Genomic DNA, 115343 nt, shown 5'->3' with positions numbered 1-115343 from the left:
GACTTAACTCTCTTATAAAAAGTAAAGAAAATAGACGTGCTTCAATAAGTGAAGAGATTTTGGAGTGGGAATCTCTTTATAAACAGAGATTAGTAGATAAACAAAGAATCAGAGACCTTCAACGTGAAAACAATATGATTGAGGGTGATTTGGCTAGCACAAAGTCTGATATAGCAAAGATAAATGAGCAAATAAGTGAACTTCAAACTCAACAGCTTCTACGAGAAAAAGAGTTCCAAAAAGAGACACTAGAGAGATACGTTGAAGCAAAGTCACATATTGCTGATTTGAAATCAAAAATAACTGCAACAGAGGATACACTAGAGAGAACAGCTATTGTAGCACCAATTGATGGGATTGTTGTTGGATTTGAAATACATACTGAGGGCGGTGTCGTATCGCCTGCAAAACCTATTCTTGAGATTGTTCCACAAGACTCAAAACTTATAGTAGTAGCGCAAGTCCAGATAACAGATATTGATAAAGTACAAGTAGGACTTATTGCTGATATTAGATTCTCTGCTTTTGATTTAAGACAATCACATGTAGTTGAGGGCAAAGTGGTACATGTATCGGCAGATAGCTTTATCAATCAAGATGGCAAAACTCAATATTATTCGGCTAAAATCGAAGTTACTAAAGAGGGAGTTAAGAGCTTGCAAGATAATCACTTTGTATTAGTCTCAGGTATGCCTGCAGAAGTTATGATTAAAACAGGGGAGAGAACGGCACTTAGCTATCTACTTAAACCTTTTATGGATATGTTTAGTAGGAGTTTTAATGAAGAGTAGCAAAGTAGCAGTTAGTCTATTTTTTATAGCACTCTCTCTTAACCATTTAGGTGCGGAAGTTTTAAATTTTTCAAGAGCTTATGAATTGGCTCTTGAAAATGCAAACATTATCCGCTCCTCAGTTTATGTTTCTGAGTCGGATAAAGAGAAGATAGTTCAAGAGCAGTCACAACTCTATCCTCAAATAAATCTATCTGCATCTTACAAGAAAACAGAATATATCTCAAACCCAACAAAAAATGAGACTAGACAAGGGTTGATAACTTACTCTCTTACAGGCAGACAGGCTATCTATAATCCTGAAATCTATACAAGAGTAGATATGCAAGAAGCAAGAAGTAAATACTCTCAAACAAAAGTAGAACTTCAAAAAGAGCAACTAGCACAAGATCTCTTTAATGCTTATATAGATGTCCTAAAATCAAGAAACAGGATAAAACTCTTAGAGTCTTATTCAAACTACAGTAAATCCAGACTTGAAGAACTAAGTAAAAAATATGAGATGAATCTCTCTAACAAGATGGATTTACTTCAAATGAGAGTTGAATTTGACTCAACGCAGATAGACCTTGACAAAGAGAAGAAACTATTTGAAGTGTATGATCTCAAGCTAAAACAATTTATTGGCAATAATGAGTATGAACTTCCAAAAATAGAGTCCGATAAATCGATAATAGATACAATAGCGCAGATGAGAGAAAAAGTTATGAGTGATGATAAACTCCAAGAGAGTTTGAGAATAAAGCAAGCTTATGATGCTGTTGAAATTTCAAAAGCAGATGTGGAGAATGCAAAAAGCGGACATCTGCCTAAAGTAAATTTTGATGTTTCGTATTCAATGTATGATACGGACACGCCGACAATTGATGCACCCTATGATAGTATTAAGTATGCTATGCTTAGCTTAAGTATGCCTATCTATGGAGGTGGTTATGTCTCTTCAAAGGTTGATTCTTCTAGATTGATGTATATGGCGGCTAATGAAGATTTACAAAATACGAAAAAAGAGACGCAAGTTATGTACAATGAGTATTTTGCTATTTTTGAGGCTTCTACCAATTCGGTTTCAATGTATAAAGATGCGCTCTCTTCAGCTGAACTCTATGTAAATGCAATAGAGCAGGGATACGAGCATGGACTCAAAAGCATAATTGACCTCAATGAGGCTAAAAATAAATTTTATGAAGTAAAATACAAATATATAGAGAACATATATGAGATGGTTAACTCTTATATTGGGTTATTGATAGTTACAAATAATTTTAAAGATATGAGCTTGTTGGATAAGCTTGTTGATTAAGGAATAAAAAATGAAAAAAGCTATAGTTACAGGTATTACTGGGCAAGACGGAGCTTATCTAGTGGAGTTGCTTTTAAATAAAGGTTATGAGGTCTATGGAACTTATAGACGAACTTCATCTGTGAATTTTTGGCGTATAGAAGAGCTTGGAATCCAAAACAGCCCAAATCTTCACTTGATAGAGTATGACCTAACAGATCAAGCAAACAGCATAAGAATGGTTATGGAAATTCAGCCAGATGAGATATATAACCTTGCGGCTCAAAGCTTTGTAGGAGTTTCGTTTGAACAGCCTCTTGCAACTGCGCACATCACAGGTCTTGGTTGCGTACACTTACTTGAAGCAATCAGAATAGTAAATCCTAAAATAAAGTTTTATCAAGCAAGCACTTCTGAGATGTTTGGTGAAGTTCAACAGATTCCACAAACAGAAAAAACACCATTTTGGCCACGAAGTCCTTATGGAGCGGCAAAGATGTATGCGCACTGGATGGTAGTAAATTATAGAGAATCTTATGGCATATTTGCAACAAGCGGGATACTTTTTAACCATGAATCACCTCTAAGAGGAAGAGAGTTTGTAACTAGAAAAATCACAGATAGCGTTGCAAAAATCAAGCTTGGTAAGTTAGAGTACATGGAACTTGGAAATATGGACGCAAAAAGAGACTGGGGATATGCTAAAGATTATGTAGAGGGAATGTATCTTATGTTGCAAGCTGATAAAGCAGATACTTACCTATTAGCTACAAACAGAACAGAGACTGTAAGAGACTTTGTAACTATGGCATTTAAAGGTGCTGGTATAGAAGTAGAGTTTAAAGGAAACGCTCAAGATGAAGTTGCAGTTGATAAAAATAGTGGTAAAACAGTTGTGCGCGTAAACCCTAAGTTTTATAGACCAGCAGAGGTAGATATTCTTATAGGAAACCCACAAAAAGCAAAAGATGAGTTAGGTTGGGAGCCAAAATGTACATTAGAAGAGTTATGTGCCATGATGGTAAAAGAGGATTTGAGAAGAAATGAGATAGGGTTCTCTTTCTAAGTTATGAAAAAAGTATTAATAACAGGTATAGATAGTTTTACAGGAGTGCATCTCTCATCGTACTTAGAAAAAGCCAAATACGATGTATATGGAACCTCTTTTTTTGAGAGTGGAGCTAAAAAGTATAGGTGTGATGTTACATGTAAAGAGCAGATTTTAGAAGTTTTACAAAAGGTAAAACCTGATTTTTTCATTCATCTCTCTGGAATATCTTTTGCGGCTCATGGAAGCCATGAAGAGTTTTACAGAGTAAATACTATAGGCACTACAAATATTTTAGATGCTTTTGTAGAGCTTGAACAAAATCCCTCTAAAATAGTACTCGCTAGCAGTGCTACAGTCTATGGAAATCAGGGTTTAGAGGTATTAGATGAGTCCCTTTGTCCTCTTCCTGCAAATCACTATGGAGCAAGTAAATATGCCATGGAATCTCTCTCAAGAGGATACTTTGATAAACTTTCCATTATTATAACAAGACCTTTTAACTATACAGGAGTTGGACAAGCCGAACAATTTTTGATACCTAAAATAATAAAACATTTTAAAGAGAAAAAAGATGTTATAGAGCTTGGAAACTTACATGTAGAGAGAGAGTTTAATGATGTATCTTTTACATGCGAGGTTTATAAAAAACTTCTAGAGTGTGATGCTAAGGGCGAAGTTGTAAACATAGCCTCCAACAGAGGCATAAAACTACTACATGTAATTGAGATGATGAGTGAAATAGCAGGTTATAAAATAGAAGTAAAAATAAATCCAGCGTTTGTACGAAAAGATGAAATAAAATCATTAACTGGTTCAAGCAGTAAACTTTTTGCTCTAATAGGAGAAGTTGAACAAAAAGAATTTAAACAAACTTTAAGAAAAATGCTTGAAATTTAAAATACTAATTGATACTATCTCTTTAATGTCATCTTTAACTGGTATTGGCAGGTACACCTATGAGATATCTAAAAGGGTAGAAAAAGATAAATATTTTGAGTGTAGTTTTTTTTATGGGTATCATAGCAAATCATTAGTTCACCATTTAGATAAAAAAGATTTAAAATTATTAAAATCTATCGTATCAAAAAATCAATTATTTAAAAAAATAGTTAGAAAAATTGTAAAAATTTCAAGTCAAATTTTTACACCAACATATGACCTTTATTGGGAACCAAATTTTATACCAATAGAAGGTATAAAAGCCAATAAAACTATCACTACAGTTCATGACTTTTCATTTATATTGCATAAAGATTTTCACCCTAAAGAGAGAATAGAGTACTTTGAAGAGCATTTTTTTAAAAATATTAAAAGAAGTGATATGATTATTACAGGTTCAGAATTTTCAAAACGAGAGATAATAGATAGATTAGATTTCAATCAAGAGCAAGTAAAAGTGATTTACCATGGAATAAATCATGATTTATTTAAAATGTATGATGATTTAAAAGTTGATTTTGAACTCCCAAAAAAATTTATCTTCAGTGTAGGTAGTATAGAACCGAGAAAAAATTTAATAGGTTTACTAAGGGCATATAATCTCTTGCCAAATGAAATAAAAAACGAGTACAAGCTTGTGCTTGCTGGCTTTAAAGGCTGGGAAAACAGTGAAATAATGAGCATCATAGATGAAAACAGAGAAAATATTATTTATCTTGGATTTATCTCCGATTTAGAATTAGCAAAAGTTTATAATTTAGCTTCATGTTTTGTATTTGCCTCTTTTTATGAAGGTTTTGGACTTCCTCCTCTTGAAGCTATGGCATGTGGAACACCTGTGGTTTGCAGCCATAGCAGCTCTCTACCTGAAGTTGGTGGCGATGCGGTTATATATTGTAATCCTAATGATACAAAAGATATAAAAGAGAAGATAGAGTTAGTTTTAAAAGATAAAATTCTCCAACAAGAGATGGTAGTAAAAGGATTAGAGAGAGCCAAAGAGTTTAGTTGGGAAAAATCAGCTCTAGAGCATATAAAAGTGTTTCAAGAGGTTTTACAAAAATGAAAATAGCTATAGTACATGATTGGCTTGTAACAAATGCAGGAGCTGAGAAGGTATTAAGAGCTATAGTAGATATTTATCCAGATGCAGATATTTTTTCTTTGGTAGATTTTTTAAATGACAAAGATAGAGCTGATGTGCTAAATAATAAATTTGCAAAGAGTTCATTTATCCAAAAATTACCTTTTGCAAAAAAACACTTCAGAAACTATCTGCCACTTTTTCCAAGAGCCATTGAGAGTTTTGACTTAAGTGAGTACGACCTTATAATAAGCTCTTCATGGGCAGTTGCCAAAGGTGTTAAAAAGAGAAAAAATCAAGTTCACATCTCATATTGCTATACACCTATAAGATATGCATGGGATCTTTATGATGAATACACTTCTAACTTGAAGCAGCCAAAAAAGTTTTTAGTACAACAAACTTTGAGATATATAAAACAATGGGATATACAAACCCTAAGAAGAGTTGATTTTTTTATAGCTGATTCAAAGTTTGTTCAAAATAGAATAAAAAAAACTTACGATAGAGATTCTGTAGTGATTTATCCACCTGTAGATACTGATAAATTTACTTTAAAAGAGAAAAAAGATGATTTTTACTTTACTGCTTCAAGGTTAGTTTCATACAAAAAAACAAAACTCATAGTAGAGGCTTTTAATAAAATGCCAAATAGGGCGCTCATAGTTATAGGCTCTGGTGAAGAGTATGATTCCATCAAAGCTATCGCAAAAGATAATATAACTCTGCTTGGTTATCAAGAAGATGAGATTTTAATCAAACATATGCAAAGAGCAAAAGCATTTGTTTATGCAGCAATAGAGGATTTTGGGATAGTTCCAATCGAAGCCATGTCTTGCGGAACTCCTGTAATCGCTCTTAATGATGGTGGAACAGCAGAGACAGTAATTGATGGAATAACAGGAGTACATTTTGAAAAACAGACACCAGAAGATATAATAAAGGCAGTAAATTTATTTGAATCACTGCAGCTTGATTCAAAAAAAATATCCCATCATGTAAAAACTTACTCTACCGATAGGTTTAAAGATGAGCTGAGAACTTTTGTAAATTCAAAGGTAAAAATATGAGAAAATATACTCTAAGTTTTGTACTTATTTTAATTGATATTATAGTTTTGATTGCTCTTTTCTATTTGACTCTCTATGTAAGAACTAGCTTAAGTGATTCTTCTTTACCACTATTTAAAACATTGCAAATTCAGGATTTCTCTTTTGTTATTTTTGTTATTTTCGCACTTCTGTTTTATGAGAAAATATATACATTAAGATATGACTTTTGGCAAGAGACTAGAAAAATTATGAAGTCTCTCTTTTATGGTTATCTTATCATTATGGCGCTATTGACACTAAGCAAAGTTTCACAAGAGTATTCACGACTATTTATTAGCTTATACTTTATGTTCGCGCTATTTATCTTGCCTGTAGTAAAAAGATTGAGTAAAAAAGTTTTTTATAAGATAGATTTTTTTATTAAAAAAGTTTATATAGTTGGTGAAGAGTCTCAAATAGAGATTTTTAAAAAAGAGTTTAGAGAAAATTGGTACTTAGGTCTGCGCTACAGTGATTCAAAATACGATACAGTAATCATCGCATCAAAAGGAACTGATGCAAAAACCATGAAGAGAAGAGTTGCAAAATATCTACAAAACCATACAGAGGTTTACATAGTTCCTTATGTCTCTAGTGTTAATTTTGCTAACTCTAACATCATGGAATATTTCAATATTAGAAACTCTACCATACAAGTAGAGAACAAACTCCTGCTTCAACATAATATATGGATAAAAAGTGTTGCAGAATTTTTTATGACACTTCTTATCTTACCTCTGTTTTTAACTATACATGTACTCATAACTATATTGATTCGAGCTGATTCTAAAGGTTTGGTTTTTTTCAAACAGTATAGACTTGGAAAGAATGATAATAATTTTATATGCTATAAATATAGAACTATGTACGAAAATTCAGCTTCTCTCTTGGAGAGTTATCTTCTAGCGCATCCTGAAGAGATTGCTCATTATGAAGAGTATCATAAGTATAAAAATGATCCACGAATTACAAAAATTGGGAAAATATTGCGCTCAACTTCCCTTGACGAACTACCTCAAATTATCAATGTTTTAAAAGCAGAGATGAGCTTAGTAGGTCCTCGTCCCTACATGACAAGCGAATCAGACAAGTTGGGTGAACATAAAGAATTTGTGTTGAAAGTAAAGCCAGGCATAACGGGGTTATGGCAAGTAAGCGGTAGAAATGAGCTTACTTTTAAAGAGCGAAATGAATTAGATGTTTGGTACATAAACAACTGGTCACTTTGGGCTGATTTTGTAATCATGATGAAAACTATTAAAGTTGTTTTGTCTAAAGTTGGAGCTAGATAAGAATGAGCAAAAGAGTAGATTTTCAAGATGTACTTTACTACTCTGCTCTACTTTTTGCTTTTTTACTGCCCCTATCTAGGAGTGCTAGCAGTTTTTTCTTACTTCTGTTTTTCTTGCTTTTACTTTATAAAAGAGATTATAAAAATACATTTGAAACTTTAAAGAGCAGCGCCATTTTTACATATATAGCTATTTTTTTGCTCTACATATTTGCAACTCTTCTTTGGAGTGAGGATATTAAAGAGGGCATAAATCAGATAAGACTCTATGGTTATTGGATACTTCTTTTACCCCCTTTAGTAGTTTTGGTACAAAAAGAGTGGATTTGGAGTATGCTAAGCGCATTTTTGCTCGGAATGTTTGTAAGTGAGATATTGGCTTATGGTATGTTTTTTGATTTTTGGAACATAAATGAGAGGGATTCATCATACCCAACGCCATTTATGACACATATACATTACAGCATCTATTTGGCATTTACAGCTATTTTACTCTTAAGCAGAGTGTTCTGTAAAAAGCTTTTACTAAAAGAAAAACTTCCCTACATGTTGTTCTTTCTCTTGAGTACAACAAACTTGATGTTTTCAACTGGCAGAGCAGGGCAGCTTGCATTTTTTGTAGCATTAATAGTCTTGATATTTTTAAAATATAGAATAACAGTTAAATCTGTAGTTATGAGCTTTTTTTCAATAACAGTTATTTTTTTACTTGCATATAATAGTTTGGAACTCTTTAAACAAAGAGTTGATGCTGGTGTAAAAGATGTACAAAACATTGCTGTGCAAAATTACAATAACTCCTTTGGTATAAGAGTTGCATTTTGGCTGGTTGCAGGTGAAGTTTTAAAAGAACACTCTCTTCTTGGCAATGGGATAGGCGACTATAAAGTATCTACAAAAGAAATTTTAGGTAAAAAAGAGTTTGGATTAAGTGATGAGACAAAAGAGTTTATGACTACTCAGCACTTCCATAACCAGTACTTAATGGTAGCAGTACAAGGCGGTTTTATCGGGCTTACTTTGATGTTTTTGCTGTTTTATAAGTTTTTTACTCTTCGTATTGAAGATAGGGAGCTAAAAGAGATAAGTGTATTGGGATTTGTAGTCATAGCCGTTGGATCTGTTGCTGAACCTCTATGGATGTTGCAGTTCCCTTTAATGCTATTTTTATTTATAACATCTATTTCCATAATAGCATCAAAAAAATAGTGCACAACTTCTTTAAGAGTTTAAAAAAAGAGCTTGTAAGAAAACAGATATTTTTAACAAGAGAGGTCGCAGCTTCTAAAATATTTGAATATATAGAGATGTTCTACAATTCAAAAAGAAGGCATAGTTATTTGGGTCATATTTCACCAAATGAATTTGAAAATATGAGTCTTTTACTCTCTTTTGGAGTGAGGAATCTTTGTCTTCCGTTGTTTTTTAAGAAGTAGGGCTTTGGAGAGTGTCAGGTTTCAAAAAGGTGGCGACTGACACCCCTTTATTTTGATGGATATTGATGGATAAACACCTATTCCTAAAGTTCTTCTTTTGTCATTAAATTTATAATCAAGACGAAAATATTTACTACCGTTTTTGTGGATAACTACATATAAGTTATTGCCGTCATATAGCTTGAACTCTTTATCTATATATTTAATTCTTTTTATTTCTAAATCGCTCAATGGTTTAGTTTTTTTTGCCATAACAGTATACTTCCTTAATTGAAAATATAAATGTACTGTTTATTATACTGTAAAAAGATTTAGTTTTACATAGACTATAGCGGACAATCATAGACTTATATAGAGTGTTGAGAGCCTATTTTATGTGGATTTTGTGGACTTGTAGGAACTAGTACAAACTAGATAATGGTGCTCACAACTGGACTCGAACCAGTGACTTTTACCTTGTCGAGGTAACACTCTACCAACTGAGTTATGCGAGCAATATTGGAATTTTATCAAAAGATACTTAAACTAATTTTTATAAACTTTGACATTTGAAAAGTTACTAAAAATTATATAACGACCCTGATATTTACTTTGAATTTAGGTATATTAAGTGTATAATTTCGTCCATATTTAAAAAGTACAATAAGGCAAGTTATGAACTTAACCGAGTTAGAAGAGATAGGCTTAAAGAATGTTGGAAAGGTTTATCATAACCTTGGCTATGATGAATTAATAAAACATGAAATTGAAAATAAAGAGTGTATTCTTACTACAAGTGGTGCTACAGCAGTAGATACTGGAGTCTTTACAGGACGCAGCCCAAAAGATAAATATATTGTAGATAGAGATCCTTCAAACAGATATATCGCTTGGGGCGATGTTAATCAAAAAGTAAGTGAAGAAATTTTTAAAGAGCTCTTAGAGGTTGCAAGAGAGCAGCTCTCAGCAAAAGATTTATATGTTACAGATGTTTACAGTGGTGCTAGTGTTGATTCAAAACACTCAATCCGTTTTGTGACTGAAATAGCTTGGCAGGCACACTTTGTAAAAAATATGTTTATTCGACCAACAGAGCTTGAGCTAAAAGAGTTTAAGCCGCAGTTTACAGTTTTAAACGCTTGTAAGGCTGTAAACGATAAATGGAGAGAACATGGGCTAAACTCTGAAGTCTTTGTTCTTTTTGATATCGAAAACAATCTATCAGTGATTGGTGGAACTTGGTATGGTGGTGAGTTGAAAAAAGGAATTTTTTCAATGATGAACTACTGGCTGCCACTACAAAATAAGCTCTCTATGCACTGCTCTGCAAATGTGGGAGAAAAAGGCGACACAGCTCTTTTCTTTGGGCTTAGCGGAACAGGTAAAACTACTCTCTCAACAGATCCCTATAGAAGACTTATCGGAGATGATGAGCATGGCTGGGATGACAATGGAGTGTTTAATTTTGAGGGTGGATGTTATGCAAAAGTTATAAACCTAGATGGAAATAACGAACCTGAAATTTTTAATGCTATAAAATCTGGCGCTCTTCTTGAAAATGTTGTTGTAAACGATAAAGGAGAGGTTGATTACAATGATGGAAGCAAAACAGAAAATACTCGCGTATCTTATCCAATAGAGCATATAAAAAATCATGAAACATCTCTAAGTGCTGGACATCCTGAAAATATCATATTTTTAAGTGCAGATGCTTTTGGTATTTTGCCTCCAGTTTCAAAACTGACTCGTGAACAAGCAATGTACTACTTCTTAAGTGGATATACTGCTAAAGTTGCTGGAACAGAGCGTGGAATAACTAAGCCAGTTGCTACATTTAGCTCATGTTTTGGAGAAGCATTCCTGCCACTACATCCAACGGTGTATGCCAAGCTGCTAGGCGAGAAGATAGATAAGCATGACGTACATGTATATCTTGTAAATACTGGCTGGACAGGCGGAGCTTACGGTGTTGGAACGAGAATGAGTATAAAAGATACACGTGCTTGTATTAACGCTATTTTAGATGGCAGCATTAAAGAGAGTGAGTTTGATACAACTAAAACATTTAAGCTACAAGTTCCAAAAACTCTTGGAAACATAAACCCAGAAATTTTAAATCCTCGCAATGCTTGGAGTGATAAAGAAGCCTTTGATAAGACAACAGATATGTTGGCAAATATGTTTAATGAGAATTTTAAAAAATATCAAGTTGAAAATAGTGAGTTTGACTACTCAGAAGCAGGACCAAAGATAGAGAGCTAAATTCTCTATCTTCTTATTTTTTAATTTTTCTTTTGGTAGCTTGTGTCAAATATAGCCATAAAGCTCCGCCAAAGACAACAAGTATTATAGGTGCTATCCACGGTTTTTGTGTTATTGCTTCGGCAATGCTCATTAAAAATCCACCAGAGTAATAACTTCCTAAGCCAAAAATCAGAGCCCAAACTCCAGCACTTAAAATATTTAAAATTGCAAATCTTTTAAAATCATATTTTGTAAGTCCAATAGCTATTGGGATAAGTGTTTTTATGCCATAAACAAACTTTTGAATTAAAATAATCCATGAGCCATTTTTTTTCATCATAATATGTGCAAGAGCCAATTTTCTTCTATGTTTTCTAAGCCCTTCCATCATCATGCTTTTTTGGTACCTTGCCATATAAAATAGTAAAAAATCTCCAAGCGCATTAGCAATAAATGCTATTGTTATAGAGAGAGATAAATCCATCTTTCCCATAAAAGACATAACTCCAGCAGCTATAATTGCCACAAAACCACCACCTAGTGAATATAGAAAAAGTCCTATATATCCATAAGTTGCCAAATTACTAAATGTATCTTCCATCATTCTCTCTTATAATTTTTTTATTTTTGCTATTTCATCACGTAAGCGTGCTGCCTCTTCAAAGTTAAGCTCACGTGCTGCTTCTTTCATCTTTAAAGAGAGTTGCGTAACCATTGCTTTTCTTTCTGAAGCAGGCATTTTATCCATTTTTTTATTTTTTTGGTAAATATCACCATACTCTTCAACTTTTAGATTTTCATCTAACTTGCGGATAGTTGTAGTTGGAGTGATACCATGGATTTTATTGTGTTTATCTTGAATCTCTCTTCTAGCATTTGTTGTATCAATCGCCTTTTGCATAGAGGTGGTTATCTTGTTTGCATATAAAATAACTCTTCCGTTTGAATTTCTAGCCCCTCTGCCGATGGTTTGTATAAGAGATGTCTCACTTCTTAAAAAGCCCTCTTTATCGGCATCCATAATAGCTACTAAACTCACCTCTGGCAGGTCTAAGCCTTCACGCAAAAGGTTTATCCCAATAAGAACATCAAATTCTCCTTGACGAAGAGAGCGGATTATCTGATTTCTTTGAATTGTATCTATATCTGAGTGCATGTACTCAACTCTTATACCCAAATCTGCGAGATATTTGGTTAGAGCTTCTGCCATCTTTTTTGTAAGAACAGTGATTAAAACCCTCTCATTTTTAAGAGTGATTTTTTTTATCTCATCATGTATGTCTTCTACTTGATTTGTAGATGGCTTTATCTCTATAACAGGGTCTAAAAGTCCAGTTGGGCGTATAATCTGCTCAGCTTTTACTGCTGAGAGTTCCAGTTCATATTTTGAGGGTGTCGCTGAGACAAAAAGATAGTGCGGAGCTTTATTTATATACTCATCAAGCATTAAAGGGCGGTTATCAAGTGCGCTTGGAAGTCTAAAACCATACTCAACTAAAACCTCTTTTCTTGCACGATCTCCTGCATACATACCTCTATACTGCGGAAGCGATACATGTGATTCATCTACAATAACTAGATACTCTTTATGGTGCAGCGCAAAATAATCAAGTAGAGTGTATGGTGCTTCACCTATTTTCTTTTCAGTTAAAAGTCTTGAGTAGTTCTCAATTCCTTTGCACATTCCAGTAGTCTGAAGCATCTCTAAATCAAACTCAACTCTCTGTTTTAGTCGTTGATGCTCTACAAGTTTTCCCTCTTTTTTAAAGTAAGCAAGTCTATCATCAAGTTCCTCTTCAATGCGTTTTATTGCGACTGCCAACTTCTCTTGACGCACACTAAATTGCGAAGTTGCATATATAGTAAACTGCTTATGTTCTTCGAGTTTTTTATTATCAATTGTGTCGAAAGTATAGATAGCTTCTATCTCATCTCCAAAAAACTCTATGCGAATAGCTTCTTGCTCAAAATATGGAGGAAAAATATCTAATGACTCTCCGTTTACACGAATATGTCCACTATCAAAATAGCTGTCATTTCGCGAGTAACCCATCTCAACAAGTCGTAAGAGAAGTTTTTTCTGCGCAATCACATCTCCGATTGCGACTGATTGCACCATATTTTCATACTCCTCTGGGTCACCAAGACCATAGTTTGCAGATACAGAAGCTACAACTATAACATCATCATAACTAAGCAGATTTGCAGTAGAAGAGAGGCGAAGGCGCTCAAGTTCATCGTTTATCGCACTGTCTTTTTCTATAAAGAGATCTTGGCGCGGAATATAAGCCTCAGGCTGGTAGTAATCATAGTAGGAGACAAAGTACTCAACATGATTGTTTGGGAAAAATTGACGAAACTCCGAGTACAACTGTGCAGCGAGTGTTTTGTTATGCGTCATGATGATGGTCGGCATCTTCACATTTTCTATAACCCGCGCCATAGTGTGGGTTTTACCGCTACCAGTTACGCCCTCTAGAGCCTGATAACGATTTCCTTTGAGGATAGAGTCACTAAGTATTTTTATGGCTTCTGGCTGGTCTCCTGCTGGCTGATAAGGAGATACAACTTTAAAATTTGGCTGATTTTTCATTAGTGGAATTATAGCTTAAATGCTGTTTTTCTATTCTTTATAATGGATGTGTCTATGAAATAGCTGTTTATAATTTTAGCTTTCTTGATACACTCCAAGCATCACTTAAATAAAGAGCTAAAAAACGATTCTTTTCTTTCATCTATAAAATTTGGGTTATCTTCTTCAAACTTTTTTTATGCTCTTTTTTATATATAACTTCATTATAATGAACATATAACTGATATTACACTTCTATCTATTTTAATAGGCTGCTTTGGTTTATTAAAAATATATTAACTAAAGTTTTCATACTTCTTGTTAAATCCGCTTTGAAATTTGGCTGATTTTTCATTGCTGGAATTATAGCTTTAGGTTGTGAGTAGGGTTGGTTTTATAGAATTCAAAAATTAATTGCTATATAAAAAGAGAGTAAAAAATGTTAAACAGTGAAGTTACAAAAGAAAATTTAAACAAGATGGTGCTTTTATTTTATTCAAAAGTTTTAAAAGACAGCGTTGTCGCTCCTTTTTTTATTGAAAAATTGGGAGATGATATGAAAAATGAGAAATGGCGTCCTCATTTGGAGCTTTTAACAAATTTTTGGGCTTCTATTGCTTTGGGTGATAGTGCTTACAGAGGTAGTCCTTTTGCGCCTCATTTAGATATTAAAGGTATCTCAAGAGAAGCATTTCAGGGGTGGCTAAGGCTATTTTACGAAACTCAAGATAGTATATATGTTCCAGAGATAGCTGACTTTTTCAAAAATAGAAGCACTCTGATAGCTGGTAATTTTATGAGAAATTTAGGAGTTTAAAAATCTATCTTTATAGCTGCATTTTTTGCATAGCTCTTCAACCGCAATATGCCCTTTAAAGCCATCTATTATAGCTGTTGCTCTTTTTGAAGTGAGTATATTTTTTAGACTCTCTTCATGCAAGTTGCCAAGGTTTATAACGCCATCTCCATCTAAGCAGCAAGGTACAACAGTTCCGTTTGCGAGTATACCTATATGCGAGGAAAGCCCATAGCATGTAGAGTGAGAGTTATGTGTGGAGTTAAGTGATGGCCACTCAAAATAGCTATCAAAGTTAAGTAATATTTTTGGAGCTATGCGCAGAGATTTTATCTTCTCTTTATGTATCAGCTCACTATCGATAGTTATATCAAAAAAAGAGTTTAGTTTTTCAAAAATAAGTCTGTTATATGTATCTTCAGAGCAAATATCATCAAGATTCCAAAGACGAAGATTTATAAAAGGTATGGGAAAGTTCTCTATTTTTTGTGAACATACATCTAAAATATGTTTTATGAACTCTTCAAAGCTGATATTTAGGCTATTCTTGTTGAAACTGTTGAGTGAGATATTTAGTTGGCGAACTGCTTCATGAAATAGTGTTTCTGGCTTGTGTTTACAGAGGTAGTAACCGCTTGTTGTCAACTCTACTTGAAAATTGTATCTCTTGGCAATGTCAAGGTACTCATGCAGATTTGAGAGAAGCAGAGGGTCTCCCATAACATGAAAAGCGAGTGTTTTTGTATATGGTGTAAGCTCTTGCAGAACTTTTTCAAAAAACTCTAGGGTCATAGTTTTTGACGGATTTGCTTTTGGAGGGCAGAAACTACATGCAAGACCGCAAATATTTGTTACTTCAATATGAACACGATGAAACTGCATGAGACTCCTTAATAATTTTGGAACTTTAACATAAATAAATCAAAACTTAAAATAAATAGATAGTTATAAAGCGATACGAAAGCTAAAAGTTAAATCGGATAAAATTACTCTGATTTAAAAATTTAGAGCGTAACGCGTTCTTACCAAAGGATACAAGATGAAAAACATCATTTTATTAATCGCATTAACAATAGGTGCTTTACAAGCTGATAATATCGTTCATTACGATGTAAAAGAGACTGGTACTACAGTTAGTAAACCAAACCACCCAAGTACAGATATTTATTAATATCTAAAATTTTATTTCTCCTTCTAAAATAGGTCTTACAGTGGCCTATTTTAGTGACACTTAACTCCCCTTAAACTCTTTTCTTCACAAAATAGATGACCCCAAGCATGAAAATTGATAAAAATATCATAAAAATCCCAACACTACCTGTTCCAGAGAGCCCCTCAGAGAATGGCAATCCGCTTGTATTCATTCCAAAAAAACCTACAACCAAATTGAGTGGTAAAAAAATTGCAGAAATTATTGTTAAAATATAGATAAGATGGTTCATCTTTTCATTTGTTTGTGCACTATGAAAGTTATAAAGATAGTCTAGCTTTGAGAGTTGAAGTTTTGCTGAGTGAAGAGTTCTCTCAAGATGTTCATGTAAATCCATATAGTGATTTATTGGGAAATCTTTAGTATCTGTATAGTACTCAATCATCTTATCCATTGTTGAAGATGCATGCATTAGCACTCTCTCAACTCTTACAATAGTACGTTTTAATTCAAGCCACCTATTTATGAAAGATTTTTTTGTTTTGTTTAGATAGAGCGCTTCTTCCATGTCAATAATCAAATCACGATATGTTTCAAAAGATTTTAAGAGATTATCTATAGTTGTATCTAAGATTTTATAAGGTGCTTCAAAACGATTTCCAAGCTCCTCAAAAATCTCCTCTTCTCTTATGTAATAGTAGCTATTATCGTGTGTAATAATAAAACCAACAGAGATAAGCTCAAGCTTTTCTTCTATAATAGGCAATCTTATGATTAACATGTCATAGCTATCATTTTCATCAAATATAGATGGATGCATAGGGTTTTTTAAATCTTCCAAGTGAAGTGTATCTACTAATTTAACTATATTCACTCTCTATCCTTGTGCTCTAATTGGAGCAAAATTCGATTTCATTTTCTTGTAATTTTTTTACAATTTTTTGACTTAGTTGAGATTTTAGCTCCATTATTTGATGATAAGGAGCAGCATACCAAATATATAAAATAAAACATGAACTTTTCGTATCTGGAATAAAATGGATACGAGGTCTAAATTCACGAGAGCGCATATCATATCTTTTTCGTAAACTTGAAAACTGTTTTAAAGCAATTTCCATATATTTTTCTGTTGCCTCTAGTGTCACCTCTGTTACCAAATCTTCTACTCTCTTTGTATCACATGTAAAAGGAATTTTAAACTCTAAAAGGTCATAGATAGTTTTCATCCTGTCATGTGTGTAGTTATAGACATAGTTTGTTACAAAAAAGTTGTTTGGTATAAAAACTGTCCTTCCTGAGCGCTTTAAATCTAGGGCAGTTGTGTTATTTATGCTCTCATAAAGGGTAACTTGAAATAGTGAAATATTTATAACCTCTCCTATGATTTGGTTGTTATTTGTTTGTATGAGAATCCTGTCTCCAACTTTTAGGGAGTTTCCAAAAGAGAGGTGAAACCAAGTTGCCATGCTTTGGAGATACTCCTTCATGCTAATAGTAATAGCAGCTGCAATAACACCGATAAGTGTCGCTGCATAGACAATATTGCTTATGTTGAAAATAATTAACATAAGCAAAATAAGTAGAAAAAAAGTTATGTTTAGTACACGCTTTATTCTAAAGAGGCGATCCTCATTATCTATTTTTTTTGTTATAAAGTACTTGAGGAGATTAAAGAGTAGAAATATTAAAAATAAGATAGCAATTTTAATTATATGAATCGGAAGTTGAGTCTGTTTGTATGCCTCTAATTCGCTCATATAGCTCTGTTTTGTACGTTTTAAAACCTCTTCTTTGTTCTCAAGCAATCCACTTGCATTTTCAAAAAAATCTAGGGCTTTTTTTAATTGGTACTCTTTAAAAAAATCTCTATTCTCTTGAGACTCTGTTGTTGCTAACTCTTTTGTTAAAAAGGCAACAGCATCATCGAACTCTTGCTTTAAAATCTTTAAACGTTGAGTTTGTATGTTAAATTTACCTTTTTGACTTGTAAATAGATACTCTATTAAATTTATATCTTTAACACTCTCAACTGTAATCTTCTCTAGCATAGTATCAAAAGATTGAGGCAGTTCATCGAGGATTTTTTTCTTACTAGTTTGAAGTTGAAGTAGTTGGTTTAATTCTATTTTTTTCTTAGTTCCTGCCTCTTTTATGCTTCTCTCTAGCGCTTTAATATCGCTATCAAGGGCTTGTGCTTTTAGCTGGTTGCTATATACCTGAAGCCATATATTTTTCTCTTTTTCAAAATATGTAAAATCTTGTGCATGTAAGAGTGAAAATAAAAGGCTCAAGCCAATTATAAAATATGCTGTTTTTTTCATCAAATACTCCAAGTTTAAGAGATATATAGTTTTTGCAAAACTTTAATCATACTCTCAACTGCTCTTTTTGTAGTTGTCTCATTTACTGTATGATAGCCAATTGTTGGAATTTGAAGTGTTGTGCCTTGAATCTCCCCTTTTGTTGCAAAAATAAGTCTTCCAAGTTCAGTAGTTCCAAGTGAGCGAACAGCATTGTTTTTTTGCATTTTATTTTTTAAGTATGTGTCTTTAAAATTGAAGTTTATCTTCTCTTTGAGAGCTATTTTTTTAATTTTGTTTTTCAGTGGAGATCTAAAAACAGCATTTGAATCTCTATGTCTTAGGACTATATCTATACTTCTAAGCTCTTCAAGCGTAGGGTAAGGGCTAGTGTCTAGAACTAAAAGCTCATCTGTTTTTATGTCAAAGCGTCTAAACCACTCTAGCAAAAATCTCCAACTTCGCCCAGCCTCCTCAGAAGCGGTGAAAAAAGCTGTGCCTTGATAACCAATGGCGTACATGTAGATAATCATAGCTACACTTATTACATTGTCTAGTTGTGCGGAGATTAAATCATCTTTAATATCGAGTTTGTCCATAAATGCTATTGGCATACCTGGAGTTAGATAATCAAAACCATCAATCTTAAAAATAATATTGTTTCTTCTCTCACAAAGAAAAGCGTCCTTTATTGCACCAAGCCCTAAATAAGTGCCAGAGTATGGCTGATATGCTTGAACTCTCTCAGCAACAAATCTAGCAGTAAAGTTGTGTAAAAGCTGTTCTGAATTTGAATCGCCTGTCAAATCTGCCTTGTTTTTTGCGATAAATGCTGCATATTGAAACTCATTATGCCCAGTACATACAAGTCCATGTCTATCGGCATGAGCTGAAATATATCCACTATGAGGACGTTCCCCTTTTGCTACAAGAACACCATCATAGTATTCAACTTTTATAGCGCGTTCCTCAAGCTCTCTTTTTATAAACATAAAAAAAGGTTGCTCAGAGCCTACTACACTAGGTATTCTTATTAGTTGTTTTAATATATCGTAAAATAGTTCCATATCTACTCTATTATCTCTTCATTGTTAAGTTCAAAAAATTCACTAAGTTCAATTGTATTTTCGTTGAAATATTCGATTCTATCCTCTGCAACCTCAAGATTTCTAAATTTTGCAATGTGAAAAACAGCATCACCTTCTTGTACAAGGGGAATCTCAGACTTTCCAATGATGACTCCATCAAATGGCGCTCTTAACTCAAAGCTGCTATCTCCTAAAGCTTCATCAATAAACGCAATTATCTCATCTTGTCGTACAGTGTCACCTAATGCTTTGATAGTTCTTAACATGCCACTCTCGATGGAGCGTATCCACTGGCTGTTTTTAGTCACGATTGGAGGATTTTTCTCAGCTTTTTTCATCACCTTTGTTAGCATTCCGCTCTCTCTTAACACATTGATTATACCATTGACACCGATTCTAATGCACTTCTCATCAAACCTTAGTGCCTCTCCTGCCTCATATAAAAGTATAGGAATCCCCTCATCTTGTGCAACAGCACGCAGCGAGCCATCTCTTAGTTCAGAGTGTAAAATTACAGGTGCTTGAAACGCTTTAGCAAGATTAAATATGTATTCGTTGTTTATGTTTGTTCTTATTTGAGGGAGGTTTGATTTATGTATGGAAGCAGTATGCAAATCTATACCCAAATCACACTTTCTTACTATCTCATCAAAAAATATTTTAGCAACCCTGCTTGCTAAAGAGCCATGAGTACTTCCAGGGAAGCTTCTGTTTAAATCTCTTCTATCAGGCAAATATCTAGATAAAGTCATAATTCCATAAATGTTTACAATAGGGACAAGGATAATAGTACCTCGTATATTTTTTAAAATCGCCAATTTTCTAAGACGTCTTATAATCTCTATGCCGTTTAACTCATCCCCATGAATCGCAGCGCTAATAAATATAGTAGGACCATTTTTTCTGCCCCTAATTACATGTATAGGCAATTTTGTCGGTGTGTTATAGAGTTTTGGAAGTTCAAGATTTATGCTAAGAGATACACCTCTGGGAATCTCTTGGCCATATAAAATAAATTTTGAATTAGACAACAATTAAGCTCCAATGCTATCTTTTTTAATTTTTCTTTTTTCTGGATTTATTTTGCATTTAGGGTCTATGTTTTTTGCAATATACTCCATAATTTTTCCAGCAATATCAATTTTTGTAGATTTCTCAATCCCCTCTAGTCCAGGAGAAGAGTTTACTTCCATAACAAGTGGACCTCTGTTTGATTGAATCATATCCACTCCACAGATTCCAAGCCCCATAGCTTTAGCAGCTGCAAGTGCTGTCTCTTTCTCTTTTTTAGTAAGTTTGTGTGCAGTAGCACTTCCGCCTTGATGAAGGTTTGATCTAAAATCACCCTCCGCACCTTGTCGCTTCATCGCTCCAATTATTTTTCCACCAACAATAAAGACTCTTATATCCGCTCCGCCTGCTTCTTCAATATACTCTTGAACAAGTAGATTAACATCCATTCCATAAAATGCATCGAGCACAGATTTGGCAGCTTTTTCACTATCTACTAAAACAACACCTACCCCTTGAGTGCCCTCTAGTATCTTTAGTACAAGTGGAGCACCACCGCTAAGCTCAATCACATCTTTTGCATTTGATTTATTGGAAGCAAAAACTGTTTTTGGCATATCAACACCATTTTTGGAGAGTATTTGAAGACTTCTGAGCTTGTCTCTGCTTCTTTTTATAGCAAGCGAGCCAGTTGCACTAAAGACATCCATCATCTCAAAATGTCTTACCATTGCAGTTCCATAAAATGTTCTACTAGCACCAATTCTAGGGATTATTGCATCTGGAGTGGGAAGCTCTTTTCCCAAATAATTGACTTTTAACTCATCTTTCATTATCTCAATGCTGCATTTTAAATAATCTATAACTCTTGCTTCCCAACCTCTCTCTTGTGCTGCTTGAACTAATCTTTTTGTTGAATATAGCTCTTTGTTTCTTGATAATATGTAAATTCTCATCTAGCTCTTCTTTATGTTTATTTTGTCTGTTTTGTGAGATATTCTTGCGAAACATCAACTAAAAATCTTTTTGCTAAAAACTTTCTTCCTATGAGCATTGGGTATTTCATATCTGAGCGATTTGTCAAAGATATAACTGTAAGGTAACTTTTTCCAAAAAAATCAACTTTTACTTTGATCGATGGTCTGTGTTGAACCTCGCCGTTTGAACTTTTTACTTTTTTCATCTCATATAGAGGAAGCGATATTTTTTTGCCATGATATGCTTCATGAATTTCATCAAGCAATTTAAAATGAACAATCTGTTGTTCATCTATAAAAATATCATCGCAGTGCAAAGCATTTGAATCAGCTCCAGTGTCAATTTTTACATCAAGATCATAAAGCTCTAAATCGGGTATTGATATAATCTCTTTTGTACCAATAATTTTCTTTTTTAACATTGCGTAAATCCGATGTTTTGGGTAAATTATATCATATTTTCTAAAATCATAGGAGGAGCTTTTTTTAAGTTTTTTTTTAGCAAAGTTTTTTTTATTTATGAGTATAATTTTGTTTGAATAAAATGGGAAGTAGTCTCTTAATGGCAAGAACATTGAGAGTTGGAACGTATATTACGTAATGAGATTCACAAAAGTGAAATGTATTTGTTAAGAGGGCAAATATGACGTTTAAAGATTTAGAGTTTATACTAGAATTAAATGGGGTAATGAGAAAAGATATTGACTATATTCTAGATTTTAGTAGAAAAAATGGTATCGATAAAGAAGAAATTGATGATGAGCTAAATAGAATGGGTTACGAGAGAATCGTTGAAAATGAACTTGATGATGGATGGGATGAAGATGAGTATGAACATGTAGAAAAATTTCCACATAAAAATAAATTTTCAGAAGATTATGACTAAGTAAAAAGTTTGATAGCACATTTATGCGCTATCAATAATCAACTCTTTTTTGGCTCAAAAAGAGTTCCAAGTATATGTTTGCCTTCCAGTAAATACGACTCTGCAGCGCTAAGGTTGAATCCATTACACAAAAACATTTTGCGTCCGTTTTTTATCAAAAAATCAGCAGCTTTTAGTTTTGTCACTATCCCACCAGTTGCAAACTCATTGTTTGGTGTTGATATATCAGCTAGCAGATTTTGTGGGATTTCATTTACAACTTTATAGATTTTAGCATCTTTGAACTCTTGAGGATTTTTATCATAATAGCCATCAATATCACTAAGAATAACTAGCAACTCTGATTCAACAGCATGCGCAACATTTGCAGAGAGCTGATCATTATCGCCAAAGAGTTGCTCAGGGGTAGAAGTTATATCATTCTCATTTACAATTGGCAAAATACCATTTTCTAAATGAGCATCAATAATCTCTTGAAACATTTTTGTTCTTTTTCTTGAGTCAAAATCATCCTCTGTGAGTAAAATTTGTGCCGTTGTGATATCATAAATATCAAATTTCTTTTTATAAGCCGTCATTAGAATAGGCTGACCAGCCGCTGCTAAAGCTTTTTTTCCAATCTGTTTTCTTTTATCTAATTTAAGTGCGGAGTACCCAGCAGCGACCGCTCCTGATGTCACCAAAACTACATCATACCTCTCTCTTAGTTTGGCAATCAATGTTACAAGATTGAGCATACGCTCCTTGGCAATATTATTGTCCTGCGTTAAAACTGCCGTTCCAACTTTTATAACAATTCTGTTCATAGACTTCCTTTGTTTTTTTAAAGATACTCTGTTTTATAATTTATAAGAGTAATTCTCCCCTATTGTAACAAGTCAAACATTTTGTTTTTATTATAAGGATAATTTAATAAACTAAATGAGAATTGATAGATTATAAATTATGATAGAATTATGCTTATATAATTTAGATAGGATTTTTTATGCACGAACAGACAACTTTGATTAGATTAAATGATAAAATATCAGCAATTGTAGAGCACTACAAGATGTTAAAAGAGGAAAATGAGGCGCTTCGACTTGAGAGTGTGAGATTAAGGGCAGAGGGTGAGTTAAAGAGTCAAGAGATATCTAAACTTATAGAACAAAATGCACTTAAAGATTCTGAGATAGAATCAATTGTGGACAAACTAGAAAGTATTATGGCGTAGAAATGAGTAAAAAACTAGGATTAAATATAGGTGGACGTCGCTTTGATGTTGATGTGGACGACCAATTCGCCTTTTTTTTAGACAAAGAGATGAGAAAGGATTTTAATATAGATGGAAATAACGATTTAAAGTCACTTCTTCATGCGTATGTACGCAAAAATCATGAGCTATATCTTCAAGAGCAAAAAATAGAAGAGATAACAAAAAAATTAGAAATCTAAAGCAAAATTAATTCTTATGTAAGTTAAGAGTGATATAATTTCGTTCTTTTAATGTAGTATGCGCTCGTAGCTCAGCTGGATAGAGCACTGGTTTGCGGTACCAGCGGTCACACGTTCGAATCGTGTCGGGCGTACCATTTATTTGAAAAATGCCTATTTTAGGCATCTTTAAATCAACTTCAACTATTTATCTCACCTTTTAAAATTTTAGCAAGTTCACTACAGTTATCTATTTTCTCTGTATAGCTCAAAGTTTTGTCTAAAAGTATCTCTACAAAAGCACTTCCTACTATTACACCATCTGCACCTTTTACTTTATCTTTAGCCGTTTTTTTATTTACTCCAAAACCTACATAAATAGGAGTTTGTGTATGCTTTTTTATATTTGATAAGATAGGTTGTAAATCTTCTGCTTTGCCTGAACCCGTTATACCTGTATAAGCGACCATGTAGATAAATTTTTTAGAATCTTTAACTAGCTGCTCAATTCTCTCATTGGTGTCTGTCGGTGCTACAAAGCTTATATTTGAGAGTGCATTTGCATTAAATAAATCATTAAACACAACGCTCTCTTCATGTGGTAAATCTGGGATAATAAATCCACTTAACCCAATCTCTTTTGCAAAAGGGAGTAGCTTTTGCATATTTTGTTGATAAAAACTATTAAAATATCCCATCCATAGAGTATCTACTTTAGGTGCAATTTCTTTAGAAATTTCTATAAGATCTTTAAATCTAAATCCAAACTCAAGTGCCTTCTGATTTGCCAACTCTATCAAAGGACCATCTGCTACTGGGTCTGAAAATGGCACTCCAAGTTCAAGTGTATCAACACCACTTTGACTTAGTGCTAATGCTAAATCAATACTGAAAGATTTTTCTGGATAACCAGATGTAATATATGCTACTAATTTTTTCAATTGTTTTCCAAGTCAGGTAATTTAAGTAGAGAAAATTTTATGCGGCTTAGCTCTTTATCAAGAGTTAAATCATTTTTCCATGCATTAAACATATCGCTAATCTCAAGCAGCCAATTTATAGTTTCTTCATTAGCACTTGAGTGATTTGTTCTAATATTTTCAAGAGCATCTTCAACAAAAGCTGCAAGTTTTGCCATTTGTGAGATTTTTAAATAGCTTGAAGCTGATTTAATATTGTGAAAAACACGAAAAAGCTCATCAATGCTCTGTTCGTACATATTTGGTTTTGATAAATCTATAATCATTATATCCATAGAATCAACCATCATGGAGTAGTGCTCTAAAAACTCATCAACTATCTCATAATCAAAAGTAGAATCTAAATCACTTCTTGCGCCCATAAAATATTTCTCCTGTAAGTCCAAAATTATATCTATTTTTAGTTAAAATACTTTTTATTAAAACAAAGAGTTGAAAATGGCAAAAAAAATGACAATAACATCTATTAAAAAAAGCAAAGGGGTACACCCTTTAGTTATGATAACTGCTTATGATGCTCTTTTTGCAAGACTTTTAGAGCCAAGTGCAGATATGATTTTAGTAGGCGATAGTTTAAATATGAGCTTTGCTGGAAGAGATGATACTCTAAGTGCAACACTCTCTCAGATGATATATCATACAAATGCCGTTGCAAAAGGGGCAAAAAATAGTTTTATAATTTGTGATATGCCTTTTGGAACTTATACAAACAGAGATGATGCTCTTAAAAATAGTATTAAAGTTTTTCAAGAATCAAGCGCTGATGCCCTTAAGATAGAGGGTGGAGAGGATAAGGCAGAGATAATTAGCCATCTCTGCTCAAATGGAATCGCTGTGTGCGGGCATATTGGACTCTTACCACAAGCTTTTAGAAGTGAGGGCGGGTACAAAGTAAAAGGAAAAACAGATGAGGAGAGAATTCAACTCATAAGAGATGCTAAAGCCATAGAGAAGGCTGGCGCTTTTTGTATGGTAATAGAGGGAGTAAAGGCTGATGTTGCCGCTCAAGTTGCTGCAAGTGTAAAAATCCCAGTTATAGGAATTGGCGCTGGCAGAGATGTGGATGGACAAGTTCTTGTATTTTCTGACATGTTGGGACTATTTGAAGAGTTTACTCCAAAGTTTGTAAAAAAATATCTAGATGGTGCATCTTTGGTTAAAGAGGCATTAAAAAGTTATGCCGATGAGGTTAAAACAAGAGCGTTTCCTCAAGATATCCACACCTACTAAGAGAAGATATGCAAAGATTAGTTGAAATAGAGCGCTTTGATAGTGAAGAGAGTGTAGAGGTTACTCTGCGCCCCAGTGCTTGGAATGAATATATTGGGCAAGAACAGATCAAAAAAAATCTCGGTGTTTTTATAGAGGCTAGTAAAAAAAGAGCAGAGGCGCTTGATCATGTTCTTTTTTATGGACCTCCAGGTCTTGGAAAGACAACTTTAGCACTTATAATTGCAAATGAGATGAACGCTAACATAAAAGTAACAGCAGCTCCCATGATAGAAAAAAGTGGAGATTTAGCAGCGATTTTAACAAACCTAGAAGAGGGTGATGTGCTCTTTATAGACGAGATTCATCGCCTCTCTCCAGCTGTAGAAGAGATACTCTACTCATCAATGGAAGATTTTCGCATAGATATTATTATAGGAAGTGGACCAGCCGCTCAAACCCTAAAGATAGACCTTCCCCGATTTACTCTCATTGGTGCAACAACAAGAGCAGGAATGCTCTCAAACCCTCTTCGTGATAGATTTGGTATGAATTTTAGAATGCAGTTTTACTCACCTGAAGAGCTATCAAAAATAATATCTCAAGCATCAAACAAACTAAATAAAAAAATAGCAGATGAGGCTTGTAGTGAGATAGCAAAAAGAAGCAGAGGAACTCCACGTATAGCTCTTAGACTTTTACGACGTGTAAGAGATTTTGCAGATGTTGCAAATGAGAAAGACATACTGCATTCAAGAGCACAATATGCACTTGATGAGCTTGGTATCAACTCTTATGGATTTGATGAGATGGATATTAAGCTCTTAAATCTTTTAGTTGGAGCAAATGGCAGAGCGATGGGACTTAGCACAATTGCCGCTGCTCTTAGTGAGGATGAGGGAACTGTAGAGGATGTTTTAGAGCCATATCTTATAGCAAATGGTTATTTAGAGAGAACTGCTAAAGGTAGAAAGGCGACACCTTCAACTTATAAAATATTAAATGTTACAATGCCAGCACTAGATGATGGAGGGCTTTTTTGAAACCACAATATTTTGTAGCAATACTTTTTGCAACATCGCTTTATTGGATGTATCTTTTATATGCACCATTTTTACTTGGAATGATTATTGCGGCACTTTTAGCAATCTCTACTTCAAATATTCATAATTTTTTTGAAAAAATATTGAAGTCTAAGTTTTTAGCGGCTCTCTCTTCTAGTATTTTGTTAGCGGTGCTCTTTTTTGTTCCACTTGGATACTTTTTGGTAACTTTGAGTATCAAGTTAAACAGCGTGGATCCTGAGGTTTTTAAAAATATTGAAATTACGATAAGAGATTTTTTAGTAAATCCGCCAGAGTATCTTCTTTTTTTGAAACCATATATGCAGACAACAATAGAAGATATTAGCATAAATTCTATTGCTTCATATATATTTTCATTTACGGGAGATATTGGCTCTTTGAGTGCTGGGTATTTAAAGAATTCATTTTTGGTGATAGTTTTTTACTTTTTTGCTCAATATAGCGGTGGCTTTATTATTGATTTGTTAAAAAGAGTTGTTCAGATGTCTGCGGATGAGGCAACACTTCTCGCTAAGGAGTTATCGTCTGTCATGAGTGTTGTTTTTTACTCCATTATTGTAAATGCGATGCTCCAAGGAATACTATTTGGTTTAGCTATATCATACATGGGTTATAATGGGCTCCTTTTTGGCATCATGTATGGTTTTGCCTCTCTTATTCCAGTAGTTGGAGGCGTCTTAATGTGGCTTCCATTTACGCTATATGAGTTTTCTATGGGAGATAGCTCAAATGCAATTTTTATAGCACTCTATACAGTTGTAGTAATCTCAATAGTAGCAGATACATTTATTAAGCCATTGATTATAAAAGAGTTAAATTTAAGGCTTCTAAAAGAGGATGATGCAAAGATGAATGAGCTTATTATCTTCTTTGCAATTATTGCTGGACTTACTACCTTTGGCTTTTGGGGTATGATTTTAGGACCTGCGATTACAGCATTTTTTCTTACAATATTAAAACTTTTTGAGGCAAGAACAAAAGAGTGTGAAAACGTTTAAGAGCTCTTTTTATATATTTGAGGATAGTCGCTTTTAAATCTTCTATGTATCCAAAACCAAAATTTTGGCTCATCAAGTATAAGCATTGAGAGCCAATCTGCTTGAAGTTGAGTTGCTACTCTTATATCCTCTTTTTCATCATCACTTCTTTGCACGACAATCTCATCAAAAAATATAAGAGTATAGTTGTCTTCATCATCTGTTGTAATGGTTACGGGGATAATTGAAGCGTTGTATTTTCTAGCCAAATAGGCAGGAGTTGCTGTTTGATGAACTCTTTTGTTTAAAAAATCAACTTCAACACCCTCTCTTTGGTTAACTGCAGTATCTATTAATATTCCACATGCTTGCTGATTTTTAACAATTTTTATAAGAGGTTTTATAACATTTGATTTCTCTAGTGATTTATTGCCAAATTTAGCACGAGATTCTAATACCCAGTTTTGGTAATCTAAGTTTTTCATCTTTTTAAAGACGGCATAAACGCTCTCAATATAGTTGCCAACTGCTGCTCCTCCAAGCTCCCAAGCGCAGTAGTGCGAGGTTACATATATGACAGCTTTTTGCTCTTTATGAGCTTTTTCAACAGCCTTTATATTTTTGATAGTTACTTTTCTCTCAAACTCCTCTTTACTCATGTGTCTCATCTCCATAAGATGCAAAAAATTAAGAAGCAGATTTCTAAAACTGTATTTTATAATATCTTTTTTCTCTTCTTTGCTTATAGTCTCTGTATAAATAAAATCTAAATTTATAAAACCTATGTTTCTGTATCTTGGTGATGCATAATAGGCAATAAAAGCTAAAGAAGTAAAGATTTTTTTTCTTATTTTTCTTGGTAAAAGCATCAAGAATTTTTCTAATAATAAAAATAGTTTAAAGCTCATAATTGTTAAATAACTCCCTAATTGTTTGAAGATTTATTATATCAAATGATAGTGCATAAAACCAATTATTATTATCCATTTGGTATAATTGCGGCTTAATCATAAAAGGTACATTGCACATGACGGCTTCAGATATACAAAATTTTTCCAACGGTAGAACGAAAGCAAGAGCATATTTTTGCTATCTTTTTTCTAAAAATATTCAAAACAGAATGCCATCTTTAACACAAGAGATGGCGATGATAGGTCTTTTAAAGACTAAAGAAGATTTAGAAAAATGTGAAGGTGTGTATCTCCTAGACGATAGAGGAGTGCAGGTTTCTCCTACTTTTACATTAACAAAAAGAGTAGATGAGGATGTTGGAAGAATTAGAGCCGAGAGAGCATACTACTATAGAGCTGTAAAAGAAGGAAGATGTACCATCACTGATCCATATCCATCACTTATAACAGGAGATTTGACAGTTACAATTTCTCAGCCTATTTATGATGACAAGGGAGAATTAAAGTATGTAGCGTGTCTTGATATGCCACTAGAAGAGGTTGTTAAAATCTCACGCTCAACAATGCTTGATAAATTTTTTCTCTCTCTATTTAGATACTCATATGCAGCTTTTGCTTTTGCTTTAATCTCGGTAGCACTGCTTCTTTTTATAAAAGGGGCTCAGAGTTTCTTTTTATATGAGATTTCGCCTGAACATTTCCAAATAAAAGATGTGTTTGAAGCAACAATTTTGCTAACACTCGCTCTTGCTATTTTTGATTTGGCTAAAACTCTTATAGAAGAGGAGATTTTGGGTAGAAGCAAAGATAGTAGTATCTCAGGACCGCATAAAACAATGGTAAGATTTTTGGGTTCAATTATTATTGCACTCTCCATTGAGGCGCTGATGTTAGTTTTTAAGTTTGCAATAACAGATCCAGAGAAGATATTATATGCCATGTATATTATTTTAGGTGTTTCAATGCTCTTGATTACACTAGCTTTTTATATAAAATTTACGAAATTAAAGATTGAAGAATGATAGCAATAGTCGATTATAATATGGGAAATTTGGCAAGTGTGCAAAACGCATTTGCTAAAATTGGGACTCAAACAGTCATAGAGGGTGACCCAAAAAAGTTTAAAGAGTATGATAAATTAATTCTCCCTGGAGTTGGCGCTTTTGGCGATGCAATGGAGCACCTAAGAGAGAGAGGGATGATAGAAGCTATAAAGGAGTTTGCTGCATCTACTAAGCCTATTTTAGGTATATGTCTTGGTATGCAACTGCTTTTTGAGAGTTCAGAAGAGTTTGGAGAGCATGAAGGTTTAGGGCTTATCAAGGGAAAAGTTGTAGCTTTTGATACATCAAAATTTGAAGAGACTCTAAAAGTGCCACACATGGGTTGGAATAGAATGTTTACAAAAGAACATCCATTATTTGAGGGACTCGATGAGGAGCATTATCTTTACTTTGTGCACTCATATCACGCCCTTTGTGATGATGAGAAAGACTCAATTGGCAGAACCTTTTATGGATATGAGTTTACATCTGCAGTTGCTCATGATAATATTATGGGAATTCAGCCTCATCCAGAAAAAAGTCATGATAATGGACTTAAAATATTAGAAAATTTTACAAAATATAGGAATTTAAAATGACTCTATATCCAGCGATTGATTTAAAAGATGGTAAAGCGGTAAGACTTACAAAAGGTCTTATGGATAGTGCAAAAATATACTCAGATGAGCCGTGGATGCTTGTTAAAAAATTTGAAGAGATGGGTGCAAAGTGGGTTCATTTAGTTGATTTAAACGGAGCTTTTGCAGGAGAACCTAAAAATCTTGAACAGATTATAAAAATTAGACAAAACTGTAAGGTTAAACTTGAGCTTGGCGGTGGTATTCGTGATGAAGATACAATCAAAAAAATGCTAGAAATTGGAATAGATAGAGTTATTTTAGGCTCTATTGCTGTAAAAAATCCTACATTTGTAAAAGAGATGGCGGCAAAATACCCAATTGCAGTAGGTATTGATGCGATAGATGGATTTGTGGCTGTTGAGGGCTGGGGAGAAGTTAGCGCTATGCGTGCTACTGATTTGGCAAAAGAGTTTGCAAATGCTGGTGTTGAGGCGATAATCTGTACAGATGTTTCAAGAGATGGAACGCTTAGTGGTGTGAATGTTGAGTTTACACTAGATATAGCAAATGCTTGTAAAATCCCAACTATTGCTAGTGGTGGTGTAAAAGATGAGAGCGATATAGAAGCTCTTGTATCCGCTAAAGGAATAGATGGCGTTATTATAGGTAAAGCCTATTATGAGGGTACACTTGATTTACCTAAGATGTTTAAAAAATATAGTTAAGTTTTGCTTAATCATAAAATAAATAAAATTTAGGTACTATTATTGCTTAATTTACAAATATTTATATAAAAGGATTTCTTTTGAAATTACTTGTTGTTGATGACAGTTCTACGATGCGTCGTATAATAAAAAATACATTACAAAGACTTGGTCATAAAGACATATTTGAAGGTGGAGATGGCGTTGAAGGCTGGGGTGTATTAGATACTAACCCTGAAATTGATATGCTTATAACAGACTGGAATATGCCAGAGATGAATGGGCTTGAACTTGTTAAAAAAGTCCGTGCTGATGCTCGTTTTAAAGACCTTCCAATTATCATGGTAACGACGGAGGGTGGCAAAGCAGAAGTTATAACTGCCCTAAAAGCTGGTGTAAACAACTATATAGTAAAACCATTTACTCCTCAAGTTTTAAAAGAGAAGCTTGGCGCAGTTATGGGTATTGACGTGTAATGCAAGAGCATTACTTTGAATTAGTTATTAAAGTCTCTTCACATCACTCTCTCTTCTTAGATTTTTTAGCAGATACATTACCAGTTGGCTTTGAAGAGATAGATGATGGATTCATTATCAGAAGTGAAGATGAGGTTGATACAATAATATGGGGATTAGAGCAGTTTAGGGAAGCTTTGCAAAAAGCCACGGGAGATGTAATAGAGCTTGAGTATAAACAGAGCAAACTTAAAAATAGTGATTGGGTAAAAGTTTATCAAGATAGTATTGAACCACTTCGTATAGATAAATTTTATATCCATCCAACGTGGGATGCTCCCGATGCAAATTTAATTAATATTGCAATAGATCCAGCATTGGCATTTGGAACAGGACATCATCCGACAACTGCTTCAGCATTAAGAGCAATTGCAAAGTATGTAAAAGAAGATGATAAAGTTTTAGATGTTGGATGTGGAAGCGGAATTTTAGGTGTTGGGGCAATAAAACTTGGTGCTGTAGTTGATGCGTGTGATACAGATATTGCATGTATTGAAAATAGCCAGTTAAACTCTGAGTTAAATAACGTAAAATTCAATAAGCTTTGGGAAGGTTCTTGTAGCTTTACTAAAGATAGATATGATGTTGTTGTTGCTAATATTGTGGCAGATGTTTTAATTTTTATAGCAAATGATTTAAAGAGTGTTGTAAAAGAGGATGGAGTTCTTGTTTTATCAGGAATTTTAGAGAAATATGAATCAAAAGTTTTAAAATTTTATCAAAATTTTGAGATTTTAGAAAAGATTACCCAAGATGAATGGGTGACATTTATACTAAAACAAGGTAAAAAATAGATATGCAAAACAGAGACGACAATAACAATAATAATTTTTTCAATAAAAATCCACTTATTACTTTTGCAATATTTTCAATAGTAATAATTCTACTTTTTAAAACCTTAATAGGTGAAAATAGCCCTAATGAAGCGTCAGTAGTTGGAAATAAAAGAGCAAAACAGATTAGTTATTCAGAGCTTAAGTCTTTAATAGAGACTAAAGGCGTAAACAAAGTTGATATTGGGCAGAGTTACATAAAAGCGTATTCAACAGACAATGCAACACTATATACTACAAGAATTGTACCAAGTGACTCAAAGTTAACAGAAGAGTTAGATAAGCAAGGTATAGAGTATAACGGATTTAGCGAAACAAACTGGTTTACTGAGATGTTTGGTTGGCTCTTTCCATTTTTGATAATAATTGCAATATGGATGTTTTTTGCAGGACGTATGCAAAAAAGTATGGGTAGTGGGATTCTTGGTATGGGTGGATCTAAAAAGATGATTAACTCAGAGAAGCCCAAAACAAAATTTGATGATGTAGCTGGTGTTGAAGAGGCAAAAGAAGAAGTTCAAGAGATAGTTGACTTTTTAAAATATCCTGCTCGTTATGTTGAGATTGGTGCAAAGATTCCAAAAGGTGTTCTTTTAGTAGGAAGCCCTGGAACTGGAAAAACTCTTCTTGCAAAAGCAGTTGCTGGAGAAGCCGATGTTCCGTTTTTCTCTGTTACTGGCTCTAGTTTTATAGAGATGTTTGTAGGAGTTGGAGCCGCTCGTGTTAGAGATTTATTCGAACAAGCAAAAAAAGATGCCCCTAGCATTATATTTATAGATGAGATTGATGCGATTGGTAAGAGCCGATCGGCTGGCGCAAATATGGGTGGAAATGATGAGAGAGAACAGACACTAAACCAACTCTTAGCTGAGATGGATGGCTTTGGAACAGATACCCCTATTATTATCTTAGCTGCTACAAACAGACCAGAGATTTTGGATCAAGCACTACTTAGACCAGGACGATTTGATAGACAAGTTTTGGTTGACAAACCTGATTATGAGGGGCGTATTAAAATCTTAAAGGTACATGTAAAAGGTGTTAAGATGGACTCCGATGTAGATCTCGCAGAAGTAGCTCGTCTAACTGCAGGTTTGGCTGGTGCAGATTTGGCAAATATTGTAAACGAAGGGGCACTCTTAGCTGGGAGAAAAAATCAAAAAACTGTAACACAAAAAGATTTATATGAAGCAGTAGAACGTGCTTTAGCTGGACTTGCTAAAAAGTCTCGCCGAATCAACCCTAAAGAGAAGAAAATAGTTGCATATCATGAGAGTGGGCATGCTCTTATGGCAGAGACGACAGTGGGTGCAAAAAAAGTTTCAAAAGTCTCTATTGTTCCTCGTGGGCTTGCAGCTCTTGGTTACACACTAAACACACCTGAAGAGAATAAGTTTATGATGCAGCGTCATGAACTTTGGGCAGAAGTTGATGTTCTTCTTGGAGGTCGTGCTGCAGAGCAGGTCTTTATTGGTGAAATCTCAACAGGTGCCGGAAATGACCTTGAACGTGCAACTGATATTATAAAATCGATGGTTCAAACATACGGAATGAGTGATGTTGCAGGACTTATGGTTTTAGAAAAAAGCAGACACTCTTTCTTGAGCGGCGGATATGGACAATCATCTAGAGAGTATAGTAACAAGATGGCTGAAAATATGGATGAGTTTATAAAAACATCTTTACAAGAGCGATATAATGGTGTTGTTGAGAGGCTTGAACTCTATAGAGATGCGGTTGAAGAGGTGGTAAAACTTCTTTATAAAAAAGAGAATATTACTGGCGAAGAGGTAAGAGATATTATTATTAATTTTGAAAAAGAGAACAATCTTGTTTCAAAAGTGAACATAGTTGTAGATGATATTGAAGAAGAGCTCAAAGCAGACGCTAAAATGGTTGAAGAAGCCGATAAAGAAAATAATAAACACAATAAAGAAGGCAGAGATGAGAAATAATCTTTTACCTATTGCCAAAGAGGGATGGAGCTATGTTATAGGTGCAGTTGTTGCATTTATAATTTTTACATTTTTTGATTTTGATTTTTTAGAATTCTTAGCGTTTTTAGCTACTTTATTCTTTGTTTTTGTATTTAGAAACCCTGAGAGAGAGTATGCGATATATCAAGAAAACAGCGTTGTAAGCCCTGTTGATGGAACGGTAGTTTCTATAGAAGAGTTGCACAATGATGAGCACAAGGGTTATAAAGTCGAGATAGATACTTCATATTTAAACGTAGCTCTGCTTAGGGTTCCATTTACTTCAAATTTAGAGAGTATTAGGATAAGTAAGGGGACTAGACTCTCTGCGCATAGTCCACTCTCAAATAGTATAAATGAGAATGCAGAGCTTGTTTTTAATGATATAAAATTATCAAATAAAATGAGAGTTGTACATAAATTAAAGCAGAGTTTCAAAGCAATAGACATTGATATTATAGAAGCTCAAAATATTATGCAGGGCGCAAGATATGGACTTATGATAAATGGCATTACAACTCTTTATCTACCAGAAAACTTCAGATTAAACATAGGACTTGGAAGTGAACTTAGTGCTTCAGAGTCGCTTATTGGCTACTTTATAAACGAGAGTAAAAAATAGCGGAAGCTATTTTTTCTCTGACAAACTTTTTTGCAGCATTAGTTTATCTATATCAATATCAAAATCAAAATATTCAGAATTAAAGTTGTTTTTATTTACTCTTGAGAGTTGTATAACGGCACCCTCATTATTTTTTGCCTCAAGATATAAAAGCCCTAGAGCAAATCTACTCTCTAAAAAATTACTATCTTTCATTTTAGATAACTCCAAAAGTGCAATTGCATTCTCATGATGATTCGCTGCAGTTGAAGCAACAGCGCCTAAGAATAGAGTTTGAGCGTCTCTTACCTTTAGATTGTCAATCAAATTGTTATATAGCGTAAATGACTCTTCATAAGCTTTATCATAAAGTGAAGCAAGAGCAAGAGCGCTTGTAATCTCATGCGTTTGGGATGTAGTTCCCGCTAATACTTCTTTTAAACGCTCTCTTAAGAAGTAGAGTTTTCCAGTGATTAAATTTTGTTGAATGTATAGACATCTTGTGATGTGGGCGCCATAATACAAATCGGTAAAGCTGAATTTTTGAATTTTTAAGTAGTTCATTACCTCGTTAGCATATTTTTTTTCTTCTAAATTGTTAAAGAGAGCATCTACTTGCATTAGATGAGGAAGAATCTCATCTGGAAGAAGTAGCGTTAATTTGTTTGCTGATTTTTGCGCTACTTCTATATTGTTTTGCTTAAGAGCAATTAGTATCTCAAGTGCCAAATAAAGAGGTCTTTGCGGGTAATCTTTCTCTAACCAATCTGATGCGGAGAGATAGTTGTCTTCACTGATAAAAAGGAGTGTTTTATATAAATCTATCTCTTGAGAAAACTCTTCATTAGCTATCTCATCTCGTATTATAGATAAAAGTTTTGTACTATCCTTATCAATTAATTGAGAACACATAACCGCATAAATCCCAGAGATATAGTTTTTTGCATCCAAATTGTAAGAGCGCACAAAATGTTTTTGAGCATCTACAAAATTACCAAGTTGAGCGTATGTAAGGGCTAGATTGTAGTGTAGGGCAGAGTGTTTTGGCTGAATCTCTACGAGTGAGAGCAGCATCTCGTTCGCTTCTCTGAGTTTAAATGAAAGAGCTTTTTGAATAGCTTTTACTATTCCTATATTTACACTTGAAGAGGATACGCTTTTTTCTAAGTACTCTTTTGCAGAATCAACATTGTCTATAAATATATTTGTATTTCCCTTTCGTATATAGCTTATAGTTTGATTTGCATTAAAAATTTTATATGGTGAAAAATAGAATATCTTTTGATAAGTAACCGCTTTGGAGTTATTGAGGGTATCTCTATAATGTTTTTGTGCTTCACTTGAATCAAACAATGAATCTTTTAATTTGACTTTTAGAGGATAGGGTTTATAGACTTCATCTCTAAAAATATCTGTAGCATTTTCTATCTCTCTTGCACCATCTTGTACCTGACCAGACTTTAGATTTATATATGCTATTGCAAGCTGTGCCTTCATAGGCTCTATGCCATTTTTAATCGCATTTTGGAGATATTTTTTGGCAAGTGCCAAATCTCCTACTCTTGCATAAAGAACTCCTAAAGAAAAATCATTTGAGAGAGAACTACTTTTTTCTAAACTATCGATTGCGTTTATATTGTTATCAAAAAGAGCATTTATTTTAGCGCTTAAATTGTTTTGTACTGCATCATACTCATTTGTAGTGGAGTTATTTAATGAGCTTAGCGCTTCCATGTAATTTTGATTATAGTAGTTGATGAGTGTATAGTAGTAAGAGTAAAGTTGTGATGACCTCTCTTGCGGAAGATAAGCGTATGCTAAATCTATATAATATCTAAAGGTAGCCTCATCGTCTAAATGAAGCGCACAAACAGCAGCATTTATTGCGCTTACACATCTTTGCTCATTATTTTTTATCGCTTTTGCAAAGGAGTCTAATGCTGTCTTATATTGAGCCTCTTTAATTTGAGCAACTCCTAGATTGTATGCGGAGACTGCTTCGGAGTATTGGGCTATTTTTTCATACAAAGAGAGAGCTTCATTTTTTGAACCACTTGAGTAGAGGTAGTCAGCTTTTGCTATCATATTTTCAATTTTACTAAGCTCTACAGGCTCTGTAATGGGTTTTTCTAGTCTATCTTCTATGTTTTGTGTAGAAGCAGTTGTGGGTTGTTTTGAAGATTTTAATAGTACAAAAAATATAATTACACCAACTAGAAAAACAGTAGCACCAATGGCGATATAAATAATTTTTTTATTTTTTTTAGATGAAGATTCTTCTTTTATTGAACTCTCTGATGCGCTACTCTCATTAGCGGCATCGATGTCTTCAATAATTATTATCTCTTCTTCTAATTCATTAGCCATCATCTACCTTGAAATTGTTTATATATTAAAGCAAAAATAGTGCCATAAAACTAGTTTAAATAGGGAGATAGTACCTTTGGAATAGTAATACTTCCATCCTCATTTTGGAAGTTCTCCATGATAGCGACAAGAGTTCTTCCAACTGCTAAAGATGAGCCATTTAATGTATGAACAAATGAGTTTTTATCGCCGTCTTTAAAGCGAATTTTTGCTCTTCTTGCTTGGAACTCTCTTGTGTTGCTTACAGAAGAGATTTCACGGTAAGCATTTTGTCCTGGAAGCCAAACTTCAAGATCCACTGTTTTTGCAGCACCAAACCCTAAATCTCCGCCACAAAGTCTTACAAGGCGATGTGGAAGTTCGAGCGCAGATAGTAAATCTGAAGCGGTTTGCACCATCTCATCAAAAATTTCATCACTCTGCTGAGGCTTTGTAATGCTTACAAGTTCAACTTTATGAAACTGATGCTGTCTTATCATACCTCTTGTATCTCTTCCCGCTGCGCCTGCTTCTTTTCTAAAGCATGAGGTATAAGCAGTCATTTTTATAGGAAGCCTCTCAACATGTAGTATTTCATCTTGATAAAGATTTGTAACAGGTACTTCAGCAGTTGGAATTAAAAATAACTCTTGACCTTGTATTTTATATAAATCATCTTCAAATTTTGGAAGTTGTCCAGTTCCCTCTAACGCCGCTCTATTTACAAGAGAAGGAACGCTAACCTCCTCAAATCCTCTCTTTGAGTTAAAGTTAAGCATAAAGTTTATAAGTGCGCGCTCTAGTTTTGCACCCATTCCAAAAGATACACTAAAGCGGCTAGTTGCCAGTTTTACACCTCGCTCAAAATCTATCCAGCCATTTTGTCCAGCTAATTCCCAATGCTCTTTTGGTGTAAAGCTAAACTCTTTAGGAGTTAGAACCTTTTTTATCTCAACATTGTCATTCTCATCTTTGCCATCAGGAACATCATCATCTGGGATATTTGGAATTGACATGGCAAGGTATTCTAGAGCTTCTTGCTTGATTCGTTGAGTATCAAGAGCCTCAGCAATTTTAATTTTATTTTCATCTACTTTAGCTTTTAGCTCAGTTGTATCTCTACCCTCTTTTTTGTATATGCCAAAATCTTTACTCATGCTGTTTTGAGCTGCTTGAAGAGTTTCATACGCAACTTTTGCAACTTTTAGTTCTTCATTTCTTATCTTTAAATTTTCAAGTAAATCAGCATCAACACCTTTGCGAGAGAGTTTGTTGCTTATAGTTTGGAAATCTTTTTGTAATAGTTTTAAATCAATCATTTTTGTCCTTAATTATATTAGTATATCATGAGCTAGTTGAAACTGGTTCGCACTCATGAGATGAATTTTTGGATGAAGTTTTTTTAAATCTAAAAATAGATTTCTGCTAAGCTCAAATCCTACCCTATACTCTTCATCGCTTCCTTTCTCATGAGCTTCACGGAGAAGTTCTATCCATTTGTCTGGTACATTTATTCCTGGAACATGAGCCGATAAAAATTGTGCGGTTCGGAGTTTTGTAATAGGGAAAATTCCTAAAATAAGTTCAGCATTTTTGTTTTCATTGTTACATGTAGTGTTTGCAGCATCTTTTAACTCAAGTAGGAGCTTTGCATTTTCTATGTCATAAACTGGTTGGGTTATTATTCCAAGCGCTCCATGTTTTATCTTTTTTTGCATCTTTTTTTGAAGTGTTTTTGGGTTTTTTGCATAAGAGTTTATAACCGCAAAAGGATAAATCTCACGAGGTTGATGAGCGAGAGGTTTACCTGCATAGTTTATGCCGCTGTTAAAACAGGCGATAATATCTAAGAGGAGCGTGCTATCGGCTTCAAAAACACCTTTTGTATGAGGCTGGTCTGATATAGTCGCTGGATCTCCAGTTAATGCCAAAATAGCTCTTACATCAACCTCGTTAGAACCTAGCAGGTCTGATTGGAGTGCTATTTTATTTCTATCACGCATACTCATTGTTGCAATTACGGGCTTCTCAAATCTATCTTGGAGCATTTTTGCAGCAAATAGAGAGTTGTATTTTAGTTTTGCAAGAGGGTTGTCTGTTGTTGTAAAACCATCTACTAGTTTATCGAGTCCTAACTTCGCTATTGTCTCAATTATGGGTGAGAAAATTGGTGAGTGAGATGGAGTTGTCTCAAGCGTTATATATGTGTCATTTTTTAGTTTATTTATGAGTTCATCAAACAAAAAGCATCCTAAATGGGTATAATTGCGCAATTATAACAGATAGGGAAGTAATATATGTTGAAATTGGCTGTTTTTGATTTCGATTCTACGCTTATGGACGGTGAGACGATAGATTTTTTTGCACAAGAGCTTGGTCTTGGTGAACAGGTAAGTAAAATAACCGAGGCTGCAATGAGCGGAGAGCTTGATTTCTTTGAATCACTTCAGCAAAGAGTAGGGCTCCTAAAGGGTTTAGAATACAGCGTTGTCGAGAGAATAAGCCAAAATCTGCCATACATGAAAGGCGCACAAGAGACAATAAAAGAGCTAAAGAGCAGAGGAATGCGGGTTGTCTGCTTTAGTGGTGGGTTTAGAAGTGCTACAGGATATGCTAAGAGTATTTTAGGATATGATGCGGACTTCTCAAACGTGCTGCACCATAAAAATCAGATACTTACAGGTCTTGTCGGTGGCGACATGATGTTTAACTACTCAAAAGGTGACATGTTAGTTCGCTTACAAGGGCTTCTGGGCGTTAAAGAGAGTGAAACATTGGTTTGTGGAGATGGAGCAAATGATCTCTCAATGTTTGCTCATGCAGGCAAAAGAGTCGCTTTTTGTGCAAGAGAAATACTCAAAAAAGAAGCAAATATAGTGATAGAGACAAAAGACTTAACTCAAATTTTGGAGAAGATATAGTGCTTACAAATAGTATCTGGAGACAGTATAATAGTGAAAACAATTTTAGAGAGTTGCTCGCAAATTTTTGTAAAATTAGTGAAATTGATTTGATAGAAGATGATAAAAATCTTTATAACGTGTTAAAAGCAAAATTAACAAAAAAAGAGCTCAAACTCTTTGCTATGGATAGCGCTAGCATAAGTGATGAGAGTATAAAAAAAGAGTTTGAGTGTAATGATGATGAGCTAAAAAATGCAAAGTTTAAGCTCTATAAGAAGTTAAAACAAGATAAAGTAAGATTAAGTTTTAAAGCTAGTTCTGTAGAAGATTTCGCGTAAGCTGGCTTTATAAAATAATCCTAAAAGAGACTCTTCTTGATCTCTCTTTATCTTCTCTATTTTCAACTATAACTCTTTTTGAAAAACTAAAACCGCTGCCCTTTAGTAGTTCACTTAAGAATATTTTTGTCTCTTGGTTTTGTATATTAAAAATATAACTAATAGTTGAAAATGAGCGCTTCATAGATAGTTCGGTGTTGTTTATATAACCTATTGAAAAGTCACTCATGCCCCATTCGCTTGATGTGTGTCCACTAACCTCAAGTGTCTTAAACAGCTCTTTGTTTTTCTTTAAAAACGGTAGCAATTTGAGACTAAATTTTTCTAAAAAAAGTTTTTGATTAGAAGTAAGAACAAACTCTCCAACATTAAAATACAGAGCGCTATCAATAAGTTCTATACTCAAATCCTCTTTTATGATAAGTTTTTTAGTTGCAATTTCATCTCTGAAGAGTTCTAAGAGTTGAGCATATAGTGTATTGGTATTAGCTTTTGATGCACCATTTTTGAAGATTTGCGCCATTTTAAGATTACTGTTTAGTTTTACTATCCACATGTTACTCTCTTGAGAATCTTTGTCTGTATGAATTCCAACAGCGCCTATTTGCGAATTATGTAAAATCTTAAGTGCATAAAAGGCATCACGTGAATCAGAGCCATAATGCTCTTGTGCTAACATTTTAAAGTTGCTATCCAAGAGCATGGCAAGACCATCACTGTTGTATTGATCCTCAACAACTCCAACTCCAACTATTTTTCCATCTGAGAACTCTTTTATATCTTTTAAAATTGAAGTATAATTTGTATTTATTGTCTTATCAAGAAGAATATTTTGTTGTAAATCTACTTTGAGTAATCTTATCTGCTCCTTGTTCATATCATTTAATTGTGAGAGTGATAGAGCAAAAGTATTATCTCTTAACTTTAGTATCTTATGTGCCGTCGTGTTTTTTTCGCCCTTAATATCATAAAGCCAAATTTTCTCTCCATGTTGCGTAACTCTTAAGATAGTTGGAATTTTCTCCCTCCCTATATTTTTTTGCCCTAAAATAATGATAGAGCCATCTTCTGCTTCTGCAGCATCAACCCCGTTCTCATCATCAGCAGAGCCATATTTTTTGCTCCATAACATCTCACCTCTCATTGAAAACTTTGCTAAGTAGATATCATTTAAGCCAAGACCGCCTTGAAAAAGATTTCCAGTATCGGTTCTTGATGTTGTAGATGAGCCAATTATTAAAACACCACCATCACGCAGAAGATGAATTTTACTCATTTTATCTTGATTTGGAGTTCCAAATATTTTATGAAAAATCATATTTGCATTAACATCGAGCCCAACAATCACAAGTGAGCCATTAATCGTATTACCTGCTACAATATATCCATTGTCATGAGTTTTTACTACACCTAAAGCCTCGGCAAATTGTGAGAGTTTAATTGATTTTCTAAGTTCTATATCAGCATTTGAACCTACTTTTACAAGATGAATCAAAGAGCCATTAGAGTTTGATAAAGATGCGAGGTAATCAAAGGCGTTTGTATAGATACCATCTGATTCTTTTAGTCCATTTTTATAAGATTTTATGAAACCAACAGCACTCATGGAGCGGTCAAAATCCTCAGTAATATCAAGAAGTGCATTATTAAATGGTTCATCAATTATTATAGAAAATGGTGCTTCTTTTGCATAAAGAGAAGATATTAGAGTGATTATTATTAATAGATAGCGCATGTTTCTACTTTTTTAACTATTGCATAGCAATAAATATTCCTAAAATTGGTAATAAAAATTGTGAGAGGGATAGAGTAAAAAAATGCCCAAAATGGGCATTTAGTAGAAAATTATCTTAAATTTTCAAATGGAGCAGTTACAACTGTGTTACGAGTTACAGTATATGGAACTAATGCCGCAGCACGAGCTCTTTTGATAACTGTAGCTATCATGTCTTGGTGACGTTTACAGTTACCTGTTAAACGACGAGGCATGATTTTGTATCTCTCTGAAAGTGAGAAGCGAAGAGCTCCTACATCTTTATAGTCCATGAAATCAACTTTTGCTTCACAATATTTACAGTATCTTTTTTTATACTTTCTTCTTTCTGCCATGTTATCTCCTTTTATTATCTAATATTCTAAAATGGAATTTCATCTTCATCAATGTCTATCTCTGGAATAGAACTGTTACTTGGCATCTGCTTTTGCGCACTTGGCTTTTGATAGCTTTGTGGTTGCTGCTGATAACTTGGTTGTTGATAACTTGGCTGTTGGTAGCTCTGATTTGGCTGGTTTTGTTGCACAGGATATTCATCCGATGGCGCAGCAGCACTATTTTTAGAGTCTAACATCTGCATAGTTTCAACAACAACAGTATGCTTTGAACGTTTCTGTCCATTTTGATCTACCCATTGATCAAAGTTAAGTCTGCCTTCTACTAGGATTTTACTCCCTTTGCGAAGATATTGATTGGCAATTTCTGCGCTTCTGGCAAAAAATGTAATATCTACAAAACAGACCTCTTCTCTCTTTTCACCATTTACGGTAAATTTACGGCTTGTGGCAAGACCTGTATTTGCTATGCCCATTCCACCTTGAGAGTATCTTAGTTCAATGTCTCTTGTTAAGTTTCCAACCAAAATAACTTTGTTATACATGAATATTCCTTCTTTGTTTAGGCGTTAGCCAATTACTGTGACGCTTTTTGACTACTCTTCTTCATCTTCTTCAAGTGCTGCAGGTATTACAACTTCTTCAACTTTAGCTTCACCAGCTGGTTGAGTAGCTTTTTTCTGAGCTTTTTGAACAAGTTGATTCCAAGCCGTTACTTCACGGTTTGTATCATATTTGATGGTTACAAAACGAAGTAACTCTTCATTTATACGAAAACGTCTCTCAATTTCACTAATCGCTGAAGGGTCAACTGAATAGTAGATAACATGAAAATATCCACGCTCATTTTTTCCAAGTGGGTATGCTAATTTTCTCATACCCATTGCATCTCTTGCTGCTATTTCGCCACCATTTGAAGTAATTATTTCTTCAATTGCACTGATATTAGCTTGAATTTCTTCAGCTGTTAATGTTGGTTTTACGATTACTAGGTTTTCGTAATTTCTCATAGAGTATAATCTCCCTTTGGTATTTCGCCCACAAAATAGGCTTTTGTTTCCCTTTCGGATGTATATATATCGAAATATATTATCGATACAAAGAGAAAGGAACGCCGAATTATACAAAAATATTACTTAAAAATATAGTAAGCCGTTATATATTTTATTTTTTTAGGATATAGTTTTATTCAATAAATATGGAGATTATATGTCAAAAAGAAAAAAAGCCAGCCCTAAAAAAAGCTCAAATTTTTTAAGTTATACTGTTTGGAGTTTAGCGTTTGTAGCAATAGTTTTAAGTTCGTTTGTTGCTGGGTATTATATAGGCCATGATAGCGCAAAAGATGACGCTCTTAAAAAAGAGCAATCAAAAGAGAAAACAAAACAATCAATGATAAAAAAACTAGAACAAGAGAGTATTAAAAAAAAGAGCCTTGAAGATGAGCAGAGCGTTAGTGATAGACTAAAAGAGGTTCTAAAAAAAGAGCCTGCTGTAGCTGAGACATTAAAAGATTCAAATGAGAGTAATAAAAGTAATGACAGCAATGTGACATCTTCTCTACCAATTAAAGAGGTAGTCTCAGAGTATGAAAATGCTTCACATGAGATTGAAGAGGCTGTTTTGCCTAAAGCTGTAGAGCGTAAAATAGTAAAAAGTTTAAAGAGACCAAAGCTAGCAATTATTATTGATGATGTTAGTGTAAAGTCACATGTAAATGCTATCAAAGGTCTTCATTTACCCATAACTATGTCATTTTTGCCACCTAGTAAAGCTAGACCATCTTCTCATATTTTAGCATCTCAAGAGAGTTTTTATATGGTTCACTTGCCAATGGAAGCACAAAGCTTTAAATCAGAAGAGCCTCTTACTCTAAGAGTTGATGATTCAAATGAAAAAATTGTACAAAGAGTTGTGGAGATAAAAAAACTTTTTCCAAAAGTAAAATATATAAATAATCATACAGGGAGCAAATTTACAGCAGATGAGGCTGCTATGGATAGGCTCATATCCGCACTCAAGAAATCAGATATAATCTTTGTTGATAGCAGAACTACAGGAGAGTCAAAAGCTCAAAAAATTTCAAAAAAATATGCGTTAGAGTATATAGGAAGAGATGTGTTTTTGGATCATAAGATGGATAAAGCATATATACTCTCACAGATTAAAAAAGCTATTGAAGTGGCGAAAAAACATGGAAGTGCTATAGCAATAGGACACCCACATGCAAACACAATCGCAGCTATAAATGAATCAAAGAAACTTTTTGCAGATGTTGATTTAGTTTTAGTAAATAAGCTTTAATACATGAGAGAGATAGAGTTTGAAATTCCTGAACTTTTATCTATGAAAAAGTATCCAAAAGAGCTTTTCTACAGCGGTAACATCTCTCTTTTAGATAGAGTAAAAATCTCAATTGTAGGAAGTAGAAAACCTACTAAATACTCGCGATTGTTTATAGAAAAACTATCCTCATCTCTTTCAAATAATGGTGTTTGTATTGTAAGTGGTGGTGCAATGGGTATAGACGCAACCGCTCATTTAGGGGCTACTTCTTCTTCTACGATAGCAGTTTTACCATGTGGTGTTGATGTGCGTTATCCAGCTGTAAATAAAAACTTACTCTGTGAAATAGAGAAAAATGGGCTTTTATTGAGCCAATTTGAGAGTGGAAGTAGTGCTACTCCATGGAGTTTTGTAGTTAGAAATGAGCTAGTTGTTGCACTTGGAGAGGTTTTAGTTGTTGGTGAAGCAGATGTGGACAGTGGAACTATGAGAAGTGTAGAGTTTGCTCTAAAGATGGGGAAAAAGATTTTTGTGCTTCCTCAGCGTCTTGGAGAGAGTGATGGGACAAATCAGCTTTTGCGCAATAAGAGAGCAGAAGCAATTTATGATATAGATGAGTTTGTCTCAAGATTTAGTAAAAATAAAGTAACTATTTCAGGAATAAAAGATGAGTTTATGGAGTTTTGCTCCACAAACCCTACCTATGATGAAGCCTTGTCTAAATACCCGCAAAGAGTTTTTGAAGCAGAGTTAAATGGTGATATAAAGATAAAAAATGGTCTAGTTATTAGATTATAAAATTAGCATAGCATCGCCATAAGAGTAGAATCTATACTCTTTCTCAATTGCTATTTTATAAAGTTCTTGAGCTTTATCTACTCCCACAAAAGAGGCAACTAACATAAGTAGTGTTGATTTTGGAAGATGAAAATTTGTAAGTATGTGATCTACTCTAAGAGGCTTGTTCTTTGGGTGTAAAAAGAGGTTTGCCTCTCCTCTTTGATGTTCTTTGTTTCTTGCGTAAAACTCTATAGTTCTTGTGGAAGTCGTTCCCACGCTTAGTATTGAGACTTTAGAGTCAAGCAGCTCTTTTGCTCTATCTGAAATATCATAATATTCCGAGTGCATTGTATGTTCAAGTATCTTTTCACATTCAACAGGTTTAAAAGTTCCACTTCCTACATGCAGAGTGATGTATGCATGTGTAAATTTGGTGCAGACTCTCTCATGCTGCTCTTTTGTAAAATGAAGAGATGCCGTTGGAGCGGCTACTGCTCCCTCCTCTTTGGCAAAAACACTCTGATACTCTATCTCATCATCTTTGTTATCTTCTCTTTGGATATATGGCGGAAGTGGAATATGACCTATTTTATCTATTATGGGGAGTATCTCTTCAAAGCGCAAAATAGAGTCATTTTTGTAGAAGTTTACAACTCTGCTTCCATCTTCGAGTAACTCTATTATCTTGGCAAATAGCTCTAATCCAAAAGATATTTTCGTTCCTATTTTTACTTTTCCTCTTGTAAAGACATGGATATTATGAGCATCTAAAGCTCTGTTAATTAGAAGCTCTATTTTTCCACCACTCTCTTTTTGCCCAAATAGTCTGGCTTTTATAACTTTTGTATCGTTAAAAATAAGTGCACAATTTTTAGGAATAAATTTTTCAAAATCATAAAAATGTACATGTGAAATTTCGTCACTCGCTCTGTCATAAACAAGGAGTTTTGCGCTGTCTCTAGGGTTTGCTGGTTGGGTTGCTATAAGCTCTTCTGGGAGAGTGAAATCATAGCTAGAAGTGAGTAGCTCACTGCTACTCATCTTAGTTCTCTATTTTCTTTGTTTTTTCATCTTCATCTTCATCTTCATCTTCATCTTCAGCATCTTCTTCTTCAAGGGGAGGAGCAGGATTTACGGCTCTTACTATCAAAATTGATGCACCATAAAGAAGGGTAAGTGGAAGTGCCATAAGAAGTTGAGTTAGAACATCTGGAGGTGTTAAAAGAGCAGCAACGATAAAGATAAGAACAATTGCATATCTGAAAAAATCTATCATCTGTCTATCGTTAACCATTCCAAGAATAGCTAAAAAGTAGGCAAAAACAGGAAGCTCAAAAGCGATTCCAAAGCCGAACATTATTTTTGTAAAAAATCCTACATAGTCTTCAATATTAATTAGTGGAGTAAATTTAAAACTACCAAAAGTTATAAGAAAGTCAAAACCAAAAGGAGTTACGATGTAGTAAGCAAAAAGAACACCAATGGAGAACATAATAGTTCCGCCTAAGATGAAAGGAAGAACCATTTTTTTCTCATTTGCATAGAGTGCAGGGGCAACAAATGCCCAAAGTTGGGCAAGAATTATAGGTAGTGCTCCAATGATTGCTGCAAAAAAGGAGACCTTTAATGCAACAAAAAATGCACCACCAACTTGATTGGTAGTTACCATTCCATCTGCTGCATGAAGAGATACTTTACCAACTTCCATGAGAGCTGAGTTAAGAGGAGCAACTATCCACTCTAAAATTGGCTCATGAAAGTAAAACATAACAAAAAACATAACAAAGAGGCTGCTTACAGAGATGGCCAATCTTTTTCTTAATTCAATTAAATGTGGTTTTATTTCATCAAACATTTTTACTATCTTCTTCTAGTTTATCTGTACTTTGAGTGCTTTTTTTCTTGGCTAGTGTTACTGTTTCTGGCGTATTTTCTGCCTTTAATGTGTTCTCATTTTTAGGTGCGTCAAAAATATCACCAAATGTCTCATCTTCAAAAGTTGTTAATTTTGCTGCCATCTGTTTTATATCAGTAGCACTCTTAACTTGATTGCCAGCATCAAGAAGCTCTTTTTTGTATGCAAGTGCTTCATCTTTCATGCTCTTAACATTCATCTCTTCTTCAATGGTAGTTTTCATACTATTTATAGTATCTTTAGTACTTTTGAAAAATTTAGCTATTTGAACCATAGCTTCTGGAAGTTTATCGGGACCTAGAAAAAGAATAGCGATAATAGCGATAATAATAATTTCAGTAAAACCCATACCAAACATAGACAATCCTCAAAATATAGTGAAGAGGGATTCTAACTAAAAAATAATTAATTTATGATATAAAAAGAGCAATCTCATCTGCTAGTAGATATTCGTTGTTATAAAAAGTATCATTTTCAAATATAAGTTTCCCCTCATCCACCAAAATTTTAGCCTTTTGTAGCTCTTTATTGTTCAATATATCAATAGATACTCCAACACAAGAACGTAAACCTAAGAATATCTGCTCAATTTTTTTATCTTCATCACTTAGAGATTCTATCTTTGTGAGAGTTGGATTGTTTATATACTCTTCAACGTCTGAAGTTGGATAATATCTCTGTAGTCTAAGTTTGCCAACGGCGCCGCTTCCAAGCCCAATATAATCTTTATAGAGCCAATATCCAAGGTTGTGAGTACTTTTGTATTTGCCAAAATTACTTATTTCATACTGTAAAAAGCCACGATCTTTGATATTTTTAAATAACCATGAAGTAAGAGAGAGCCTCTCGTTTGACATGTATGGTTTTGATTCAAATGGAGTTCTCTCTTCAATAGTTAGTGCATACGCACTAATGTGGTTGATAGGAAGAGAAAAGGCAGTCTCTAAGTCATGTTTTAAAAGCTCTTTTGTATCACCTAGTGTTGCATAAATAAGGTCTAGTGAAATATTTTTAAATCCTATCTCCTTCGCATTTAAAATTGCCTCTTTCGCTTGAGCGGCACTATGAGAGCGGTTAAGGATTTTTAGTTTTTCTTTATCAAAACTCTGCACCCCAAAACTTATGCGATTGACTCCAAGTTCGTACATTCCCTCAAGCCATTTGCATGTAGCGCTATTTGGATTTGCTTCGCTCGTTATCTCTATGTTGTCCATAAGGTATGGCTTTAGTTTTTCAAATATAGCTTTGTAATGTTTCGGCTCAACAGTGGAGGGTGTTCCTCCGCCGATAAAAACGGACTCAATAGAGTTTGCTCTAACATCAAATCGTTTAAGTTCAAACTCAAGCTGAGTTGATAAAGCTAACATGTAATTCTCTTTTAGATGAAATTTATCAACATAAGAGTTAAAAGCGCAATATGAGCATTTTGAATCGCAAAATGGAATGTGAATGTAAAGTAGCAAGAATTTTCCTATTTAAAAAATAAAGAGCCAAGAGAGGCTCCTTATTTTTATGGTTTGTAGAAGGGATTTTTTTATTTGGAGAGGTTACTTAGAGTATGTATGATTTCATCCATTTTATTACTTATCAAACTAACTTCGCTTGAGATGTCGTTTACCTCTCTGGCATTTCTGTTAAGCGCATCTGAACTCTCAGATATCGATTGGATAAGAACATTTGTTGTTGCAGAGGTCTCAGCTAGACTTTTTTGCGTTCTCTCTGCAAGTTTACGTACTTCATCAGCAACGACAGCAAAACCGCGTCCATGTTCACCAGCACGAGCCGCTTCAATAGCTGCGTTTAATGCTAAAAGATTTGTTTGCTCCGCAATATCGCCAATAGTCGCTAAAATAGTTTTTGTCTCATTAGCATTTGTTACTAAAGTTTGAAGGTTTTCAACCATATCGTCTTCTTTTTGAGCAACGTTATGGATTCTATTTACCGCATCACCAATCATTCTCTTTAAATCTTTAATGGTTGAGTTTGTGATAGTTGAGATAGTATCATTTAGTTTTTTAGATGATTCAATAATAGTTTTTTGACTATCGCTATTTTTTGCTTCCATATCTTGAAGTGCTTGCCCTAGTTGATTGATATTGTTTAATAAATCAGCCATCTTAGCCTCTACATGTATATCACTTCTTGTTGCAAAGAGACCTTGCGAAAACTTTTGAAGTGTATTTATAGCAATATCAAGGTTCTGCTCAGATGAATTAAGCATATTGTTTAGGCTATTTCGTAATATATGAACATAAGGAGTTTTTGAATCAGATACTATTCTGCATGAGTAGTGTCCTTTTGCAACTTTGTCTGTCAATAAAACCATCTCTCCAGCTACTCTTGTATCTTCAAGAACAGAAGCCTGATATGTTGTTACTATTTTGTTGAAGTTTTTTTCAGCTTCATTTGTCGTAGTATCATCTATCTTTACCTTGTTTCTTTTAAACTCCATCAGCTCTATAAGTTCTAATCTCTTTTGATTTAAAAGATTTGTATTAGATGAGGAGAGTGTTTTTATATTTGTTACAAGTATAACTATAAACCCTAAAGTAGCTATTGCTACATGAACAAGAGTGCTATCCACTAAAAACAGGGATGCAATCAAAGCACCAAAAGCTAGAGTAACTATTATATTTTTTGTTTTATTGCTCATTTGGATTCCTATTTTAATGTTTTATATAGCATTTCAGCTTCTTGAATCTCTTGAGTAGATGGTTTTCTTCTGCAAGAGAGGTATGTTTGCTCTTTTCTTATGGCATCATACATCGGATAAACCGTTGCATAAACCCAGTAAAATCCGCCATCTTTAGTCATATTTTTAACATAACCACTCCAAACTTTACCACTCTTAACATTTTCCCACAAATCTTTAAAAGCTGCTTTTGGCATATCTCTATGACGAACCACATTATGCGGTTTTCCAACCAGCTCTTCAAGCGGATAACCTGCAACTTTGCAAAAATCATCATTTGCAAAGAGTATGATTCCCTTGGAATCAGTTTGAGAAACTAAAAAATCATCATTTTTTAAAACGTACTCTTTCATTCTATCTCTTTTTTTTGGAATATCTCTAATTATAACATGTAAAGAGGATGTTGAGTTGTAAATTAGTTTATTTTAATACCATCTTTTGTACAATTGCACCAATATAATACGAAGTGAACTTATGATTAAAAAAGAGTTGTATCGTCCAAATGTTGCGATGATTATCGTCTCAAATGCTTATCCGTCTTCAAGAGATATTTTTCTTGCACAAAGAAATGATTTGCTTGATGTTTGGCAATTCCCACAAGGTGGAATAGATGATGGAGAAGAGATTTATGAAGCCCTCTTTAGAGAGCTAAAAGAGGAGATTGGCACCGATAAAGTAGAAGTTATCGCTGAATTTCCTGAGTGGATATCTTATGATTTTCCTCCAAAAATAGCTCAGAGTATGAAGCCTTTTATAGGGCAGAGGCAGAGATATTTTTTGGTAAAGTTAAATGAAGATGCTGTGATAAATATACAAACAGATGAGCCAGAGTTTCGTGATTATAAATTTGTAAGTGTAGATGAAGTATTAAGTCTAAGTGCAAGTTTTAAAAAGAGTGTTTATGAGTGTGTGATAACTTATTTTAAAAAAGAGGGATTATTGTAGATGTTGATAGTTCAAAAATTTGGCGGAACAAGCGTAGGTGATTTAGAGCGAATCCAAAATGTAGCTTCTCGGGTATGCGAGACAAAAAAAGCTGGAAATGATGTTGTTGTAGTTGTATCTGCTATGAGTGGAGAGACTAACAAACTTTTGGCATACGCTGAACATTTCTCAAAAAACCCACAAAGAGCAGAGGTAGATATGCTGCTTAGTTCAGGGGAAAGAGTAACTGCTTCACTTTTAGCTATTGCTCTAAGCGAGATGGGTTGTGAAGCAGTCTCGATGACGGGCAGAAAAGCTGGAATTGTTACAGACAATATTCATACAAAAGCTCGTATTGAGGAGATAGATCCAACTGCTATGAATAAGGCGATAAAAGATGGCAAAATAGTTGTTGTTGCTGGTTTTCAAGGTATCTCTCAGGATGGAAATGTAACAACACTTGGACGCGGTGGAAGTGATTTGAGTGCTGTTGCAATTGCAGGAGCCATAAAAGCTGACTTATGTGAAATATATACCGATGTAAGTGGAATTTTTACAACAGACCCACGTATTGAGCCTCGTGCTAAAAAACTAGATAAAATCTCTTATGATGAGATGCTTGAACTTGCTTCTTTAGGGGCAAAAGTTCTTCAAAACCGATCTGTAGAGTTAGCAAAAAAATTAAATGTAAATTTAGTAACAAGAACAAGTTTCTCAAATGAAGAGGGAACATTAATAACCAAGGAAGAAAATATCATGGAAAAACCATTAGTTAGCGGAATAGCATTGGACAAAAATCAAGCACGAGTATCATTAGTAGGTGTAAAAGATAGACCAGGAATTGCGTCTGATATCTTTACAAAATTATCAAACAACAGCGTAAATATAGATATGATAATTCAAAACGTAGGACATGATGGTAAAGCAAATATAGATTTTACTGTTCCCGTAAATGACTTGGCTGACGCAAAAAAAGTTATGGATTCATTTGTAAAAGAGTCAGAAGTTGACGAAGTCTCTTATGATGAAAATATCTGTAAAGTATCAATAGTTGGCGTTGGAATGAAATCTCATACAGGTGTCGCAGCAAAGGCATTTTCTGTCATGGCTGCTGAGAATATAAACATAAATATGATTTCAACCTCTGAGATAAAAATCTCTATGATTATTGCTGAGAAATATGCAGAACTCGCAGTGAGAGCGCTTCATAGTGCTTATGAGTTAGATAAATAATGAACAACTATATTCTCACAAAAAGTAAAGTTTTAATAATTAGAGATTATTTTAACTTCATGAAAGTGGTGTGAGAGATATGCCTGAATTCGCTCAATGGAGTTTAGATGCCATCAGAGAAGAGGGCGGCTGTTTTAGTTGGCTTGAAGAGCAACGTTTTGACTGGACTATTACAACCTCTCAAGCATTAGAGCAGATTCTTAATGGCAAGACAGTTATTTTAATTACTGATGAGAAAAGAAAATGGTTTGAAACTTATCTTTTAGACTTTTTAAACTCTACTCAGATGGATAGACCACTTCTGCCAATCATAAGTATAGATAGTATCTATAGACATTTTAACAGCGTTAGCGGTGGAGATATGATAGATACAGTAGAAGATGTTATCTCTTTGGCACATAAGGATGACTACTTTTATTGGTATATAGGTAGAGGGGATGATAGAAGAGCGGATATTGCCAAGAGAAAAGATACAAGTTATTTTTGGATTTTTGATGAAGAGTATTTAAACGCTCTTCACTTAAAATCTTATGATAAACTCTTAGATATAAAGCTGCTTCAGCTCTATCGTCTCTTTAACGCCTCGTTAAATGCGGCGATGTTTGGAGAAGTTGATGTTGGAGCCTGATTCTATAAAGAGTCATATTATAATCACATCAGATATAGCAGCAGAATTTGAGAGATTAAATGATGAGTTAAAGCCAAAGAGGGTGGTTGGCTTTATAGTAGAAGATGAGTTCAAAATAGAACATGCAAAAGCAGCTGTAGCAGAAGCATATATAAGCGAATCAGAGACAAAATATATAATTTTAGGGGCAAATAACTTTAATACAGTTTCACAAAACTCTCTTTTAAAAGCTCTTGAAGAGCCTCCACGAAATATAGAGTTTATAATTCTCTCAAACTCAACATCAAATCTTCTTCCAACAGTTCGCTCAAGACTTCCAATATTTAAAGGCAAAAAAGAGCATAAAGTTTACGAGATAGACTTTAGCCTTATGCGAATAAATTATAATGATATTTTTGAGTTTTTGAAAAAGGTTGTAAAATTTAAAAAGAGTGAGGCAAAAGAGCAAGTTGAAGCGCTCTATTATAGAGCAACAGTTATAGATAAGCTAATCCTTACAAAAGCACAACTTGATAATTTCGATAGAGCATTTAGGCTCCTAGATTTAAACGCAAGACCTCAGAGTGTTTTTGCACTTTTATTAATGAGTTTCGCAGGAGATAGAAATGGAAGTTGAACTTTTATCTAATGATATAGATATAAAAAAATATCTTAAAAATTTAAATGTTGATAGTGGCGGAATTGCTATTATGAGTGCAAAAGCAGAGCATCACATAATAATGATAAGAGAGTTACATGTAGGCGGTGCAAATATTTTAAAACAGGATGCTCTAAGTGTTGGCGCAGATTTGGCAGTTCCTCGTGGGACAGTTACCGCACAAACTCCTTATGTTGATGCTATTTTGATAGCAACTTCAAGGGAACTAGAAAAACTCTCCAGAAAAGAGCTAGCACAACCTTTTGGTTTAAAAGAGGTTGCAAAAAAACTACAAGAGATTCTAAAGATTAAAACTCCATCAAAAGTAGAAGTGATGGGAGTTATCAATGCTAATGATGATAGTTTTTTCTCAGGTTCAAGATTTAGTGAAAAAGATGCAATAGAAGCTATAAAAAAGATGATAGCTGATGGTGCGGATATTATAGATATAGGCGGAGTCTCATCTGCTCCATCAGCTAAAGTTGTCTCTAAAGAGGAGGAGTTAGCAAGAGTAAAGCCCATACTTGAGGCAATACATGCTAAAAAACTCTATAAAGAGACGCAATTTAGCATAGATAGTTATGAGCCTTTGGTGATTGAGTATGCTATAAAATGTGGCTTTAGAATTGTAAATGATATTACAGGGCTTAGTAATGATGAGGTTTGTAAACTTTGTGCAAGTAACGATATAAGAGCTATTATCATGCATATGCAAGGAACACCTCAAACTATGCAAGAAAAACCAGAGTATGAAAATATTTTAAGTGATGTTTATACTTTTTTTGAACAAAGAATAGATAAGGCAAAATCTTTTGGAGTAAAAGATATAGTTTTGGATGTCGGAATAGGTTTTGGAAAAACACTAGAGCATAACTTGAAGTTGATAAAACATCTTAAACACTTCTCAACATTAGGACAACCTTTACTAGTTGGTGCTTCAAGAAAGTCTATGATTGATAAAATTTCACCCTCACACGTAAGCCAAAGAGTCGCAGGAACTCTAGCTCTTCATTTGGAAGCTGCTAAAAACGGAGCTTCTATGCTTCGTGTCCATGATGTTTATAAACATGTACAAGCACTTAAAGTAAAAAAAGCACTTGATGAGATATAGATAAATTCATAACATTTTATATGGAACAAACTCTGTTTCTGCCGCCGTTTTTTGCCTCATAAAGAGCAATATCTACCCTCTTTAGCATATCTGCACTCTTTTCTTTGTTATCGTAAGATATTACTCCAATACTTACCGTTGCATGCCCTATAAATTCAAACTTATATTCATCTATCGTTTTTCTTATTCTTTGAGCGGTCTCTTTGGCAGCTTCGAGTGATGTATGTAGAAGTAGTACCATAAACTCCTCCCCACCAACGCGACCAAAGATATCACTCTCTCTTAGACACGCTTTAGTTAATTTTGTCACCTCTACAATTACATAATCTCCTACATGGTGTCCGTAACTATCATTTATCTTTTTAAAGAAGTCTATATCTATCATGATAAGAGAAAACTCTGCTTTACTCTCTTTGGAGTATCTCTCAAGTAGAGAGTTAAATTGATTTAAAAAAGAGAAGCGGTTGTTTATCTGGGTTAGCGAATCTGTATTTGCAAGTTGGCGCATTTTTTCATAGGCATCTCTAAGCTCGGTAGTCCTTGCTTCTACTTTCTCTTCAAGTTCCTCATTTAAAAGGATAAGTTCATCGCTCTTTTGTTCAAGATTTTTTTTAAGAAGGGTAAATTTTTCTTGAAGTTTTCTTGAGATAAATAGTGCAATAAATATAGATAATACTATGAAAATCAGTGAATAAATTTTTATAGCGCCAAGCTCTTCTCTGTTTATCTTCTCAAGCTCTCTATTTTTTTCATCTGCTATTGCATTTATCTCTTTTGTATAAAAACCACTTCCTATCATTAGATTTGTATTTGGAATTTTTTCAAAATAGGAGATTTTTTCTTCAATAAGACCACTCTTAGGATTTTTCCAATTATATGAAGCAAAATTACTACCCTCTATTTTTATGCTTTGCAAAAGTTTTTTTGCTACATCTATACTAGTTTTGTCTTTTTCATCTAAAAAATTCTTTCCTTCTAGTTCTGGGTTTTGAGAGTGAAGTATTATTTTGCCATTCATATCATAGATGAAAAAGTAATCGTTTTCATTTTTATTTATATTGCGAAGAATTGTAACAGAACTCTGTTGTATCTCCTCTTCTACAATATCAAGATATTCAGATGAGCCTAAATACCAATCATAAATTTCAAAATCTTTTACAAATGTCATCTGCTTGTATTGCATATTTTGGTCTTTGTTAGGTCTTGTAAATGTATCCCACAAATATCCCTCGCCAGAGCTATTTACAAGGTTTATCTCCTCTTTAATTACATAACGCCCAGAACTATCTTGAAAATCTATAACACTCTTATTCTCTTTATGCTTAAGATATTGGGGAGCAAGTATAAAAGTACCTTTTTTATCTAAGATAAAGATAAAACTCTCTCCATTATTCCAAATCATTGTACGAAGAACATCGACAATCATTTTTTTTATCTCTTTTTCGCTTTTGAACTCTCTGTTTTGAGCATAGATATTTGAGCCTATAATAAATGCTTTGTTTACTCTGTCGCTGATTTTATATTTTAATCTCTCTTCTAGTGTTGAGTTCTCATATTTTAAGATTTCAACTGCCATTTTTACTTTGGATATTGTGTTGTTTTTTTCTTTTAAAATCAACTCTTGTTTTAGGTTTTTGGTGCTGTTGTTAAAAATCTCTTCAGTATGGTATATGCTCATGTAGAAAAAAAGAGAGACAATTACTGGAATAGTAATAATTGGTGCAAAAGTGACAAATCTGATGATATTTTTATCATTCATTTTAAAATCTTTAACATGGTATAGATAAAGAGTACTTCAAAAATTGTTAAATAAAAGGATTGAATCTAAAGTATATTTAAAAAATCATTTAAACATACTCTGTTTAGTAACGAAAAGTAACACTAAAAAGATGGTGGGACGATATATCTACCTTTAACAAAGCGACAACCATCGCCTTTTGGAAATATTTTATTTTTCTCAATCCATACGCTGTTTTTTTTATCGTTGAGTGATATATTTGCTTTTTTTGAGTCCATCTCAACAATAGTTCCGCAATTGGTTTCTGTTCCTATTTTAAGAGTTTTTCTAAAATTAGTTAGTTTTTTAGCATAATCATCAATACTGCTTTGCTCTTTTTTTGTTAGAAAGAGATTTTCTCTCTCTTGTTGTTGCTCGCTTTTGAGATAGCTGTCTTGATAATTTTTTTGTGATAATTGAGCTTTTTGATGATTTTTTTCATCTTCATCTTTCAAATTCTGAAGATTTTGAAGTGCTAAAATAAGCAGATTTTTTGCCTCTTCATAATCGGCATAGTTTTTGACAAACTCATTAAAATCTTCAACAGAGTTTGCTTTGTAAAAATTTTCTTCACACTGTGCATATTTAAAGATATTTTTTTTATTTTCAATTGCTTTGTAAAGGTTAGTATCACTTATGGCTTGATTTATTAAACTTTTACTTACATATCTGTATTTTTTTGAATCTTTTTTCATATTGTTAAAATAATCACTTAAATTTCTTGACTTTGAATTAAGCGATAAAGCACTTGAACATGGAGTATAGCTTGTGGTTACATTTGAGTCATCACACAGATATTCGTTGTCTCTTTGGGGCTTTAGTGTCTCATCGAAGTATGGGTAAACATTGTTATATGATTGTGCTACAAGAAGAAGCTCTTGATTGTTATTTGCTCTTTTTAGAGTAGGTTTGTCCTCTATTTGAATAATCTTCCATTTTTGCTGCTCTTTTTCTATAAGTACAAAATAGTAGCCGCTATCAGGAAGATAATCACTTTTTGTTTGAGGTACTTTAGGTACATGTAAAGATTGTTGTGAAGAACAGCCAGAGATAAACAAAGAGAGTATAAGTGTATAAAAGAGAGTTTTGTAAACCACGAGGTACCTTTAAAATAGTAGTTTGGGATTTTAAAATAGAGCTCTCTCACGATGTGAGAGAGTAGAGAACTTACTCGATTTCTGCGTCGATTACGTCATCGTCACTTTTTTTCTTTGAAGTATCAGCAGCTCCGCCTTGAGCACCTTGCTCACCTTTATACATCTGCTCAGCCATTTTGTGGCTTGCTTCAGTTAACGTTTTTACTTTAGGTTCAATCTTCTCTTTTGTAGCATTTGTATCTTTTAGAACATCTTTAAGTTCAGTTATAGCAGCTTCAATTTTTGCTTTTTCATCAGCTTCAATTTTATCACCCATCTCACCTATTGATTTTTCAGTTTGTGCAATAAGTGCGTCAGCTTGGTTTTTAAGCTCAACTAACTCTTTTCTTTTTGAATCTTCAGCTTTGTGAAGTTCTGCATCTTTAACCATTTTGTTAATCTCCTCTTCACTTAATCCTGAAGAGCCACTAATAGTGATTGATTGAGATTTGCCTGTTCCTTTGTCAGTTGAGCTAACAGTTAAAATACCGTTTGCATCTATGTCAAAAGTCACTTCAATTTGAGGTACACCTCTTGGAGCTGCAGCAATATTTCCTAGTTCAAATAGACCTAAAGATTTGTTATCTCTTGCAAATTCTCTCTCTCCTTGAACAACTGAGATGCTCACAGCTGGTTGGTTATCTTCAGCTGTTGAGAAGATTTGAGACTTCTTAACTGGAATCGTTGTTCCTTTTTCGATGATTTTAGTAGCAACACCACCTAATGTCTCAATTCCAAGTGAGAGTGGAGTAACGTCTAGTAAAAGAACATCTTTAACATCTCCTCTTAAAACACCACCTTGAATTGCCGCACCTGCTGCTACAACTTCATCAGGGTTAACACCTTTGTTTAGTTTTTTGCCACCAAAGAATTTAGATACCATCTCTTGAGCAAGAGGAACACGAGTTGAACCACCAACCATGATAATCTCTTTAATAGCGTCATTATCTAAGCCAGACTCTTTCATAGCTGTTTTAATATGAGCTATAGTCTCTTCAACAAGTTTTTCAATCATGCTCTCAAATTTTGCACGAGTAAGTTTTAGTACTAAATGCTGAGGTCCAGCTTCTGTCATAGTTATAAACGGTAGGTTTATCTCTGTTTCTGTTGAGCTTGAGAGCTCTTTTTTAGCATTCTCAGCCGCATCTTTTAGACGTTGAAGAGCCATTTTGTCATTTTTAAGATCAATCCCATGAGAAGATTTAAATTCAGCGTTTAGATAATCAACAATTTTGTTGTCAAAGTCATCTCCACCTAAAAATGCGTTACCATCAGTTGAGAGAACTTCAAAAGTACCATCACTAATCTCTAGTACCGTAACGTCAAAAGTTCCGCCTCCAAGGTCGTAAACAAGTACATTTTCATCGCTTTTGCTCTCTAGTCCATAAGCAAGTGCTGACGCTGTTGGCTCATTGATGATACGTAAAACATTAAGTCCTGCGATTGTTCCTGCATCTTTTGTTGCTTTTCTTTGAGCATCATTAAAGTAAGCTGGAACTGTAATAACAGCGTCAGTTACGCTTGAACCAATATAGGCTTCAGCATCTTCTTTTAATTTTGATAGAATTTTTGCTGAAATCTCTTGAGGAGTGTAGATTTTACCAGCCACATCAACCGCTGCCATTCCATCTTTATCTACGATATTGTAAGTTACTTTATCGTGTGCCGCTTTTGCATTTTCTTCACTCATCATAAGACCCATAATTCTCTTGATTGAAGAGATAGTTTTGTTTGGATTTGTGATTGCTTGACGTTTTGCAGGGTCTCCTACTAAAACCTCACCTTTATCTGTAAATGCAACAATTGAAGGAGTTGTGTTTTTTCCCTCTTTATTAGGGATGATTTTTGCTTCTCCACCCTCATAAACTGCCACACATGAATTTGTTGTTCCTAAATCTATACCTATTACTTTTGACATATTATTTTCCTTAATTTGATTTTATTCTAAAATAAAATGAAGGAGACCTCCATCTTATTTGTCGTAAAAGGAACGAGTCCCTTTTACTTTCGCTAGCCGCTATGGCACTAAAGCTTGACACAAAAGTGTCAGATTTTTTTTGATTTATTATGAACGAATGTTAATTCGCTACAACTACCATTGCTTCACGCAAAGGTCTGTCTTTGTACTTATAACCAGTTTGAAAGGTTTGAACGATTTGTCCGCTCTCTACTGTGTCGCTATCAACGCTCTGTATGGCGTTGTGAATATTTGGATCAAATGGTGCATCATGAGAGACCATAGTTATTCCATGTTTTTCCAAAGCGGTGCTGAGTTGTTTAAGAGTTAGCTCAATACCCTCTTTTAATTTCTCAAGATGCTCAGCTGAATCAATAATTGATGATGAAGATGAGAGAGCCATATGCAGTGCGTCCATAACAGGAATCATATCTTTTGCAAATTTTTCATTTGCATATTCAACTGCAGAGTATTTTTCTCTCTCTAATCTTTTTTTGATATTTTCAAAATCAGCATGTACTCTTGCGTACTTGTCTTTTAGAGAGTTCAGCTCCTCTTGCAAAAGATCAAACTCATTCACTATTGCTTCTGCTTCCGCAGCAGCTTCGTTTGCTTGTGGAGTCTCCTCTTTTGTAACTTGAGCTTCACTTTGAAGCTCTTCTTTTTTTTCTTGTGACATAGCTGTTAAATTACTCCTTTTTAAAAGATGGTACAATTATACATATTGAGTGTAACAATGTCAAGTAAAAGCTAAATGTTTTTATATCAATTAAGTTTAGTCTATTGCTGTCAAGTTTGCAGTTGCTTAAGATATGTCTTTTTATAGTATTATTATCCATATAAAATAACTGGAGATTATATGAAATATTTAGCTTGGATCAGTGCTATCATACTCTTTTTTGTGGTAAGTGTCTATGTAGTTGCATTTACGCCTGTTGGAAATAACTTAATCAAGCCCATAATAGAGGCAAAGATACAAGAGCGGATTAAAGTTACTACTAAGATGGAGAACTTCTCACTTAGTATGAGTGATTTTAAGATAACGCTAGAACTTGATAAAGGGAATTTTATAAAGGCAGAGGGGATTTACTCTATATTTGCAAAATCATTTGATTTTAATTATGAGATAGATTTTAAAAATCTCAAAACATTAAAGCCACTCTTGGAGATGCCTCTTAATGGAGCATTTAAAACAGATGGAGTAGTAAGAGGTGATTTGGCTTTTATGAAGATAGATGGAAAAAGTGATGTTGCGCAGAGTGATACCTCTTACCATGTTGAGTTGAGTGATTTGAATCCAACCTCAATTATTGCAAACATGAAAAATGCAAAACTCTCTTTGCTGCTCTATCTTGGGGCTAAAAATCCATATGCAGCAGCAGATGTAAATCTTGACATAAATCTTAAAAGTATAACTCCTCATAAGCTTGATGGAGATGTGAAGCTAGTTACAAAAAATGGAGTTATAAATCCAGAATTTATGAAGAGCGACTTTAATGTAACTGTTCCAAAGAGCTCTTTTGATATGAGCCTTGATGCAAAATTAAAGGGAGATGATTTGGTTTATAGTTGTGATTTAACGTCAAATCTCTTTAAAATAAATAGTTCAGGAAACCTTACCCCAGAGCCATTTAAAGCTGATTTGAAATATGCACTTGATGTAGAGAATTTAGAAGTTTTAAAACCTATCACAAACGCAGATATAAGAGGGGCGCTAAAGTTAAATGGAACACTAAGCGGAGATAGAAATAGACTTCTAGTTCGTGCAAATAGCGATGTAGCAGCTTCACAAACTACACTTGAAGCTGTGCTAAAAGATTTTACGCCAATCTCATTAAGGGCAAAAATTACAGACCTGGATATTGCAAAGCTTCTCTACATGATAAAACAACCACACTACGCAGATGCGCTTTTCTCGATGGAGGCAGATATTAGCGATGCAAGAACAGACTCATTAAGGGGTGAAGTAAAGAGCACTCTAAGAAATGGAGTTTTTGACTCTGCTTATCTTACTAAAGCATATAAGTTTTCATCACCTATGCCAAAGAGTACATTTAGTTCAAACACTACTACAATTTTAGGAGATGGTATTGCTGATACAAAGGTGGATTTTAAATCAAATCTTGCAAATCTTGACATTAAAAGCGCCAAATTAAATATGAAAGATGCCTCACTTAAGAGTGATTATGTAGTTAGCATAAGTGATTTAAATAGCCTATATTTCGTAACCGCTCAGCATCTAAGAGGAAGTTTCATAGCAAATGGAGAGATATCAAAGGCGAAAAATTTGGACTTTACGCTCTATTCAAATAGTTCTGGCGGAAAATTAGAAGCAAAACTTCATAATGATGATTTTAGTGCAACTCTAAGTGATATAAAGACAACAAAACTGCTTTACATGTTAATGCATCCAGAGCTTTTTGATGGTACACTAAACGCAAAAATAGATTATAACTTAGCACAAAGTAAGGGCACTTTTGATGGAGAGTTAATAAATTTAATGTTTGCAAAAAATCAGACATTTGATTTAATCAAGCAGTTTACAAAAGTTGATATGTACAGAGAAAATTTTAATGGAAAAATTGGTGCAAAGATAGAAAAAGAGAATATTTTAGCTTCTCTTGATTTACACTCAAAAGAGACAGCACTTAAGACAAAAGATGCAAAGCTAAACACAAAAACGAATCAGATGAACTCTGATTTGAGTATAGTTATAAAAAATGATACAATAAATGCAAACCTTAGTGGAAGTATGGATTCTCCAAAAGTTAGCATTGATTTAGAGAAATTTTTAAAATCTGAGACTGGCAAAAAAGTGATAGATAAAGTTGAGAAGCTATTTAAGAAACTGTTTTAAAAAGCTCATCTTTTAAAATTAAATGAGCTTCTGGCTTAGAGATGTAGTAACCTTGCATATAGTCTATGTCTAAGAGCAGAAGCTTCTCATAAACCTCTTTTGAGTGTACAAACTCTGCAATTGTCTGCATATTGCTCTGTGCAGCGAAGTGAACAATGCTCTTAACTACTTTAAAATCTTTGCCATTTACATCTATGTTCTTAATCAAAGAGCCGTCAATCTTTAAGAAATTTGCTTCAATATCAATAACGCTCTTAAAGTTTGAGTAACCACTTCCAAAATCATCAATAGATACTTTTGCCTTAAGTGAATGAAGAAGATGAATCTTCTGTTTAAATAGCTCAATATTTTCAATCTCATCACTCTCAAGTATCTCAAAAGTTACCCTAGAAGCTAAGTGGTGATTAGATTTTAGTGCTTTTACTATGCTCTCTTCAATATCTGGATTTATTAAATCTGAGAAATTTATATTTATACTTACAAGGCTTTTATTATCTTTAAATTTCTCAAAAACAGTAGATAGAACTCTTTGTGTAAGCTTATAGTGCATATTTGTAAGTTTTATGTGAGGCATAAAACTCATAGGTGGAATAACTTTTCCATCTTTTGCGATGATTCTTACAAGGGCTTCATACTTAAAAATCTCTCCTGTATGATGGTTATAGATAGGTTGATAATAACATGTAACTCTATCTTCTTCAAGTGCCTCTTTTACAAAACTCAAATGTTTTGATGATGAAGATGATAAGGAGAGAGAGTTTAGTTTTTCATCGTAAATTACTATTTTGTTTCTGCCACTGCTTTTTGCTTCATAGAGCATTTTGTCTGCTATTTTTATCGCCTCTTGGAGATTTTTCTCTAAGGCTGGGTGTTTGTGAACACCAATTGATACAGTCACTTTTATATCATGTCCATCATACGAAAAGTTCTCTTTAGCGACATTGCTTCTTATTCTTTCACAAATATTTGTTTTTGGCTCTGTTTTGTCTCTTTTGTTTATAAGAAGTAAAAACTCTTCACCGCCATAACGAACTAAAATATCGCTCTCTCTAATTGAATTCTTAAATAAAGTACTTACATGTGAGAGGACATAATCCCCAGTTTTATGACCATAAGTATCGTTTATTATCTTAAATTTGTCCAAATCAAGCATGGCAACACTATATTTTTCAAGGTTTAATACATGCTCTATCTCATCGAGATAATTTCTATTAAATGTACCTGTAAGTGGATCTGTAAAAATCTTTTTTTTAGTCATAAAGTAGTGAAAAATTTGTATAAGTGTTACACCCATAAATATAAATATAAAAATAGTAAGAATTGTAAAAAAGGCCTCTAATGGTTTTATGGACTCTAAAATAATCATCTTTATATCTGTAGTAAAGTCTATATTGAAAAATCCAACAACAACGCCATTGCTGATAATTGGGTAGAGATAAGTTACATAAAGATTTTCAACATTTTTCTGTTTTATAATTTGAGGCTCTTTGAGGTCGTAGATAATCTCATACTCTTTTGAATCAATATCAAATTTTTGGTTGAAGTTTGCTTTATCGGTTTTTGATGCATCGAGTAAAAATCTAAATTTATTTGTATCATCTTTATAAAGAATGTATGAATATTTTACATCTGAAGATAACATTATGGAGAGGATTTGTTCATATCTTTCTCTATTGTTTTGTTCTTTAAAAACAGAGATTAAATCATCTTTATCTTTTATTTGATAGTTTGTATGGATATCTTTTTGTATATTTTGTAAAACTAAAGAGATTTGTTCTATCTCATGTTTTTCTATTGTCTCAAAGATAGTCTCTTTTGCTTTAGTGATGTCATTATATGTATATGCTAAAAATAGCCCAAGCACAAAAAGTAGAAAAAAGATTGCTAACTCTCTTTTTTTTACCATATTCTTTCTTCTATATAAATCTCAAGCTCTTTAGATATTGAGATTTTCTGCTCTTTTATTCTTGATTCTATTAGTACAATATTTGGTCTGCCTTTTTTCCAAAACATTGAACCAAAACTTTTTGGAATCTCTTTCAAAAGTTCATATTTAAGTACAAAGATAGCTTTTTTGCAAAAATCATCTTTTAAGTTTTTTTTATCTTCAAGTACGATTATTGAAGCTTTGCGACACTCTTGAGTAGTGGAGAAGTTAGCATTTTTATTAAACTCTTGAATTATTTTTTCATTATCTGAGTAGATTATTATTTTCTCATCTAGTGAGATATTTTGAAAAATTTTCTCTAAAATTTCTACTTGAATAGCCTCTTTGCTCTCATTTGAAAAGAGTGATAGTGCTAAGAGTATAGAGAGAAGAAATATTTTCATCTAAAAAATGTACTCCATGGTTAAAATTGCTCTTCTCTCAAGAGAGGGAAGAGTTGTTCCTTTTATGCTGCTTTGTATCGCCTTGTCAAAAATATTCTCACCCTTTAGTTTTATATTTATTTTTTTGTTATAGTGATAAATTGCACCCGCCGTGTAGTCATAACCCTCAGCTATATAAACGTTATCTATTCCTGTGTAAGATGACCTATATACAAGTTCATTATAGATATCAAACTTGCCAAAAGTAGTGTAGAGTTGAAGAAGCACACCAGAGTCTGGAGAGAGATTTGCATTCTCTTTAAACGCTTTGAAATACTCTGCTATGATTTTATTCTCAGTGCTAAATCTATACTCTGCATTTAGTGATACTTGTGAAAAGTTTGAATTGCCATCATTATTTACAAACATGTTTAATGTGCGATTAAAAACAATACCATCTTTGGCTTTTGCTTTTCCTCCGCTTAAAGTTATAGTTATATCATCTTTCTCATATTCTAGCTCTGCTTTCATTACATGTGATTTTGAAGGCTTTAGGTTTGGGTTAGCATCATATATGGGAGAGAACGTTGTTTGTGCTATTTGTGGGTAAACATACATATTTTGAATGAATGTTTTAAAAGATAGCTCATTAGTTAGGTTTGAGATATATGCAAGGCGCATTATGTTTTGTATATCTGAGGGTGTAGTGTGGTTTTTAAAATAATCAAGCTTTGCACCAAATATAATTTTGTTGCTCTCATTTATGCTGTAAGTATCTTCAAAAAACAACATGTAGATATCAAGATTTTTTGGACCAAGTATAACTGATTTTTCAACACCATTGCTTTTTAGCTTATCTAAGAAAAAAGTTTTTTGTTTTACCTGAACACCATAAAAGAATCTGTTATCTTTATAAGTATCTCTTTTTTGTAGTATAAAATCATATACATACGAACCATTTTCTACTTGCATATTCTTACTCAAACTGCCATCAAAGAGTTTTATCCCAGAAAAATCTGAGTTTTCAATCTCTATTGTTTCGTAAGTTGTGCTGAAGATAAGCTCTATATTTTGTGGGAGCTGTTTTGTAAAATTTAGATAGCTATATTTTGATTTTATATCGCCATCATTTATTTTGTTGCCAAATCCGCTATAAAGGTCATAACTCTCAACTGCAACCCCAGCTTCAATAGTGTAATCATCTCTTTTTGCAAAATTAAAATAGAACTGTCCTCTATCTCCATCTCTTGAGAAAATGCTTCCATTTGGGCTTTGCTTCTTATCGTACTTATTGCTGCTGACATCAGCATTTGCAAGATAAGAGTACTCACCAAAACTTTGAGCATCTATAACCTGTCCTCTAGCTCCACCTTTTGAGTCCGCAGCAGCTTGCGCTACTGTTGCATTTTCACGTGATGGATTTTTCGTGTAGAGCTTTATAACCATATTTCCTGCTTCACCATGAAAAGCTATAGCATTAGAAGCTTGGTATATCTCAATGTGATCTATATGGTTAAGTCCCATTTTACCAAACTGTGCCAATCCAGAACCAGAAGTAACAGAGGCTAATTCATAAGAGTTTATATAAATTTTTATAGAGGACATAGAGTTTTCTGAATAGGGCGTTTTAACTAAAGAGGTAAATCCAAAATTTGTGTTTTTTAAAGTAAATAGCTTAATAGTTTTTAGAACATCATTAAGAGTGTATGCCTGCATTTTATCTAAATCAGAGCGAGAAAATACACTAACATGCCCCGCACTCTCATCTTTTGTTTGATTATGAAGTTCATTTGCTTTGCGATACTTTGATAAAAGGTCATCAAGGTTGCTCTCACTAGCAAAAACAATAGAGAAGATTAGAGATAAAAGAGTAAAAATTTTCAAACTTAACCTTTGGATTTATAATATATATAAGTATATATACCCGTTGCTTATTTTATACTTGCATCTGTTAGAGAGAGGCAAAAAAGAGTGTTTTTATTATTTGAGTGCAGTAACTTGATTGCTTGGGTAAGAGTTGAGCCAGTTGTTACTATGTCATCTACCAATATAAGCTCTTTTTCTTTAAACTCTTTAAGTTCAAAATTTCTAGGATTCAACATTCTAAATTCTCTACTTTTACCAGAGTAAGTAACTCTGTTTTTTGCTCTTAATTTATTAAACTTAGGCGTTATAAAATCGCTCTTTAAGGCTCTGTTTAATATGGCAGTATGGGAGTATCCAGAACTTAGTGTATCATCTATGGCAATTGAGACTACATGTTGAGTGTAAGAGAATTGGGCGGCAAACTTCTCAAGTGAGTTTTTTGCCAAAATAGTGTACATGTAATAGCCTAAATCAGTATGTTTGGTGTGAAGGAGATTTTTTATATCACTATATTTATAAAAAGAGATAACTTCTATATCCCCTAAAATTTTTCTTCTATAAAGAGAAGGTGTTAAAAAAGTAGTCTGACAATTATTGCAGATATGTGAAAAAGATAGATTTTCACACATCAAGCAGCGCATTTTTTTTGCTTCCTCAGTCCATCTTTAAAACGGACATAAATGCTTCTTGCGGCAGTTGCACTTTTCCGATAGATTTCATTCTTTTTTTACCCTCTTTTTGTTTCTCTAAGAGTTTTCTTTTTCTTGTAATGTCTCCACCATAACACTTAGCAGTAACATTCTTGCCCATGCTCTTTACAGTCTCACGTGCTATAACTTGAGAACCTAAAGATGCTTGGACGGCTACTTCAAAAAGTTGACGAGGTATAATCTCTTTCATATTTTTTACTAAAACACGACCACGTGGAAGTGCTTGATTGCGAGGAACAACGATACTTAACGCATCAACTGCCTCTCCAGCTACTTTTATGTCAAGCTTGACAAGATCTCCAACTCTAAACTCAATCGGCTCATAATCAAATGAAGCATAACCTTTAGAGATTGATTTTAGTTTGTCGTAAAAGTCCATGACAATTTCATTCATCGGTACTTCATACTCAAGCATAACTCTGTCTTGGTTGAGGTATGTCATTTTTGTTTGAGTTCCACGCTTATTTATTAGCAGAGTTATAATATTTCCAAGATATTCACTCGGAGTAATAACTGTGGCTTTTATATATGGCTCTTCAATTCTATCTATACGATTCACTTCTGGCAACTCTGAAGGATTATGAACATGAATCTCTTCGCCGTTGTTTAGATAAACTTTATAAATAACAGATGGCGCAGAAGCGATTAAATCAAGATTGAACTCACGCTCAAGTCTCTCTTTTACAACTTCCATATGAAGCATTCCTAAAAATCCGACACGAAAACCAAAACCAAGAGCTAACGAGGTCTCTGGCTGAAAAGAGAGAGAACTGTCATTTAATCTGAGCTTATCAAGCGCATCACGTAAATTTTCAAATTCGTCCGTATCTATTGGATATATTCCTGCAAAAACAAAAGGCTTTGCTGGTTCATACTCTACAACAGGTTCGCACGTAGGATTTTTGGCATCAGTAATAGTGTCACCAACATTTACTACATGTACCTCTTTTAGTCCAAGTACTACTATGCCAATCTCTCCAGTTTTTATAACGGGAGTCTTTTTACGTTTAAGTGGATGCGGGTACATCAAATCAAGAACTTGATGTTCTTCGCCATTACTCATAATTTTTACAAGTTGGTTTACTTTTATCTCACCATCAAAAACACGAACAAGACCCAGCGCCCCTAAATACGGGTCAAACCACGAATCATATATGATAGCTTTTGTCGGAGCATTTGAATCTCCTACAGGAGCAGGTATTCTATCTACAATGGCATCTATAAGTGCGCGTATACCAACACCAGTTTTCGCAGATACCAAAACAGCATCTGTAGCATCTATGCCGATGCTAGTCTCTATCTCTTCTGCAACTTTTGTTGGGTCGGCGGCTGGTAAATCTATCTTATTTATGACGGGGATAAGCGTTAAATTATTCTCCATAGCTAGATAAACATTCGCAATAGTTTGAGCTTCAACTCCTTGGGCAGCATCAACGATAAGAAGAGCGCCATCACTTGAAGCTAAAGATTTACTTACCTCATAAGAGAAGTCAACATGTCCTGGAGTGTCAATAAGATTTAGAATGTAGTGCTCACCATCTTTTACGTAGTCAAGTCTTACACTTTGTGCTTTTATGGTAATTCCACGCTCTTTTTCGATGTCCATTGTGTCCATCATCTGCTTGCCAAGCTCTCTATCGCTCACCGAGCCACACTCTTGAATAATGCGATCTGCTAAGGTGCTTTTACCATGGTCTATATGTGCGATGATAGAAAAATTTCTAATGTTTTTCAATTGATTCCTTTAATTACGCAAAGAGACTATTTACGCTCTCATTGTGATAAACTCTGCGTATAACCTCTGCAAAAAGAGGTGCAACAGTTAAAACAATGATTTTTTTATGAGGTTTTGACTCAAGAGTGTTTGTAATGATTAATTCGTCTAATTCGCCATTTTCGATATTTTCGTAAGCTTTACCACTTAGTACAGCATGTGTAGCACATGCCATTACAGAGGAGGCACCCTTGTTTTTAAGAGCAGTTGCCGCTTTTATCATAGTCCCTGCAGTGTCAACCATGTCATCAATCATGATTACATCTTTGCCCTCAACGTTACCGATAATATTCATAACTTCACTCTCATTGGCTTTTTCACGTCTTTTATCAACTATGACCATATCAAGTCCCATGCGTGAAGCAAAGTATCTAGCACGAGCAACACCGCCGATATCTGGAGAAGCAATTATTGGGTTTTTTAGATTTTTGCTTCTTATGTAGTTTTCAAAAGTTACAGAGCCATAAAGATTGTCAACTGGAATGTTGAAGAATCCTTGAATTTGTCCAGCATGAAGGTCAATTGTTACAACTCTGTCAATCCCAGCAGCTTCATACATGTCGGCTACAAGTCTTGCAGTAATTGGAACACGAGGCGCAGCTTTACGATCTTGTCTAGCATATCCATAGTAAGGTACAACAGCTGTAATACTTGAAGCAGAAGAGCGTCGAAGAGCGTCAGTCATGATTAGAAGTTCCATTAAGTTGTCGTTTGATGGAGCGCCAGTTGATTGGATAATAAATACATCCCGCCCACGAACACTCTCTGCAATTTGAACAGAAATTTCACCATCACTAAACTTTTTAACAGTAGCTTTAGCCAATGGAACATCTAAAATTTGACACACCTCTTTTGCAAATTCAACACTAGCAGAACCAGCAAAAATCTTATAACCTCGCATGTTATACCTTTTAAAAAAATTATTGGGGATTATACAAAATAAGTGCTGAGGAGTTGTTAAAATTTAATGAGTTTATTATGGTGGAGCTGTGGAGGATCGAACTCCAGTCCGAAACCACGCTACTCCTAACGTCTACATGTTTAGAGAAGTTGTTTGTTTTTTAATCTTGCTTCACACAGCTTGCAAAGTTAGACAAGACGAGCCTCTTGGGTTCGTTTTACGCTCGAGACAGACGTAAAATATATCTACATAAGGGTGATACTTCGAATCCTGCCTATCTAGAGTCAACAGGTGAAGCAGCCCGCCTTCCAGTCTTAGTGAAAGGGGTTAAAACTTAAGCTACTGCGTAAGCTGGGCGATAATTTGTATTGTTTGCGTTTAAGCAAGTTGAGCCGCGTAACGGAAATGCTCAGTCCGACATGCAGTTAGAAGCTACAAGGTCCCGTCGAAACCAGGTCAGCCCCATTGGATGAAATTATATCAGTGTTTTAAACAATATTGTGTAAATAGGATTATTTTGGTATAAATGTGGCAGTTAGTTTCAATAACTCTAATTATAGGATGCAACATGGATAAATTTTTGCAAGCAGCAATAGAAGAGGCAAAAAAAGGTCTCAAAGAGGGTGGGATTCCAATAGGTTCAGTACTTGTGATTGATGGCAAGATTGTTGGTCGTGGACATAACAGACGAGTTCAAGATAGTAGCGCAATTCTTCATGCGGAGATGGATTGTCTTGAAAATGCTGGAAGAATGGCTGCCTCAGAGTACAAAAAAGCAATACTCTACTCAACGCTTTCGCCTTGTAGTATGTGTAGTGGTGCGGCACTTTTATATAAGATACCTAAAATTATCATAGGTGAAAATCGTACTTTTAAAGGTCCAGAGGAGTATGTCCGCTCTTGTGGAGTTGAAGTTGAAATTTTAGACAATCAAGAGTGCTTCGATATGATGCAAAGTTTTATCCAAAAAAACCCACAACTCTGGAATGAAGATATAGGAGAGTAAATTAATATAACGCCAAAATCAAAGTTAATTTTTTTTGTGGTATATTTTTTTTTGCGAATAGCAGCTTATGTGCATCTTTGCACCGTTACCTAGGTAACGCAAGGGGGCTTTTACCCCTTGCCCCCTAATCTTTATTTTTTATAATCACAAAATAGATTAGTATTTTTCTAATTGCTTAAAATTTAATTATTGTTATGGAAATGTTTGTTGAAGTGGTGGTGGCCAATCTCGGAATCGAACCAAGGACACAATGATTTTCAGTCACTTAAATAGTGTTTTTTAATATTTCTTAAAATCGTACAAATCCTTTGAAAAGTACCTATTTTAAGGGCTTTAAATGAGGTGTCACTTTTTTATATTCTTTTATATTTATATATGCTTTTTTAAAATTTGTAGTAAAAACTGTAGTAAAAAAAATATATATTTAGATACAATACAATGTTTCATAAGTTATAATAGTTTTAGAAGCGGTAAACAAATTTTGAGAAATATAATTAAGAAAGAAGAAATGTTTTTAAAACTCTAGGCTACACCTCTAGGATGTAGGCTTACAAGAGAATTACAATACGCACTATAGGTAAAAAAATATGAAAGACAGCTTAATAAATGAGTTTATAAGTGAAAAAAGGTTTAATAGCTACAGAAGTATTGAGGAATATAGAGCTAATTTACACTTTTCTAAAAAATCATATATACCTCTATCTGTATTAGAAATTGCCTTAAGAAATTCTATCGATAATCATTTGACAAATAAAATTAGTAATGATTGGTATTTAGATGAAACTTTCTTAACTCAAGACAGTATTCAAAAAATAAAACAAGCGATAGAAGTACTAGAAAAACGAAGAGAGGCAACTACAAAACATAAAGTAATTGCTGAACTTTCTTTAGGTTTTTGGGTGAATTTATTCAAAAAGCCATATGATAAGAAACTGCGCATAAATGATTTGAAAAAAATCTTTCCAAATTTACCTAACAAAAACAAAAAATTTATAACTAGAGATATTCTGTATAAAGAACTTGACCATATAAGAAACTTTAGAAATAGAGTTTTTCATTATGAAAAAGTAATAAATAAAAATAATTTTGAGATTATATTTGATGAGATATATGAGATTCTAAAATATTTTGATACTCAACTATATTCTTTTACACTAAAAGCGAATGAATAATGGCACTAAAACCAGCTGGCGGAAGATATGAGGGTGTTTGGATAAACGAACTCAAAAACGGTAATATTGCTTATTATATAAACTACAGAGACGAACACGGCAAACCCGTAAAAAAGAAAGTAGGCGTAAAAACTAAACAATCAAACTTTACTGTTAAAGATGCTTATGATAGATTGATACAAGCAAAACATCATCTTATGACCGGTGAAGAGTCTCCTTTTAAATCTCAAAGAGCTAAAAAGTTTACTTTTGAGGATGCGTGGCTAGCTTATTATGAATGGGCTAAAGTGAATAAAAAAACATATATCTCAGACGAACAATATTATAGACTACATATCGCCCCTACTTTTGCAAACAAAGATATCAAATCAATAAAATCAAAAGATATAGAGCAGTTTAAGCAGCTCTACACCTCAAAAGGCTATGCAGCTCAATCAGTTAAGCACTATATCGGTTTAATGCGCCACATCATCAATTACGCCATCAAAAACGACCTCATTAAAAACTATGCAAACCCAATATCTGGTGGCAAAGTAAAATTACCCACTATAGACAACGCAAGACAAGCTTTTTTATCTAAAGAGCAGGCGAGGGTTATATTAGATGAGCTCTTGCAATATGAGAACCCGCAACTTTATCAGCTTACGATTTTATTACTTTACACAGGTGCAAGATTTAGTGAAGTCGCATCACTTACATGGAACAACATTAATTTTGAAACAAATATGATTTATTTTAAAGCTACAAAAAACGGTAATGCTCGATGGGTATTTATGAATGAGTTAGTAAAAGAAGTAATAGAGCAATTAAAGGCAGACAAAAACAATAATCTCATTATCGCCAATACAAAAGGCAAACAGATGGAGCGTATGCTGCACAGCTGGCAGATTGTCGTTGATAATATAATAGATGAAAACAAAGAAGCAGACGCAAAGCAAAGAGTAACGGTGCATAGCTTAAGACACACTCATGCGAGCTGGTTAGCTATGGCAGGGCTTGATATTTTACATATAAAAGAGCAACTAGGGCACAAGACCCTTGAAATGACTATGAGGTACTCTCACCTCATACCAAATAAGAGGCATGAGGCGACGGAGTTGCTTTAAAAAGCTAAATTTTTAAAAGAAAAAGCTCTTTTGAAATAATAAAAAACTCTATCTCATTTAATGAGCTAATCGCTGCAATATATGATATTTTACGATCTGATGATAATTTGTCATCGTCACTTATATATTTTAAAATTTTTAATTGAAGATCTTCAATTTTTAACTCTTTTTGTCTTAAAAAAAATAAACTTACATACTCATCAAGCTCACCAAACGAATAATTATTATTAGTAATGTTAAGTTTTAAACTCATTTTTTGTTCAATTTGTAGTGAAAATGAATTAAAAAACGAATCAAGTTTTTTAAAAAAATCAAGCCTTTCAATTTTACCGCTCTCAAAAAATTCCTCTAGATCTTCTTTTGTGAAATATTTTTCAAGCAAAGTAACTAATACAACATGGTCTTTGTTTTTCCATCTGTAAAAACTTTTTTCTGAAATTTCTAGAATTTGAGAAAAAATCGTGGCATAAGAAGACATAAATACCTCATATATAAGATTTTAAAAATAAATAATAAAATAAATACTCAATTATAAGAAATTAAAGCTTTTTTTAAGCTTATCTCACATACAATACATTATCAAAATATAAAAGAATATAATCTTATATACGAGAAAAAATGGAGAAAAAAATGACAGAATTAGCAAAAATGATTTTTGAGCATACTGGCTCATTAATATTAAACAAAAAACAGGTAGCACCATTAATTGGTAAAAGTGTAGCTTTTATCGATCAAGCAATCCATCAAAACAGATTGGAAAAAATACCAATGTTTACCAAAAACGAAAGCGGCGGGGGTATTGAGTTTCACGTTGAAGATGTTGCAACTTTTTTAGATTTTAAAAAACAAATAAAAAGTAAACAAATAGCATAGTCGCCTTAGCTCTTACCCTGTCGCCAAACTAAGTAAAGAGCAAAAGGCTAGAACACACACTAATAAGGTATTAGCGCGGTACTGCAATTTTACCCCACAAACCCTTATAAAGTGCCTTAAAATGATTATTAGAGGTATAAAAAAATGAGTGCAATACAAAAAGACACATGTTATTTTTCTCACGATGCAAATGCAAAAGATGATTACAAATGTATGTACATGATAGATGAAATGGGACTTGAAGGGTATGGTATTTTTTGGATTTTGGTTGAAACTCTGCGTGAGCAAAAAGATTATAGATATCCGTTACGATTAATACCTAGTATTGCCAGAAAATACAACACAACACCATCAAAAATAATAGATGTAATTGAAAAATACGAATTATTTGAGATTGACATGCAAAGCTTCTTTTTTAGCCATTCTCTAAACCGCCGCATGAGCTTTTTAGCTCAAAAAAGAGAAAAGATTGTTGCTGCCTCTCATAAGGGAGTTGCAGCCAAAAGAGCAAAGCAAGAACAGCTGCTTTTAGAGCTGAGTGTAATAGACTCAACAAACCATCGGACAACCGATGGTGAACCAAGTAAAGAAAAAGAAAGTAAAGAAAAAGAAAGTAAAGAAAAAGAAACTCTCTCTCAAGAGAGCAGAGCAGAGAGAGATATTTTTTCAAATCTACAGAGTTTCAAAAAACACTTCATTCAGAAAAACACAAATGTACCCTTCTACACTCAGGGTATAGGGTATGAACCTACAACAGGTTTCAAGGTTAATGTTCACGGATATATTGAAAACATGAAAAATAACAAGGTACTGAGTAGAGAGCAAGCTCTTGAGGTATGGGATTATCTCTATAACTACTACCAGAGGGTGAGTTAGTCTCACTCTAAATCTATCTTCATCTAAGTCCTATCAAATGTAGGGCTTAAACGAGGATTGACCTCACGGGGCGAGTTGCCCTGAGAACCCTACAGTGAAAAGTAACCGTTGAGCGGTGGTGCTGGTGTGGGATGAGTTGCCGTGAAGGTGACTGAGCCGTGGAGCAACGGTATTATTTTTTTTAAATTTGATTTTGCATTTTACTTGAAAAAGTGTAAAACAAAATTTAACAATAAGGAGCAAAAATGCAAGAAGAATATGTTCGAACGATTGAATTGTTCATCTACGCAAAAGAGAACAATATAGGGCTTGAGCGATGCGACATGTACACGTTGCTTGTCGCTGGCTTACAACGCACTAGGTGCGAAAGTTATTGGTGTTTAAGCGAGCGAGTACTTAAAAATTTCTTAAAAATTGAAGATTTAAGCGAAGATTTAAAATCAAAAGCACAGCTATTTCTTGACGTTCTCGTCGAGTTCAAGAACGACAAATCGAGATTAAAAAAGAGAAAAAAAGAAGAGCGGGTGCTTAAAAAAATGCGGAAATATTTTAAAAAATTGAAAAAAAAAGGAGTAAAAAATGAAAGAGTTTCTATCTAATCTGTTATACATACCTCTTCCAAGTTTTGTATCTAAACACCTGAAAAAAATTAAATGGTTTTTAATTGTGGTGCTTGTTTTTGTGCTTGTAACATCAAGCGAAGACAGACCTCGCGCGGTTCGCGAGTTTATTTTAAATTTATTTTAAGGAGAGAAAAAATGAGAAAAACAATAGTAGCTATCGCGCTAATCGCTGTAACTGCGGCTCACGCATTGACTATCTCGTTACCCATTCAGTACGACGAAAATTCTACAAGCCCAAAAGAGCTTGAAGCTCTGCGGGAAGCCCTGCAAAAGGTAATTATACCACTCCCACGAGATGCCCTCTCATGCGAGAGCGGCGAGAGAACTGATATGCCTAAAAACATATATATCTCACGTGCGAGATTGTTCTCTGACTATCAGTTTATGATTGATCGCGATTTATACCTATTGCTAGCGAAGCGCGATAAATTGTCTGTGAGTCTAAGTCACTACTCAATCAATAGTGAAACAATCACGATAGGTGATAATCGTTACTTTTGCGTTCGTAACGACTACAAATACGACCCTATTTTCAATACAAAACAGCTTTTGCTAAACAAAAAGGAGCCGAAAAATGAGAAAGATACTTCTACTTTTACCCGTTTTATTAATTTTTTCAGGATGCAATAAGCCCGAAAAAAAGCCCCGAGGAGTTAATCTCTCAGGGTACGAGCAACATCAAGCTCAAAAACCGACACACCAACAACACGCCGCACAATCAATAACTAAGTTGGGCGCAATCGCCACAGGCGACAGCTCTGGTTCAGTCGTAAAACGCAAAAGAAGGATTTTAAAATGAAAATGACCGAAAAAGTTTTTAAGGAACTTCAAAAAACCGACAAAATCCCAGAAAATGCGGTTAAAAACGACTACAAGTTTTTACCTATTTTTCAAAATGCACAAATCGTAAAAGTCGAAAAGTTAGAAAAAATTGCGGTTTTTTCTAATCTTTTTCAACTCAAAAAATCAAGCGCAAAGCTCATGATTTTGCAACTTTGGGTATTTTTTATCAGGTATATTATACCAATTTTAGGTTTAATTATTTTAAGCACAATCGAAACTAAAGGCTTAAGTGATGTTTACTTTTATAGTAATTCACTCGCAATATTGTTATGTTTATATCTATTTTTTAGGATAAACAAAATTAAAAATTTCATGCTTAAAGTGACAATTCTTATATTTGTAAGTCTTGCATTTTCGACATTTTTCAATCTGTCAATCGGTATTTTTTCGATTGATAAGTTCATGTATCACTTTTCTTATAGTCTTACATTTTTTATGATTTTATTTTATTTGATAAAAGACATCTTTTTATCTGCTAATTTCGCAAAAATTTGGTACAAAGATAAAAATTTCTATCTTGCTCGCTCAAGCTCAAAACTATCAAAACTCAAAAAAATACTCATTGTATTTTTCACTATAAGTGCGCTTCTAACAAGCGTAACAATGGCAAGCATGGGCTATCTCGTCACTTCTAAAAAAATAGAAGTTGCTGAAAAGCTCCAATTTTCAAAAGAGTAAAAAATGAAAAAGTTACCTTTTTTACTTTTTGCGGTTGCTTTGACGGCAACCGCTTGGGCGTATGACCCATTGGCTGCAAATAAAGACCTTCCGAGCGGAAGCACGAGCTTTGCAGATGAGAGGGTAAATAACGTTGAAATAAATACCGACGTTACGGTGGTTGGCGAAGACAGTGCTTATAAGAAAGAGTTTGAAGAAAGTAGAGCGGGAAAGATAAAGACTGAGCAACCGTGGTTCACTCCTTTAAGTTTTACTTCATGTGACTCGCCAAAGGATTATGTTTGTCCGCCTCTTACACCTGAGAGAGTGAATGCCGGATATACAACGAGGGTGAATTTTTTTGATTTAGTAAGCGGTAGAATCGGGTGTTCTGTTCATCTTAATAACTTTTCAAGTTCTGATGCTATAAAGAATACAAATCAAGTCACTGAATATTCAGAGGTTTTTGTAAATAAAAGTTGTTTGGATAAATATTCGGATGCTCAAAATAAAGATACAGACGAGGAAACGCAGCAGCTTAAAAGAACGAACAGTGATTATATGAATGAGCTAAAGGCTCAAGAGTATAAATATACGGTTGATTACAAGCATAGCAAAGATGCCAAATTTTTGGATTTGGCGGATATTTTGGATGGGATAGTTAGTTTCAATGTTGATATATTTGACTTTGAGCAGACGCTTTTAACTCAAAAGTTAAAAACGAGAAGCGGATATACCACTCTTCCTAATGAAATGATTGTTACAAAGATGGAGAAGAGTTTCAGCAACCTCGTAGGACTGCTCACGGGCTTTGACTCTCAAAGTGAAAACGAGTTTCTATCTAATTCCGCTAATCAAGTGAGCATTAAAAATGCCGCAGATGCCGTCGCAAATTCTAGTTATTTTATGCTGTTAGACTTTTGGCTAAAGGCGAACGATATTATTGTTATTTTGGCGCAAGCTCTTGCGTTTGTGTTTATTGTCAATAACGTCATATTGACTTGGGCTATGCCTGCGATAAGCAATAAAATCATGCAAAAAAGGGATTATGACAGTAATCATATTCAACGTACCACAGTCGGCTTTTTAACGATAATTATGTTGTTTGCTGGTGATGTTCAAAAGCTAAATATACAATATGAAAGTAAAGCTCAAGGCGTTGCAAAAAACGAACTGATTATTCAACAGACTAATATTCAGGCGGCGATACAGTTTTTATATAGTGAAACGAACTATTGGGCGGATGCTTTTGCAGAGATTGGGATACGGGCTTATCTTAACAGTCTGAATGGAAGCACGGGGCTTTTTAATGAAAAACAGATAGACGCCATGACGACTGAGAGGAAAGTTCTACAAAAAAGTATGGAGTCTTATAGCACGATTGACACAGAGATGTGTTATGCGAATTATGATGTTGATGCCATTAAAAGTGCTTTAGAAACATACAGATCCTCAACATTGAGCAAAAACGACGGTGCGAACACCTTTTCATCCGTGCTGTTTGATAGCAAAGTTTCGTCATTAGATGCGAATCCTTGGCCAAAGAGTGAGGCGGAAGCGCTAGCGATTATGAAATATGCGCAAAGTTCAAATCAAGCTGTTATAAGTCCTTACAACAGTGTTGCTGCAAATAGCGACAGCGGGTTTGTTAAAGAGAGCGCAAAAGAGAAGTTCAGAGACCCGAATTTTGCGCCTATGAGTTTGAGTGGATGTTACGAAAACACTAAAAAATGGATTGCGGCGAAACAGAGAATAGGAGAGATTGATGCGCAATTTGCGAAGCTTAAAGACCCTTCTGTGAAGGATGCTAAAGTTGAATATATGAAAGTCGTAAACGAAATTCAGTGGAAAATGTTTGCAGAGCAGGGCTACTTAAGTATTGTTTATCTTCCGGTGATCAATCTAGTTTTGCAAAATTTGGGAATTTTGGATGATCTCGAACAAGCCACTAAAATCGATGACAACAATGAAAATGCTATTACAGATTTCGCAGAGTCGAAAATGAAAGAGCTTGCAACTGATATCCCCGTTTTAATGCTCTTCGGGGGGCATAACATCGCAAAAATGGTGCATGTTGTCAAAGAACCAATCACAAATTGGTTATTTAATCAACTCTCAACTGTTTCCGGTCCGATAGGAAAAGGCATAAATTTAAGCCGAAAAGCTTTAAATTATATAACTGAAAAAACAAAAATCAACAATGATTATGACGTCATAGATTTAAAAATCGCTGCAATTTTAATAAAGAGTGTTATGTCAAGTTTAGTAATGACCATATTTTTGGGCAGTGCGATACTTGTTTTCACGCTTTTATTTGTCGAGAAACTTTTTGCTTTTGTTGCAAGTATGTTTTTACTGATTTACGCTTTTGCGAAAAATCAAGAAGAGCGCATGGGAGTTGCATTTGCGAAAATTATCGCAATAGCCTTCAAAACTATTCTAATTGTTGTATGTGTCATTTTATCGATGTTCTCAATTTCACTTCTTAATTTTTTAGAGTTTTCACTTCTAAATAACGTATTTAATAGCCTTGACTCAATCGAAAATGCGAGCTGGAGCTATATGTTTAGTAGTTTTGAGTTTAGTAATTTGTTTTCACTCATCAAACTATTCTTAGACAAATATATCGTTTTTGGGCTAGTCAGTGTAACGTTTATGATCATTAAAATTATACTTGTTGTTCAGATGATTTGGAAGATGCCTGGCTTTATGTATGAGCTGATATATGAGAAAGTCAGCAGCGTAAGCGATAGTGTAGGAGAGACGCTACAAAGCGTGAACGAAAAAACAGTAATGCGTGTGTAATCGCCTTATGCGATTACGAAAGATATGCAATCGCCTATGGCGATTGCATTGAATTTTTTCAAGCCACTGAAGCTTAAAAAAACTTTAATATTAAATACCTACTATTTTAAACATCAAAAGGAGATACAAAAAAAATGAAAGATGATGATTTTATATTAGAAGAAGATAGCAATATGCCTCAAGAGGGCGATTTAATCTTTGATAAAGATAATGAAAAATTGGAAGAGCCTAAAAAACCACCAAAAAAATACACTCCAAACAAAGGCTCTACAAGTCCACCAGTCGGTGAAAGTATAGTAAACACACAAAGCTTGCAAGAGCTGCTGTCAGAGCTTAGTTTTATATCTATTCAAATACAAAAAGATACTGATGAGCTCAAAAAATTTGAGGGAATGGGCAAAGTTATATCAAATCTCGAAAGTATAAAAAACAAAGAGATAAACATAGATGTTGCACCTCTCATCTCTAAAATCGAGAGTGAAATTAATTTAATTTCTCAAGATTTAAAAACAAAAGCAGCTCAAATCAAAAATGATTTTGATTTTAGTGAATTAGATGAGATTAAAAAATCTCTTCAAGACGTTAACAATAACGTAAAAAAAGCCAAAAGCCATCAAATCTTTTGGGTCGCTCTCTTTGCGTTTGGGATGGGTATGTCAGCGCCTTATGTCGCTCCATACCTCAATGTAACATTACCTTTCTTGGGCGAAGTCGCCAAAAAAGAGATAAAAATAGTTGAAAAACAGGTGATTGTCGAAAAACCAATATATGTTGAGAAGCCTTTTTATGTTGAAAAAGAGGTAAAAGAGCCATGTGTTAATACCAACAACCTTGGTATATTTGATAATCCAAATGGTGATAAATCTCTGATTTATTTAAAAAATTTGGGTGAAGTTACCCAAAAAAAAGATGGTATTTATTATATACCATTAAAAGCGATAGCTAAAAATCCAAAAAATTAAAAAAAGGCAAAAACAATGAAAACAATAATTTTAGAAATAGATGATAACAACAACTCAAACGTGTTTCATAAATCACAAGTAATCGAGTCAAAATCAGTTGTAATATCTGACGGCGAGGAAGCGTTCGGGGAGATGCTCTTTGAACAGATGTCAACTGGTTCAAATCTTATAGTTGATCTCGGTGGTGGAAATGACTCTAAAAAAGGGCTCGAAATTATCAAAAAAGCCGATAGGGGCGACTGGACGTATATCGTTCCTGTCGGCAATTCATTATCAAGCGCGAAAAATGCAAAAGATACTTTTGAGTTAATCGGAAGACCCGAAAACACTGTTTTTGCTCTAAATCAAGTCTATGACATGTCAACAATTCGCAAAGATTGGATGTTCTGGTTTGGCAACAAGGCGCTAGGTATATCTTCACTTTTCGAAGAGCTCAACAATCCAAAAACAATAATGATTCCACTTAATCCATTTTTTGAGATCGCTGCGACTGCTGGATACACAGTCGGCGAGTTCGCTCAAATTTGTGAGCCTTTTCTCGAAATGCCAGACATCAGAGAAGTTATGTTTGAAAAATCGGGACGAGATAAAAATAAATATTTAAAACTTTGGGGGCAATATTGTCAATCAGTTGAGGCTAAAAACACACTTGACAAATTCATGCCTCAAATAGCAGACACGCTCGGACAACCTTCAAACATAGCCGTGTGTTCGACAAAGGGTGGGGTGGGTAAAAGTACCTTGAGTCATCATGTACTTTCACTTTTGTGAGCTAAAAAATGTCAAAGCTTGAAAAGTTTTTGAAAAATACAAAACCGTATAAGTCGGTTTTGCATGAGTATAAAGATGATATTTTTGAGCTCAAAAGACGAGGCTATTCAGCAGCTAAGATATGTACTTACCTCAAAGAGCTAAATGTAAATGTGACGAGCCGTAATTTAAATTACTGGTTAAAGCGACAAAATATTCAATCAGTCAAGCCGAGCACACCAATCAAAAATATTTATGTTGCACCAAAAACAATTCAAAAAAAAGAAGCCACTGATCAAAAAGACCCATTCGAGATGATGAGTGACTTTTTTCCAAGTGATAGCTGAAAAGCCCTATTCTAGGGCATAGGAACATATTGAGAATGTTTTGAGAACATATTGAGAACATATTGAGAATGTTTTGAGAACATATTGAGAAACAAAAGAAGAGACACACCCCACGCCCATTTGGGTGAGCTGCTTTAAAAATCGGTGAAAATTATCGTTTTTTTCTCAAATTCACTTTAATTTTCGTTTAATACTTAATACCTACCATTAAAAACCAAGACCAATTCAGGAAACCAAAATGAAAAAACCAGTGCAAATAATAAAAGTTACAAATAATAAAATAGGCGAAGAAAAGCTTCAAACAGTGAATTCAAGGGAGTTGTGGGAAGAGTTAGGAAGTCAAGACAAATATTCAAACTGGATAAAGTATCAGATTGAAACTTTAGACCTAGAAGAAAAACTAGATTTTGAGGTTATTCGGAAAAATCCGAAAAACCTACAACAAGGCGGAAGACCTGAATTTGATTACATCATTACACTTGATGCAGCAAAGCATATAGCCATGTCCTCAAGAAGTTCAAAAGGTAAAGAAGTTCGTAAGTATTTTATAGAGATGGAAAAATACGCTATACATATTTTACAGGAAAAAGCTATTGATGGAAACGTTTTAAATTATGTTCGGGAACAACAACACTATATAGAAAGAAGACAAGAAGCAACTTTAGAAACGATTTCTGATTTTTCAGAATTAAACGAGAAAGTAGTTGGAGCCTTAAAAAATTTATTAAACACTGAGCTGGATGGTTTGCTTGTTTTAAACAAGGCTCTAGTTGATAGTATAGAAGAGCCAACAATTCAAAAAATGTATATTTCTATCACAAAATCTATAGAAGATAAAAGAGATTTTTTGTGGAAAGTTATCAGTAACCAAGTTGAAGAAACAAACAAACACAACAGCCAAATTCATCAATTCTCTGAAACCAAGCTCAAAGAACTTAAAAAGGATTTGCAGACAATCATAGAAAGAAAAAACGCTATCTAGTAAATTTCAAAAAAAGGAGGTAATCACATGATGTCAATATCAAGCTGGCAAAGTTCAGCTCAAGCCGAAAACTACTTTCAACAAGATCTTGATTACTATCAAAAAAACCAAGAGTTGGGCGAGTGGCATATCACTGGTGAAATGTCAAATCGCTATCAAAACATTGCTCATCAATCAGCAATTACAAAAGAGAGTTATCAAGATTTTGCAGACCTTATAAATCAAAATCTCAAAGGCAATGCAACTGGAAATCAGCGTGCTGGTTTTGATATTACTTTTAGTCCGAGCAAAAGTATAGATGTAATTTATGCAGTCGCAAACGATGAGCTTAAAAAATCAATTCTACAAGCTCAAGACAGAGCTGTAAATCTTGCACTTGAAAAAGCAAGTAGATATATAACCTACAGAATGAGAAACGAAAATGGCAGAGAGCACTTTCAAAATAACGGACTTGCAATCGCTAAGTTTCAACATCTTAGCAATCGCAATGAAGAGATAAAAATCCATACTCATTGTTTCATCGCAAACCAAACTATAAACTCAAAAGGCGAACTCGTAAGTATAGACAATAAGCAGCTATACGATAATCAAAAGCTCATTACTCAAATCTATCATCAAGAGCTTTTTCAAGAGATGCAAAAGTTAGGTTTTCAAAGCGAGGTTTTAGATATCCAAAAAGACATCTTAGAAATAAAGGGAGTAACTCAAGAAGCTAGAAACTCGATATCGACAAGAACCGCAGAAATTGAAAAATGGCTTTTAGAAAATAGAAAAGAGCTTTTGAGAAAATATCCAAATGCCAACGAGTCACAACTTAGACAAATCGCAACACTGGAAACTAGAAACTATAAGCAATCACATTCTTATAGTGAGTTAGAAGAAATAGAGCTAAAAAATAAAAACTTAGTTGAGAATACAGGCTTCACAAAAGAAACTATCCATCAAATCCAAAACCTTGAAAAATCAAATCAAAAAATCTTATCTCTTGACGAGCTAACTCAAAAAGCTGCACAGCTCACAACCGAGCATGAGTCAACTTTTACGAGTGAAGAGATACTATCAAGAGCGATAAAACTAAATGCAATTCAATCTTATACCTACGATTTATCTACGCTTGAAAATGCGGTATTAAATTCAGACATCATCAAACTCGATGAGAATATTTATACAACACAAGAGATGATAAATATTGAGAGAGAGATTTTAACCTATGCGCAAGAGAGTAAAAATACAGCACAAGCTGAAACTACGCTAGACAAAGCAGAGCAATTCTTGTCTGAAAATTTCTCTACTATGACCGCAGGGCAAAAAGAAGCTTTTAGTCATGTTCTAACTTCCAAAGATGCAATTTTAGGAATTCAAGGAGATGCAGGGGTAGGTAAAACTTTTATGCTCAAAGCCGTTAAAGAGTTTCAAAAGCTGCATAAAAAAGATAATTTGATAGGTTTAGCACCTACAAACAAGGCAGCCGATGAAATCTCAAAAGAGAGCGGTATAAAAGGGCAAACGATAGACAGCTTCATACATCAAAGACAACACAAGCAAAATCAAATCATCATAGTGGACGAAGCCTCAATGGTAGACAGTCGTAAAATGCAAAAGCTCACAGACATAGCACAACAAACAAATTCAAAGCTTGTTTTGATGGGGGATACTAAACAGTTCACTTCAATCGGTGCAGGTGCAATTTTCGAGCAGCTTCAAGCAAAAGGTGCTATTGAAGTTGCAGTTATGGCAGAGAGCATGCGAGCAAAAACAGCAGATATGAAAGAGCTTTACAAGCTCACAAAAGAGCAAAAAACTGATGCAGTGCTTGACATTCTTGAGAGTAAAAATCAGTTTCAAACAATCGAAGCAGAGGATTATTCAAGCGTTGTAAAAGAGTATCTTCAAGATAAAGACAACACTTTATTACTTGTTATGAAAAATCAAACAAGACAAGAACTCAACGAACTTATAAGAGATGAGCTGAAAAAAGACAACTCTATTTCAAGTCATCAAATTTTGCATATTCAGGAAAAACAACAACTAGACAGCATATCAGTTCATCATTATACGAGCTATGAGGTAGGCGATATGGTGCAGCAAGCAGGAAGTTACAAGGGGAGCTTAAAAAGCGGTACAGAGGCAGTCATTGCATCCGTAAATGAAGAATTAAACTCTATCACTTTGCAAGATGCCAAAGGCAATAGTAAAGAAGTAAATCTAGGCGAGCATGGCGACAAGCTCAACTTATATAAAACCACTCAAAAGGAGTTTAGCCAAAATGACAAAATCATCTTCACTAAAAAAGATAAATCACTCGGATTAAATAACGGCGATATCGGAACGGTTAAAGAGATAAAAGACGGCTTTTTAACCGTTGATACAGGTAAAAAAGAGATAAAAATCAACACAAAGGAGTACAACTACATTGACCACGCATACGCAATCACAAATCATAAAGCGCAAGGGCAAACAAGCGAGAGAAGTATATTTGTAGGCGATAGCCGCCTCAGCAGTCAAAATGCTTTTTATGTAGCTCTTACAAGGGCAAAAGCTCATATATCTATTTACACTCAAGACAAAGAACAGTTCAGGGATGCAGTGGCGGAAAGACAAGTAAAACGAAGTACGCTAGATTACAACACAGAAGAAATTTTAAAAAGGAGAGCAAATGAGCTCACAAAAATTCAAGGGTTACATAAGTCCAGTGATAGAAGCACTGCAAGAGAACAAAAGACCATTAACCTGCTGCACAAGTTGTCCAACAGCGTTGTGGTATCAAACATCAAGCGACTCAGTGACTTGCTTTTGCAGAGCGATACACTCAATAACTTGGCAAACAGGTTCAGAAGAGATGCAAATATTACAGTGCGACCAGAGATTAATGTCGTTGGCAGAACTCAACAGCCAACCATCCAAATAAAAGGGGAAAGTATGCAAACCGTTTATGACAAACGAAGAGAAGAAAATGCTAAGTATCAAGAGGCAACACAAGAAATCAACAATCAAGAGGGAGAAAAACAAAACTTAGCAAGGGAACAAGAAAAAGAAAGCTTTATTGATAAAATCGATAAAGCAAGTGAACTGTACGAAAGAGTTGAGGATATCCAAAGATATCTATCAGATGAAACAGGCATCAAAGATATTATCACAAGTGAGCAAGATTTAGGAGTTCTTGAGGACATGGCATTAAACTATGATATGCGTGAAATCACTCAAGAGGCGTTAGAATCATTCAAACACCTAGCTCAAGATGTAGTAGAAGTACTTGAAAATCCTACTCTTGAAATATTCAAGGATGCAATGCACAAAGCGGTTGATATGTCTAATCTGTTTGATAAACAGTTAAAACATACCAGAGAAATAGAAAATGAAAGATGAGGGGTAAATTATGAATATGTTTGAATTTGCGATGTATATATTAGTGCCAATATTGACACTAATGTGGTATTACGAAAAAAAACGATTTGATATCGAGGGCATAAATTGGCATCCGTTCTCGGATAGCAGTTTTCCAAATCCCTCAAAAAGATTGAAAGGTAACTTTTGGTGGAACAACACCAATTTAAAAAACAGATTTAAAAAGAGTGCAAAAAATAATATAAAGCTTGATAATTTTGTTTTTAGCGATAGATTTAAAAGAGAGCTATCGCCATTAAAATTCCCATTTTTTAAACCTGCTCAAATTCATATCCCAGCTTTGTCTTTTGTTGAGAGTTTTCTTCTCATAGCTCCGATGAAAGGCGGCAAAACCACTACTCTTATGAATTGGATAGATAACGATTTTTACGACAGAATGCTCGTGAATGAGCAAAAAGGCGATATGTTGACTAAGTTTTACAACAAGCGAAAGGACTTTATTTTAAATCCTTTTGATGAAAGAGGGTCATGCTGGGATTTGATGTCAGAACCCATACCTATAATAGAGTTTTATATCGTAAACGCTCTTAATGAAGCCACAAAAGATGAAAGTTTTTTCAGCAGTTCTGCAAGAGAAAGATACTCACAAATCGCAAAGCTAACTATTGATATTCAAGACCCAAAAGAAAAATGGAAAGTTTTTCTAGCAGAGCTTGAGTACATGTTTAAAGAGATTGAAACAGGAAATCAAAAGAGTGCAAAAGATGTAGCATCCACTATGAAACTCATATTAGAGCCTCTTCAAATGACGGCTTTTTTAATAGAGCAAGGCAAAAAAAGCTTTACAATTAGCGACTGGTACGAGAGAAAACATCAAAGTAAAATTTGGATGTTGATGAAAAATACATATAGAATCAGCTTGAACCCACTTTTTACAGGTTTTACTGCTTGCGTTGCGATGCATCAAGCATCACAACCGGAGTATGTTGTTTCAAAATCAATCACGGCGTTTTTGCTCGATGAGTACCTATCAATAAATTTAATAATGGAAGCGAGAAAGATTCTGCACACTATGACACGCTCAAAAGGCTCTGCAATTCTTTCTGCTCTTCAAAAGCTACCATCAGATGAAGAAGAAAGAGATCTGCTAATTTCAACATGTTTTGGTTTAATGATATTTTCTGTTCAAGATATTAGCACAAGAGAGATTTTGGATAAAAAAATAGGTAAATGGGAATATGGTATTTACAAAACAGTAAACAACCACCAAAGCGAAACCACAAAAGAGTCAAATATATTAGACTGGTCGGAGATGGATAAACTATCTGCTAATTTTCATCATGTGACATATCTACCGGAGAGCGGCGCACTCTATGTCGGTAAAAGTGATTATGTGGATTATCCTATGATACACAAAGATTTTATCTATGATACAAAAGTGGACGATTTCTACAGATGGCAGAACGAAGAGTATCAAAAGACCAAAAACAAAAAGTCAAACGGTGCAAGTGCAACAATGCAAGCGGCTCAAGCATCTTAAGAGCGAGTGAACGCAAACACATTTTCGCAAATGAATATTTTTTGAACGAGTTCAAAACCACCTCGTCCGAACTCGGTTAAAATTCACATGCTTTGAACATTTCTAGCATCATATACGCAGTTCGTTTTTTTATTTAAAATTTCAGAGCGAGGGTTTTTAAGAGCAAAGAGAGCGAGAAAAAAAGAGGCGGCTCAAGCTGCTTCTTTCACAAAAACATAAAGGAAAAATAATGGCGTTAATTATGTGTCACGAATGTGGAAAAAAGATATCAACAAATGCAATGCAGTGTCCGCATTGCGGAACTACTGTTATCAAGGAAAACTCATATCATTTTAAATCAGAATTTGCAAAAAAAGCTTTGAAGTTCTCAATATATATCATATTCCCGATATTATCAATATTTTTGATGTGGGGCGGTGCAGAAATATTTTCAATATTAGGTATCTTACTACTGTTAACATTTTTTGTGATAGTTGCTTTATCTTCTCTTGAGTTAATAGCAAGAGCTGGATATTATCTTTTTAAAGGAAAAGAGCTTTTCCCAGATGAAAAAAAAGTGGATGATTAGCACTGTACATTTCACTTAACAGAAGTGTACACTCAAAAGGAGTATATAATGACAAGAACAGATGCAGCTGCTAAAGCTACAAAAGCAAGATCTTCAAAAGCAAACTCTAAATGTCAAATGGCGATTAATATTTTAAGACTATATGGAAAAGATATTAACCCTCACTCTCTAGCGCAAGAAGCTGGAGTTCATAGAAAAACAGCTACAAACTTCCTCAAAAAACTTTCTTAAGAGGGATTTTACCCTCTTATAACTACTTATTCTCTCTCTTAATAATCCAAAAAAGTTAAATAAAAAAACGGGGCAAGAGCCAAAGACACAAATACATTTTCGCACATGAATATTTCGGCTTTGCCGACCACCTCGTCCGAACTCGGTTAAAATTCACATGCTTTGAACATTTGAAAGGTTATTGAAGTAGCCAGTGTTTTTCGATAGAGTTCAAGAGCGGGGATTTTTTTTAAGAGCAAAGAGACAAATGCAAAATGATACTACAAAGGTAGTTGATAATTGACTTTTTCATAGCTCAAGAGAGTAATTAACCTCTAGCCTTTTTTTTGCCCCCTAATCTTCATTTTTTAACAATCCCCAAAAACACATCAACAGCTTCTTTTGCCATTAACTCTTTTTGATTTGAGTATCTTTGCGTGGTAGTTATTTTAGAGTGTCCCAAAGCTTTGGATATATACTCTAACGGTACATTATTATTTACAAGCGTAAAGCCTAGTAGATGCCTAAAATCATGAATGCGCATTTTAATACCGACTTCTTCCTGTATTCGAGCCCATAGCTTTTTTGGAATAGCTGTTAATTTTTCACCTGTTATCGGTGACTTAAAAATTAAGCCTTTACTTTCTCTTATAATTTCAAGATGTTCTATGAGTTCATCGTCTAACATATAAGTCATATTTTTACGGGTTTTGTTGTTTTTGTCTCTTACTGTATAGAGTTTGTTTTCAAAATCAATATCCTCAAAGTGAAGAGTTCTCACTTCATTGCTCCTGCGTCCTCTTAAAAGAAACATATCTTAAAGTGTTGGTTAAAAGTAGTTTAAAGTTCGTATTTTAGAGATTATGAAGTGGTGGCTAATCTCGGAATCGAACCAAGGACACGTTGATTTTCAGTCAACTGCTCTACCGACTGAGCTAATTAGCCATAAATTGTTTGAATTTTATCCATTTTAGCAGTAAAAATCAAGCTGTAGTAAAATTGTAGTAAAAAAAGTTTTTTAACAAAACTTAAAGAACTTTTTAAAAGCCTCTGAAACCTCATATTTTTGGGGTTTTAAAGTGGTGGCCAATCTCGGAATCGAACCAAGGACACAATGATTTTCAGTCATTTGCTCTACCGACTGAGCTAATTGGCCATCTTTTAAGAGCGTGATTTTATCTAAGGGGGGCTGAAAGTTAGCTTACAAATGAGTTTAGATGTTTTTAAATGCTTCTACTATTGTAATTTGTTCAAGTTCTTTAATTTTTTTTTCTAGTGAGTCAACACTTTCATCTTTATCTAATATAAGCTCTTTTTGTAAAATAATCTTTCCCTCGTCATAATTTTCATTCACTTCATGAATAGTTACACCGCTGGTTTTTTCACTGTTTTTTATAACAGCTTCATGTACAAATCGGCCATACATTCCCTTGCCGCCATAATTTGGAAGTAGGGCGGGGTGTGAGTTTATAACTTTGAAATTTTTTGAGATATTGATACCGACTTTTTTCATATAACCAGATAGAAATAGATATTCGCATTGATACTCATTTAATAGCTCTTCTATTTTTTCATCTGGATTTTGGTCTGTTTTCGAGTTAACAACAAAATTGTCAATGCCGTAATTTATAGCATTTTTTAAGACTTTGGCGCTACTGTTATTTGATATAACTAATGGGATTTCTATAGAGAGTTCACCATTTTTAAGCGCTACATGTAGCGCATCAAAACCGCTTCCATTGTATGAAGCAAGGATTGCTACTCTCTTCATCTTAGCTCTTTGATGGCATCTTTAAATTGATCCCCTCTGTGTGCGTAAGATTTGAACTCATCAAGACTTGCAGCTGCTGGAGAGAGAAGAGCCACTTCACCATTCTTTAGACTCCTATCAATTTTCGCAACTGCGTCTGAGAGATTTTTACAAAGCTCAAACTCAACAGCATACTTTTTTGCAAGATCTGAGAGCTTATCTTTGTTTGAGCCGATGTTATAAATCTTAACATTACAATTTTTTAGAAAAATAAAAAGCTCATTTAAATCCACACCCTTATCATCGCCGCCTAAAATAAGATGAACAAAAAAATCATTGTATCGTTTCATGGCTACAATGGTTGCATCTAGATTTGTCGCTTTTGTGTCATTTACCCATAGGCGACCTTTGATGTCGCTAAGCTCTTCTTGCCTATGTGGATCTATAACAAAAGAGTTTATTTTTTCATAATTAACTCTGTCAAAAAGTATCTTATCAACTGCCATAGCCAAAAGTGCGTCCATCAAAAAAGCACCTTTGAAATTCACTCTTTTTGTATCTATATCAAAGTGTTTTGCTAAATCTTTCTCATCTTCATAAAAAATAGTATAAGCAGAAGAAGTCACTACATCTTTATAGGCTTTTGGAATGATTGCTACTTCACCTTCTCTCATCTTAGAGAGCGGTTTTAGCTTTGCCTTTACATACTCATCCATATCTCCATGCCAACTTAAATGGTCTGGTGTGATAGGGAGAAGAACATAGATATTTGGCGAAGCTTTGTTTGTGTAGTGAATCGTAAATGAGCTAGTTTCTAGTATCCAAATTTGAGCATTTTGATCCAAATCAGCTAAAGGAGTTCCTATATTTCCGCCCTCAAGAGACCCTTTGTCTTTGAGTAGGTGTTGCATCATTTGAGTAGTTGTAGTTTTTCCGTTTGTTCCGCTTATCCAAACGCAAAGTGGCGCTGCATGAGCAAAACAGTCATACTCACTAATGAGATTTTTTGCTCTTTTGATAAGTGCATTTGAGGGTGCAATTCCAGGGGAGGGTATCTCTAAATCAGAGTAAGAGGGATTAAATTCAGATGCAGGTTTTACTCTAAAGCCATCTTCATCAATAAAAGGTTTTGTGCACTTATCATCATAAAAGATGGGATTTTTAAAAAGTTTTGAGAGCGCTTTTGTAGTTTTGCCATAACCAAACAGTGATACTCTTTGCATTAACGAATCTTTAGAGTAATAAGCGCTATAACATTCGATAGCGTAGCAATAATCCAAAATCTGACTATTATCTTATTTTCAGCCCAGTTTTTCATCTCAAAATGGTGATGTATTGGAGCCATTAAAAAGACTCTTTTTTTTCTTAGTTTATAACTTCCTACTTGAAGGATTACAGATAGCGTCTCTATCACAAAAATAGAGCCTATTAAAAGAAGTAAAATCTCACTCTTTGAGATAATCGCAAGATAGCCTAAAAAAGCTCCAATAGTAAGAGAACCGCTATCTCCCATAAAAACTTCAGCAGGGTGGCAGTTATACCACAAAAATCCGCTTAAAGCCCCAATCAGCGCACTTGATACTATGGCTACTTCTCCTATGTTTATATTTGGCATAAGAAGATAAGAGCTCATAGTTACGTTGCCCGTTATATAAATTATAATGCTAAAAGATGCAAGGGCAGTAATAGATGGAACAGTCGCTAGCCCATCAAGTCCATCTGTAAGGTTTACTGCATTTGATGTTGCAATAATCACAATCACCCAAAAAAAGATAGCGAAAATACCCATATCAAATAGAGGATTTTTTAAAAATGGAACATATAAAGAGGTGTTGAAATCAGAGAGAGTGTACAAAAATATGGAGATTATAAGTGCAAAAGTAGTTTGTAAAATTAGCTTTGTTTTAGCTTTTAACCCAGCGAGGTTCTCATTTTTTTTAATTTTTGCAATATCATCTTTAAAACCAATAATAGAAAAAAATATGAGTGTTAAAACTGCACCAACTGCATAAAGATTAGAAAATTTTATACTAATTAGTGAAGCTAAAATAGTTGCGAAGATAAAGACAATTCCGCCCATAGTAGGGGTTTTTGCTTTGCCTTGATGTCTCTGTGGCGCCCACTCATTAATAGGTTGATGGCTAGAGGTTGATTGTGCCCATCTTATAAAGCGAGGCATTAAAAAAAGTGTAAAAAATAGGGCTAAAAAGAAAGCTATCCCAGCGCGTATTGTTATGTATCCAAGTATGTTTATATGAAGTATTTCTGAGAGCCAGTACAGCAAAGTGGGTAGTCCTTATAAATAAAAATGACATTATAGTATAATTGCATAAAACTTTTATTATGAAGGAAATGTATTGGCAAAAAAAGCTATTTTAGTCATCACAGATGGTATTGGTTACTCATCTGGGATGGAATATAACGCATTTTACAATGCTCAAAAGCCGACATACGACAAGCTGTTTTCAAATACTCCTCACTCTTTTATAGAAACGCATGGTCTTAGTGTTGGACTTCCTGAGGGGCAGATGGGTAACTCTGAAGTAGGTCATATGAGCATGGGCAGCGGCAGAGTACTTTATCAAGATTTGGTAAAAATTTCTCTCTCTCTTAGTGAAAATAGATTTAGAGACAATGAAGCCTTTAGGGAACTGTTGGCAAAATCTTCCAGACTTCATCTCATAGGACTTATGAGCGATGGCGGAGTTCATTCACATATAGATCATTTTATGGGAATTGCAGATATTGCGGCAAAAGAGGGTAAAGAAGTGTTTTTACATCTTATTACAGATGGTAGAGATGTCTCTCCAACTTCTGCAAAAAAGTATCTTGCACAGGTTGAAAAACACTTAGGCGCAAATATAAAGATAGCTACTGTATCTGGTCGTTTTTACTCAATGGATAGAGACAACCGTTGGGAGAGAGTGCAAAAAGGGTACGAAGCGATAGTAAAGGCAGAGCCAAAAACCACTCTAAATCCATCTGAATATATTGACGCTTCATACGCAAAAAATGAGACGGATGAATTTATAGAGCCAATTGCATTTGATGGATATGATGGCATGAGTGATAATGATAGCGTTTTGATGATAAATTTTAGAAGTGATAGAATGCGTGAGATTACAACAGCTATTGGGGAGAGTAATTTCAGCTCATTTGAAAAGTCAGATATAAAGCTACATGTAGCAACTATTACAGAGTATGACAAAAACTTCTCTTATCCTGTGCTCTTTAAAAAAGATTCGCCAAAAAACACTCTCAGTGAGGTTATATCTAGTGCTGGATTAAGACAGCTTCACACTGCCGAGACAGAAAAATATGCGCATGTAACATTCTTTTTTAATGGTGGCATTGATGAGCCATACGAGAATGAGACAAGAGTTCTCATCCCCTCGCCAAATGTTAGAACTTACGATGAAAAGCCGCAGATGAGCGCAAAAGAGGTTGGTGAAGTTGTACTAAAGGGCATGGATGAGGCGTATGACTTTATAGTTGTAAACTTTGCAAATGGCGATATGGTCGGACATACTGGTAATCTTGAAGCAGCGAAAATTGCAGTAAATACGGTAGATAGCGAACTTGGCAAGATTTTACAAAAAGCAAAAGAGATGGATTACTCAGTTCTTATCACTTCAGATCATGGGAATTGTGAAGAGATGAGAGATGATGATGGAAATATTTTAACAAATCATACAGCTGGAAAAGTTTGGTGTTTTGTTGAAGCAGAGGGAGTAAGCAGAGTAGAAGATGGTGGACTCAATAACATAGCGCCAACTATCTTAAAGCTTATGGGGCTTGAGATTCCCAAAGAGATGGATCATAGTTTAGTTTAAAAAATAAGGAAAAATAGTATGAAATTTAGTGGAAAAAACGTTTTAGTAACGGGTTCTAGTCGTGGCATAGGTGCAGAGATAGCAAAAGTTTTAGCTGGTTATGGACTAAAGGTTTGGATAAATTACAGAAGCGGTGCAACAGAAGCAGACGCTATAAAAGATGCGATTGAGTCAAATGGTGGAAGAGCCGCAGTTATCGGCTTTGATGTAAGCTCTGAAGAAGCATTTGTTGATGCGATAAAAACTATAGTTGACTGTGATGGAGAACTAAGCTACCTAGTAAACAATGCAGGAATTACAAACGATAAATTAGCACTCCGTATGAAGAGTGAAGATTTTATGTCGGTTATAAATGCCAACCTTCTCTCATGTTTTGTGGGTTGTCGTGAAGCTATGAAAGTTATGAGAAAGAAAAAATCTGGCTCAGTTGTAAATATCGCTTCAATTGTAGGTGAAACTGGAAACGCTGGACAGACTAACTACTCTGCAAGCAAAGGCGGAGTTATCGCTATGACTAAGAGTTTTGCACTTGAGGCAGCATCTAGCGGTATCCGTTACAACACCATCACTCCAGGTTTTATAGCAACAGAGATGACGGATGTGTTGAGCGATGAGATTAAAGGTAGCTTTACATCAAAGATACCGATGGGTCGTTTTGGAAATCCTAGTGAAATAGCAGAAGCAACTGCATTTTTACTCTCTGATCACTCAAGTTACATAACAGGTGAAACGCTAAAAGTAAATGGTGGAATGAATATGGCGTAATGCCATGTTTTTGTTATAAAAAGATTTAAAAAAGGCACTATATGAAAATAGCTGTATCGGCATGTTTGCTTGGTGAAAAAGTGAGATTTGATGGTGGGCACAAACATGATAGATTCATAACTGATGAGCTTGGAAAATATGCCTCTTTTGCTCCTTTTTGCCCTGAAATTATAGCCTTTGGAGTGCCTCGACCTTCTATCAGACTTGTAAACAAAGAAGATAGTTACCGTATAATTTCAAACAAAAACGGCGATGATTTGACTAATGAGCTTCAGGATAAATCATATCAAGAGTTTCGTAAAATCGTACAAAATGATTTAAGTGGGATAATTTTTAAGTCAAAATCGCCTAGTTGTGGGATGGGAAGTGCAAAAGCTTATCTAGAGAATGGTTTTGCTGATTCAAAAGCAGATGGATTGTTTGTAACTATCTGCAAAGAGAAGTTTCCACTGCTTCCAATGGAGGAGGAGGGAAGGCTTCAAGATGATTGGCTAAGAGAAAATTTTATCATGCAACTCTTTGCGTACAACTCATTTGAAGTTTTAAAAAAGAGTAATCCAACAATAAAAATGGTTGTTGATTTTCATACAAAAAATAAGTTTCTGCTTCAAGCAAAAGATGAGAAAATTTATAGAGTTCTTGGAAATATTGTTGGAAACCATGAAAAACTGCCATTTGATGAACTTCTCTCAAACTATGAGTACAACTTTAAGGTGGCTATCTCCAAAAAAAGCTCCATTGGAAGAAATAGAAATGTACTAGAACATATGAGCGGTTTTTTTAAAAATGAGCTAAGCAGTGTTGAAAAAGAGACACTGCATGAGCAGATAGAAGAGTATGCGCAAAAAATAGTGCCTATTGTTGTTCCGCTCTCAACCATAAAACTCTATGCTAAAAAATACAATACTAGCTATCTCTTAGGGCAAGCTTTTCTTGATCCATACCCAAAAGAGTTGGCTTTACGCTCAAGTTTGCTTAGCTCAAAGTAGAGCAGCCTTGAAGAGAGTACTTTGGTTTAGACGAGATTTAAGAGTAAAAGATAATCCTCTGCTAACTCTTGGTGGAGAGGTTTTACCTATCTTTATATTTGATGAAAATATATTAAAAGAGTTATCGCAAGATGATAAGAGAGTAACTTTTATATTTCATTATCTTTTAAAACTAAAGAGTGATTTACAACACATCGGACTAGATTTAAAGATATTTTATGGAACTCCAGAGGCTGTTTTTGAGCATTTAAGTAAGTTTGATGAGGTTGTGGCATCTGGAGATTATGATAGTTATGCAAAGAGTAGAGATTTGCATATCTCACACAAACTACACTTTAGATACCTGCATGACACATATATATTTAAGCCCAAAGAGATTCTAAAAGATGATGGCTCTCCATATTTTGTCTTTACTCCTTTTTATAAAAAAGCAAGAGTTGCACTACATGTAAAAGATTTGCAAGAGAAAAAAATTGCTCAAAATATTTTAATCGGTAGTGATTATGAGGGAATTACAAAAGTAGATATAGGCATAACAAAACTATCTTTAGCTATAGAATCAATTGGATTTAAAGCTCAAAACTTAAATATTATAGCTCCTCAAAAAAAGCTTGAGAATTTTAAAAAAAATATCTCAAAATATAGCCAGATGAGAGATTTTTTAGATGTTGATATCTCTTCAAGCTTAAGCGTTGATTTACGTTTTGGTACTATCTCTATTAGAGAAGTTTTACTTGAAGTACTAAAGCTCGCAGAAGTTAGTGAGCCATTTATAAGACAGCTTATTTTTAGAGATTTTTACGCTTACGCACTTTTTCATACACCACATGTAGAGAGTGAAAACTATAAATATAGCTTCAATGGTATAGAAGATAAAGAGAAATTTATAGCCTTTTGCAGCGCTAAAACAGGCGTGCCAATAGTGGATGCTGGAGTTAGAGAACTTTTAAAAACTGGTTACATGCACAACAGAGTTCGAATGGTGGTAGCCTCTTTTTTTACAAAAGATTTACTTCTTCCATGGCAGTGGGGAGAGAGATTTTTTGCAGAACATCTGCTTGATTATGATAAAGCAAGTAATGTACTTTCGTGGCAATGGAGTGCAGGAACTGGGGTGGATCCACAGCCATATTTTAGAATTTTTAATCCATATTTGCAGAGTAAAAAATTTGATAAAGAGGCTCTTTATATAAAGAGATATGTTAGTGAACTCTCTACAATTGAGATAAAAAATATTCACAAAGAAGAGTACCTTCTTTGTGCCGATATAAAAGATTATCCAAAACCAATAGTTACTCACAAAGAGGCATCAAAAAGAGCAGTAGAGCTTTTTAAAAAAAGATAAAAATAGGCTCAAAATAGGCAAATGCAAGGTTTCTGGTTTAATAAAAATAGTTATAAATAATCGCTTATTAGAGCCTAGAGAACCTCTTTTTATTTGATAGCAAGAGAGTTTATTTAAGTTAAATGTGCTACAATTCCAAGATTTTACACATAAACATAGGAGCTAGAATGGCACTTTTAGACGATATTAAAGCGGTAGTAGTTGAACAATTAAGCGTAAGCGCTGATGAAGTTAAAGAGGACTCAAAGTTTGTTGAGGATTTAGGTGCTGATAGCCTTGATGTAGTTGAATTGGTAATGGCTCTTGAAGAGAAATTTGATATCGAAATTCCTGATGATGAAGCAGAAAAAATTAGAACTGTTAAAGATGTAGTTAACTATATCGAAAGTAAATAATTATCTAAGATTCTACCGAGAATATACTCGGTAGAAATACTTTTTAAAGTTTAGCAAACTAAATTTTTAAAAGTATTTTATATTTTATATGGAGATTTTTATGAAAAGAGTTGTAGTTACTGGATTGGGAATGATAAATGCAGTTGGAAATGATAAAGAGAGCTCTTTTAAAGCTATCTGTGAGGGCGAGTGTGGAATAGATATTATTACTCTTTTTGACCCAGAAAATTACAGCGTAAAAATTGCAGGAGAAGTTAAAAATTTTGATCCTGAGACAGTAATGTCGCCAAAAGAGGTTAAAAAAGCTGATAGATTTATCCATCTTGGATTAAAAGCGGCTCAAGAGGCAATGGCTGATGCAAATTTTTCTCAAGAAATTGATATGGATAGATTTGGTATAAGCGCTGGCTCTGGTATTGGCGGACTGCCTTCCATTGAAAAAAATTCTATTATTATAGAGACAAAAGGTCCACGAAGAATAAGCCCATTTTTTATTCCAGGTGCACTTGTGAATATGCTTGGTGGTTTTGTCTCAATTGAGCATGGAACAAAAGGTCCAAATTTATCTAGTGTTACAGCATGTGCTGCTGGAACTCATGCGATAAGCGAAGCGGTAAAGACTATTATGTGTGGTGGTGCAGATAAGATGTTAGTAGTCTCTGCAGAGTGCGCTGTAACTGGCGCGGGTGTTGGCGGATTTGCTGCTATGAAAGCACTCTCAACAAGAAATGAAGAGCCAAAAAAAGCTTCTCGTCCATTTGACGCTAATCGTGATGGGTTTGTAATGGGAGAAGGCGCTGCGGCACTAATTCTTGAGGTATATGAAGACGCTATTGCACGTGGGGCAAAGATCTATGGAGAGATTATAGGTTTTGGAGAGAGTGGAGATGCAAGTCATATTACTACTCCAAGCCTTGATGGCCCTGCTCGTGCTATGAAGGCAGCTTACGCAATGGCAGGAAAACCTAAACTAGATTATGTAAATGCTCATGGAACAAGTACGCCAATTAATGATAAAAATGAAACAGAAGCAGTAAAAGAGCTTCTTGGCGGAAAAGAGAACTGTCCTCCAATGAGTTCAATTAAGGGTCAAATAGGTCACTGCCTTGGTGCAGCTGGCGGAATCGAGGCTGTTGTATGTTTAATGGCAATGCGTGATGGAATCATCCCTCCAACTATAAACCATGAAACACCAGATCAGGATTGTGATTTAGATATTGTTCCAAACAAGGCTAGACGTGCCGAGTTAAATACTGTAATGAGCAACTCATTTGGTTTTGGTGGAACAAATGGCGTTTTAATTTTTAGAAAAATCTAAGTATAAGGAGTCCACATTGGCAACATATTTAGACTTTGAACAGAAAATAAAAATAATCCAAGAAGACATTATATCTGCACAGGTTCGTCATGATGATGGACTTGTTGCATCACTGAAGAAAAACTTAGATAAAGAAGTTTCAAAGATATTTACAAATCTTTCTCCCTTTCAACAACTCCAACTTGCACGACATGTTGATAGACCATATGCGCTTGATTATATAAATCTTCTTATGAGAGATAAATATGAGATTCATGGAGATAGACATTTTCGTGATGATGCGGCTATCCTTTGTTATATTGGTTACATTGGGGAAGAGAAGGTTGTTGTAATAGGTGAGCAAAAAGGTCGTGGAACTAAAAATAAGATAAAACGAAACTTTGGTATGCCTCATCCTGAAGGTTATCGTAAAGCTTTACGTGCTGCAAAGCTTGCTGAAAAGTTTAACCTTCCTCTTCTTATGTTGGTAGATACTCCTGGTGCATATCCTGGAATTGGTGCTGAGGAGAGAAATCAGAGTGAAGCTATAGCTAGAAATCTCTTAGAGTTATCACAACTAAATACTCAGAGTATCTCTGTAGTTATTGGTGAGGGCGGAAGTGGTGGAGCATTGGCAATAGGCGTAGCGGATAGATTTGCAATGATGAGATATTCGGTTTTTAGTGTTATTTCACCAGAGGGATGCTCTGCTATTTTATGGAATGACCCCGCAAAAGTGGAATCTGCAACAAATGCCATGAAAATTACAAGTGGAGATTTGAAAGAGTTAAATCTAATAGATGATATTATTGCAGAACCACTAATTGGAGCACATAGAGATAGAGATAGTGCTGCTGCTGCAATTGGAGAGTATTTCTTAAGTGAACTTAAAAAATTGCGTCAAATGTCTAACGAGCAGAGAATGGAAGAGAGATATAAAAAACTAACAAGCGTGGGTGCTTTTAGCGAATAAAATTACTCTTGATCCTCAAGTCGAGGATCAAATTTTGGTCGCTTTAGTCTTTTTGCCTCTTTTGAAAATCTTATTAAATCTTCAACTGTTTTCACTTCTTTATCAACACTATTTAATGATAATTTAAAAAGTTCGTATGTTGTTATAACATCACTCATCGCTCTATGATGGGTAGCCTCTGGATGGAGATTGAATATTGTATTTAGATAAGATAGAGCGTACCTATAAGATTCTATAGTCCTCTCAGCTAGAGAGAGTGAACATAAACTTCTATTTAGAAGTGGAGGCAGACCAATCTTTTGCATACTCAAAGATATAAACTTATAATCAAATTTCACATCATGAGCGATAAAAACTGCGTCACCTAAAAATGTTCTAAAATCATACATAACTTTTTTAAGATTTGGTGCGTCTATGGTTTCATTGGTAGAGATACCTGTTATTTCTGTTATGTGAGGATTTATTTCATGGCACTCTACTAGTGATTCAAAGCGCTCTACTACTAAACCATTTTTAACTTTTAGCGCAGCTATCTCTATGATTTGATGCTTCTCTATCTTTGAGCCGTTTGTCTCAATATCTACAATACAAAAAGTACTCTCACTCATAGGTTTAAAAGCAGTGGTAAAGTAGAAACTTCCAGATTGCTTTACTATCTCCAAGCCCTGAGCATGCCAAAGTTGAAGTAAAAAATCCAAATCGTCATGTATCTGCTCCCTTAACGTCTTAATAGATAAACCTTTAGTTGAGAGTTTATGGATACTTTTTGCGTCTAGGGAGAAAGTTGGCTCATCAAAAATCATATATCATTACTTTGCATTTCTAATAAACTCTTTAACTTTTTTATAATCTTTTTTGCCCTGCGAAATCTCAACCCCACTACTAACATCAACACCATAAAAACCATATTTCTTAAGAGAAGAGACATTTTTGGGGTCTAATCCGCCAGCTAAAATAATTTTTGAGCAATCGACTCCATCAAACCAATCAAGATTTAATCTTTTTCCGCTTCCACCGTATGTTTCGCAGTAAGCATCCACAAGACGGTACTCATTAGCATATTGCAAAATATCTTGTGGCTCTTTTGCTCTGATGACTTTTATATAAGGGACGAACAACTGTTCATATAATCTGAGTGGGGCTTCAAAGTGAATCTGGGCCAATGTTGCACCAGCTTCTTGGCAGTAAGAGTTTATTATTTGAGCATCGCTATTTACAAAAAGAGCAACTTTTTCTATAAATGGAGGTAGCTTTTTTATAATCTCTGCTGCATCTCTTGGAGAGATATATCTCGCAGAGGCTTCATAAAAAACGAATCCTAAAGCATCAGCACCAGAATCAATCGCACTCATAGCATCATCATAAGAGGTTATTCCACAAATCTTAGTGCGCATGGTTATATTTTTAAAGACTCAATTGCTGTTTTTTTATTTTCATGGTTAAATACATAGCTTCCCGCAACGACAATATCTACGCCGACCTCTTTGAGAAGTTTAACGTTTTTATCACTTACTCCACCATCAACTTCTATAAGGCATTTTGGATTTATTTCATCTCTCATCGCACTTAGCTTTTTTGCTTTTGGCACAACACTCTCTATAAAACTTTGCCCACCAAATCCAGGATTTACACTCATAAGCAGAACCATATCCAAATCAGCCAAAAGATACTCAATGGCTTCAGGTGGTGTATGAGGATTTAACACAATTGCTGGTTTGATGCCTAAAGAGCGTATTTTTTGAATAAGTCTATGCGGATGCTTCTCCTCTTCTATATGAAAAGAGATATATTCAGGTTTTAAAGGTGCAAAAAGGTCCACGAAGAAAGTGTTGTTCTCAACCATTAGATGAATGTCAAGAGGTTTTGTTGCACACGCTGCAATGGCAGAGACAACTACGGGTCCAATTGTAAGATTTGGAACAAAATGCCCATCCATAACATCTACATGTACATAGTCACAACCAGCAGCACAAATAGCTTCAACATCTCTTTGTAAATTGCCAAAATCAGCTGATAAAATACTTGGAGCTACTTTCATCTATTTTCCTTTTTTATTTTGTGATTTTACAGTTTTGTTGCTTTTATCTTGTTAAGAAGAAGAGAAATTTATCATTCCCAAAGAGTAAATCTACCTGTACACCCTTTCTTCCCTCAACAACTTCCATCAAACTATCTATATCTTGATATGTTCTAGGAAGAGTTATATTTACACTGATATTTTCATCACTAAGAAGTGTTTTTATCTTTCCGCCTACAATATTTACAAGTTCCGCTAACGTATCTAAAATCATCTCCAAATCATCAGTACTCTCTCCAATTAGAAGTTCACAAGCTTTTTTCGCAATCTCTTTTGGAAAAACTAAAATAATGATACCGTCCATATCACCATAGTAGCCAATAGAACTTGCAATTTTGTCCTTTTTTTCTTCAATAGTTAAGTTGCGAACATTTAAAGACTCTTTAGTTGCTTTTGCATTTGTCATCATCTCTAATGTAGCAACAGTGGCATCTATAAATTTTGGTAACTCTAAAATTGTCTCTTTATTTATTACTCTTTTATTTTTAATATTAGCAGCGCTGCTGGCACCTAACTCTTTTAGGAGGTTTTTGTTTTTAAGGATGTCATCCATTTGTGCATAAAAAAGTATTCCTGCATCTTCCATGGTTTCTTTAAATACTATTGGAGTTTTATCAAATTTCATACCTACAAAGCAGATACTAGCATTATATTCAGCTGCTGAACTAGCAAGTTTTGAGAAAAAATTTAGGGCATGAATATTCATACTAAGGACTTTATAGGCATCAAATATAAAGAGTCTAAAACCAACATTGAGTGAGTTGTTATGATACTCTATATTGAACTGCTCAGCTATTTCAACATCTAGAAAAGATGAGATTGTATAGATAATTGCATTGCCAGTTACTCTAGCTGCAACTTTTTGTCCCATGTGTCCAAGAAATGTCGAGTCAATAATATAGTCATAAGCAGCGCCGCTGTTTTTTTTATCTTCAAAATCTTCAATAGACTGGGCAACTGTAGGGTTGTGTCCTCCATCACGTAGCTCTATCGCCATGGCAGATCGTTGGGATTTGTCGGTACTGTAAATCAATATATTTTTATTTTGGTTTTTAAAGCTTGAAGAAAAAAGATAGGCTATCTCTAATGTTTTAAAGAGTGAGAAGTTGAGTTCATCTTGAAAAAATTTTCTCACTGCATCATATTTTTTTCTATCATAATCACAAAAGCCAACAATTGCTTGATTTTTTTTGCGGATTTTAGAGAATAGTTTTATGAAAATATCTAAGCCATTACGATTGAAAAAAACAACTTTTTTTAGTGAAATTAAAATCATATCAGCTTTTAAGTTTGTTGCCGCTTCAATATCTTCTATGCTCATAAATGCGCTTGAGCTATTTGCATCTATAAATCCTTGAGGAGAAAATACAGCAATCCCATCTTTTACTACAGCTTTCATTCAATCTCCATTAGCAAAGCAAAATCATCATATATATCACTAACATACTCAACTTTAAAATCAACAAAATCATTTAGCCCAGCGTTTATAAACTCTGGTTGTGATAATTTATAGAAGAGCAGAAGATGCATCCATTTTCCAAGAGTGTTTATCTCTTGATTCTCAGAGGTTTTTATACCTGAAGCTGCATGAACTATCGCACTTACACTATCATCCATTTCCCATTTTTTAGCAATCTCTTCACATATATCAAAAAGATCTACTCCACATAAACGCATTAAAATCGTATTATAGTCTAGTGCTTTAGTGCTTCTTAAAAGTTCAACATCCTCTTTTTTTTGTGCAAAAAGGGCTTCTGTTACAATGATACTAGCAGGAAGCAGAGAGATGGCTGCATAGATATTGTCATCATGGATATTAAGATGAATTAAAATAGCTTCCCATCTTTTTGAAAGAGTTGCTTGAAGTTCATAAAATAGTGAACGATTGAGCTTGAAGAGAGACCACTTGTTTGGGCTAAGTAGAGTTACCATGTAATTATATACGCTCTGTTGAGATAAAGAGACACCAAGGATTCCAAAGATTTGTCCTATATCGCTAACCTCATTTCTAAATCCATAGATAGGCTTGTTAACAATACTTTTAAGATATGACTTTAGCGTCAAATCACTCTCTGCAACTTTGGCTGCTTTTACTAATTCACCCATTTTTAAAAGAGAGAGCGCCTCATTTAAAACTTTTGGCGAAGGCGGTATCTTCTCTATAAAGCTATTAATATTCTCTTTTGTTATCATTTTTTCATCTATGCCTATTAAATTTACTCTATTTTATCCTCATAACGATAAAAGAAATATTAATTGTAAATATACCCTTAAGCAGAAGTTTTGTTTAGGATTGATATAATTCGCAACTTTTAAAACCTAAATACAAGGAAGCTAATTATGGCAAAAAAATGCGCTATTAGTGGCAAAGGCCCAATGAGTGGAAACAATGTTTCACACGCTAAGAACAGAACAAAACGTCGTTTTTTATTAAATCTTAGAACTGTACGTATCGCTTTAGATGACGGTACAACTCGTAAGATCAAAATCTCTGCAAGAGAGTTGCGTACACTTAAGAAAAATTCTTAAGTCTTAGAGGACGCCGCCTTGAATCTCTTAGAGAAGATTCGAAAATTTTTACATTGGGAGACTTCTCCCAAGCCTGCTGTCACACTTAATGATGAACTTTATGCACAACTCCTCCCTTTTAGAACACCACTAATATTAATCCAGCTTCTTATGCTGATTGGAACATTAGGTTACTACTATCTGGAAAATTATTCGATAATGGATGCAATTTTTCAAGCTGGCTACACCTTTACAACGGTTGGATTTGGTTCAATGAATGAGGGAGAGTTCTCACCTGAGGGTCAAATTTTTACAGTAACTCTTATTATTTTGGGATTTACTGTATTTACTTTTGCAATCGGTATTGTTGTTGAGGTTGTAAGAAGAGGGAAATTATCTAAAATATTAAAGGAGCGAAGAATGTTATACAGCATAGCAAGGCTCAAAAAACATTATGTAGTCTGTTATCATAATGATTATACTCTTGAGGTTACTAAACAGTTGAGAGAAAATCATATCCCTTTTATTGTGGTTGACCCAAGAGAAGAGATACATGAGTGGGCTCAAGAGTATAATTATGCAACATACTTAAAGGCAGAACCACACGCAGAACTTACTATGCTAAAAGCACATCTTGCTTCCGCTAAAGGGCTTATTACTTTGTCTAGCTCTATGTCTGATAATATAGCTCTTATAGCTTCGGTTAGACTTTTTGAAAAAGAGCATTTTTTGCCTCGACCTTACTATATAATCTCATCTGCTGAGAGTGTAAGTGATGTTGAAAAACTTAAAAAATTAGGTGCAGATACAGTTATATCCCCAACTAAACTAACAGCACAGAGGATAACCGCCATGGCTGCTCGTCCTGATATGGAAAATTTGCTTGAAGAGTTTTTATACAAGAGCGATAATCCTCTGGATATGGAAGAGATAGAAGTTCCAAAATATAGTTGGGCTGTTCTTAAAAAACTAAGAGAGACACATATAAGAGAGATAACAAACACTTCAATTGTAGGTATTACAAAAAAAGATGGGAAATTTTTGGCAATGCCAAAAGGTGATGTTTTAATTACGAGTGAGTGTAAACTTCTTGTAATTGGAACGCATAAAGATATAAATGTTACAAAAGATTTACTAAGAAAAAGAGATAAGCCAAAGGAGCTCAAATTTGTATAATATAATCTATTCAAGCCTCGGAGTATGTGCTAGTAAAGGTTTTTTTGCTGATGGAATCAGTGCAGGACTTAAAAAAGAGGGTGCTAAAGATATGGCATTTATCTATAGTGAAGATGAGTGTGAGGTTGCTTCTGTTTTTACTACAAACAAGATGTGCGCAGCGCCAATTAGACATTTTAGAGAGATGGGTAATGTTAAATCAAACTTTATAGTCATAAACTCAAAAAATGCAAACGCAATGACTGGCAAAGCAGGGATTGAAGATATAAAAGAGGTTTTATCAAACTCTCCTCTACATGTAAAGAATCCTATTATGAGCTCAACAGGAGTTATTGGGGTTAGACTTCCTAAAGTTAAAATCATAGAGGGCATGAAACTTTTTGATTTAAGAAAACGAGATTCTAGTAGCGCTTCAAGGGCTATTATGACAACTGATACATTTCCCAAAGAAATCTCCTTTAACGTAAAGCTCGACGATGGAAGCAGTTTCAACATAGGGGCAATTGCAAAAGGTGCTGGGATGATAAATCCTGCTATGGCAACAATGCTCTGTTTTATTACAACTGATGCAAAAGTAAGCAGAGCCGAGATGCAAGAGATTTTAGATGAAGTGGTAAAAACCACCTTTAACGCTATTAGTGTTGATGGAGATACTTCAACAAATGATACGGTTTTACTTTTAGCAAACTCAAGAAGTGGTGCTTATGATAAAGAGGCATTTAAAGAGGCTCTCTTTAAAGTTATGCACTTTTTGGCACTAGAGATGGTAAGAGATGGAGAGGGTGCAACAAAGCTTGTAACTTATAAAGTAAGCGGTGCTAGAGATGATAGAGAGGCAGAAATTGCTGCAAAAGCGCTCTCAGATTCACTACTTGTTAAAACTGCGCTATTTGGCGAAGACCCAAACTGGGGAAGAATTGCTTCTACAATAGGAGCTAGTGGAGTTGAAGCTTATGAAGAGAAGCTAAAAATATCATTTGATAATCTTTGTGTTTATGATAGAGGCGAGATACTCTTTGACGCAGAGATGGAGAAAAAATGTGCGGTTATAATGCAGCATAAAAAATTCACAATTAGCTGTGATTTAGGCGTAGGCGAGGGCAGTTTTAAAGCTTATGGCTGTGATTTAGGTCATGAATATGTTAAGATTAACGCTGATTATAGAACATAAATGTCATTTACAAGAACAAAAGTTACTCTACAATAATAAATGTTACTGGAGGATTGAGATTTGTCACAAAACAATTCAGCAATCCTCAATTTCTTCTCAAAATTTCCTAACCAACCGTTTGAATTTGTAACAGTTACAGATATCAATATCAAAGAACACCCCAACTACTACAAAGCAATTTTTCGTAATATAAAAACAGGCAGATTTCGTTCAGAACATATAGCCCCTGAAATGATGAGATATAAGTATAAAGTCGGTCATATATATACTGACGGTGAGCATGTTGGTCAGAATAAAACTTTGCTCAAGGGTGAGTTTACAGTCAATGAAAATATTGATGTAAATCTTGTGCGTTTATCAACGGTCCTTAGTGAAGAAGAAGCTAAAAACATAATAGATTATGAAGATGTAGCTAAGTACCTGTTGAGACAATATGCCCATGTAGAAGTACAAGATGAATGTACACTTATAATACCGTGCTATACGATAGCAAATAGATTCTACTTCTTATCTTCATCTATGAAACATGCGATTATGAGTGAGACGCTTGGAGAGCTTTATTATGAAGGTAGTTTCCATAATGAAAAAAATGCCAAAGGAGAAACTGTCATAAAGCTGCATATTAAAAAGAAAGCAGGAAAAAAAGACCTGCCTTTTTTATGTCGTTTTATAGGTAATTCTTTTGCAAGAGCAAGACTTGAATATATTTCAAATCAAAAATCTTTAAGTGCGAGCTTTGAGTATCAACAAATCAAGGCGCAATTCCCTGTTAAAAATCCTTTCGAGATATACGCTTCATACATATACCTAGGAGACGATGAAAGAGGTAATCCTAAGTACTTGGTCCTAAATATACATTCGGATAACTCAGCGCTAGGATTTGAAGAGCTTTACTATAAACAGTTTAGTGCCAAAGCAGACCCTAGAGATATTGGTCCTGAGCAATATAATATTCCCAAGCCGCCTAAGAAAAAGTTCAAAAGAAAAAAGCCTCAAAGAAGCAATAAGATTTATACGGGCACACCATCTAGTGAGTATCTAACATATATCATACGCACAAACGAAGATGAATACTATAAAAACAAAGTACCTATGCATGAAACAACTATCTATTTAGAGAATGAATCAGAACTGCTTGTTGATAATATTCCAAAAACGGTGGGGAACAGTTTTGAAACTCCGACAGCTGATGGAGATAAAAATCTTGGTGAAGTTGCAATCTCAAACGACTCAGAAGAAAACAATACAGAGAAGAAGATATTTAATTTAGAAAACTTTTATCAGTTTTATGAGGCTTTACTGACTTTTGCATTTGTAGAGGGTTCAGAACTCGTTGGACCGTTAAAAATAAAAAAGATTCAAAACAAAAAACGAAAGTCAACTAAGTCAAGGTCACTACTGCATGGTGATGAGGACAAGCAAAGAAGATTTCTGTTTGGAGAGCTTGCTTATGACCAAAAAGCTGTATACATTGTTGAGATAGAGCAAGACAGCAGTTGGGGACCATCAACCTGGATATTTTTTACAAGTGAAGATACGGAGCCGTATACTGAACATGATATGCAAGAGATAATAGAACACTACATTGAAGAAGATTTGCCGTATAAAGACCTTGCTAGGTATGTTGAAAAGAACTACTCTCTTTCATTTGAGCAAAAAGAGCATAAAAAAGGCGATGTTGACGATGACAGTGTTGAGAGATGGTGTGAGAGTGTTTTGAAAAAAATTATTTTGTAATAAAAGATTTGGTTGATTTTTTAAATTTTAATAGTTTGTAAATGTTTGTTTTTGTTAAATCATTATTGTTAAATAATTTTTTATAAAGTTCATCAAATTTTTCTAATGACATTGCTTTTATATGTGCATGTTCATTTCTTAAGTTAATAATTTCTGAGAGAAATCCAGTTAATTCTGATGTGAAAAATACTCTATTCAAATTTTCTATTTCATCAAACTCCTCAATTGTTTTTGCATCTTTAAGAAGCAAAATAATTCCACCTAGCATTATGCCTTGAAGTTTACTTATATTATTGTGTTCGAATTGATTTAACTTCACTTGCTTTCTATTCTCTAAATCTTGAGTGATACTTCGTCTTGAGTTTGATATATTTATCCAAGGAGAAGTATTATTACAAACATTACTTTTGATTCTTAGAAACCATGAAAAAGACGTATTAAGCTCAAGTTCAACTAGTTTCCATAAACCACTTGCGGGCATAGAATAATCAAAATGTTCAAAGTTTCTAGCTACGTAATAGTTGTATATTGAAGAAGAAGATTTTAAAAACTTTATACTATCTTCCTCTAAAATATCACTATATTGGTCAAGAACTTCTTGAACTTCTGGAGATATTTTTTCTCCTATCTCTTCACTTAATTTTGTTGCTGATTCTAAAAGTGTATTATCAAGTTCAGCAAAAACTTCTTCTTTGTTTTCAAGATCTTCACTGTTTAAGAGTTTAGTAATTAACTCACTTCTGCGAACATCTATTTCACTTGTAAATCTTTCAGAGCTTGATTGAATTATGGCGTCATTCTCTTCTTTTCTAATCTGTTCTTCAATTCTTTCAAAATCATATTTAAAATTAATACTATTTTTATCTTTATCGAAATTCATATCAATTTTCAAAACACCAAAGTTAAAATATTGGTTACTTTCTTTTGTAATTTTAATATGGTCATTCTCATGTGGATAATATGGATAAATCAAATAAGCCAATGTTGAATAGCCGTTATTATTTAATAACTCTGTATCAAGCTTTAACTTTAAAAAATCTTCAGATCCAATTTCATTAAACTTAGGAATGTTTTTCCATTTAGCATCAAGTACAACTTTTATTTTCTTTTCTTCATCAATCAAAATATAGTCAGGTTTTGAATTTCTCTTTGTATCACCATCATATTTTGAGGTTAAATCATATTGTGTCTGGGTTTTTTTACTTGCTTCTTTGTGCTTATCAAAAAGTACAGAATATTGATGACCTACAGTACTTTCAAAAATATCATAAATATACCATTCATAGAATGTTGAAGGATTTATAAAAAATGATGTTGTAGTTAAATCATATCGATTGCTAACATACACTTCATTATCTTGATACATCTGCTCAAAACCAAACAATGATTTTATATCCACTAACAACAACTTGGTATCACTCTTGTTACTATACACTTTTGTTGTTTTAGAATTATTCAATTTTGATAAACTAAATTTGTAATTCTTATCTATAGGATATTTTTTAGCGATAAAGCTTATCAGTTCTCTTGCTTCTTGGATGAGTTGCTTTTTATATTCTTCATCTTTGATAATATCTATTCTTCTTTTAGCAAACAATTTTAAAGCACCATAAGTTATAGTTGCTATTTGAGAATACAGTACATCTAACGATTGTGTTTGATGTATTTTTGTTTTGTCTAACTCTTTTATATTTTTTGAGAGATTAAGTTTATATTTAATATCTTGTGATTTATAATCTATATGAATTTTTCTAAAATTTTTATGCTTTTTAAAAAAGTACTCTATTGATTCAAGTATTGATTTGTACTTATAATATTCAAACTCTTCAATTGGGTTATGAGAGTTGTTTTCATCTTGATTGTTTTCTTCAAATGCAAGACTTAAAAGTGAATTTGGTATCTGTTTTGTTGTGTCAAATCTGTATTTATTATTTACTCTATGATAATGAAGTAAATAATTCACAAAATCTTTTTGTGCAGTTGGACTTTTTTCATCAATCGTTTTAGGTAATATGATAATTTTATAAATTTGTTCATCTTGCTTGAAGATGTAATAACCCACTTCATTGTTATACATTTTATTAAATAAATCAATAAAATGATGTTCAAATTTAGAAGAATTTATCCCTTGATTTTGAAGAGAATAAAAAATATCTTTTTCATTCTCTTTAAGGAATATTAGTTTAACTAAGGAAGTCATAGTGAATTTTTGATTGAATATCTTTTATCATTTTATAATAGCTATTTTCAATCTCAATACTAACATCTTCAGGTAAAGATATACCTTCTATGATAGATTTAAAAACATCAAATTCTATTTCTCTTATATCTTTAAATTCTGTTATCAATTTAGAAAATGCTTTATAAAATAACTCTTTATTTTCAACATCTTTCCATATAGCATGACCTATTAAAAATCTATCAGGATGAATTTCGCCTTGCTTTTCCATAACAGCATTAATAGACTTATTCAATTTATCAAAAAAATCTTTTGCATAATCATTTACGATAGTTTCCTTTGGATAAATTTCAATAACCTCAAACCTTCTTAAGAGATTATCTTCTATCACTTTTTTATCATCTCTATAATTAGATGTACAAAATATATATAAATTATATGGCATTATCATTTTTTTATACTTCGTACTATCATTTACAAGATATGGTATCTCAACATAGTCTAAAGTATCATCTTCATCTACCAATTTATCCACAAGGTCTTCATAGTTATCATATTCTTTATTATCAGCGGTTAATTTTGCTCTTTTATCATCTTCAATTAAGTAGATTAAATCCCCAATAAGCTCATTGAGGCTATTTTCTTGTATCTCTTCAAGAATCAATACAAAAGGTTGATTTGGATGAAATGTAGCTCTTTTTATAATATCTAATATAAGCCCCTGCTTTTCACTATATTTGATATTTCCTTTATCACTTGTTGATATTCCTATTCCTTGCATAAGATCACTATTTGAAGATGCAGAATGTATATTTATACGCAGTGCATTTTTATCATTTTTTGCTAATTCTAAATGATTTTTTATAATCTCATTTATAGCCCTACTTTTCCCAGTACCTGGAACACCTTTAAAAAGAATATTTTTATATGAAAAATCTAAGTTTCCTTTTCCTTCATCTGAAAATTTTATTTTTATAATTTCTGTATCTTTCATATTGTCTTCTTCTTCTTTACTATTATTAAAGGTATTTATATTACTTTCACCTTTTAAAAATTTTATATATTGCTTTAATCCATTACTTGTATCAGAGTTATCATGTCGTTTATTATAATCATATAAATCGCCTGATTCTAATCTATCTAATAGTTCATTTACTTCTTTTAAATCTTGAAGTTTAAATATATCAATATTATCAAATCCAAAAGTAATCAACTCCGTCTTTAATTGTTTTAAAGCACGTAAATATCCTTTCTTAGTACTTTCTGCATAAGGTTTTCCATCAACAGAGTGATAACTACTACTTAACCACCACTCCGTAAATTTTTCTTCATTATCATTTTGTGCATTAGTTACAATTGATGATTCAGATTGAAGAACACCATTGAAACTATTTTCAATCTTATTTTCTTCTAATTCTTGCATAAGTTCTCCAATATCTAAATCTTCTTCATCAGAACTTTTTTCTATTTCACAATTTTCATTTTCTATAAATTGATTATTTGTATATTCGTAGCAATCTTTCTTTTCAGCCTCTATATCGTAACAAACATATAAAGACTGACTCCCCTCTAAATAGATTTTTTTATATTTAAATTTAGAAAATATCAATTCTTGAAAATCTTCTTTCAAACCTCGAAAAATAACAAGTGAATTAGGCTTTAATATTTTAGATAATGTTTTATTTAAAGCATCAAAATCTTTATTTTCTTTATTAACAAAATCTTTTATTGTTGGTTTACCACCATGGGTAGGATTAAATATAAGCAAATCAACACTATTTTCTTCAAAACAATCTGAATTAAAAAAATCACATTGTTTCAATTCACAGTTTTCTAATAAGTTTTCTAATTCTTGATTACATTCATCTAAAAAGTAATCATTTAAAATAATATTTTTATATTGTATTTGATTTTCTAATAATATATGTGAAGCTAAATTCCCACTACCAAAACATAAATCCATCACTGTTTCAATAGAATCTAATTTATTTTTAATAACTATATCTTTTTGTATTTCATTGATAAATTGTGATTTTAGTAATGCTTCATCTGAATTAATATAGTAATATTTATTGTTTTTAGTTTCTTTTGAATTTGCTATATTAATATTGAATTTCTCTATTTGGCTATATATTCCTTCTTTTGTCATCATTATCTCCATTCTATTTTGCTAAAAGTTCTATATAAAAAAGCTTCATCTATTTTATCAGTTAGTATAGTAATATTTTCAAATTTTTCAAATTGATTATCTATACTTTGTAAAATACTATTCCAAAATTCTATTAATATTTTTTGTAAATCTAAAGATGAATAGAGATTATGATTCTCAGGTAAGGTAATTTTTATGAAAGATAAATTATCGTTATTTGCTTTATTACCAAAATCAAAATTATATTTGTATTTTGTGAATTTATAAGACATATAGAAATAATCATCCTGTATATCTGCCTCATTAAATTCTAAAGTTTTACAAATATTAGTAGTGTAAAACCCTTTTGGATAATTTTCTTTGGCTCTTTTTGTAATATTTCCACCTTCTCCATCTGCTGTTAGCGTATAATAATTTTTTCCAATATAATGCTTTACTTCGTTCCATTTTTGTTTAGTGTCATTAAATACATAATGTTTTAAAGGCTCAGATTTATTATTTCCCAATAAACTTTTTATAGTTCCCATTATGTCTTTTTTCACACCAGCACTTATCAATGGAATCTCGCCTGTTCCTCTTTTAACATAACCAGCTGGAAATTCAGAACCATTTGTTACCTTAACTAAATCAAAAAAAGGTACTTCTTTAAACACTATACTTTCTAGAGTAAGATCATAGCCATTGTCATCTGCAAAACTATTAAAACTTTTTGTTAATATTTTGTCATATTTAAATGTAGCAGGAACTAAAGCTTTTTTGATTTTTTCTATAATTGGTTTTTGATGGTCAACAGTTTTTCTAAAGATATCTGTATAATTTATTTTCCAAAATTCTAAAAATTCAACTATTATATTTTGTATATCAATAGATTTATATTCATTATAATCTTTAGGAATAGAAATAGACAAAGGCTTAACATTATCCATACTCAATTCTATTTGACCACCAGAACCTTCTGCCATTGACTCCAATTTTTTAAATCCAAATTTTACGAAAAAATATAACAAGTAAAATTGATTAATTATATTTTTATCATATCTAAGAGTAGTTATATGACTATCAGATACGTAATTTCCATCAAGATCGAAAAGTGTGTTACTCTCCCGCAAGTACCTACACCAGTTGTATTAATTAAGATATCACCTTTTTGTAAATATTTAGGGTTCTTGACTTTTGATAAATCCAAATAAGCTGTTTTCGTAAAGTTAAACTCATTATAATTCCCTCGAGCTTGTCCAGATTTTATAACCATTGTATCCGTGGGATTATGCGAATATTTAGGAGTTGAACCTTTTATAAAGTCATCAACAATATCATCTATTGTTTTTTTATCAAAAAGTACTTTATTAATATCTAAATCAGCATATTTCCCAGTTTTTTCCTGAAACTCTTTAAACTTTTCAATAACTTGACTATCTAAAGTTCCTATCATTTATTTTATCCCAAAGAGTGAGCTGTTCTGAAACTCTTCACACATCTCTTTCATGAGCATATTAAGCTCATTTGTAAGCTCATCGAAGTTTAAATCTTCCACCTCGTCTTTGAAGCCTATCTCATTTGATATATTTATCTCATATCTATCTTTTGAGTCTATAAATTTTGATTTATATTTAAACTCTTTTTTACTGTTGATAAGGGTGGCAAGTCTACGAATATTTTTTTGACTATAAGAATTCTTCATCTTATCTTTGGCTTGTAGATGTGGTGAAAAAAGTTCTTCCTCTTTTGTGTCTGCTTTTACTATTGTGATTTTTTCGCTTGGGTCACTATCCAAAAACCATATATGCGAACTTATATCCGTATTGGTAAACATTGCACTTGGCTGTTCGAGCACAGCACTTACAAAACCTGTATTAAATATCTCTTTTCTTATCTTTGATTCACTACTTGTAGCATTTCCAGTACTTATAAGCGTAGATGAACTAATTATAGCCGCATGAGCGTGTTTATTCCTTCTTTTTTCTGATTTCATCAGATTTATTATGTGTTGCATAAACAAAAATTGACCATCAGATTTTTTAGGAGTTACTACTTTATTTTTTTCATCTTTAACTACAAAAAAGTCACTTTTTTTGCTACTCATATTTTGTACTATTTCATCATAGTTATGCTTCCAATCCACGCCAAATGGTGGATTTGCTATGATAAAGTCGAAGCTTGTATCTCCATTGATTCCATTTGCAAAAGCAGGATTAGTTAAAGTGTTTCCATAAGCTATCGTATTTTTAATACCTTGTGATTTTCCATCAAGAGAACTAATTTCAAGAAATATTTTTGCTAAAAGCCAAGTTTGCCCGTGTAACTCTTGTCCATAAACCTCAATATTTTCTATTTTATTTTTGTTATAAAAG

General features: G+C 33.9%; 115 protein-coding genes, 4 tRNA genes and 1 other RNA gene (2 of these 120 only partly in view). 64 read left to right on the top strand and 56 right to left on the bottom strand.

Annotation, left to right across the window (positions count from 1 at the left end):
- The 9 genes in view from SUDEN_RS08885 to SUDEN_RS11635 are tightly spaced (at most 10 nt apart) and all read left to right on the top strand, a layout consistent with a single transcriptional unit that may run on beyond the window.
- A protein-coding gene (locus SUDEN_RS08885) for an HlyD family type I secretion periplasmic adaptor subunit (RefSeq protein WP_011373323.1) crosses the window boundary here: on the top strand, positions 1–791 show its 3' portion. It extends 505 nt beyond the left edge of the window; only the last 791 of its 1296 coding nucleotides appear in the window; the start codon falls outside the window, past its left edge; its stop codon occupies positions 789–791.
- Positions 781–2091: a TolC family protein gene (locus SUDEN_RS08880; protein ID WP_011373322.1), complete on the top strand. Its 1311-nt coding sequence runs from the start codon at positions 781–783 to the stop codon at positions 2089–2091. Before SUDEN_RS08885 ends, SUDEN_RS08880 begins: the two co-directional genes overlap by 11 nt.
- A gap of 10 nt (positions 2092–2101) precedes the next feature.
- Positions 2102–3136: a GDP-mannose 4,6-dehydratase gene (gene gmd, locus SUDEN_RS08875; RefSeq protein ID WP_011373321.1), complete on the top strand. Its 1035-nt coding sequence runs from the start codon at positions 2102–2104 to the stop codon at positions 3134–3136.
- Positions 3137–3139: 3 nt separating this feature from the next.
- Positions 3140–4018 carry a GDP-mannose 4,6-dehydratase gene (locus tag SUDEN_RS08870; protein WP_011373320.1) on the top strand — a complete coding sequence of 293 codons (879 nt, stop codon included), beginning with the start codon at positions 3140–3142 and terminating at the stop codon, positions 4016–4018.
- Positions 4008–5126: a glycosyltransferase family 4 protein gene (locus SUDEN_RS08865; RefSeq protein WP_238374804.1), complete on the top strand. Its 1119-nt coding sequence runs from the start codon at positions 4008–4010 to the stop codon at positions 5124–5126. Before SUDEN_RS08870 ends, SUDEN_RS08865 begins: the two co-directional genes overlap by 11 nt.
- The gene (locus SUDEN_RS08860) at positions 5123–6214 is read left to right on the top strand and encodes a glycosyltransferase (RefSeq protein ID WP_011373318.1); all 1092 of its coding nucleotides are present in this window, start codon (positions 5123–5125) and stop codon (positions 6212–6214) included. Before SUDEN_RS08865 ends, SUDEN_RS08860 begins: the two co-directional genes overlap by 4 nt.
- Positions 6211–7527 (top strand): sugar transferase, encoded by a 1317-nt coding sequence (locus SUDEN_RS08855; RefSeq protein WP_011373317.1) that lies wholly within the window; start codon positions 6211–6213, stop codon positions 7525–7527. Before SUDEN_RS08860 ends, SUDEN_RS08855 begins: the two co-directional genes overlap by 4 nt.
- 2 nt (positions 7528–7529) lie before the next feature.
- On the top strand, positions 7530–8735 hold the full coding sequence (locus tag SUDEN_RS08850) for an O-antigen ligase family protein (RefSeq protein WP_011373316.1): 1206 nt from the start codon (positions 7530–7532) through the stop codon (positions 8733–8735).
- Positions 8663–8962 carry an IS3 family transposase gene (locus SUDEN_RS11635; RefSeq protein ID WP_083756768.1) on the top strand — a complete coding sequence of 100 codons (300 nt, stop codon included), beginning with the start codon at positions 8663–8665 and terminating at the stop codon, positions 8960–8962. Before SUDEN_RS08850 ends, SUDEN_RS11635 begins: the two co-directional genes overlap by 73 nt.
- 21 nt (positions 8963–8983) lie before the next feature.
- Here SUDEN_RS11635 and SUDEN_RS08840 read toward each other — a convergent pair whose 3' ends face one another.
- Both SUDEN_RS08840 and SUDEN_RS08835 read right to left on the bottom strand, forming a co-directional pair.
- Entirely contained in the window at positions 8984–9214 is a 231-nt protein-coding gene (locus SUDEN_RS08840) for an Arm DNA-binding domain-containing protein (RefSeq protein ID WP_041672301.1), read from the bottom strand.
- Between the two features lie 166 nt (positions 9215–9380).
- Positions 9381–9456 (bottom strand) — tRNA-Val (locus SUDEN_RS08835).
- A 160-nt stretch (positions 9457–9616) separates the two neighbouring features.
- On the opposite strand from SUDEN_RS08835, the gene pckA reads away from it, so the two are divergent.
- A complete protein-coding gene (gene pckA / locus SUDEN_RS08830; protein WP_011373314.1) occupies positions 9617–11203 on the top strand; it encodes a phosphoenolpyruvate carboxykinase (ATP) in 1587 nt (528 codons plus the stop codon).
- A gap of 13 nt (positions 11204–11216) precedes the next feature.
- On the opposite strand, the gene SUDEN_RS08825 is transcribed toward pckA, so the two are convergent.
- Positions 11217–11786, bottom strand: a complete 570-nt coding sequence (locus SUDEN_RS08825; RefSeq protein ID WP_041672299.1) for a DedA family protein — start codon at positions 11784–11786, stop codon at positions 11217–11219.
- 9 nt (positions 11787–11795) lie between these two features.
- Positions 11796–13778, bottom strand: coding sequence for an excinuclease ABC subunit UvrB (gene uvrB, locus SUDEN_RS08820; protein ID WP_011373312.1), 1983 nt, complete (start codon positions 13776–13778; stop codon positions 11796–11798).
- A 418-nt stretch (positions 13779–14196) separates the two neighbouring features.
- On the opposite strand from uvrB, the gene SUDEN_RS08815 reads away from it, so the two are divergent.
- Positions 14197–14574: a group III truncated hemoglobin gene (locus tag SUDEN_RS08815; RefSeq protein ID WP_011373311.1), complete on the top strand. Its 378-nt coding sequence runs from the start codon at positions 14197–14199 to the stop codon at positions 14572–14574.
- Here SUDEN_RS08815 and SUDEN_RS08810 read toward each other — a convergent pair.
- Complete coding sequence (locus SUDEN_RS08810; protein ID WP_011373310.1) at positions 14563–15435, bottom strand: radical SAM/SPASM domain-containing protein; 873 nt, start codon at positions 15433–15435, stop codon at positions 14563–14565. The genes SUDEN_RS08815 and SUDEN_RS08810 overlap by 12 nt on opposite strands.
- A gap of 157 nt (positions 15436–15592) precedes the next feature.
- Between SUDEN_RS08810 and SUDEN_RS11595 the strand changes: the two genes are divergently transcribed.
- Complete coding sequence (locus tag SUDEN_RS11595; protein ID WP_274378247.1) at positions 15593–15724, top strand: hypothetical protein; 132 nt, start codon at positions 15593–15595, stop codon at positions 15722–15724.
- A gap of 70 nt (positions 15725–15794) precedes the next feature.
- Here the strand turns inward: SUDEN_RS11595 and SUDEN_RS08805 are convergent, their stop codons facing one another.
- Genes SUDEN_RS08805 through SUDEN_RS08780 form a run of 6 tightly spaced genes read right to left on the bottom strand, consistent with a single transcriptional unit; the run spans position 15795 to position 21501 of the window.
- Complete coding sequence (locus SUDEN_RS08805) at positions 15795–16577, bottom strand: magnesium transporter CorA family protein (protein ID WP_011373309.1); 783 nt, start codon at positions 16575–16577, stop codon at positions 15795–15797.
- A 16-nt stretch (positions 16578–16593) separates the two neighbouring features.
- On the bottom strand, positions 16594–18024 hold the full coding sequence (locus SUDEN_RS08800; protein WP_011373308.1) for a mechanosensitive ion channel family protein: 1431 nt from the start codon (positions 18022–18024) through the stop codon (positions 16594–16596).
- Between the two features lie 14 nt (positions 18025–18038).
- Positions 18039–19070 carry a peptidase M42 gene (locus SUDEN_RS08795; protein WP_011373307.1) on the bottom strand — a complete coding sequence of 344 codons (1032 nt, stop codon included), beginning with the start codon at positions 19068–19070 and terminating at the stop codon, positions 18039–18041.
- A gap of 2 nt (positions 19071–19072) precedes the next feature.
- Complete coding sequence (locus tag SUDEN_RS08790) at positions 19073–20122, bottom strand: succinylglutamate desuccinylase/aspartoacylase family protein (RefSeq protein WP_188085134.1); 1050 nt, start codon at positions 20120–20122, stop codon at positions 19073–19075.
- A gap of 3 nt (positions 20123–20125) precedes the next feature.
- The gene (gene rimK / locus SUDEN_RS08785) at positions 20126–21058 is read right to left on the bottom strand and encodes a 30S ribosomal protein S6--L-glutamate ligase (protein ID WP_011373305.1); all 933 of its coding nucleotides are present in this window, start codon (positions 21056–21058) and stop codon (positions 20126–20128) included.
- Between the two features lie 17 nt (positions 21059–21075).
- Entirely contained in the window at positions 21076–21501 is a 426-nt protein-coding gene (locus SUDEN_RS08780) for an ATP-dependent zinc protease family protein (RefSeq protein ID WP_011373304.1), read from the bottom strand.
- Positions 21502–21722: 221 nt separating this feature from the next.
- Between SUDEN_RS08780 and SUDEN_RS08775 the strand changes: the two genes are divergently transcribed.
- Positions 21723–21965, top strand: coding sequence for a hypothetical protein (locus SUDEN_RS08775; protein WP_011373303.1), 243 nt, complete (start codon positions 21723–21725; stop codon positions 21963–21965).
- A 38-nt stretch (positions 21966–22003) separates the two neighbouring features.
- Here SUDEN_RS08775 and proB read toward each other — a convergent pair whose 3' ends face one another.
- Entirely contained in the window at positions 22004–22771 is a 768-nt protein-coding gene (gene proB, locus SUDEN_RS08770; protein WP_011373302.1) for a glutamate 5-kinase, read from the bottom strand.
- A 179-nt stretch (positions 22772–22950) separates the two neighbouring features.
- Between proB and SUDEN_RS08765 the strand changes: the two genes are divergently transcribed.
- From SUDEN_RS08765 to SUDEN_RS08755, 3 genes are all read left to right on the top strand, one after another.
- Positions 22951–23178 (top strand): hypothetical protein, encoded by a 228-nt coding sequence (locus SUDEN_RS08765; protein WP_011373301.1) that lies wholly within the window; start codon positions 22951–22953, stop codon positions 23176–23178.
- 2 nt (positions 23179–23180) lie between these two features.
- Positions 23181–23399, top strand: a complete 219-nt coding sequence (locus SUDEN_RS08760) for a hypothetical protein (RefSeq protein ID WP_011373300.1) — start codon at positions 23181–23183, stop codon at positions 23397–23399.
- Between the two features lie 60 nt (positions 23400–23459).
- Positions 23460–23536, top strand: a tRNA-Arg gene (locus SUDEN_RS08755).
- A 42-nt stretch (positions 23537–23578) separates the two neighbouring features.
- Here the strand turns inward: SUDEN_RS08755 and trpA are convergent.
- Positions 23579–24319 carry a tryptophan synthase subunit alpha gene (trpA, locus tag SUDEN_RS08750; RefSeq protein ID WP_011373299.1) on the bottom strand — a complete coding sequence of 247 codons (741 nt, stop codon included), beginning with the start codon at positions 24317–24319 and terminating at the stop codon, positions 23579–23581.
- Positions 24316–24720, bottom strand: coding sequence for an Hpt domain-containing protein (locus tag SUDEN_RS08745; RefSeq protein ID WP_011373298.1), 405 nt, complete (start codon positions 24718–24720; stop codon positions 24316–24318). Before SUDEN_RS08745 ends, trpA begins: the two co-directional genes overlap by 4 nt.
- A gap of 76 nt (positions 24721–24796) precedes the next feature.
- Here SUDEN_RS08745 and panB point away from each other — a divergent pair, with 76 nt between their 5' ends.
- Genes panB through SUDEN_RS08730 form a run of 3 tightly spaced genes read left to right on the top strand, consistent with a single transcriptional unit; the run spans position 24797 to position 27650 of the window.
- Positions 24797–25588, top strand: a complete 792-nt coding sequence (gene panB / locus SUDEN_RS08740) for a 3-methyl-2-oxobutanoate hydroxymethyltransferase (protein ID WP_011373297.1) — start codon at positions 24797–24799, stop codon at positions 25586–25588.
- A gap of 8 nt (positions 25589–25596) precedes the next feature.
- The gene (gene ruvB, locus SUDEN_RS08735; RefSeq protein ID WP_011373296.1) at positions 25597–26610 is read left to right on the top strand and encodes a Holliday junction branch migration DNA helicase RuvB; all 1014 of its coding nucleotides are present in this window, start codon (positions 25597–25599) and stop codon (positions 26608–26610) included.
- The gene (locus SUDEN_RS08730) at positions 26607–27650 is read left to right on the top strand and encodes an AI-2E family transporter (RefSeq protein ID WP_041672297.1); all 1044 of its coding nucleotides are present in this window, start codon (positions 26607–26609) and stop codon (positions 27648–27650) included. Before ruvB ends, SUDEN_RS08730 begins: the two co-directional genes overlap by 4 nt.
- Here SUDEN_RS08730 and SUDEN_RS08725 read toward each other — a convergent pair.
- Positions 27647–28537, bottom strand: coding sequence for a lipid A biosynthesis lauroyl acyltransferase (locus tag SUDEN_RS08725; RefSeq protein ID WP_011373294.1), 891 nt, complete (start codon positions 28535–28537; stop codon positions 27647–27649). The two genes, SUDEN_RS08730 and SUDEN_RS08725, sit on opposite strands and share 4 nt — an antisense overlap.
- A gap of 119 nt (positions 28538–28656) precedes the next feature.
- Between SUDEN_RS08725 and SUDEN_RS08720 the strand changes: the two genes are divergently transcribed.
- From SUDEN_RS08720 to SUDEN_RS08690, 7 genes are all read left to right on the top strand, one after another.
- Positions 28657–29562, top strand: coding sequence for a PDC sensor domain-containing protein (locus SUDEN_RS08720; RefSeq protein WP_011373293.1), 906 nt, complete (start codon positions 28657–28659; stop codon positions 29560–29562).
- Positions 29559–30182 carry an imidazole glycerol phosphate synthase subunit HisH gene (gene hisH, locus SUDEN_RS08715; RefSeq protein ID WP_011373292.1) on the top strand — a complete coding sequence of 208 codons (624 nt, stop codon included), beginning with the start codon at positions 29559–29561 and terminating at the stop codon, positions 30180–30182. Before SUDEN_RS08720 ends, hisH begins: the two co-directional genes overlap by 4 nt.
- On the top strand, positions 30179–30889 hold the full coding sequence (gene hisA / locus SUDEN_RS08710; RefSeq protein ID WP_011373291.1) for a 1-(5-phosphoribosyl)-5-[(5-phosphoribosylamino)methylideneamino]imidazole-4-carboxamide isomerase: 711 nt from the start codon (positions 30179–30181) through the stop codon (positions 30887–30889). The genes hisH and hisA overlap by 4 nt, the downstream gene beginning before the upstream one ends.
- An 80-nt stretch (positions 30890–30969) precedes the next feature.
- Entirely contained in the window at positions 30970–31344 is a 375-nt protein-coding gene (locus tag SUDEN_RS08705; protein WP_011373290.1) for a response regulator, read from the top strand.
- Positions 31344–32177: a 50S ribosomal protein L11 methyltransferase gene (locus SUDEN_RS08700; RefSeq protein ID WP_011373289.1), complete on the top strand. Its 834-nt coding sequence runs from the start codon at positions 31344–31346 to the stop codon at positions 32175–32177. The genes SUDEN_RS08705 and SUDEN_RS08700 overlap by 1 nt, the downstream gene beginning before the upstream one ends.
- A 2-nt stretch (positions 32178–32179) precedes the next feature.
- Entirely contained in the window at positions 32180–34171 is a 1992-nt protein-coding gene (gene ftsH / locus SUDEN_RS08695) for an ATP-dependent zinc metalloprotease FtsH (protein ID WP_011373288.1), read from the top strand.
- Complete coding sequence (locus SUDEN_RS08690; RefSeq protein WP_011373287.1) at positions 34161–34814, top strand: phosphatidylserine decarboxylase; 654 nt, start codon at positions 34161–34163, stop codon at positions 34812–34814. The genes ftsH and SUDEN_RS08690 overlap by 11 nt, the downstream gene beginning before the upstream one ends.
- Before the next feature lie 6 nt (positions 34815–34820).
- On the opposite strand, the gene SUDEN_RS08685 is transcribed toward SUDEN_RS08690, so the two are convergent.
- The 3 genes from SUDEN_RS08685 to SUDEN_RS08675 are packed head-to-tail and all read right to left on the bottom strand — an operon-like array spanning position 34821 to position 39382.
- Complete coding sequence (locus SUDEN_RS08685) at positions 34821–37160, bottom strand: tetratricopeptide repeat protein (protein WP_011373286.1); 2340 nt, start codon at positions 37158–37160, stop codon at positions 34821–34823.
- A gap of 50 nt (positions 37161–37210) precedes the next feature.
- Entirely contained in the window at positions 37211–38458 is a 1248-nt protein-coding gene (serS, locus tag SUDEN_RS08680; protein ID WP_011373285.1) for a serine--tRNA ligase, read from the bottom strand.
- A 12-nt stretch (positions 38459–38470) separates the two neighbouring features.
- Positions 38471–39382 carry a methylenetetrahydrofolate reductase gene (locus SUDEN_RS08675; RefSeq protein ID WP_011373284.1) on the bottom strand — a complete coding sequence of 304 codons (912 nt, stop codon included), beginning with the start codon at positions 39380–39382 and terminating at the stop codon, positions 38471–38473.
- 54 nt (positions 39383–39436) lie between these two features.
- Here SUDEN_RS08675 and serB point away from each other — a divergent pair, with 54 nt between their 5' ends.
- Together serB and SUDEN_RS08665 are read left to right on the top strand one after the other, a co-directional pair.
- Positions 39437–40060, top strand: coding sequence for a phosphoserine phosphatase SerB (gene serB, locus SUDEN_RS08670; protein ID WP_011373283.1), 624 nt, complete (start codon positions 39437–39439; stop codon positions 40058–40060).
- Complete coding sequence (locus SUDEN_RS08665) at positions 40060–40380, top strand: hypothetical protein (RefSeq protein WP_011373282.1); 321 nt, start codon at positions 40060–40062, stop codon at positions 40378–40380. Before serB ends, SUDEN_RS08665 begins: the two co-directional genes overlap by 1 nt.
- Positions 40381–40387: 7 nt before the next feature.
- Here the strand turns inward: SUDEN_RS08665 and SUDEN_RS08660 are convergent, their stop codons facing one another.
- From SUDEN_RS08660 to rpsF, 4 genes are all read right to left on the bottom strand, one after another.
- On the bottom strand, positions 40388–42115 hold the full coding sequence (locus SUDEN_RS08660) for a hypothetical protein (protein ID WP_011373281.1): 1728 nt from the start codon (positions 42113–42115) through the stop codon (positions 40388–40390).
- A 110-nt stretch (positions 42116–42225) separates the two neighbouring features.
- The gene (gene rpsR / locus SUDEN_RS08655; protein WP_011373280.1) at positions 42226–42489 is read right to left on the bottom strand and encodes a 30S ribosomal protein S18; all 264 of its coding nucleotides are present in this window, start codon (positions 42487–42489) and stop codon (positions 42226–42228) included.
- Between the two features lie 26 nt (positions 42490–42515).
- Complete coding sequence (locus SUDEN_RS08650; RefSeq protein ID WP_011373279.1) at positions 42516–43034, bottom strand: single-stranded DNA-binding protein; 519 nt, start codon at positions 43032–43034, stop codon at positions 42516–42518.
- 51 nt (positions 43035–43085) lie between these two features.
- Positions 43086–43499, bottom strand: coding sequence for a 30S ribosomal protein S6 (gene rpsF / locus SUDEN_RS08645; protein WP_011373278.1), 414 nt, complete (start codon positions 43497–43499; stop codon positions 43086–43088).
- 199 nt (positions 43500–43698) lie between these two features.
- Between rpsF and SUDEN_RS08640 the strand changes: the two genes are divergently transcribed.
- Both SUDEN_RS08640 and SUDEN_RS08635 read left to right on the top strand, forming a co-directional pair.
- Positions 43699–44793 carry a divergent polysaccharide deacetylase family protein gene (locus SUDEN_RS08640; protein WP_011373277.1) on the top strand — a complete coding sequence of 365 codons (1095 nt, stop codon included), beginning with the start codon at positions 43699–43701 and terminating at the stop codon, positions 44791–44793.
- 3 nt (positions 44794–44796) lie between these two features.
- Positions 44797–45573, top strand: a complete 777-nt coding sequence (locus SUDEN_RS08635) for a DNA-processing protein DprA (RefSeq protein WP_011373276.1) — start codon at positions 44797–44799, stop codon at positions 45571–45573.
- Here SUDEN_RS08635 and queA read toward each other — a convergent pair.
- From queA to SUDEN_RS08605, 6 genes are all read right to left on the bottom strand, one after another.
- Positions 45568–46596, bottom strand: a complete 1029-nt coding sequence (queA, locus tag SUDEN_RS08630) for a tRNA preQ1(34) S-adenosylmethionine ribosyltransferase-isomerase QueA (protein ID WP_011373275.1) — start codon at positions 46594–46596, stop codon at positions 45568–45570. The genes SUDEN_RS08635 and queA overlap by 6 nt on opposite strands.
- A 1-nt stretch (position 46597) precedes the next feature.
- Entirely contained in the window at positions 46598–47410 is an 813-nt protein-coding gene (tatC, locus tag SUDEN_RS08625) for a twin-arginine translocase subunit TatC (protein WP_011373274.1), read from the bottom strand.
- Entirely contained in the window at positions 47403–47828 is a 426-nt protein-coding gene (tatB, locus tag SUDEN_RS08620; RefSeq protein WP_011373273.1) for a Sec-independent protein translocase protein TatB, read from the bottom strand. The genes tatC and tatB overlap by 8 nt, the downstream gene beginning before the upstream one ends.
- Before the next feature lie 52 nt (positions 47829–47880).
- Positions 47881–48933, bottom strand: a complete 1053-nt coding sequence (gene hemW, locus SUDEN_RS08615) for a radical SAM family heme chaperone HemW (protein ID WP_011373272.1) — start codon at positions 48931–48933, stop codon at positions 47881–47883.
- 71 nt (positions 48934–49004) lie between these two features.
- Entirely contained in the window at positions 49005–50123 is a 1119-nt protein-coding gene (locus tag SUDEN_RS11590; RefSeq protein ID WP_011373271.1) for a methyl-accepting chemotaxis protein, read from the bottom strand.
- Positions 50124–50131: 8 nt separating this feature from the next.
- Positions 50132–50515, bottom strand: coding sequence for a PAS domain-containing protein (locus tag SUDEN_RS08605; RefSeq protein ID WP_011373270.1), 384 nt, complete (start codon positions 50513–50515; stop codon positions 50132–50134).
- 121 nt (positions 50516–50636) lie between these two features.
- Between SUDEN_RS08605 and SUDEN_RS08600 the strand changes: the two genes are divergently transcribed.
- The 5 genes from SUDEN_RS08600 (at position 50637) to folP (ending at position 54695) form a co-directional block, all read left to right on the top strand.
- A complete protein-coding gene (locus tag SUDEN_RS08600) occupies positions 50637–51107 on the top strand; it encodes an RNA pyrophosphohydrolase (protein WP_011373269.1) in 471 nt (156 codons plus the stop codon).
- Entirely contained in the window at positions 51108–52319 is a 1212-nt protein-coding gene (locus SUDEN_RS08595; protein ID WP_011373268.1) for an aspartate kinase, read from the top strand. It abuts the gene before it with no gap.
- Positions 52320–52398: 79 nt separating this feature from the next.
- The gene (locus SUDEN_RS08590; protein WP_011373267.1) at positions 52399–52947 is read left to right on the top strand and encodes a HobA family DNA replication regulator; all 549 of its coding nucleotides are present in this window, start codon (positions 52399–52401) and stop codon (positions 52945–52947) included.
- Positions 52934–53563 (top strand): DNA polymerase III subunit delta', encoded by a 630-nt coding sequence (locus SUDEN_RS08585; protein ID WP_011373266.1) that lies wholly within the window; start codon positions 52934–52936, stop codon positions 53561–53563. The genes SUDEN_RS08590 and SUDEN_RS08585 overlap by 14 nt, the downstream gene beginning before the upstream one ends.
- A complete protein-coding gene (gene folP, locus SUDEN_RS08580) occupies positions 53553–54695 on the top strand; it encodes a dihydropteroate synthase (protein ID WP_011373265.1) in 1143 nt (380 codons plus the stop codon). The genes SUDEN_RS08585 and folP overlap by 11 nt, the downstream gene beginning before the upstream one ends.
- Positions 54696–54711: 16 nt before the next feature.
- Here the strand turns inward: folP and SUDEN_RS08575 are convergent, their stop codons facing one another.
- The 4 genes from SUDEN_RS08575 to grpE all read right to left on the bottom strand — a co-directional run bounded on the left by SUDEN_RS08575 (position 54712) and on the right by grpE (position 60244).
- Positions 54712–56454: a sensor domain-containing diguanylate cyclase gene (locus SUDEN_RS08575; protein ID WP_011373264.1), complete on the bottom strand. Its 1743-nt coding sequence runs from the start codon at positions 56452–56454 to the stop codon at positions 54712–54714.
- Between the two features lie 122 nt (positions 56455–56576).
- Positions 56577–57569: a hypothetical protein gene (locus tag SUDEN_RS08570; protein ID WP_011373263.1), complete on the bottom strand. Its 993-nt coding sequence runs from the start codon at positions 57567–57569 to the stop codon at positions 56577–56579.
- 70 nt (positions 57570–57639) lie between these two features.
- Complete coding sequence (gene dnaK, locus SUDEN_RS08565; RefSeq protein WP_011373262.1) at positions 57640–59526, bottom strand: molecular chaperone DnaK; 1887 nt, start codon at positions 59524–59526, stop codon at positions 57640–57642.
- Between the two features lie 160 nt (positions 59527–59686).
- On the bottom strand, positions 59687–60244 hold the full coding sequence (gene grpE / locus SUDEN_RS08560; RefSeq protein WP_011373261.1) for a nucleotide exchange factor GrpE: 558 nt from the start codon (positions 60242–60244) through the stop codon (positions 59687–59689).
- A gap of 180 nt (positions 60245–60424) precedes the next feature.
- On the opposite strand from grpE, the gene SUDEN_RS08555 reads away from it, so the two are divergent.
- The gene (locus SUDEN_RS08555; protein ID WP_011373260.1) at positions 60425–62422 is read left to right on the top strand and encodes a hypothetical protein; all 1998 of its coding nucleotides are present in this window, start codon (positions 60425–60427) and stop codon (positions 62420–62422) included.
- On the opposite strand, the gene SUDEN_RS08550 is transcribed toward SUDEN_RS08555, so the two are convergent.
- The 7 genes from SUDEN_RS08550 to ssrA all read right to left on the bottom strand — a co-directional run bounded on the left by SUDEN_RS08550 (position 62406) and on the right by ssrA (position 70447).
- Positions 62406–64328, bottom strand: coding sequence for a bifunctional diguanylate cyclase/phosphodiesterase (locus SUDEN_RS08550; protein ID WP_011373259.1), 1923 nt, complete (start codon positions 64326–64328; stop codon positions 62406–62408). The genes SUDEN_RS08555 and SUDEN_RS08550 overlap by 17 nt on opposite strands.
- Positions 64322–64753, bottom strand: a complete 432-nt coding sequence (locus SUDEN_RS08545) for a hypothetical protein (protein WP_011373258.1) — start codon at positions 64751–64753, stop codon at positions 64322–64324. Before SUDEN_RS08545 ends, SUDEN_RS08550 begins: the two co-directional genes overlap by 7 nt.
- Positions 64754–66616: a cobalamin receptor gene (locus SUDEN_RS08540; RefSeq protein ID WP_011373257.1), complete on the bottom strand. Its 1863-nt coding sequence runs from the start codon at positions 66614–66616 to the stop codon at positions 64754–64756.
- A gap of 47 nt (positions 66617–66663) precedes the next feature.
- Positions 66664–67239 (bottom strand): ComF family protein, encoded by a 576-nt coding sequence (locus SUDEN_RS08535; protein ID WP_011373256.1) that lies wholly within the window; start codon positions 67237–67239, stop codon positions 66664–66666.
- 13 nt (positions 67240–67252) lie between these two features.
- On the bottom strand, positions 67253–69043 hold the full coding sequence (lepA, locus tag SUDEN_RS08530; protein ID WP_011373255.1) for a translation elongation factor 4: 1791 nt from the start codon (positions 69041–69043) through the stop codon (positions 67253–67255).
- Between the two features lie 13 nt (positions 69044–69056).
- Positions 69057–69983 carry a ribose-phosphate pyrophosphokinase gene (locus SUDEN_RS08525; RefSeq protein ID WP_011373254.1) on the bottom strand — a complete coding sequence of 309 codons (927 nt, stop codon included), beginning with the start codon at positions 69981–69983 and terminating at the stop codon, positions 69057–69059.
- 78 nt (positions 69984–70061) lie between these two features.
- Positions 70062–70447: a transfer-messenger RNA gene (gene ssrA, locus SUDEN_RS11220) on the bottom strand.
- Between the two features lie 104 nt (positions 70448–70551).
- Here ssrA and SUDEN_RS08520 point away from each other — a divergent pair.
- The 3 genes from SUDEN_RS08520 to SUDEN_RS08510 all read left to right on the top strand — a co-directional run bounded on the left by SUDEN_RS08520 (position 70552) and on the right by SUDEN_RS08510 (position 73267).
- On the top strand, positions 70552–70989 hold the full coding sequence (locus SUDEN_RS08520; RefSeq protein WP_011373253.1) for a nucleoside deaminase: 438 nt from the start codon (positions 70552–70554) through the stop codon (positions 70987–70989).
- 587 nt (positions 70990–71576) lie between these two features.
- Entirely contained in the window at positions 71577–72161 is a 585-nt protein-coding gene (locus tag SUDEN_RS08515; protein ID WP_011373252.1) for an Abi family protein, read from the top strand.
- Complete coding sequence (locus tag SUDEN_RS08510; RefSeq protein ID WP_011373251.1) at positions 72161–73267, top strand: tyrosine-type recombinase/integrase; 1107 nt, start codon at positions 72161–72163, stop codon at positions 73265–73267. Before SUDEN_RS08515 ends, SUDEN_RS08510 begins: the two co-directional genes overlap by 1 nt.
- Positions 73268–73271: 4 nt before the next feature.
- Here SUDEN_RS08510 and SUDEN_RS08505 read toward each other — a convergent pair whose 3' ends face one another.
- Positions 73272–73745, bottom strand: coding sequence for a hypothetical protein (locus SUDEN_RS08505; RefSeq protein ID WP_011373250.1), 474 nt, complete (start codon positions 73743–73745; stop codon positions 73272–73274).
- Between the two features lie 152 nt (positions 73746–73897).
- On the opposite strand from SUDEN_RS08505, the gene SUDEN_RS08500 reads away from it, so the two are divergent.
- From SUDEN_RS08500 to SUDEN_RS08430, 14 genes are all read left to right on the top strand, one after another.
- The gene (locus tag SUDEN_RS08500) at positions 73898–74140 is read left to right on the top strand and encodes a hypothetical protein (RefSeq protein ID WP_011373249.1); all 243 of its coding nucleotides are present in this window, start codon (positions 73898–73900) and stop codon (positions 74138–74140) included.
- A gap of 144 nt (positions 74141–74284) precedes the next feature.
- Positions 74285–75016: a DUF4373 domain-containing protein gene (locus SUDEN_RS11115; RefSeq protein ID WP_011373248.1), complete on the top strand. Its 732-nt coding sequence runs from the start codon at positions 74285–74287 to the stop codon at positions 75014–75016.
- A 245-nt stretch (positions 75017–75261) separates the two neighbouring features.
- Entirely contained in the window at positions 75262–75615 is a 354-nt protein-coding gene (locus SUDEN_RS08490; RefSeq protein ID WP_041672293.1) for a hypothetical protein, read from the top strand.
- A 159-nt stretch (positions 75616–75774) separates the two neighbouring features.
- Positions 75775–76269, top strand: coding sequence for a hypothetical protein (locus tag SUDEN_RS08485; RefSeq protein WP_011373247.1), 495 nt, complete (start codon positions 75775–75777; stop codon positions 76267–76269).
- A gap of 165 nt (positions 76270–76434) precedes the next feature.
- The gene (locus tag SUDEN_RS08475; protein WP_011373246.1) at positions 76435–77160 is read left to right on the top strand and encodes a hypothetical protein; all 726 of its coding nucleotides are present in this window, start codon (positions 76435–76437) and stop codon (positions 77158–77160) included.
- Between the two features lie 3 nt (positions 77161–77163).
- Complete coding sequence (locus SUDEN_RS08470; RefSeq protein ID WP_011373245.1) at positions 77164–79944, top strand: hypothetical protein; 2781 nt, start codon at positions 77164–77166, stop codon at positions 79942–79944.
- Positions 79945–80078: 134 nt separating this feature from the next.
- Entirely contained in the window at positions 80079–80906 is an 828-nt protein-coding gene (locus tag SUDEN_RS08465) for a hypothetical protein (protein ID WP_011373244.1), read from the top strand.
- 15 nt (positions 80907–80921) lie between these two features.
- Entirely contained in the window at positions 80922–81677 is a 756-nt protein-coding gene (locus tag SUDEN_RS08460) for a hypothetical protein (protein WP_011373243.1), read from the top strand.
- An 8-nt stretch (positions 81678–81685) separates the two neighbouring features.
- On the top strand, positions 81686–82003 hold the full coding sequence (locus SUDEN_RS08455; RefSeq protein WP_011373242.1) for a hypothetical protein: 318 nt from the start codon (positions 81686–81688) through the stop codon (positions 82001–82003).
- Positions 82004–82241: 238 nt separating this feature from the next.
- Positions 82242–82985, top strand: coding sequence for an antA/AntB antirepressor family protein (locus SUDEN_RS11110; RefSeq protein ID WP_011373241.1), 744 nt, complete (start codon positions 82242–82244; stop codon positions 82983–82985).
- 30 nt (positions 82986–83015) lie between these two features.
- The gene (gene mobF / locus SUDEN_RS08445) at positions 83016–86351 is read left to right on the top strand and encodes a MobF family relaxase (RefSeq protein WP_158301045.1); all 3336 of its coding nucleotides are present in this window, start codon (positions 83016–83018) and stop codon (positions 86349–86351) included.
- Between the two features lie 10 nt (positions 86352–86361).
- The gene (locus SUDEN_RS08440; RefSeq protein ID WP_011373239.1) at positions 86362–87870 is read left to right on the top strand and encodes a type IV secretion system DNA-binding domain-containing protein; all 1509 of its coding nucleotides are present in this window, start codon (positions 86362–86364) and stop codon (positions 87868–87870) included.
- Between the two features lie 229 nt (positions 87871–88099).
- On the top strand, positions 88100–88438 hold the full coding sequence (locus SUDEN_RS08435) for a zinc ribbon domain-containing protein (protein ID WP_011373238.1): 339 nt from the start codon (positions 88100–88102) through the stop codon (positions 88436–88438).
- 48 nt (positions 88439–88486) lie between these two features.
- Positions 88487–88669 carry a hypothetical protein gene (locus SUDEN_RS08430; protein WP_011373237.1) on the top strand — a complete coding sequence of 61 codons (183 nt, stop codon included), beginning with the start codon at positions 88487–88489 and terminating at the stop codon, positions 88667–88669.
- 340 nt (positions 88670–89009) lie between these two features.
- Here SUDEN_RS08430 and SUDEN_RS08425 read toward each other — a convergent pair whose 3' ends face one another.
- From SUDEN_RS08425 to mraY, 6 genes are all read right to left on the bottom strand, one after another.
- Positions 89010–89462, bottom strand: coding sequence for a tyrosine-type recombinase/integrase (locus SUDEN_RS08425; protein ID WP_011373236.1), 453 nt, complete (start codon positions 89460–89462; stop codon positions 89010–89012).
- Positions 89463–89517: 55 nt separating this feature from the next.
- Positions 89518–89593, bottom strand: a tRNA-Phe gene (locus tag SUDEN_RS08420).
- A 135-nt stretch (positions 89594–89728) separates the two neighbouring features.
- Positions 89729–89804: transfer RNA gene (locus tag SUDEN_RS08415), tRNA-Phe, on the bottom strand.
- Positions 89805–89861: 57 nt separating this feature from the next.
- Complete coding sequence (locus SUDEN_RS08410) at positions 89862–90419, bottom strand: formyltransferase family protein (protein WP_011373235.1); 558 nt, start codon at positions 90417–90419, stop codon at positions 89862–89864.
- Positions 90416–91621 carry a UDP-N-acetylmuramoyl-L-alanine--D-glutamate ligase gene (murD, locus tag SUDEN_RS08405; RefSeq protein WP_011373234.1) on the bottom strand — a complete coding sequence of 402 codons (1206 nt, stop codon included), beginning with the start codon at positions 91619–91621 and terminating at the stop codon, positions 90416–90418. Before murD ends, SUDEN_RS08410 begins: the two co-directional genes overlap by 4 nt.
- On the bottom strand, positions 91621–92682 hold the full coding sequence (gene mraY, locus SUDEN_RS08400) for a phospho-N-acetylmuramoyl-pentapeptide-transferase (RefSeq protein ID WP_011373233.1): 1062 nt from the start codon (positions 92680–92682) through the stop codon (positions 91621–91623). The genes murD and mraY overlap by 1 nt, the downstream gene beginning before the upstream one ends.
- A 73-nt stretch (positions 92683–92755) precedes the next feature.
- Here mraY and gpmI point away from each other — a divergent pair, with 73 nt between their 5' ends.
- From gpmI to accA, 7 genes are all read left to right on the top strand, one after another.
- The gene (gene gpmI / locus SUDEN_RS08395; RefSeq protein ID WP_011373232.1) at positions 92756–94231 is read left to right on the top strand and encodes a 2,3-bisphosphoglycerate-independent phosphoglycerate mutase; all 1476 of its coding nucleotides are present in this window, start codon (positions 92756–92758) and stop codon (positions 94229–94231) included.
- Between the two features lie 18 nt (positions 94232–94249).
- Positions 94250–94996, top strand: coding sequence for a 3-oxoacyl-ACP reductase FabG (gene fabG / locus SUDEN_RS08390; RefSeq protein WP_011373231.1), 747 nt, complete (start codon positions 94250–94252; stop codon positions 94994–94996).
- A gap of 41 nt (positions 94997–95037) precedes the next feature.
- Positions 95038–95985 carry a YbgA family protein gene (locus tag SUDEN_RS08385; protein ID WP_011373230.1) on the top strand — a complete coding sequence of 316 codons (948 nt, stop codon included), beginning with the start codon at positions 95038–95040 and terminating at the stop codon, positions 95983–95985.
- A gap of 7 nt (positions 95986–95992) precedes the next feature.
- On the top strand, positions 95993–97330 hold the full coding sequence (locus SUDEN_RS08380; protein WP_011373229.1) for a cryptochrome/photolyase family protein: 1338 nt from the start codon (positions 95993–95995) through the stop codon (positions 97328–97330).
- A 167-nt stretch (positions 97331–97497) separates the two neighbouring features.
- Positions 97498–97725: an acyl carrier protein gene (gene acpP / locus SUDEN_RS08375; protein WP_041672290.1), complete on the top strand. Its 228-nt coding sequence runs from the start codon at positions 97498–97500 to the stop codon at positions 97723–97725.
- A 100-nt stretch (positions 97726–97825) separates the two neighbouring features.
- Positions 97826–99043 carry a beta-ketoacyl-ACP synthase II gene (locus SUDEN_RS08370; protein ID WP_011373227.1) on the top strand — a complete coding sequence of 406 codons (1218 nt, stop codon included), beginning with the start codon at positions 97826–97828 and terminating at the stop codon, positions 99041–99043.
- 16 nt (positions 99044–99059) lie between these two features.
- A complete protein-coding gene (gene accA, locus SUDEN_RS08365; RefSeq protein ID WP_011373226.1) occupies positions 99060–99995 on the top strand; it encodes an acetyl-CoA carboxylase carboxyl transferase subunit alpha in 936 nt (311 codons plus the stop codon).
- A 2-nt stretch (positions 99996–99997) separates the two neighbouring features.
- On the opposite strand, the gene SUDEN_RS08360 is transcribed toward accA, so the two are convergent.
- The 5 genes from SUDEN_RS08360 to SUDEN_RS08340 are packed head-to-tail and all read right to left on the bottom strand — an operon-like array spanning position 99998 to position 104265.
- Entirely contained in the window at positions 99998–100798 is an 801-nt protein-coding gene (locus SUDEN_RS08360) for a 3'-5' exonuclease (protein ID WP_011373225.1), read from the bottom strand.
- A 6-nt stretch (positions 100799–100804) separates the two neighbouring features.
- Positions 100805–101389 (bottom strand): phosphoribosylanthranilate isomerase, encoded by a 585-nt coding sequence (locus tag SUDEN_RS08355; protein ID WP_011373224.1) that lies wholly within the window; start codon positions 101387–101389, stop codon positions 100805–100807.
- Between the two features lie 2 nt (positions 101390–101391).
- Positions 101392–102033 (bottom strand): ribulose-phosphate 3-epimerase, encoded by a 642-nt coding sequence (gene rpe, locus SUDEN_RS08350; protein WP_011373223.1) that lies wholly within the window; start codon positions 102031–102033, stop codon positions 101392–101394.
- A 43-nt stretch (positions 102034–102076) separates the two neighbouring features.
- Positions 102077–103471 (bottom strand): chemotaxis protein CheX, encoded by a 1395-nt coding sequence (locus SUDEN_RS08345; protein WP_011373222.1) that lies wholly within the window; start codon positions 103469–103471, stop codon positions 102077–102079.
- Positions 103468–104265 carry an HDOD domain-containing protein gene (locus SUDEN_RS08340; protein WP_011373221.1) on the bottom strand — a complete coding sequence of 266 codons (798 nt, stop codon included), beginning with the start codon at positions 104263–104265 and terminating at the stop codon, positions 103468–103470. The genes SUDEN_RS08345 and SUDEN_RS08340 overlap by 4 nt, the downstream gene beginning before the upstream one ends.
- A gap of 147 nt (positions 104266–104412) precedes the next feature.
- Between SUDEN_RS08340 and rpmB the strand changes: the two genes are divergently transcribed.
- The 4 genes from rpmB to SUDEN_RS08320 are packed head-to-tail and all read left to right on the top strand — an operon-like array spanning position 104413 to position 108664.
- Positions 104413–104601: a 50S ribosomal protein L28 gene (gene rpmB / locus SUDEN_RS08335; RefSeq protein WP_011373220.1), complete on the top strand. Its 189-nt coding sequence runs from the start codon at positions 104413–104415 to the stop codon at positions 104599–104601.
- Between the two features lie 18 nt (positions 104602–104619).
- Positions 104620–105756 carry a potassium channel family protein gene (locus SUDEN_RS08330; protein WP_011373219.1) on the top strand — a complete coding sequence of 379 codons (1137 nt, stop codon included), beginning with the start codon at positions 104620–104622 and terminating at the stop codon, positions 105754–105756.
- The gene (gene argJ, locus SUDEN_RS08325; protein ID WP_011373218.1) at positions 105749–106927 is read left to right on the top strand and encodes a bifunctional glutamate N-acetyltransferase/amino-acid acetyltransferase ArgJ; all 1179 of its coding nucleotides are present in this window, start codon (positions 105749–105751) and stop codon (positions 106925–106927) included. Before SUDEN_RS08330 ends, argJ begins: the two co-directional genes overlap by 8 nt.
- A 60-nt stretch (positions 106928–106987) precedes the next feature.
- Positions 106988–108664 (top strand): hypothetical protein, encoded by a 1677-nt coding sequence (locus SUDEN_RS08320; protein WP_011373217.1) that lies wholly within the window; start codon positions 106988–106990, stop codon positions 108662–108664.
- On the opposite strand, the gene SUDEN_RS08315 is transcribed toward SUDEN_RS08320, so the two are convergent.
- The 5 genes from SUDEN_RS08315 to SUDEN_RS08300 all read right to left on the bottom strand — a co-directional run.
- Positions 108654–110864, bottom strand: coding sequence for a hypothetical protein (locus SUDEN_RS08315; protein ID WP_011372334.1), 2211 nt, complete (start codon positions 110862–110864; stop codon positions 108654–108656). The genes SUDEN_RS08320 and SUDEN_RS08315 overlap by 11 nt on opposite strands.
- The gene (locus tag SUDEN_RS08310; protein WP_011372333.1) at positions 110848–112992 is read right to left on the bottom strand and encodes an AAA family ATPase; all 2145 of its coding nucleotides are present in this window, start codon (positions 112990–112992) and stop codon (positions 110848–110850) included. Before SUDEN_RS08310 ends, SUDEN_RS08315 begins: the two co-directional genes overlap by 17 nt.
- A gap of 2 nt (positions 112993–112994) precedes the next feature.
- Complete coding sequence (locus SUDEN_RS11105) at positions 112995–113954, bottom strand: hypothetical protein (protein WP_049752194.1); 960 nt, start codon at positions 113952–113954, stop codon at positions 112995–112997.
- Between the two features lie 86 nt (positions 113955–114040).
- Positions 114041–114424 carry a hypothetical protein gene (locus SUDEN_RS11100; RefSeq protein ID WP_011372331.1) on the bottom strand — a complete coding sequence of 128 codons (384 nt, stop codon included), beginning with the start codon at positions 114422–114424 and terminating at the stop codon, positions 114041–114043.
- Positions 114425–115343 carry the 3' portion of an HsdM family class I SAM-dependent methyltransferase gene (locus SUDEN_RS08300; RefSeq protein ID WP_011372330.1) on the bottom strand. Its footprint extends 674 nt past the window's final position, so 919 of the gene's 1593 nt are visible here — the last part of the coding sequence; its start codon lies off the right edge, out of view; the stop codon is at positions 114425–114427.

It is taken from the genome of Sulfurimonas denitrificans DSM 1251 (assembly GCF_000012965.1).
GTDB classification, from domain to species: Bacteria; Campylobacterota; Campylobacteria; order Campylobacterales; family Sulfurimonadaceae; genus Sulfurimonas; species Sulfurimonas denitrificans.
Note: the sequence above shows the minus strand (reverse complement) of the source record. Positions and strands in the feature narration are given on the sequence as shown.

Coding starts and splice junctions, on each gene's coding strand:
- SUDEN_RS08880 (WP_011373322.1), top strand. CDS start 781: ATGAAGAGTAGCAAAGTAGCAGTTAGTCTATTTTTTATAGCACTCTCT.
- gmd (WP_011373321.1), top strand. CDS start 2,102: ATGAAAAAAGCTATAGTTACAGGTATTACTGGGCAAGACGGAGCTTAT.
- SUDEN_RS08870 (WP_011373320.1), top strand. CDS start 3,140: ATGAAAAAAGTATTAATAACAGGTATAGATAGTTTTACAGGAGTGCAT.
- SUDEN_RS08860 (WP_011373318.1), top strand. CDS start 5,123: ATGAAAATAGCTATAGTACATGATTGGCTTGTAACAAATGCAGGAGCT.
- SUDEN_RS08855 (WP_011373317.1), top strand. CDS start 6,211: ATGAGAAAATATACTCTAAGTTTTGTACTTATTTTAATTGATATTATA.
- SUDEN_RS08850 (WP_011373316.1), top strand. CDS start 7,530: ATGAGCAAAAGAGTAGATTTTCAAGATGTACTTTACTACTCTGCTCTA.
- SUDEN_RS11635 (WP_083756768.1), top strand. CDS start 8,663: ATGGATGTTGCAGTTCCCTTTAATGCTATTTTTATTTATAACATCTAT.
- SUDEN_RS08840 (WP_041672301.1), bottom strand. CDS start 9,214: ATGGCAAAAAAAACTAAACCATTGAGCGATTTAGAAATAAAAAGAATT.
- pckA (WP_011373314.1), top strand. CDS start 9,617: ATGAACTTAACCGAGTTAGAAGAGATAGGCTTAAAGAATGTTGGAAAG.
- SUDEN_RS08825 (WP_041672299.1), bottom strand. CDS start 11,786: ATGGAAGATACATTTAGTAATTTGGCAACTTATGGATATATAGGACTT.
- uvrB (WP_011373312.1), bottom strand. CDS start 13,778: ATGAAAAATCAGCCAAATTTTAAAGTTGTATCTCCTTATCAGCCAGCA.
- SUDEN_RS08815 (WP_011373311.1), top strand. CDS start 14,197: ATGTTAAACAGTGAAGTTACAAAAGAAAATTTAAACAAGATGGTGCTT.
- SUDEN_RS08810 (WP_011373310.1), bottom strand. CDS start 15,435: ATGCAGTTTCATCGTGTTCATATTGAAGTAACAAATATTTGCGGTCTT.
- SUDEN_RS11595 (WP_274378247.1), top strand. CDS start 15,593: ATGAAAAACATCATTTTATTAATCGCATTAACAATAGGTGCTTTACAA.
- SUDEN_RS08800 (WP_011373308.1), bottom strand. CDS start 18,024: ATGAAAAAAACAGCATATTTTATAATTGGCTTGAGCCTTTTATTTTCA.
- SUDEN_RS08795 (WP_011373307.1), bottom strand. CDS start 19,070: ATGGAACTATTTTACGATATATTAAAACAACTAATAAGAATACCTAGT.
- rimK (WP_011373305.1), bottom strand. CDS start 21,058: ATGAGAATTTACATATTATCAAGAAACAAAGAGCTATATTCAACAAAA.
- SUDEN_RS08780 (WP_011373304.1), bottom strand. CDS start 21,501: ATGTTAAAAAAGAAAATTATTGGTACAAAAGAGATTATATCAATACCC.
- SUDEN_RS08775 (WP_011373303.1), top strand. CDS start 21,723: ATGACGTTTAAAGATTTAGAGTTTATACTAGAATTAAATGGGGTAATG.
- proB (WP_011373302.1), bottom strand. CDS start 22,771: ATGAACAGAATTGTTATAAAAGTTGGAACGGCAGTTTTAACGCAGGAC.
- SUDEN_RS08765 (WP_011373301.1), top strand. CDS start 22,951: ATGCACGAACAGACAACTTTGATTAGATTAAATGATAAAATATCAGCA.
- SUDEN_RS08760 (WP_011373300.1), top strand. CDS start 23,181: ATGAGTAAAAAACTAGGATTAAATATAGGTGGACGTCGCTTTGATGTT.
- SUDEN_RS08745 (WP_011373298.1), bottom strand. CDS start 24,720: ATGGGCGCAAGAAGTGATTTAGATTCTACTTTTGATTATGAGATAGTT.
- panB (WP_011373297.1), top strand. CDS start 24,797: ATGGCAAAAAAAATGACAATAACATCTATTAAAAAAAGCAAAGGGGTA.
- ruvB (WP_011373296.1), top strand. CDS start 25,597: ATGCAAAGATTAGTTGAAATAGAGCGCTTTGATAGTGAAGAGAGTGTA.
- SUDEN_RS08725 (WP_011373294.1), bottom strand. CDS start 28,537: ATGAGCTTTAAACTATTTTTATTATTAGAAAAATTCTTGATGCTTTTA.
- SUDEN_RS08720 (WP_011373293.1), top strand. CDS start 28,657: ATGACGGCTTCAGATATACAAAATTTTTCCAACGGTAGAACGAAAGCA.
- hisH (WP_011373292.1), top strand. CDS start 29,559: ATGATAGCAATAGTCGATTATAATATGGGAAATTTGGCAAGTGTGCAA.
- hisA (WP_011373291.1), top strand. CDS start 30,179: ATGACTCTATATCCAGCGATTGATTTAAAAGATGGTAAAGCGGTAAGA.
- SUDEN_RS08700 (WP_011373289.1), top strand. CDS start 31,344: ATGCAAGAGCATTACTTTGAATTAGTTATTAAAGTCTCTTCACATCAC.
- ftsH (WP_011373288.1), top strand. CDS start 32,180: ATGCAAAACAGAGACGACAATAACAATAATAATTTTTTCAATAAAAAT.
- SUDEN_RS08690 (WP_011373287.1), top strand. CDS start 34,161: ATGAGAAATAATCTTTTACCTATTGCCAAAGAGGGATGGAGCTATGTT.
- SUDEN_RS08685 (WP_011373286.1), bottom strand. CDS start 37,160: ATGGCTAATGAATTAGAAGAAGAGATAATAATTATTGAAGACATCGAT.
- serS (WP_011373285.1), bottom strand. CDS start 38,458: ATGATTGATTTAAAACTATTACAAAAAGATTTCCAAACTATAAGCAAC.
- serB (WP_011373283.1), top strand. CDS start 39,437: ATGTTGAAATTGGCTGTTTTTGATTTCGATTCTACGCTTATGGACGGT.
- SUDEN_RS08660 (WP_011373281.1), bottom strand. CDS start 42,115: ATGCGCTATCTATTAATAATAATCACTCTAATATCTTCTCTTTATGCA.
- rpsR (WP_011373280.1), bottom strand. CDS start 42,489: ATGGCAGAAAGAAGAAAGTATAAAAAAAGATACTGTAAATATTGTGAA.
- SUDEN_RS08650 (WP_011373279.1), bottom strand. CDS start 43,034: ATGTATAACAAAGTTATTTTGGTTGGAAACTTAACAAGAGACATTGAA.
- rpsF (WP_011373278.1), bottom strand. CDS start 43,499: ATGAGAAATTACGAAAACCTAGTAATCGTAAAACCAACATTAACAGCT.
- SUDEN_RS08640 (WP_011373277.1), top strand. CDS start 43,699: ATGTCAAAAAGAAAAAAAGCCAGCCCTAAAAAAAGCTCAAATTTTTTA.
- SUDEN_RS08635 (WP_011373276.1), top strand. CDS start 44,797: ATGAGAGAGATAGAGTTTGAAATTCCTGAACTTTTATCTATGAAAAAG.
- queA (WP_011373275.1), bottom strand. CDS start 46,596: ATGAGTAGCAGTGAGCTACTCACTTCTAGCTATGATTTCACTCTCCCA.
- tatC (WP_011373274.1), bottom strand. CDS start 47,410: ATGTTTGATGAAATAAAACCACATTTAATTGAATTAAGAAAAAGATTG.
- tatB (WP_011373273.1), bottom strand. CDS start 47,828: ATGTTTGGTATGGGTTTTACTGAAATTATTATTATCGCTATTATCGCT.
- SUDEN_RS11590 (WP_011373271.1), bottom strand. CDS start 50,123: ATGAGCAATAAAACAAAAAATATAATAGTTACTCTAGCTTTTGGTGCT.
- SUDEN_RS08605 (WP_011373270.1), bottom strand. CDS start 50,515: ATGAAAGAGTACGTTTTAAAAAATGATGATTTTTTAGTTTCTCAAACT.
- SUDEN_RS08600 (WP_011373269.1), top strand. CDS start 50,637: ATGATTAAAAAAGAGTTGTATCGTCCAAATGTTGCGATGATTATCGTC.
- SUDEN_RS08595 (WP_011373268.1), top strand. CDS start 51,108: ATGTTGATAGTTCAAAAATTTGGCGGAACAAGCGTAGGTGATTTAGAG.
- SUDEN_RS08590 (WP_011373267.1), top strand. CDS start 52,399: ATGCCTGAATTCGCTCAATGGAGTTTAGATGCCATCAGAGAAGAGGGC.
- SUDEN_RS08585 (WP_011373266.1), top strand. CDS start 52,934: ATGTTGGAGCCTGATTCTATAAAGAGTCATATTATAATCACATCAGAT.
- folP (WP_011373265.1), top strand. CDS start 53,553: ATGGAAGTTGAACTTTTATCTAATGATATAGATATAAAAAAATATCTT.
- SUDEN_RS08575 (WP_011373264.1), bottom strand. CDS start 56,454: ATGAATGATAAAAATATCATCAGATTTGTCACTTTTGCACCAATTATT.
- dnaK (WP_011373262.1), bottom strand. CDS start 59,526: ATGTCAAAAGTAATAGGTATAGATTTAGGAACAACAAATTCATGTGTG.
- grpE (WP_011373261.1), bottom strand. CDS start 60,244: ATGTCACAAGAAAAAAAAGAAGAGCTTCAAAGTGAAGCTCAAGTTACA.
- SUDEN_RS08555 (WP_011373260.1), top strand. CDS start 60,425: ATGAAATATTTAGCTTGGATCAGTGCTATCATACTCTTTTTTGTGGTA.
- SUDEN_RS08550 (WP_011373259.1), bottom strand. CDS start 64,328: ATGGTAAAAAAAAGAGAGTTAGCAATCTTTTTTCTACTTTTTGTGCTT.
- SUDEN_RS08545 (WP_011373258.1), bottom strand. CDS start 64,753: ATGAAAATATTTCTTCTCTCTATACTCTTAGCACTATCACTCTTTTCA.
- SUDEN_RS08535 (WP_011373256.1), bottom strand. CDS start 67,239: ATGCGCTGCTTGATGTGTGAAAATCTATCTTTTTCACATATCTGCAAT.
- SUDEN_RS08525 (WP_011373254.1), bottom strand. CDS start 69,983: ATGCGAGGTTATAAGATTTTTGCTGGTTCTGCTAGTGTTGAATTTGCA.
- SUDEN_RS08520 (WP_011373253.1), top strand. CDS start 70,552: ATGGATAAATTTTTGCAAGCAGCAATAGAAGAGGCAAAAAAAGGTCTC.
- SUDEN_RS08515 (WP_011373252.1), top strand. CDS start 71,577: ATGAAAGACAGCTTAATAAATGAGTTTATAAGTGAAAAAAGGTTTAAT.
- SUDEN_RS08510 (WP_011373251.1), top strand. CDS start 72,161: ATGGCACTAAAACCAGCTGGCGGAAGATATGAGGGTGTTTGGATAAAC.
- SUDEN_RS08505 (WP_011373250.1), bottom strand. CDS start 73,745: ATGTCTTCTTATGCCACGATTTTTTCTCAAATTCTAGAAATTTCAGAA.
- SUDEN_RS08500 (WP_011373249.1), top strand. CDS start 73,898: ATGACAGAATTAGCAAAAATGATTTTTGAGCATACTGGCTCATTAATA.
- SUDEN_RS11115 (WP_011373248.1), top strand. CDS start 74,285: ATGAGTGCAATACAAAAAGACACATGTTATTTTTCTCACGATGCAAAT.
- SUDEN_RS08490 (WP_041672293.1), top strand. CDS start 75,262: ATGCAAGAAGAATATGTTCGAACGATTGAATTGTTCATCTACGCAAAA.
- SUDEN_RS08485 (WP_011373247.1), top strand. CDS start 75,775: ATGAGAAAAACAATAGTAGCTATCGCGCTAATCGCTGTAACTGCGGCT.
- SUDEN_RS08475 (WP_011373246.1), top strand. CDS start 76,435: ATGAAAATGACCGAAAAAGTTTTTAAGGAACTTCAAAAAACCGACAAA.
- SUDEN_RS08470 (WP_011373245.1), top strand. CDS start 77,164: ATGAAAAAGTTACCTTTTTTACTTTTTGCGGTTGCTTTGACGGCAACC.
- SUDEN_RS08465 (WP_011373244.1), top strand. CDS start 80,079: ATGAAAGATGATGATTTTATATTAGAAGAAGATAGCAATATGCCTCAA.
- SUDEN_RS08460 (WP_011373243.1), top strand. CDS start 80,922: ATGAAAACAATAATTTTAGAAATAGATGATAACAACAACTCAAACGTG.
- SUDEN_RS08455 (WP_011373242.1), top strand. CDS start 81,686: ATGTCAAAGCTTGAAAAGTTTTTGAAAAATACAAAACCGTATAAGTCG.
- SUDEN_RS11110 (WP_011373241.1), top strand. CDS start 82,242: ATGAAAAAACCAGTGCAAATAATAAAAGTTACAAATAATAAAATAGGC.
- mobF (WP_158301045.1), top strand. CDS start 83,016: ATGTCAATATCAAGCTGGCAAAGTTCAGCTCAAGCCGAAAACTACTTT.
- SUDEN_RS08440 (WP_011373239.1), top strand. CDS start 86,362: ATGAATATGTTTGAATTTGCGATGTATATATTAGTGCCAATATTGACA.
- SUDEN_RS08435 (WP_011373238.1), top strand. CDS start 88,100: ATGGCGTTAATTATGTGTCACGAATGTGGAAAAAAGATATCAACAAAT.
- SUDEN_RS08430 (WP_011373237.1), top strand. CDS start 88,487: ATGACAAGAACAGATGCAGCTGCTAAAGCTACAAAAGCAAGATCTTCA.
- SUDEN_RS08425 (WP_011373236.1), bottom strand. CDS start 89,462: ATGTTTCTTTTAAGAGGACGCAGGAGCAATGAAGTGAGAACTCTTCAC.
- SUDEN_RS08410 (WP_011373235.1), bottom strand. CDS start 90,419: ATGAAGAGAGTAGCAATCCTTGCTTCATACAATGGAAGCGGTTTTGAT.
- murD (WP_011373234.1), bottom strand. CDS start 91,621: ATGCAAAGAGTATCACTGTTTGGTTATGGCAAAACTACAAAAGCGCTC.
- fabG (WP_011373231.1), top strand. CDS start 94,250: ATGAAATTTAGTGGAAAAAACGTTTTAGTAACGGGTTCTAGTCGTGGC.
- SUDEN_RS08385 (WP_011373230.1), top strand. CDS start 95,038: ATGAAAATAGCTGTATCGGCATGTTTGCTTGGTGAAAAAGTGAGATTT.
- acpP (WP_041672290.1), top strand. CDS start 97,498: ATGGCACTTTTAGACGATATTAAAGCGGTAGTAGTTGAACAATTAAGC.
- SUDEN_RS08370 (WP_011373227.1), top strand. CDS start 97,826: ATGAAAAGAGTTGTAGTTACTGGATTGGGAATGATAAATGCAGTTGGA.
- SUDEN_RS08360 (WP_011373225.1), bottom strand. CDS start 100,798: ATGATTTTTGATGAGCCAACTTTCTCCCTAGACGCAAAAAGTATCCAT.
- SUDEN_RS08355 (WP_011373224.1), bottom strand. CDS start 101,389: ATGCGCACTAAGATTTGTGGAATAACCTCTTATGATGATGCTATGAGT.
- rpe (WP_011373223.1), bottom strand. CDS start 102,033: ATGAAAGTAGCTCCAAGTATTTTATCAGCTGATTTTGGCAATTTACAA.
- SUDEN_RS08345 (WP_011373222.1), bottom strand. CDS start 103,471: ATGAAAGCTGTAGTAAAAGATGGGATTGCTGTATTTTCTCCTCAAGGA.
- SUDEN_RS08340 (WP_011373221.1), bottom strand. CDS start 104,265: ATGATAACAAAAGAGAATATTAATAGCTTTATAGAGAAGATACCGCCT.
- rpmB (WP_011373220.1), top strand. CDS start 104,413: ATGGCAAAAAAATGCGCTATTAGTGGCAAAGGCCCAATGAGTGGAAAC.
- SUDEN_RS08315 (WP_011372334.1), bottom strand. CDS start 110,864: ATGACTTCCTTAGTTAAACTAATATTCCTTAAAGAGAATGAAAAAGAT.
- SUDEN_RS08310 (WP_011372333.1), bottom strand. CDS start 112,992: ATGACAAAAGAAGGAATATATAGCCAAATAGAGAAATTCAATATTAAT.
- SUDEN_RS11105 (WP_049752194.1), bottom strand. CDS start 113,954: ATGGCAGAAGGTTCTGGTGGTCAAATAGAATTGAGTATGGATAATGTT.
- SUDEN_RS11100 (WP_011372331.1), bottom strand. CDS start 114,424: ATGATAGGAACTTTAGATAGTCAAGTTATTGAAAAGTTTAAAGAGTTT.